The sequence below is a fragment of the Nonomuraea mangrovi genome, from assembly GCF_042681425.1.
In the GTDB taxonomy this organism is placed as follows: Bacteria; Actinomycetota; Actinomycetes; order Streptosporangiales; family Streptosporangiaceae; genus Nonomuraea; species Nonomuraea mangrovi.
The window spans coordinates 1-109607 of the sequence record NZ_JBHUFV010000068.1 but is presented as its reverse complement, the minus strand read 5'-3'; the positions used below and the strand labels follow the sequence as shown (position 1 = coordinate 109607).

The 109607-nt window shown below is 70.8% G+C and carries 114 protein-coding genes and 3 pseudogenes (1 of these 117 running past the window's edge); 65 read left to right on the top strand and 52 right to left on the bottom strand.

The window, feature by feature from the left end:
- The 4 genes from ACFSKW_RS44255 to ACFSKW_RS44240 all read left to right on the top strand — a co-directional run.
- On the top strand, positions 1-2128 hold the 3' portion of the coding sequence (locus ACFSKW_RS44255; RefSeq protein ID WP_379580585.1) for an ATP-binding cassette domain-containing protein. 266 nt of this gene lie to the left of the window's left edge; only the last 2128 of its 2394 coding nucleotides appear in the window; its start codon lies beyond the left edge, outside the window; it ends in the stop codon at positions 2126-2128.
- 345 nt (positions 2129-2473) lie between these two features.
- On the top strand, positions 2474-3241 hold the full coding sequence (locus tag ACFSKW_RS44250) for an SDR family oxidoreductase (protein WP_379580583.1): 768 nt from the start codon (positions 2474-2476) through the stop codon (positions 3239-3241).
- Complete coding sequence (locus tag ACFSKW_RS44245) at positions 3235-3462, top strand: hypothetical protein (RefSeq protein ID WP_379580581.1); 228 nt, start codon at positions 3235-3237, stop codon at positions 3460-3462. Before ACFSKW_RS44250 ends, ACFSKW_RS44245 begins: the two co-directional genes overlap by 7 nt.
- Positions 3459-4382, top strand: a complete 924-nt coding sequence (locus ACFSKW_RS44240; protein ID WP_379580579.1) for an RNA polymerase sigma-70 factor — start codon at positions 3459-3461, stop codon at positions 4380-4382. Before ACFSKW_RS44245 ends, ACFSKW_RS44240 begins: the two co-directional genes overlap by 4 nt.
- 110 nt (positions 4383-4492) lie before the next feature.
- On the opposite strand, the gene ACFSKW_RS44235 is transcribed toward ACFSKW_RS44240, so the two are convergent.
- Together ACFSKW_RS44235 and ACFSKW_RS44230 are read right to left on the bottom strand one after the other, a co-directional pair.
- On the bottom strand, positions 4493-5128 hold the full coding sequence (locus tag ACFSKW_RS44235) for a hypothetical protein (protein ID WP_379580577.1): 636 nt from the start codon (positions 5126-5128) through the stop codon (positions 4493-4495).
- A gap of 60 nt (positions 5129-5188) precedes the next feature.
- The gene (locus tag ACFSKW_RS44230; protein WP_379580575.1) at positions 5189-5935 is read right to left on the bottom strand and encodes a VOC family protein; all 747 of its coding nucleotides are present in this window, start codon (positions 5933-5935) and stop codon (positions 5189-5191) included.
- 392 nt (positions 5936-6327) lie between these two features.
- On the opposite strand from ACFSKW_RS44230, the gene ACFSKW_RS44225 reads away from it, so the two are divergent.
- Together ACFSKW_RS44225 and ACFSKW_RS44220 are read left to right on the top strand one after the other, a co-directional pair.
- Entirely contained in the window at positions 6328-7656 is a 1329-nt protein-coding gene (locus ACFSKW_RS44225) for a hypothetical protein (RefSeq protein WP_379580574.1), read from the top strand.
- On the top strand, positions 7653-8453 hold the full coding sequence (locus tag ACFSKW_RS44220; RefSeq protein WP_379580573.1) for a substrate-binding periplasmic protein: 801 nt from the start codon (positions 7653-7655) through the stop codon (positions 8451-8453). Before ACFSKW_RS44225 ends, ACFSKW_RS44220 begins: the two co-directional genes overlap by 4 nt.
- Here ACFSKW_RS44220 and ACFSKW_RS44215 read toward each other — a convergent pair.
- From ACFSKW_RS44215 to ACFSKW_RS44205, 3 genes are all read right to left on the bottom strand, one after another.
- Positions 8450-9460, bottom strand: coding sequence for an ABC transporter substrate-binding protein (locus ACFSKW_RS44215; protein WP_379580571.1), 1011 nt, complete (start codon positions 9458-9460; stop codon positions 8450-8452). The genes ACFSKW_RS44220 and ACFSKW_RS44215 overlap by 4 nt on opposite strands.
- Before the next feature lie 280 nt (positions 9461-9740).
- Positions 9741-10889, bottom strand: coding sequence for a hypothetical protein (locus tag ACFSKW_RS44210; protein ID WP_379580569.1), 1149 nt, complete (start codon positions 10887-10889; stop codon positions 9741-9743).
- Positions 10890-10965: 76 nt separating this feature from the next.
- Positions 10966-11334 carry a hypothetical protein gene (locus ACFSKW_RS44205; RefSeq protein WP_379580568.1) on the bottom strand — a complete coding sequence of 123 codons (369 nt, stop codon included), beginning with the start codon at positions 11332-11334 and terminating at the stop codon, positions 10966-10968.
- A 249-nt stretch (positions 11335-11583) separates the two neighbouring features.
- On the opposite strand from ACFSKW_RS44205, the gene ACFSKW_RS44200 reads away from it, so the two are divergent.
- The gene (locus ACFSKW_RS44200; RefSeq protein WP_379580566.1) at positions 11584-12003 is read left to right on the top strand and encodes an IS5 family transposase; all 420 of its coding nucleotides are present in this window, start codon (positions 11584-11586) and stop codon (positions 12001-12003) included.
- A gap of 121 nt (positions 12004-12124) precedes the next feature.
- Here ACFSKW_RS44200 and ACFSKW_RS44195 read toward each other — a convergent pair whose 3' ends face one another.
- Both ACFSKW_RS44195 and ACFSKW_RS44190 read right to left on the bottom strand, forming a co-directional pair.
- A complete protein-coding gene (locus ACFSKW_RS44195; protein ID WP_379580564.1) occupies positions 12125-12760 on the bottom strand; it encodes a transcriptional regulator in 636 nt (211 codons plus the stop codon).
- The gene (locus tag ACFSKW_RS44190; RefSeq protein WP_379580562.1) at positions 12757-13152 is read right to left on the bottom strand and encodes a DNA-binding protein; all 396 of its coding nucleotides are present in this window, start codon (positions 13150-13152) and stop codon (positions 12757-12759) included. Before ACFSKW_RS44190 ends, ACFSKW_RS44195 begins: the two co-directional genes overlap by 4 nt.
- 59 nt (positions 13153-13211) lie before the next feature.
- Here ACFSKW_RS44190 and ACFSKW_RS44185 point away from each other — a divergent pair, with 59 nt between their 5' ends.
- The 3 genes and pseudogenes from ACFSKW_RS44185 to ACFSKW_RS44175 form a co-directional block, all read left to right on the top strand.
- Complete coding sequence (locus ACFSKW_RS44185) at positions 13212-14459, top strand: PEP/pyruvate-binding domain-containing protein (RefSeq protein ID WP_379580560.1); 1248 nt, start codon at positions 13212-13214, stop codon at positions 14457-14459.
- A gap of 243 nt (positions 14460-14702) precedes the next feature.
- A complete protein-coding gene (locus tag ACFSKW_RS44180) occupies positions 14703-15317 on the top strand; it encodes a histidine phosphatase family protein (RefSeq protein ID WP_379580558.1) in 615 nt (204 codons plus the stop codon).
- Positions 15318-15371: 54 nt separating this feature from the next.
- Positions 15372-15908, top strand: a pseudogene (locus ACFSKW_RS44175) (IS5 family transposase); the annotation flags it as partial.
- Positions 15909-15930: 22 nt separating this feature from the next.
- Here the strand turns inward: ACFSKW_RS44175 and sigJ are convergent.
- Positions 15931-16830 carry an RNA polymerase sigma factor SigJ gene (gene sigJ / locus ACFSKW_RS44170; protein WP_379580556.1) on the bottom strand — a complete coding sequence of 300 codons (900 nt, stop codon included), beginning with the start codon at positions 16828-16830 and terminating at the stop codon, positions 15931-15933.
- Positions 16831-17172: 342 nt separating this feature from the next.
- Between sigJ and ACFSKW_RS44165 the strand changes: the two genes are divergently transcribed.
- Entirely contained in the window at positions 17173-17679 is a 507-nt protein-coding gene (locus ACFSKW_RS44165; protein WP_379580555.1) for a carboxymuconolactone decarboxylase family protein, read from the top strand.
- Between the two features lie 353 nt (positions 17680-18032).
- On the opposite strand, the gene ACFSKW_RS44160 is transcribed toward ACFSKW_RS44165, so the two are convergent.
- Both ACFSKW_RS44160 and ACFSKW_RS44155 read right to left on the bottom strand, forming a co-directional pair.
- Positions 18033-18719, bottom strand: a complete 687-nt coding sequence (locus ACFSKW_RS44160; protein ID WP_379580553.1) for an alpha/beta fold hydrolase — start codon at positions 18717-18719, stop codon at positions 18033-18035.
- A 2-nt stretch (positions 18720-18721) separates the two neighbouring features.
- Positions 18722-19522 carry a DinB family protein gene (locus ACFSKW_RS44155; protein WP_379580551.1) on the bottom strand — a complete coding sequence of 267 codons (801 nt, stop codon included), beginning with the start codon at positions 19520-19522 and terminating at the stop codon, positions 18722-18724.
- Between the two features lie 70 nt (positions 19523-19592).
- Between ACFSKW_RS44155 and ACFSKW_RS44150 the strand changes: the two genes are divergently transcribed.
- Positions 19593-20555 (top strand): helix-turn-helix transcriptional regulator, encoded by a 963-nt coding sequence (locus tag ACFSKW_RS44150; protein WP_379580549.1) that lies wholly within the window; start codon positions 19593-19595, stop codon positions 20553-20555.
- A 91-nt stretch (positions 20556-20646) separates the two neighbouring features.
- On the opposite strand, the gene ACFSKW_RS44145 is transcribed toward ACFSKW_RS44150, so the two are convergent.
- From ACFSKW_RS44145 to ACFSKW_RS44135, 3 genes are all read right to left on the bottom strand, one after another.
- Positions 20647-23436, bottom strand: a complete 2790-nt coding sequence (locus tag ACFSKW_RS44145) for an AAA family ATPase (protein ID WP_379580547.1) — start codon at positions 23434-23436, stop codon at positions 20647-20649.
- A 352-nt stretch (positions 23437-23788) separates the two neighbouring features.
- Complete coding sequence (locus tag ACFSKW_RS44140; protein WP_379580545.1) at positions 23789-24493, bottom strand: alpha/beta fold hydrolase; 705 nt, start codon at positions 24491-24493, stop codon at positions 23789-23791.
- 622 nt (positions 24494-25115) lie between these two features.
- Entirely contained in the window at positions 25116-25820 is a 705-nt protein-coding gene (locus ACFSKW_RS44135) for an alpha/beta fold hydrolase (RefSeq protein WP_379580543.1), read from the bottom strand.
- Between the two features lie 430 nt (positions 25821-26250).
- Here ACFSKW_RS44135 and ACFSKW_RS44130 point away from each other — a divergent pair, with 430 nt between their 5' ends.
- A complete protein-coding gene (locus ACFSKW_RS44130; protein ID WP_379580541.1) occupies positions 26251-27300 on the top strand; it encodes a pentapeptide repeat-containing protein in 1050 nt (349 codons plus the stop codon).
- 27 nt (positions 27301-27327) lie between these two features.
- Here the strand turns inward: ACFSKW_RS44130 and ACFSKW_RS44125 are convergent, their stop codons facing one another.
- Positions 27328-28272: a helix-turn-helix transcriptional regulator gene (locus tag ACFSKW_RS44125; RefSeq protein ID WP_379580539.1), complete on the bottom strand. Its 945-nt coding sequence runs from the start codon at positions 28270-28272 to the stop codon at positions 27328-27330.
- 61 nt (positions 28273-28333) lie between these two features.
- Between ACFSKW_RS44125 and ACFSKW_RS44120 the strand changes: the two genes are divergently transcribed.
- On the top strand, positions 28334-29155 hold the full coding sequence (locus ACFSKW_RS44120; protein ID WP_379580538.1) for an NAD(P)H-binding protein: 822 nt from the start codon (positions 28334-28336) through the stop codon (positions 29153-29155).
- A gap of 320 nt (positions 29156-29475) precedes the next feature.
- Here the strand turns inward: ACFSKW_RS44120 and ACFSKW_RS44115 are convergent, their stop codons facing one another.
- The gene (locus ACFSKW_RS44115) at positions 29476-30882 is read right to left on the bottom strand and encodes a S41 family peptidase (RefSeq protein ID WP_379580536.1); all 1407 of its coding nucleotides are present in this window, start codon (positions 30880-30882) and stop codon (positions 29476-29478) included.
- 87 nt (positions 30883-30969) lie between these two features.
- Between ACFSKW_RS44115 and ACFSKW_RS44110 the strand changes: the two genes are divergently transcribed.
- Both ACFSKW_RS44110 and ACFSKW_RS44105 read left to right on the top strand, forming a co-directional pair.
- Complete coding sequence (locus ACFSKW_RS44110) at positions 30970-31623, top strand: response regulator transcription factor (RefSeq protein WP_379580535.1); 654 nt, start codon at positions 30970-30972, stop codon at positions 31621-31623.
- Entirely contained in the window at positions 31620-32744 is a 1125-nt protein-coding gene (locus ACFSKW_RS44105; RefSeq protein WP_379580533.1) for a sensor histidine kinase, read from the top strand. Before ACFSKW_RS44110 ends, ACFSKW_RS44105 begins: the two co-directional genes overlap by 4 nt.
- A 97-nt stretch (positions 32745-32841) precedes the next feature.
- On the opposite strand, the gene ACFSKW_RS44100 is transcribed toward ACFSKW_RS44105, so the two are convergent.
- Entirely contained in the window at positions 32842-33402 is a 561-nt protein-coding gene (locus ACFSKW_RS44100) for a GNAT family N-acetyltransferase (RefSeq protein ID WP_379580531.1), read from the bottom strand.
- A gap of 224 nt (positions 33403-33626) precedes the next feature.
- Here ACFSKW_RS44100 and ACFSKW_RS44095 point away from each other — a divergent pair, with 224 nt between their 5' ends.
- Positions 33627-34532 (top strand): alpha/beta fold hydrolase, encoded by a 906-nt coding sequence (locus ACFSKW_RS44095; protein ID WP_379580529.1) that lies wholly within the window; start codon positions 33627-33629, stop codon positions 34530-34532.
- A gap of 15 nt (positions 34533-34547) precedes the next feature.
- Here ACFSKW_RS44095 and ACFSKW_RS44090 read toward each other — a convergent pair whose 3' ends face one another.
- Complete coding sequence (locus ACFSKW_RS44090; protein ID WP_379580527.1) at positions 34548-35147, bottom strand: TetR/AcrR family transcriptional regulator; 600 nt, start codon at positions 35145-35147, stop codon at positions 34548-34550.
- 73 nt (positions 35148-35220) lie between these two features.
- On the opposite strand from ACFSKW_RS44090, the gene ACFSKW_RS44085 reads away from it, so the two are divergent.
- The 3 genes from ACFSKW_RS44085 (at position 35221) to ACFSKW_RS44075 (ending at position 37208) form a co-directional block, all read left to right on the top strand.
- The gene (locus ACFSKW_RS44085) at positions 35221-36045 is read left to right on the top strand and encodes a class I SAM-dependent methyltransferase (protein ID WP_379580525.1); all 825 of its coding nucleotides are present in this window, start codon (positions 35221-35223) and stop codon (positions 36043-36045) included.
- A gap of 77 nt (positions 36046-36122) precedes the next feature.
- Positions 36123-36611 (top strand): GNAT family N-acetyltransferase, encoded by a 489-nt coding sequence (locus ACFSKW_RS44080; RefSeq protein ID WP_379580523.1) that lies wholly within the window; start codon positions 36123-36125, stop codon positions 36609-36611.
- Between the two features lie 42 nt (positions 36612-36653).
- Positions 36654-37208, top strand: a complete 555-nt coding sequence (locus tag ACFSKW_RS44075) for a histidine phosphatase family protein (protein ID WP_379580521.1) — start codon at positions 36654-36656, stop codon at positions 37206-37208.
- A 39-nt stretch (positions 37209-37247) separates the two neighbouring features.
- Here ACFSKW_RS44075 and ACFSKW_RS44070 read toward each other — a convergent pair whose 3' ends face one another.
- Positions 37248-37841, bottom strand: a complete 594-nt coding sequence (locus ACFSKW_RS44070) for a TetR/AcrR family transcriptional regulator (protein ID WP_379580520.1) — start codon at positions 37839-37841, stop codon at positions 37248-37250.
- A 134-nt stretch (positions 37842-37975) separates the two neighbouring features.
- Here ACFSKW_RS44070 and ACFSKW_RS44065 point away from each other — a divergent pair, with 134 nt between their 5' ends.
- The 3 genes from ACFSKW_RS44065 to ACFSKW_RS44055 all read left to right on the top strand — a co-directional run bounded on the left by ACFSKW_RS44065 (position 37976) and on the right by ACFSKW_RS44055 (position 39756).
- A complete protein-coding gene (locus ACFSKW_RS44065) occupies positions 37976-38698 on the top strand; it encodes a DUF4440 domain-containing protein (RefSeq protein WP_379580518.1) in 723 nt (240 codons plus the stop codon).
- Positions 38699-38873: 175 nt separating this feature from the next.
- The gene (locus ACFSKW_RS44060) at positions 38874-39476 is read left to right on the top strand and encodes a hypothetical protein (RefSeq protein ID WP_379580516.1); all 603 of its coding nucleotides are present in this window, start codon (positions 38874-38876) and stop codon (positions 39474-39476) included.
- A gap of 64 nt (positions 39477-39540) precedes the next feature.
- Complete coding sequence (locus ACFSKW_RS44055) at positions 39541-39756, top strand: hypothetical protein (RefSeq protein ID WP_379580514.1); 216 nt, start codon at positions 39541-39543, stop codon at positions 39754-39756.
- Positions 39757-39787: 31 nt separating this feature from the next.
- Here the strand turns inward: ACFSKW_RS44055 and ACFSKW_RS44050 are convergent, their stop codons facing one another.
- Positions 39788-42016 carry an MFS transporter gene (locus tag ACFSKW_RS44050; protein WP_379580512.1) on the bottom strand — a complete coding sequence of 743 codons (2229 nt, stop codon included), beginning with the start codon at positions 42014-42016 and terminating at the stop codon, positions 39788-39790.
- A gap of 66 nt (positions 42017-42082) precedes the next feature.
- Between ACFSKW_RS44050 and ACFSKW_RS44045 the strand changes: the two genes are divergently transcribed.
- Positions 42083-43075: an ArsR/SmtB family transcription factor gene (locus ACFSKW_RS44045; protein WP_379580510.1), complete on the top strand. Its 993-nt coding sequence runs from the start codon at positions 42083-42085 to the stop codon at positions 43073-43075.
- 79 nt (positions 43076-43154) lie between these two features.
- Here the strand turns inward: ACFSKW_RS44045 and ACFSKW_RS44040 are convergent, their stop codons facing one another.
- Complete coding sequence (locus tag ACFSKW_RS44040) at positions 43155-43316, bottom strand: response regulator transcription factor (protein ID WP_379580508.1); 162 nt, start codon at positions 43314-43316, stop codon at positions 43155-43157.
- Between ACFSKW_RS44040 and ACFSKW_RS44035 the strand changes: the two genes are divergently transcribed.
- Entirely contained in the window at positions 43315-43470 is a 156-nt protein-coding gene (locus ACFSKW_RS44035) for a hypothetical protein (RefSeq protein WP_379580506.1), read from the top strand. The two genes, ACFSKW_RS44040 and ACFSKW_RS44035, sit on opposite strands and share 2 nt — an antisense overlap.
- A 194-nt stretch (positions 43471-43664) precedes the next feature.
- Positions 43665-44501, top strand: coding sequence for a glycoside hydrolase family 16 protein (locus ACFSKW_RS44030; protein WP_379580504.1), 837 nt, complete (start codon positions 43665-43667; stop codon positions 44499-44501).
- 52 nt (positions 44502-44553) lie between these two features.
- On the opposite strand, the gene ACFSKW_RS44025 is transcribed toward ACFSKW_RS44030, so the two are convergent.
- Both ACFSKW_RS44025 and ACFSKW_RS44020 read right to left on the bottom strand, forming a co-directional pair.
- The gene (locus tag ACFSKW_RS44025) at positions 44554-44979 is read right to left on the bottom strand and encodes a nucleoside deaminase (RefSeq protein WP_379580502.1); all 426 of its coding nucleotides are present in this window, start codon (positions 44977-44979) and stop codon (positions 44554-44556) included.
- Positions 44976-45836: an LLM class flavin-dependent oxidoreductase gene (locus ACFSKW_RS44020; RefSeq protein WP_379580500.1), complete on the bottom strand. Its 861-nt coding sequence runs from the start codon at positions 45834-45836 to the stop codon at positions 44976-44978. Before ACFSKW_RS44020 ends, ACFSKW_RS44025 begins: the two co-directional genes overlap by 4 nt.
- A 93-nt stretch (positions 45837-45929) precedes the next feature.
- Here ACFSKW_RS44020 and ACFSKW_RS44015 point away from each other — a divergent pair, with 93 nt between their 5' ends.
- Positions 45930-46394, top strand: coding sequence for an Lrp/AsnC family transcriptional regulator (locus ACFSKW_RS44015; RefSeq protein ID WP_379580498.1), 465 nt, complete (start codon positions 45930-45932; stop codon positions 46392-46394).
- A 31-nt stretch (positions 46395-46425) separates the two neighbouring features.
- On the top strand, positions 46426-46902 hold the full coding sequence (locus tag ACFSKW_RS44010; protein ID WP_379580496.1) for a COG4315 family predicted lipoprotein: 477 nt from the start codon (positions 46426-46428) through the stop codon (positions 46900-46902).
- 451 nt (positions 46903-47353) lie between these two features.
- Here the strand turns inward: ACFSKW_RS44010 and ACFSKW_RS44005 are convergent, their stop codons facing one another.
- The 3 genes from ACFSKW_RS44005 to ACFSKW_RS43995 all read right to left on the bottom strand — a co-directional run bounded on the left by ACFSKW_RS44005 (position 47354) and on the right by ACFSKW_RS43995 (position 50185).
- Positions 47354-48283, bottom strand: coding sequence for a hypothetical protein (locus ACFSKW_RS44005; protein WP_379580494.1), 930 nt, complete (start codon positions 48281-48283; stop codon positions 47354-47356).
- Positions 48284-48386: 103 nt separating this feature from the next.
- The gene (locus tag ACFSKW_RS44000) at positions 48387-48614 is read right to left on the bottom strand and encodes a hypothetical protein (protein ID WP_379580492.1); all 228 of its coding nucleotides are present in this window, start codon (positions 48612-48614) and stop codon (positions 48387-48389) included.
- Between the two features lie 1121 nt (positions 48615-49735).
- A complete protein-coding gene (locus tag ACFSKW_RS43995; RefSeq protein ID WP_379580490.1) occupies positions 49736-50185 on the bottom strand; it encodes a carboxymuconolactone decarboxylase family protein in 450 nt (149 codons plus the stop codon).
- An 86-nt stretch (positions 50186-50271) separates the two neighbouring features.
- Between ACFSKW_RS43995 and ACFSKW_RS43990 the strand changes: the two genes are divergently transcribed.
- Positions 50272-51150, top strand: a complete 879-nt coding sequence (locus ACFSKW_RS43990) for a sigma-70 family RNA polymerase sigma factor (protein ID WP_435191184.1) — start codon at positions 50272-50274, stop codon at positions 51148-51150.
- Positions 51151-51350: 200 nt separating this feature from the next.
- Here ACFSKW_RS43990 and ACFSKW_RS43985 read toward each other — a convergent pair whose 3' ends face one another.
- The gene (locus ACFSKW_RS43985; RefSeq protein WP_379580488.1) at positions 51351-52286 is read right to left on the bottom strand and encodes a LysR family transcriptional regulator; all 936 of its coding nucleotides are present in this window, start codon (positions 52284-52286) and stop codon (positions 51351-51353) included.
- Between the two features lie 131 nt (positions 52287-52417).
- Between ACFSKW_RS43985 and ACFSKW_RS43980 the strand changes: the two genes are divergently transcribed.
- Both ACFSKW_RS43980 and ACFSKW_RS43975 read left to right on the top strand, forming a co-directional pair.
- Positions 52418-53674 (top strand): MFS transporter, encoded by a 1257-nt coding sequence (locus ACFSKW_RS43980; RefSeq protein WP_379580486.1) that lies wholly within the window; start codon positions 52418-52420, stop codon positions 53672-53674.
- Positions 53671-54267: a cysteine hydrolase family protein gene (locus tag ACFSKW_RS43975; protein WP_379580484.1), complete on the top strand. Its 597-nt coding sequence runs from the start codon at positions 53671-53673 to the stop codon at positions 54265-54267. The genes ACFSKW_RS43980 and ACFSKW_RS43975 overlap by 4 nt, the downstream gene beginning before the upstream one ends.
- A 275-nt stretch (positions 54268-54542) precedes the next feature.
- On the opposite strand, the gene lgt is transcribed toward ACFSKW_RS43975, so the two are convergent.
- The gene (gene lgt, locus ACFSKW_RS43970) at positions 54543-55373 is read right to left on the bottom strand and encodes a prolipoprotein diacylglyceryl transferase (RefSeq protein ID WP_379580482.1); all 831 of its coding nucleotides are present in this window, start codon (positions 55371-55373) and stop codon (positions 54543-54545) included.
- Between the two features lie 112 nt (positions 55374-55485).
- On the opposite strand from lgt, the gene ACFSKW_RS43965 reads away from it, so the two are divergent.
- Positions 55486-56499 (top strand): sensor histidine kinase, encoded by a 1014-nt coding sequence (locus tag ACFSKW_RS43965; protein WP_379580480.1) that lies wholly within the window; start codon positions 55486-55488, stop codon positions 56497-56499.
- Positions 56496-57173 (top strand): response regulator, encoded by a 678-nt coding sequence (locus ACFSKW_RS43960; protein WP_379580476.1) that lies wholly within the window; start codon positions 56496-56498, stop codon positions 57171-57173. The genes ACFSKW_RS43965 and ACFSKW_RS43960 overlap by 4 nt, the downstream gene beginning before the upstream one ends.
- Here the strand turns inward: ACFSKW_RS43960 and ACFSKW_RS55030 are convergent.
- A pseudogene (locus ACFSKW_RS55030) lies at positions 57153-57298 on the bottom strand (IS982 family transposase); the annotation flags it as partial. The gene ACFSKW_RS43960 and the pseudogene ACFSKW_RS55030 overlap by 21 nt on opposite strands.
- Positions 57299-57447: 149 nt before the next feature.
- Here ACFSKW_RS55030 and ACFSKW_RS43955 point away from each other — a divergent pair.
- From ACFSKW_RS43955 to ACFSKW_RS43935, 5 genes are all read left to right on the top strand, one after another.
- Positions 57448-58317: a GNAT family N-acetyltransferase gene (locus ACFSKW_RS43955; RefSeq protein WP_379580474.1), complete on the top strand. Its 870-nt coding sequence runs from the start codon at positions 57448-57450 to the stop codon at positions 58315-58317.
- A 519-nt stretch (positions 58318-58836) separates the two neighbouring features.
- Positions 58837-59442, top strand: a complete 606-nt coding sequence (locus ACFSKW_RS43950) for a TetR/AcrR family transcriptional regulator (protein WP_379580472.1) — start codon at positions 58837-58839, stop codon at positions 59440-59442.
- On the top strand, positions 59439-60611 hold the full coding sequence (locus ACFSKW_RS43945) for an FAD-dependent monooxygenase (RefSeq protein WP_379580470.1): 1173 nt from the start codon (positions 59439-59441) through the stop codon (positions 60609-60611). The genes ACFSKW_RS43950 and ACFSKW_RS43945 overlap by 4 nt, the downstream gene beginning before the upstream one ends.
- Positions 60608-61084 carry a nitroreductase family deazaflavin-dependent oxidoreductase gene (locus ACFSKW_RS43940; RefSeq protein ID WP_379580468.1) on the top strand — a complete coding sequence of 159 codons (477 nt, stop codon included), beginning with the start codon at positions 60608-60610 and terminating at the stop codon, positions 61082-61084. Before ACFSKW_RS43945 ends, ACFSKW_RS43940 begins: the two co-directional genes overlap by 4 nt.
- Before the next feature lie 203 nt (positions 61085-61287).
- A complete protein-coding gene (locus ACFSKW_RS43935; RefSeq protein ID WP_379580466.1) occupies positions 61288-61746 on the top strand; it encodes a hypothetical protein in 459 nt (152 codons plus the stop codon).
- 171 nt (positions 61747-61917) lie between these two features.
- Here the strand turns inward: ACFSKW_RS43935 and ACFSKW_RS43930 are convergent, their stop codons facing one another.
- Positions 61918-62604, bottom strand: a complete 687-nt coding sequence (locus tag ACFSKW_RS43930) for a MerR family transcriptional regulator (RefSeq protein ID WP_379580464.1) — start codon at positions 62602-62604, stop codon at positions 61918-61920.
- A gap of 300 nt (positions 62605-62904) precedes the next feature.
- The gene (locus tag ACFSKW_RS43925; protein WP_379580785.1) at positions 62905-63546 is read right to left on the bottom strand and encodes a DNA alkylation repair protein; all 642 of its coding nucleotides are present in this window, start codon (positions 63544-63546) and stop codon (positions 62905-62907) included.
- Between the two features lie 193 nt (positions 63547-63739).
- Here ACFSKW_RS43925 and ACFSKW_RS43920 point away from each other — a divergent pair, with 193 nt between their 5' ends.
- The 3 genes from ACFSKW_RS43920 (at position 63740) to ACFSKW_RS43910 (ending at position 65481) form a co-directional block, all read left to right on the top strand.
- The gene (locus ACFSKW_RS43920; protein WP_379580462.1) at positions 63740-63862 is read left to right on the top strand and encodes a hypothetical protein; all 123 of its coding nucleotides are present in this window, start codon (positions 63740-63742) and stop codon (positions 63860-63862) included.
- Positions 63859-64035, top strand: coding sequence for a hypothetical protein (locus ACFSKW_RS43915; protein ID WP_379580460.1), 177 nt, complete (start codon positions 63859-63861; stop codon positions 64033-64035). Before ACFSKW_RS43920 ends, ACFSKW_RS43915 begins: the two co-directional genes overlap by 4 nt.
- Positions 64036-64296: 261 nt before the next feature.
- Complete coding sequence (locus ACFSKW_RS43910) at positions 64297-65481, top strand: erythromycin esterase family protein (protein WP_379580458.1); 1185 nt, start codon at positions 64297-64299, stop codon at positions 65479-65481.
- Positions 65482-65809: 328 nt separating this feature from the next.
- Here the strand turns inward: ACFSKW_RS43910 and ACFSKW_RS43905 are convergent, their stop codons facing one another.
- Together ACFSKW_RS43905 and ACFSKW_RS43900 are read right to left on the bottom strand one after the other, a co-directional pair.
- Entirely contained in the window at positions 65810-66214 is a 405-nt protein-coding gene (locus ACFSKW_RS43905; RefSeq protein ID WP_379580456.1) for an ArsR/SmtB family transcription factor, read from the bottom strand.
- 20 nt (positions 66215-66234) lie between these two features.
- Positions 66235-67254: a cation diffusion facilitator family transporter gene (locus tag ACFSKW_RS43900; RefSeq protein WP_379580454.1), complete on the bottom strand. Its 1020-nt coding sequence runs from the start codon at positions 67252-67254 to the stop codon at positions 66235-66237.
- A gap of 270 nt (positions 67255-67524) precedes the next feature.
- Between ACFSKW_RS43900 and ACFSKW_RS43895 the strand changes: the two genes are divergently transcribed.
- From ACFSKW_RS43895 to ACFSKW_RS43885, 3 genes are all read left to right on the top strand, one after another.
- Positions 67525-67698, top strand: coding sequence for a hypothetical protein (locus tag ACFSKW_RS43895; protein ID WP_379580452.1), 174 nt, complete (start codon positions 67525-67527; stop codon positions 67696-67698).
- A gap of 41 nt (positions 67699-67739) precedes the next feature.
- Positions 67740-68552, top strand: coding sequence for a DivIVA domain-containing protein (locus ACFSKW_RS43890; protein ID WP_379580450.1), 813 nt, complete (start codon positions 67740-67742; stop codon positions 68550-68552).
- A gap of 99 nt (positions 68553-68651) precedes the next feature.
- Positions 68652-70025 (top strand): hypothetical protein, encoded by a 1374-nt coding sequence (locus ACFSKW_RS43885; RefSeq protein WP_379580448.1) that lies wholly within the window; start codon positions 68652-68654, stop codon positions 70023-70025.
- 172 nt (positions 70026-70197) lie between these two features.
- Here the strand turns inward: ACFSKW_RS43885 and ACFSKW_RS43880 are convergent, their stop codons facing one another.
- The 4 genes from ACFSKW_RS43880 to ACFSKW_RS43865 are packed head-to-tail and all read right to left on the bottom strand — an operon-like array spanning position 70198 to position 74475.
- On the bottom strand, positions 70198-71562 hold the full coding sequence (locus ACFSKW_RS43880) for an alpha-L-fucosidase (protein ID WP_379580446.1): 1365 nt from the start codon (positions 71560-71562) through the stop codon (positions 70198-70200).
- A 9-nt stretch (positions 71563-71571) separates the two neighbouring features.
- Positions 71572-72390: a carbohydrate ABC transporter permease gene (locus ACFSKW_RS43875; RefSeq protein ID WP_379580444.1), complete on the bottom strand. Its 819-nt coding sequence runs from the start codon at positions 72388-72390 to the stop codon at positions 71572-71574.
- Positions 72380-73216 carry a carbohydrate ABC transporter permease gene (locus tag ACFSKW_RS43870; RefSeq protein WP_379580442.1) on the bottom strand — a complete coding sequence of 279 codons (837 nt, stop codon included), beginning with the start codon at positions 73214-73216 and terminating at the stop codon, positions 72380-72382. The genes ACFSKW_RS43875 and ACFSKW_RS43870 overlap by 11 nt, the downstream gene beginning before the upstream one ends.
- On the bottom strand, positions 73213-74475 hold the full coding sequence (locus ACFSKW_RS43865) for an ABC transporter substrate-binding protein (protein WP_379580440.1): 1263 nt from the start codon (positions 74473-74475) through the stop codon (positions 73213-73215). Before ACFSKW_RS43865 ends, ACFSKW_RS43870 begins: the two co-directional genes overlap by 4 nt.
- Positions 74476-74574: 99 nt before the next feature.
- On the opposite strand from ACFSKW_RS43865, the gene ACFSKW_RS43860 reads away from it, so the two are divergent.
- Positions 74575-75720, top strand: a complete 1146-nt coding sequence (locus ACFSKW_RS43860) for an ROK family protein (protein WP_379580438.1) — start codon at positions 74575-74577, stop codon at positions 75718-75720.
- Positions 75721-75776: 56 nt separating this feature from the next.
- Here ACFSKW_RS43860 and ACFSKW_RS43855 read toward each other — a convergent pair whose 3' ends face one another.
- A complete protein-coding gene (locus tag ACFSKW_RS43855; protein WP_379580436.1) occupies positions 75777-75929 on the bottom strand; it encodes a hypothetical protein in 153 nt (50 codons plus the stop codon).
- A 320-nt stretch (positions 75930-76249) separates the two neighbouring features.
- Between ACFSKW_RS43855 and ACFSKW_RS43850 the strand changes: the two genes are divergently transcribed.
- Together ACFSKW_RS43850 and ACFSKW_RS43845 are read left to right on the top strand one after the other, a co-directional pair.
- Positions 76250-76744: a dihydrodipicolinate synthase family protein gene (locus ACFSKW_RS43850; protein WP_379580434.1), complete on the top strand. Its 495-nt coding sequence runs from the start codon at positions 76250-76252 to the stop codon at positions 76742-76744.
- On the top strand, positions 76741-77790 hold the full coding sequence (locus ACFSKW_RS43845; protein WP_379580432.1) for a mandelate racemase/muconate lactonizing enzyme family protein: 1050 nt from the start codon (positions 76741-76743) through the stop codon (positions 77788-77790). The genes ACFSKW_RS43850 and ACFSKW_RS43845 overlap by 4 nt, the downstream gene beginning before the upstream one ends.
- A 287-nt stretch (positions 77791-78077) precedes the next feature.
- On the opposite strand, the gene ACFSKW_RS43840 is transcribed toward ACFSKW_RS43845, so the two are convergent.
- Positions 78078-78218, bottom strand: coding sequence for a hypothetical protein (locus ACFSKW_RS43840; RefSeq protein ID WP_379580430.1), 141 nt, complete (start codon positions 78216-78218; stop codon positions 78078-78080).
- Between ACFSKW_RS43840 and ACFSKW_RS55025 the strand changes: the two are divergent.
- The 3 genes and pseudogenes from ACFSKW_RS55025 to ACFSKW_RS43830 all read left to right on the top strand — a co-directional run.
- A pseudogene (locus ACFSKW_RS55025) lies at positions 78178-78420 on the top strand (DUF7737 domain-containing protein); the annotation flags it as partial. The gene ACFSKW_RS43840 and the pseudogene ACFSKW_RS55025 sit on opposite strands and share 41 nt — an antisense overlap.
- A gap of 25 nt (positions 78421-78445) precedes the next feature.
- Positions 78446-78619, top strand: a complete 174-nt coding sequence (locus tag ACFSKW_RS43835; RefSeq protein ID WP_379580428.1) for a DUF7737 domain-containing protein — start codon at positions 78446-78448, stop codon at positions 78617-78619.
- 185 nt (positions 78620-78804) lie between these two features.
- Positions 78805-79125, top strand: coding sequence for an L-rhamnose mutarotase (locus ACFSKW_RS43830; RefSeq protein WP_379580426.1), 321 nt, complete (start codon positions 78805-78807; stop codon positions 79123-79125).
- A 91-nt stretch (positions 79126-79216) separates the two neighbouring features.
- On the opposite strand, the gene ACFSKW_RS43825 is transcribed toward ACFSKW_RS43830, so the two are convergent.
- Together ACFSKW_RS43825 and ACFSKW_RS43820 are read right to left on the bottom strand one after the other, a co-directional pair.
- Entirely contained in the window at positions 79217-79492 is a 276-nt protein-coding gene (locus ACFSKW_RS43825; RefSeq protein ID WP_379580424.1) for a hypothetical protein, read from the bottom strand.
- 92 nt (positions 79493-79584) lie between these two features.
- Positions 79585-80823: an ROK family protein gene (locus ACFSKW_RS43820; protein WP_379580422.1), complete on the bottom strand. Its 1239-nt coding sequence runs from the start codon at positions 80821-80823 to the stop codon at positions 79585-79587.
- A 131-nt stretch (positions 80824-80954) separates the two neighbouring features.
- Between ACFSKW_RS43820 and ACFSKW_RS43815 the strand changes: the two genes are divergently transcribed.
- The 6 genes from ACFSKW_RS43815 to ACFSKW_RS43790 all read left to right on the top strand — a co-directional run bounded on the left by ACFSKW_RS43815 (position 80955) and on the right by ACFSKW_RS43790 (position 89010).
- A complete protein-coding gene (locus tag ACFSKW_RS43815) occupies positions 80955-82013 on the top strand; it encodes a sugar ABC transporter substrate-binding protein (protein WP_379580420.1) in 1059 nt (352 codons plus the stop codon).
- 68 nt (positions 82014-82081) lie between these two features.
- Complete coding sequence (locus tag ACFSKW_RS43810) at positions 82082-83056, top strand: ABC transporter permease (RefSeq protein ID WP_379580418.1); 975 nt, start codon at positions 82082-82084, stop codon at positions 83054-83056.
- On the top strand, positions 83053-83826 hold the full coding sequence (locus ACFSKW_RS43805) for an ATP-binding cassette domain-containing protein (RefSeq protein ID WP_379580416.1): 774 nt from the start codon (positions 83053-83055) through the stop codon (positions 83824-83826). Before ACFSKW_RS43810 ends, ACFSKW_RS43805 begins: the two co-directional genes overlap by 4 nt.
- A gap of 35 nt (positions 83827-83861) precedes the next feature.
- A complete protein-coding gene (locus ACFSKW_RS43800) occupies positions 83862-84743 on the top strand; it encodes a sugar phosphate isomerase/epimerase family protein (protein WP_379580415.1) in 882 nt (293 codons plus the stop codon).
- A complete protein-coding gene (locus ACFSKW_RS43795) occupies positions 84740-85429 on the top strand; it encodes a nucleoside/nucleotide kinase family protein (RefSeq protein ID WP_379580414.1) in 690 nt (229 codons plus the stop codon). Before ACFSKW_RS43800 ends, ACFSKW_RS43795 begins: the two co-directional genes overlap by 4 nt.
- 62 nt (positions 85430-85491) lie before the next feature.
- Positions 85492-89010: an AAA family ATPase gene (locus tag ACFSKW_RS43790; protein WP_379580412.1), complete on the top strand. Its 3519-nt coding sequence runs from the start codon at positions 85492-85494 to the stop codon at positions 89008-89010.
- A gap of 31 nt (positions 89011-89041) precedes the next feature.
- Here ACFSKW_RS43790 and ACFSKW_RS43785 read toward each other — a convergent pair whose 3' ends face one another.
- Together ACFSKW_RS43785 and ACFSKW_RS43780 are read right to left on the bottom strand one after the other, a co-directional pair.
- The gene (locus ACFSKW_RS43785) at positions 89042-89749 is read right to left on the bottom strand and encodes a hypothetical protein (protein WP_379580410.1); all 708 of its coding nucleotides are present in this window, start codon (positions 89747-89749) and stop codon (positions 89042-89044) included.
- 284 nt (positions 89750-90033) lie between these two features.
- The gene (locus tag ACFSKW_RS43780; protein ID WP_379580408.1) at positions 90034-91368 is read right to left on the bottom strand and encodes a serine/threonine-protein kinase; all 1335 of its coding nucleotides are present in this window, start codon (positions 91366-91368) and stop codon (positions 90034-90036) included.
- 207 nt (positions 91369-91575) lie between these two features.
- Here ACFSKW_RS43780 and ACFSKW_RS43775 point away from each other — a divergent pair, with 207 nt between their 5' ends.
- Positions 91576-91851: a hypothetical protein gene (locus tag ACFSKW_RS43775; protein WP_379580794.1), complete on the top strand. Its 276-nt coding sequence runs from the start codon at positions 91576-91578 to the stop codon at positions 91849-91851.
- On the top strand, positions 91830-92888 hold the full coding sequence (locus tag ACFSKW_RS43770; protein WP_379580784.1) for an MFS transporter: 1059 nt from the start codon (positions 91830-91832) through the stop codon (positions 92886-92888). The genes ACFSKW_RS43775 and ACFSKW_RS43770 overlap by 22 nt, the downstream gene beginning before the upstream one ends.
- Before the next feature lie 183 nt (positions 92889-93071).
- Here ACFSKW_RS43770 and ACFSKW_RS43765 read toward each other — a convergent pair whose 3' ends face one another.
- Positions 93072-93779 carry a TetR/AcrR family transcriptional regulator gene (locus ACFSKW_RS43765; protein WP_379580406.1) on the bottom strand — a complete coding sequence of 236 codons (708 nt, stop codon included), beginning with the start codon at positions 93777-93779 and terminating at the stop codon, positions 93072-93074.
- 315 nt (positions 93780-94094) lie between these two features.
- On the opposite strand from ACFSKW_RS43765, the gene ACFSKW_RS43760 reads away from it, so the two are divergent.
- The 4 genes from ACFSKW_RS43760 (at position 94095) to ACFSKW_RS43745 (ending at position 98789) form a co-directional block, all read left to right on the top strand.
- Positions 94095-94427 (top strand): nuclear transport factor 2 family protein, encoded by a 333-nt coding sequence (locus ACFSKW_RS43760; protein WP_379580404.1) that lies wholly within the window; start codon positions 94095-94097, stop codon positions 94425-94427.
- Positions 94428-94750: 323 nt separating this feature from the next.
- Complete coding sequence (locus ACFSKW_RS43755; RefSeq protein WP_379580402.1) at positions 94751-95644, top strand: NAD(P)-dependent oxidoreductase; 894 nt, start codon at positions 94751-94753, stop codon at positions 95642-95644.
- 418 nt (positions 95645-96062) lie between these two features.
- Positions 96063-96587, top strand: coding sequence for a DoxX family protein (locus ACFSKW_RS43750; protein ID WP_379580400.1), 525 nt, complete (start codon positions 96063-96065; stop codon positions 96585-96587).
- A 273-nt stretch (positions 96588-96860) separates the two neighbouring features.
- Positions 96861-98789 carry a glycosyl hydrolase family 8 gene (locus ACFSKW_RS43745; RefSeq protein WP_379580398.1) on the top strand — a complete coding sequence of 643 codons (1929 nt, stop codon included), beginning with the start codon at positions 96861-96863 and terminating at the stop codon, positions 98787-98789.
- Positions 98790-99074: 285 nt separating this feature from the next.
- Here the strand turns inward: ACFSKW_RS43745 and ACFSKW_RS43740 are convergent, their stop codons facing one another.
- The 3 genes from ACFSKW_RS43740 to ACFSKW_RS43730 all read right to left on the bottom strand — a co-directional run bounded on the left by ACFSKW_RS43740 (position 99075) and on the right by ACFSKW_RS43730 (position 100562).
- A complete protein-coding gene (locus tag ACFSKW_RS43740) occupies positions 99075-99521 on the bottom strand; it encodes a tautomerase family protein (RefSeq protein ID WP_379580397.1) in 447 nt (148 codons plus the stop codon).
- 139 nt (positions 99522-99660) lie between these two features.
- Complete coding sequence (locus ACFSKW_RS43735; protein ID WP_379580395.1) at positions 99661-100068, bottom strand: Imm7 family immunity protein; 408 nt, start codon at positions 100066-100068, stop codon at positions 99661-99663.
- 71 nt (positions 100069-100139) lie between these two features.
- The gene (locus ACFSKW_RS43730) at positions 100140-100562 is read right to left on the bottom strand and encodes a hypothetical protein (RefSeq protein WP_379580394.1); all 423 of its coding nucleotides are present in this window, start codon (positions 100560-100562) and stop codon (positions 100140-100142) included.
- Positions 100563-100650: 88 nt separating this feature from the next.
- On the opposite strand from ACFSKW_RS43730, the gene ACFSKW_RS43725 reads away from it, so the two are divergent.
- Positions 100651-101433: an SDR family oxidoreductase gene (locus tag ACFSKW_RS43725; RefSeq protein ID WP_379580392.1), complete on the top strand. Its 783-nt coding sequence runs from the start codon at positions 100651-100653 to the stop codon at positions 101431-101433.
- On the opposite strand, the gene ACFSKW_RS43720 is transcribed toward ACFSKW_RS43725, so the two are convergent.
- Positions 101430-102335, bottom strand: a complete 906-nt coding sequence (locus ACFSKW_RS43720; protein WP_379580390.1) for a LysR family transcriptional regulator — start codon at positions 102333-102335, stop codon at positions 101430-101432. The genes ACFSKW_RS43725 and ACFSKW_RS43720 overlap by 4 nt on opposite strands.
- 174 nt (positions 102336-102509) lie before the next feature.
- Here ACFSKW_RS43720 and ACFSKW_RS43715 point away from each other — a divergent pair, with 174 nt between their 5' ends.
- A complete protein-coding gene (locus tag ACFSKW_RS43715; RefSeq protein ID WP_379580388.1) occupies positions 102510-103316 on the top strand; it encodes an EamA family transporter in 807 nt (268 codons plus the stop codon).
- 216 nt (positions 103317-103532) lie between these two features.
- On the opposite strand, the gene ACFSKW_RS43710 is transcribed toward ACFSKW_RS43715, so the two are convergent.
- Entirely contained in the window at positions 103533-105140 is a 1608-nt protein-coding gene (locus tag ACFSKW_RS43710; RefSeq protein ID WP_379580386.1) for an AfsR/SARP family transcriptional regulator, read from the bottom strand.
- 152 nt (positions 105141-105292) lie between these two features.
- On the opposite strand from ACFSKW_RS43710, the gene ACFSKW_RS43705 reads away from it, so the two are divergent.
- Positions 105293-106318: an ArsR/SmtB family transcription factor gene (locus tag ACFSKW_RS43705; protein WP_379580385.1), complete on the top strand. Its 1026-nt coding sequence runs from the start codon at positions 105293-105295 to the stop codon at positions 106316-106318.
- Here ACFSKW_RS43705 and ACFSKW_RS43700 read toward each other — a convergent pair.
- The 4 genes from ACFSKW_RS43700 to ACFSKW_RS43685 all read right to left on the bottom strand — a co-directional run bounded on the left by ACFSKW_RS43700 (position 106275) and on the right by ACFSKW_RS43685 (position 109406).
- Positions 106275-106637, bottom strand: a complete 363-nt coding sequence (locus ACFSKW_RS43700; RefSeq protein WP_379580384.1) for a hypothetical protein — start codon at positions 106635-106637, stop codon at positions 106275-106277. The genes ACFSKW_RS43705 and ACFSKW_RS43700 overlap by 44 nt on opposite strands.
- Positions 106638-106737: 100 nt before the next feature.
- Positions 106738-107736: a hypothetical protein gene (locus ACFSKW_RS43695; RefSeq protein WP_379580383.1), complete on the bottom strand. Its 999-nt coding sequence runs from the start codon at positions 107734-107736 to the stop codon at positions 106738-106740.
- Positions 107737-107833: 97 nt separating this feature from the next.
- Positions 107834-108295, bottom strand: coding sequence for an MSMEG_0567/Sll0786 family nitrogen starvation N-acetyltransferase (locus tag ACFSKW_RS43690; RefSeq protein ID WP_379580382.1), 462 nt, complete (start codon positions 108293-108295; stop codon positions 107834-107836).
- Between the two features lie 7 nt (positions 108296-108302).
- Positions 108303-109406, bottom strand: coding sequence for an MSMEG_0568 family radical SAM protein (locus ACFSKW_RS43685; protein ID WP_379580381.1), 1104 nt, complete (start codon positions 109404-109406; stop codon positions 108303-108305).
- Positions 109407-109607: the final 201 nt, after the last annotated feature.

The following is a 109607-nucleotide window of genomic DNA, read 5'->3' as shown; positions in this document are numbered from 1 at the left end:
GCCCGAGGTCGACGTACTCGACGGGCTGACGACCGCGATCATCGTCGACCAGCAGCGGATGGGCGCCGACCCCCGCTCCACGGTCGGCACCGCCACCGACGCCAACGCGATGCTGCGCATCCTCTTCAGCCGCCTGGGGCAGCCGCACATCGGCTCGCCCCAGGCGTTCTCCTTCAACGTCGCCTCGATCAGTGGAGCGGGCGCGGTCACCCTGGAGCGCGGCGGACGGACCGTGAAGGAGCGTCGCGACTTCAGCATCACCGGAGGCATGTGTCTGCGCTGCGAGGGCCGGGGCAGGGTCTCCGATATCGACCTCGCCCAGCTCTACGACGACTCCAAGTCGCTCGCCGAGGGCGCGTTCACCATCCCCGGCTGGAAGTCCGACAGCTTCTGGACGGTGCGGGTCTACGCCGAGTCGGGATTCGTCGACCCGAACAAGCCGATCCGCGACTACACCAAGAGGGAGCTCAACGACTTCCTCTACAAGGAGCCGGTCAAGGTCAAGGTCGACGGCGTCAACCTCACCTACGAGGGGCTCATCCCGAAGATCCAGAAGTCGTTCCTCTCCAAGGACAAGGAGGCGATGCAGCCGCACATCCGGGCGTTCGTGGAACGGGCGGTCACCTTCGCCACCTGTCCCGAGTGCGACGGCAGCCGGCTCAGCGAGGAGTCCCGCTCGTCTCGGATCAAGGGCGTCAACATCGCCGACGCCTGCGCGATGCAGATCTCCGACCTCGCCGAATGGGTCCGCGGCCTCGACGAGCCGTCGGTGGCGCCGTTGCTCGCCAAGCTGCTGCACACCCTCGAATCGTTCGTGGAGATCGGGCTGGGCTACCTCTCGCTCGAGCGGCCCGCGGGCACGCTGTCGGGCGGCGAGGCGCAGCGCACCAAGATGATCCGCCACCTCGGCTCCGCGCTCACCGACGTGACCTACGTCTTCGACGAGCCCACCATCGGCCTGCACCCCCATGACATCCAGCGGATGAACGACCTGCTGCTGCGGCTGCGGGACAAGGGCAACACGGTGCTCGTCGTCGAGCACAAGCCAGAGGCGATCGCGATCGCCGACCACGTCGTCGACCTGGGCCCAGGAGCCGGTACGGCGGGCGGCACCATCTGCTACGAGGGGACCCTCGAGGGCCTGCGGGCCAGCGGCACCATCACCGGCCGCCACCTCGACGACCGGGCCGCCCTCAAGGAGACGGTGCGGACGCCCAAGGGCACGCTGGAGATCCGCGGCGCCGGCCGCCACAACCTCCAGGACGTCGACGTCGACATCCCGCTCGGCGTCCTTTGCGTCGTCACCGGCGTCGCAGGCTCCGGCAAGAGCTCGCTGATCCACGGCTCGATCCCCGCCTCCGCGGGTGTCGTCTCGGTCGACCAGGCGCCCATCCGCGGCTCGCGACGCAGCAACCCGGCGACGTACACCGGACTGCTCGATCCGATCCGCAAGGCGTTCGCCAAGGCCAACGGCGTGAAGCCGGCGCTGTTCAGCGCCAACTCCGAGGGCGCCTGCCCCAACTGCAACGGCGCCGGCGTCATCTACATGGACCTGGGGATGATGGCCGGTGTCGACACCCCCTGCGAGGAGTGCGAAGGCAAGCGGTTCCAGGCCTCGGTGCTGGACTACCACTTCGGCGGCCGCGACATCAGTGAGGTGCTCGCGATGTCGGTGACCGAGGCCCAGGAGTTCTTCGGCTCCGGCGAGGCGCGCACGCCGGCCGCGCACGCCATCCTCGGCCGGCTCGCCGACGTCGGGCTCGGCTACCTCAGCCTCGGTCAGCCGCTGACCACGCTGTCCGGCGGCGAGCGGCAGCGGCTCAAGCTGGCCACCCACATGGCCGACAAGGGCGGCGTCTACGTCCTCGACGAGCCGACCACCGGGCTGCACCTGGCCGACGTCGAGCAACTGCTCGGCCTGCTCGACCGGCTCGTCGACTCCGGCAAGTCCGTCATCGTCATCGAGCATCACCAGGCGGTCATGGCGCACGCCGACTGGATCATCGACCTCGGTCCCGGCGCGGGCCACGACGGCGGCCGGATCGTCTTCGAGGGCACACCGGCCGATCTGGTCGCCGCCCGCTCCACCCTCACCGGCGAGCACCTCGCGGCCTACGTCGGCACCTGACCACCGCGATCGGTGACCGGGTGACGGGTCGGCTGGCGGCGCGGTCATCACGACGATGTGCTGAGCGATGCTCGCGCCGACCCCAGCACGGCCGCGTCCGCCGTGCGGTTCGAGACCGGGTGGGCCTTCGAGGGTGTCGTCGACCGATTCGACGATCCGGCGGATGGGTTGGAGGTACTGCTCGCCTGGCCGGGTGTGCGGTTGCGACAGGAAGGACACGGCAGCCGCACGCCCCGTCGCCCCAGCTGTTTTCTGCGTGCATGTCACAGGAGGCCGGGCTGTCTCGTCTCGGGTTCGAAGGCAGGTTCTGAGAAGGACACCCCTCCTATGGCAAGGAGCTTGGTCATGAGCGGGCACACCACACAGCAGAAGGTCGCGCTGGTCACCGGGGCGAACAAGGGGATCGGCCGTGCGGCCGCCGCGCAACTCGCGGCCCTGGGCATGACGGTCCTGATCGGCGCCAGAGACCCGCGGCGCGGCGAGCAGGCCGCCGCGGACCTGCGCGCGGAAGGCGGTGACGTGCACGCGATCACCCTGGACGTCACCGACCCTGCCACCGCCCGGGCGGCCGCGAAGCAGATCGAGGAGCGCTTCGGCCACCTCGACGTGCTGATCAACAACGCCGGCATCACCGGCTCCGGTCAGGTATCGCCCGAGGACGCCCACGACCAGGTCCCCAGCTCCGTCGACCTGGACATGGTCCGGACGGTGTTCGAGACCAACGTCTTCGGGGTGATAGCGGTGACCAACGCCATGCTGCCGCTGCTGCGGCGCTCACCGGCGCCGCGCATCGTCAACGTCAGCAGTCACGCCGCCTCGCTGACCCTCACCAGCGACCAGGACGGCCCCTTCGCGGCACTGCTGCCGTCGGCCGCGTACACGCCCTCCAAGAGCGCGCTCAGCGCGCTGACCGTGCAGTACGCCAACGAGCTGCGGAAGGACGGCATCCTTGTCAACGCCGCCGCCCCCGGCTACGTCGACACGGACAGCAACAACCACAGCGGGCACCTCACCCCCGCGCAGGGCGCCGCGGTCTTGGTGCGCCTGGCCACGCTCGGCGCGGACGGGCCGACCGCCGGGTTCTTCAGCGAGGACGGCTCGGTCCCGTGGTGACGGCAACCACCGAGCCGCTGCAGGTCCCGGTCGTCAGGGGCGGCGCCGGGTACCGCTCGCGGGTGCACCTCGACGACGCGGCGAGCGCTACCTGGCCTGCCCGGCCGCCGGCCGGGCAGGTGGCGGTGACGACCGCGGGGCGCGGCTTCTCCGCCGCCAAGGCCGAACGGGATCCGCGCCACCCCTCGTGGCGCCAGGGCCGCAAGGAAGAGCCGGCATGACCCGCGCCGAGGAGTTCGAGGAGCTGCGGCCGCTGCTGTTCTCGATCGCCTACCGGATCCTGGGCAGCGTGAGCGAGGCCGAGGACGCGGTCCAGGAGACCTGGCTGCGCTATGAGGCCTCCCCGACACCACCCGCGTCGGCCAAGGCGTTCCTGTCGGCCGTGGTCACCCGGATCTCGATCGACGTGCTGCGCTCGGCTCGCGTCCGGCGGGAGGAGTACGTCGGGCCGTGGTTCCCCGAGCCGCTGCTGTCCGACCCCTATGAGGACCCGGAGCGCTCGGCGGAGCTGGCCGACTCGCTGTCGATGGCGGCCCTGCTCCTTCTCGAACGGCTCAGCCCGCTCGAACGGGCGGTCTTCGTGCTGCGGGAGGTGTTCGGGTTCGGCTTTCCGGAGATAGCGTCGGCGGTGGGGCGCTCGGAGGCGGCCTGCCGGCAGCTCGCGGTGCGGGCGCGCCGCCACATGGACGCGGGCCGACCCCGGTTCGAGGCCGACAGGAGGCGGCGCGAGGAACTCGCCGAGCGGTTCTTCGACGCCTTCAGGGAAGGCGACGTCGACGGGCTGCGGGCGCTCCTCGCCGCCGACGTTCAGCTGGTCGGCGACGGCGGCGGCAAGGCCCCGCAGTGGAAGCCCGTCTTCCTCGGCGCCGAGAACGTGGGCCGGGTGCTCGCCACGCTCGTCCCACTGTTCGTCAGACTCGGTGGTGTCGTGGAGCAGCACCAGGTGAACGGCCAGCCGGGCGCGATCTTCCGCGACCCGGACGGCAGGGTCCTCAGCACCTGGGCGCTCGACGTACTCGACGGACAGGTCCAAACGATCCGCACGGTGATCAACCCCGACAAGCTTCGGCACATGGGTCCCGTGGCGGATACGTGGGCGGCCCTGCGCGAGGCGAGCCAGATTCGCCGGCCGGCGGATTGACCGCAAGAGCCGACCGCGCTCCAGACTTGTGGCACCGGATGCGGCGGACGGGCCGGGGAGACCCACCGTGAGTGATCACGGCAGGGCGCCCCGGTCCGGCGTGGCGCCTCCTACGGCCCCGGGTAGAAGCCTGGAGAGCCCAGCTGCCCGAACCAGCTCGGTGGCTCAGGCGCGGTGAACGCGTTGGCCATCGCCTCCAGCCAGGCGCCGAACGTGGCGAAGTCTGGGGTGGCGTTGGCCAGGTCCTCCCAGTCCCCGCCCTCAACGTAGCGTGCGCGCCCTTCCTGATCGTCGTAGTGGTGGTAGTAGACCGGGTATTCGCCGTCTGCGTCCGGCTGGGTGACATCGAAGCACCAGACCGCCTCGTTGTCCGCGTCGGCGAGGGCGAAGCCGACCAGGTGGTTGGTGGACAGCCACCGGCCGTCACCGCGGTCCACATGCTCGGGCATATGCACGAGGTTGGAGTTCAGCTCGACGATGGCGTCGTCACCGACGACGACGAACTCGACGTACCCGTTGGATGAGACGTCCCAGCGCTTACAGGCAAAGGTGTTGTGCTCGGCGAGGAAAGCGCGGTAGCTGGGCGGAGCCGTCCAGTCGACGGTTCCGAAATGGGGCTTCAGCCCTGTCTCGCGGTCACGGACGGCTTCGGCGGAGGCGGGCTCCGACGCCGTGATGATGACCGTTCCGGATTCGGCGGCGCGGTGAAGGATCGCCAGGCTCTGGTATATCGACATCGCGGTCATCGGGTGATCGTACGGCTACGTGGGCGTGGCCCAACGTCGGGGTGTCGTCGAGGCTCCGCGTCAGGACAGGGCGAGGACGCAGAACTCGTGGCCCTCCGGGTCGGCCAGGCACGTCCACGGGACGTCGCCCTGACCGAGGTCGAGGTCGGTGGCGCCGAGGACCCGCAGCCGGGCCACCTCCGCTGCCTTGTCGCCACCGGGGTACGGCAGCAGGTCGAGATGGACGCGGTCTGGCACGGTCTTCACGCCAGGCGTGCGGAGGAACTCGAGGTACGGGCCGACACCCTTGGCGGAGCGCAACACTGCATGATCGTCGGTCACCTCGTGCAGGGTCCAGTCCATCGCCTCGCCCCAGAACCGGGCCATGACCTGCGGATCCGCGCAGTCGATGACCACCCGGGCGATCGGCCCTGTGTCCCGGTAGATCTCCCGAGGCTCCAGCACGCAGAACTCGTTGCCCTCCGGGTCGGCGAGGACCGTCCACGGCACTTCGCCCTGGCCCACGTGGGCGGGCGTCGCACCGAGAGCCTGGAGGCGCGCGACCAACTCCGCCTGATGGGCCGCAGAGGTGGTGGCGAGATCGAGGTGCACACGGTTCTTCGTTGCTGTCTTGGGTTCCGGGACGGCGACGACGTCGACGCAGACGGCGACCGGGTCCGGCCAGACGAAGCCGCCGACGGGTGCAACGTAGGTGCTCATGCCAGATCTCTCGCGGGAAACACTCCAGCCGAGCGCCTCCGCCCAGAACCGGCCGACCGCCGAGTGATCAAGAGCCTTGATGTTCACCTGAACAGGCCGCAGTGTCATACCGGCGATCCTATGAGCCCACTCTGCGACGACATCAGCAGGCCGACTCTCCTGAAATTCGCACAGATCCCGCGCCTCCGCAGGTGCGCGAGGTCATGAGGGAAGGGCAAGTGCCGCTTGTAAGGGTGGATCGCTGTCCAGGTGGTGGGCCTCGGGGAACATCGGTGCAGTCCTCGGCGCGCCGAAATCGGTCATGGTCGCCAGGCGGTCCCGCCGACTGCCTCCCGGATGGAGTCGGGCCTGGAGACAGGGTCGCAGGTCGATCTCCTCGGGGGCGGCCACACCTCTTGCGGACCTGCCGCGCCCGCAGCCATGCTCGATTTCCAGCACGAGTCGATCTCGGGAGGCGCGGTGCACGTCCACGATCCCGGCGTCTCCCGCCGGAGCAGGCCATGACGGTGACGGCGGTGCCTCCGGTCCGGCGCAAGAAGTCGGTCTCCAGGCGGGTGCGCACGCTGGCCGGGCTGTCCCTGACGACGCTGGTCCTGCTGCTGGCCGCGATCCTGGCCGGCGCGGCCAGTACCGGATCCAGCCTGCGCACCATCGGGCATGACGCAGGGCCGCAGGTGCTCGCCACCACGGGCCTGCATCGGCAGATGTCGGAGATGGACGCGCTGGTGGCCGAGACCCTGCTGCTGGGCAGGGAGTACGGCCCGCAGCAGCAGGCCGACCTGAGCGGCTATGACCAGCGGCGGCTGGAGATCTCCGAGAGCCTGCTGAAGGCCTACCGTCTGGCCCTGGACAACCCCGTCGAGCAACGCACGGTCGAGTCGCTGATCGAGGGGCTGGGCCGCTACGAACGGCTGGCGGCCCAGGCACGGCTGCTGGACATGCAGTCCGAGCACACCGCGGGACAGCCGCCCGACACCGTGGTCGAGGCCTATCAGAAGGCCACCGACCTCATGCACCGCGAACTGCTCCCCCAGGCCTACAACCTGACCCTGGAAACCGGGACGATCGTCAGGCGCGCGCACGACGCCGAGCGCTCGACCACCTCGCTGGCCCGCTCCGCGGTCATCGTCGCCGGGCTGCTCGCGCTGGCCTGCCTGCTGGGCCTGCAGGCCTACCTGACCAGCAGGTTCCGCCGGGTCTTCGCGCCGGTTCTGGTGGTCGCCACCGTGCTGACCGCGGCCGGTCTGGTGACCGGCACGGTCCTGCTCGACCGGCAGGGCCAGGCGCTGGAGGAGGCCAAACGACGCGGGTTCGACTCGGTGCTCACCCTGACCAGAGCACGGGCGATCAGCAAGAGCATGCACGGAGACCAGAGCCGCTACCTGCTCGACCGCTTCCGCAAGGACACCTACGAACACACCTTCCTGGACAAGTCCCGGACGATCGCGGCCGTCGAGTCCACCAGCCTGCCCGACTACCAGAGCAGGCTGCATGCGAACTTCCAGGGACTGCTCGGCCGGCTGACGGGCCAGGACAGGGAACGACTCTTCGCCGTCTACCAAAGGTTCCAGCAGGCCGACGCGCGGATGCGGACCATGCAGGCCGAAGCGGCGATCAAGTTCTGGGACGGCGAGCTCACCCAGGCCTACGAAAGCTACGACAAGGTGCTGGAGGAGCTGGTCCGGCGGCACGAGTCCGACTTCGAGCGCGCCATCGACAGCGGCGACGGCGCCCTGAAGACGCTCTGGCGGTCGATCCCCGCCGGGCTGGCCGCCGGCGCCCTGCTCGTCCTGGTCGGCGTCTGGCCACGACTCAGGGAGTACCGGTGAGACGAGTGCTGATCTGCCTGATCCTGTTGCTCACCGCCTGCGGCGCCGCGCGGCCGGAATCCCTCGTGGGCAAGGACGAGCTGATCGTCGCCATCCGCTCCGACGTCCCGCTGATCAGTTTCAAGGGGCAGGACGGCGCCTACGACGGCTTCAACATCGACGTGGCCAAGGATCTCGTCTCCCGGCTGGGCAAGCGGATCCGCTGGCTGGAGATCAAAGCAGGTGACCAGCTCACCGTCCTCACGGACGGGCGTGCCGACCTGGTCTTCGCCCACATGTCGGTCACTCCGGAGCGGAAGAAGGTGATCGACTTCGCCGGGCCGTACCACGTCGACTTCCAGGACATCGCGGTACGGCCGGCCGACAAGGGCGTCATCCGCGACGTCCGCGACCTGAAGGACCGCAAGATCTGCTGGGTGCGTGGCACGAACATCGCCCAGCGGATCGTCGACGAGCGCCGGGTCGAGGCGATCGCCGTCCCGGCACCCGACTACAACGTCTGCCTGGAGATGATCAAGGACGGCAGGATCGACGCCATCTCCACCAACAGCCAGATCCTGGCGGGGCTGCTCACCAAGCCGGGCGTCGACCTGCACCTGGTCGGCGCGACCTTCAACGAGCAACGGACGGCGATCGGCGTGCGCAAGGGCGACGTGGACGGCTGTGAGGAGCTCAACCGGGCCATCACCCAGATGTACCAGGACGGCACGGCGCACATGTTGCTGGACAAGTGGTTCGGCAGGTCGGGCATCGACCTGTCGGTGGTCTCCGTTCCGCAGTTCGAGGGCTGCTCCTAGGCAGGCGGCCGGGCGATCTCCGCACTGAACCTGTCGACGAGCGCCTGCTTGGCGCGTCCCGCGACCTCCACATCGTAGGAGACCAGCTTGACCGTCGCCGGGTCGGCCGCCTTGGAGTGCGCCGGCACCTTGGTGTTGGTGGGCAGGGCGTAGAAGTTCACCAGCGGCCCCAGTCGCTGGGATGCTCCGCTCAGCGCCCAGTCGACGTACTCGCGTGCGCTGTCGGGGTTGTGAGCCCCGGCCAGCACGGCCAGGCCACCGAGTTCGTAACCGGTGCCCTCCTGAGGGAAGGTCACCTGCAGGTTCGGATAGCCCTGTTCCTGGGCGGCGACGCAGTCATGCGAGAAGACCACGCCGACCGCCGCCTCCTGCTTGGCCGCCTGCAGGGCGGCGGCGCTGCCGGAGGAGTTGTATCTCAGCACGTTCGGATGGAGGCTGCGCAGGTAGCCGAGGGCCGCTTCGCGATCGCCGCCGCCGAGCTCCACACGCGTCCACAACGCGGTGTAGGCGGTTCCGGAGGTGGCAGGGTGGGCGATGGCGACGCCGCCGCGCAGCCGCTCGTCCAGCAGCTCCCGCCAGGAGCGGATCGGCCGCATGCCCCGCTTGGCCAGTTCCTTGGTGTTGTTGCAGAAGGCCAGCACGCCGGCGTAGATCCCGCTCCAGGTGTTGTCCCGATCAGCCCACCCCTGCCGAATTTCACCGGCCTTTTCAGATTTGTACGGCTCCAGCAGTCCCTGACTCTTGGCGGCCACATAGGAGTCGGCCGGACCGCCATGCCAGACGTCGAACTCCTGCCGTGCCCTGGCCGCCTTGATCCGCTCCAGCGCCTCTCCGCTGGACAGCCGGACGAAGTCGGCCTCCACGCCGGTGGCATCGGAGAACCGCTTGACCATCATCGCGCACCATCGCTCGCTCGCGCCGCACGCGACCGTGATCTTGTCCCGTCTCGGCGTCGAACAGCCCGCGGCCAGCAGGACCGCTACCAATGCGATGGCTAACGGCCTCATTGCCTCTCCAAGGGGTTCGCCGACGTCTCGCCCGTGTGCCCGATCCCATTCGACACTCCGCCACGAGAGTCACGCAACCGATCTCCGCTCGGCCGACCTGCCACGACGAGGTCATGTCTCCCGACGAGGAGCGGAGGGCGGCGCGTCGAGTGAGAGCACACCGCGGGATGGGGCCGCGAGCCGTCCCCGAACCCCTTCACTTCGCGACCATCTGACAGTCGGCGGATCCGGTCATCATCGGGCAGCTCTGCGGACTGGCCGCAGATGCCTGCGGGGACGGCTACCGTCGACCTCCCGCGAGTTCCCGCCGTCTCCTGCGGAGGAACGCGAACTGCAGCAGCAGAGCGGTGGCGCGCGGCAGCGGGGCATGGACGAAGGACGGCAGCGACCGCATGACGTCCTGGCCCTTCGCGACCATGAGCAGTCGCCCCGACTCCTGGTAGGCGGGAGGGCGGACGCCGAGTGATCTCAGCACCCGCGTGGCCTGCTTCCATGCCCCGGAGTAGTCGCGCGCGCCCTCCATGGTCGCGGGCATCACGAAGACGCACTTGTCCAGCAGCCGGTTCTCATGCAGCCACCTGATCTCCCAGACCGTCCCGGCGAAGGCCAGCGGGACGATCACGATCAGCTCGGCCTGCCTGGCCAGCAGCTTGACCTTGTCCTGCCAGTCGTCCTCCGTGCATGCCACCTTGCCGGTGCCGGGGATGTCCCAGGTGCGGTTGATCGGCCAGGTGTTCACACCTTCGGGCCGGGTGGGCAGCAGCGTGCCCGGCCGGCCGAGCGCGATCAGCGGCAGGTGGGCGGGAAAGGCGGCGGCCAGGATCGCCTCGAAGTCGGTCTGGATGTTTCCGGGCTGCTCGGTGGCGCTCGCCTGCACACCCACGGCGTTGCTGGCCAGGTGGCCGGTCGTCGCGAACGGCCGCAGGTAGAGCGAGAAGCGCGGCGGCGGCCCTCCGGCGGGATCTTCGAGGAGGGCCATGACGCGCCCGGCCCGCCTGTCGCGTGAGTACTGCCGGCCACGGCTCTCCAGTTCGATGAGCGCGAACAAGGGGCCGAGGATGAGTACGACCTGGAGAAATCCGGCCACGGTGGCGACGACCAGGAACAGGACGATGTAGAGGAGACGGCCGGGGACCCGCAGGAAGATCGAAGGAAACGTGCCGATGAACTCCCAGCCCTCGATGACCTTGGTCACCATCCATTCGTAGAGCTCGAGTGAGGCCGACCACAACGGCGACAGCACGGACACCACGATCACCGTTCGCAGGATCGGCCCCATGTGGATGGGCCGCAACGCCACGCAGGCCAGCGCCACCCCCGCCACCAGGAGGGGATGGTGGCCGAACGACAGACCCGAGACGACCGCCGCCGCACTCGGCAGCGCCCAGTGGACCACGAAGAACGCCCTCAGAAGGGAAGCAGGCCCCACACGCTCACTGTGCACCTTGAGCGCCACGAGACAAGCCCTGCCGGCGGAAGTCCTCGCTGGAGCCGCGTGAACGTCGCTATCGACCTGCGGCGGCCCCGTGAGCGCTGCGGTCCGCCCAGACCTGGCTGAGTTGAAGGACGCTCATGCCGAACAACAGCACACCCAAGGGGACGTGCAGGGTCTTCGCGCCCGCGATGCCCAGAGCTATCTGCGCCAGTGTGAGCCCGAAGAACCCGACCGCGTACAGCATGGGCCTGGTCGAGCCGCCGCCCGGCCGCCAGACCAAGATCGCGGCGACCAGGTGCAACAGCGCCACGAAGAACACCCCGTACGCCGAAACACTGTGCAAGGTCCGTCCGCCGGGCGAGGACAACAACAGTCCGGCGGTGATCGGGGCGGCGAAGAGAGCCAGGGTCTGCAGAGTGATCGCGACGCGTAAGAACATGAGTGACTCCTTGACGGCTGTGGGACGGGCGAAGACGGCGACGGGCTGCGTGCTGGATGGCGTCCCAGTAGTCCGACGACACAGCAGCCGGGAATGTGAGGCGACGCGCCGATCTCACCGTTCGGCGCTCGTCTCGTCGAACGGTGAGGTGCGATCCGAGCGCGTCCGGGCTGGACCTGGGACCTGTGCGAAGTTGAGATCAGAGAGATTCGCCTGCGTTGAGGTCGGAGGTCCTGGTAGGCCATCGCCATGGCGCGTGGAGACCTCACTGATTCGGAATGGTCTTTGATCGAGCCTCACCTGCCCTTTGGTGAGCGGGGCCCGGTTCCGGATCTGCGGCAGCAGTTCAATGCGGTGATGTGGCGGGTTCGCACCGGCAGTCCATGGCGGGATCTGCCCGCCGAGTACGGGCCATGGTCCACGGTCTACAACAGGTTCCGGTTGTGGGCGATAACGGGTGTCTTCGAGCAGTTGATACAGGCGATGATCGCTGAGGCGGCGGCTCGTGGGCAGGCCGATCTCGACTTGGTCAGCGTGGACTCCACGACCGCTCGAGCCCACCACCACGCCGCCGGGATGGCCCTTGATCCCGAACTGGTGCAGGCGTTGGAAGAAGCAGCCAAGCAGGAAAAGGGGCTGCGCTCGCGGAGGCCTCTCGGTCAGCCATGATCCAGACCTCTACAAGCAGCGCAACACGGCGGAACGCTGCATCAACCGGATCAAGCAGTGGCGCGGGCTCGACTCCGGTTCCTCAGGCCCGAGACCGGGCGGACGTACGCATGCGACCAGGTCAAGGTTGCGCGTGCCGGTTGAGGCCGAGCGTGGCGATGAGGTCTTCGTGGAGCTGGAACCAGACGCGATGGCAGGAGTCGACGTCGGTGCGGTCCACCCAGGCGCTTTCCCCGGCTCTGGCGCGCGCCAGGGCTGCGGTGAATCGGGTGTCGTATCCGCCCAACCGTGTCAGGACGCTCCCGAGCCGGTCGGCCAGTGGCGTGAGCGCGCGGGAGATGGCGGCGAGCTCGTGGAGGACCCTGGCGTCCCAGGCGGGATCGCAGTGGTCGTTGGCGGCGAGCCGGTCGCCGGAGGTGGGCCGGAGTTGCCAGTCGGTGCAGGCTCGTAGCAGGAGGGCGTTCAGCGGGAGGAACTCGCGGTAGACGTCCAGGACCTCGCCGGCGCCGCCGACGCGTGCGAGCTCGGCCGCGAGCTGGCGCTCGTTCTCGGCCCGGCCCGGTTCGGTCAGCGACCAGCCCGCGGTACCGGCGAAGGCGGCGTGCCCGGCCCAGCCACGCGCCTCGGCGTCGCGCAGCAGCTCTTCGGTCTGGGTCGCGTCGAGCCCGTACCGCTGCGCGATCATCGGGGTGTCCGCGAACCCGAGGATGCGCACCGCGTGCAGGACCAGCAGGCCGGGCGGAGAGTCGCGCGTCACGAGCCGGCGTCCTGTCGCGCTGTCAGGCGGGTGTAGTGCTGCTGGCACGCCTGGGGGGAGTTGAATCCCATCGCGTTCGCTATCTGCGCCCAGGTCAGTCCGGCGCTGCGGGCGGTGAACAGCAGGGCGGATTCGAGTCCTTCTACTTCGGCGCGTGCGGCGGGCAGGAGGGCCAGCGCACTCAGGACGTCCTCCGGGTCCAGGTCGGCGTTGCGCCAGACGGCGAACTGGACGAGGTCGACCGCCGACGGCGGGGCCGGCGAGGGGCGCCACGGACGGGCGTCGAGCTCGTCCGCGCCCAGGCGCAGAAGGCGTTCGCTCGCGTCGTGCTCGCGGTCGGCCTGGGCGTAGTCTGCGCGCCCGGTGTGAGTGATGTCCTGCTTGCGTGACATGCCCTTCATGATTCACAATCAAGAAATTGTTGTCAATCTTTCGTTGAAAGGCGGAGTGGATGATCGTACCCCTCATGTCGGCTGCCGCCGATACGTGCGGGGGCAAGGCCGGTGCGCTCGGCGCGCTGCTTCGCGCGGGACTGCCGGTTCCCGACGGCTTCGTCGTGTCGTTCGCCGCTTACCGCGCCGCCGTCCGCGACCTGGACCTCGATCGGTTCGCCGGCGAGCCGGACCATCTCGACGCCGTGCGGCGGGCGATCGAGGCCCGCCCGGTCCACGCCACCCTGATCGACGCGCTCGGACGCGCGCTCGACGAGCTCGGTGATCCGCCCGTCGCGGTGAGATCATCCGCCGCGCATGAGGACACCGGCCAGGCGTCGGCGGCCGGTCAGCACGACAGCTTTCTCGCCGTGCGCGGAATCGGCGCGGTCACCGACGCCATGCGCGCATGCTGGGCCTCACTGTTCACTTCGCGCGCCATCGACTACCGGGGCGCCTCCGACCGCGGTGGCCGGCCCTTCGACGATCTCGTCATGGCCGTCCTCGTGCAACGCCATCTGGACGCCGAGGTGTCCGGGGTCATGTTCACCCCCGCGGACCCGCACGACGCGATCCGCATCGAGGCGTCCTGGGGGCTCGGCCCCAGCATCGTCGGCGGCACGGTCACCCCTGACGCCTATCGCGTCGCCGAGGACGGGTCCGTCACTCGTACGGTCGCGCACAAACGGACCCGCCTTGACCGGCGCGGCAGGCAGCTCGTCATGTCCGACGTGCCCATCCGTGCCCGCGACCGGCCGGCAATCGACGACGCGACCGCCACATTGCTCGCCGAGCTGGGCAAGGAGATCGCCGCCGTACGCGGTGGAGCGCAGGACGTCGAGTGGGCGATCGCCGATGGACGTACCTGGATCCTGCAGGCACGGCCGGTCACCGCCGCACCCCCGGCGTGGCCTTCGCCTGCCGGTCGCACTTCGGCCGCCGCGCCCACGCTGACCGGAACACCGGGCAGCCGCGGGGTCGTGACCGGCCCTGCGAGGATCGTCCGCGGTCCCGGCGACTTCGCGAGCGTGCACCCGGGCGACATCCTCGTCTGCCCCTTCACCGACCCCGCCTGGACGCCGCTGCTGCGTATCGCGGCCGGCGTCATCACCGAAACCGGAGGCGTGCTCTCCCATGCCGCGATCGTCGCTCGCGAGCACGGCATCCCCGCGGTCCTCGGCATCCCGAACGCGACGAGCAGACTCCACGACGACAGCACCATCACCATCGACGGCACCACCGGCGCCGTCACGGCGGCCAATGCGTGACCGATCCTCTGCCTCTCCGGCCGGGGAGCCATCACCTGAGGGCCGCACCCCGCCGACGAAGCACAAGTACCGGCAGTCGCCACGGCGTGGACCCCACCTATCCGGCCAGCGATGATCGCGCCGCCCGGCCGCGCACAGCCTCCTCGCCCTCCGCCGCACCGAACAGCCCCCCAGACCCACGTCACCCACGGATCGAAAGGAGACGGGAAGCGGGCCCACGCGGGCATCGCGCCCCATCTGCTCATGACCACGCGACACCTCTACCTGGCACGCCACGGTGCGGCCGACGCATTCGGGAACCTCACCGACATCGGTCGTCGGCAGGCGGGCCTGCTGGGCGAACGGCTCGCCGGCCTACCAGTCGACGCCGTGTGGCACTCTCCGCTACCGCGCGCCGCAGCCAGCGCGCACGAACTCGCCCGGCACCTGCGGAACGCGCCCGTCGCCGAGGCCGCCGAACTTATCGACCATGTGCCCTACGTTCCCCAAGCGGCCGAAACACCCCCATCCTGGGCCGGATTCTTCGACGGCTACGACGACGCCGAGGCGGCCTCGGGCCACAAGCTCGCCGAGGCCCTGGTCGCCCGGTTCGCGAAGTCCCCCGACACAACCGCGGCAGGAACCCGGCGCGACACTCACGAGGTTCTGGTGACGCACGCCTACCAGGTCGCGTGGCTGGTGCGGCACGCCCTGGACGCGCCGCCATCTCGGTGGCTCGGCCTGAACAGCGCCAACGCCGCACTGACGGTCATCGACTACCGCACCGGCCTGCCGCCGACGCTCGTGATGTTCAACGACATGAGCCACCTCCCGGCCGACCTGCGCTGGACGGGGTTCCCCGACGGCATGAGGGCATGAGGCGGCCCCTCAAGGCCCGTACGCGTCTGCCGGCGAAGGCAAGGACGGGGGTGACGCCGGCGGTTACGGCTGCGGCGCAGGATCCGGCTGACGGCCGCCGCGCTCGGCCGCTCGCGGGGCGGGCTGACCAGCAAGGTGCACCTGTCGGCCGACCGGCGATGCCGTCCGCTGTCGTTCGTGCTCACTCCAGGCCAGGCAGGCGACAGCCCGCAGTTTCGCGCTGTGCTGTCTCGTCTCAAGGTGCGCCTGCCCATCGGCCGCCCGCGTACCCGCCCGGCAGCGGTGGCTGCCGACAAGGCGTACTCCTCCCGCGGCAACCGCGCTTACCTGCGCCGACGCGGTATCAAGGCCGTCATCCCGGGGAAGAGCGACCAGGCGGCCAACTGCAAGAAACGCGGCTCCCGCGGCGGCGGCCCGGTCAGGCATGATCCAGATCTCTACAAACAGCGCAACACGGCCGAACGCCGCATCAATCGGATCAAGGAGTGACGTGGGATGGCCTTCCGTTTCGACAAGGCTCCTGACAGCTACCTCGCCGGCCTTCATCTACGCGGAGCCATCTCGTGGATCCGAAGCCTTCAACCTGTCTAAAGATCCGAAGTCCGTACAGGCTCTAGTCCTCTGCCCCCGCCGTCCACGGCCGGAGCTTGTCCGGGTTGCGTACGGCCCAGATGTGCTTGATCCGGTCGCCTGCGACGTCGAAGGCCATCACCGTCACGGTGACGCCGTCCTGCTGCGCCACCAGACCGGGCTGACCGTTGACCGTACGCTCCAGGATCGTCATGTTGGGCACCATGCCGGCGATGTCGATGGCGTAGCGCGCGATCTGCTCGCCGCCTCCGATCGGGCGGAGCACGGCGTTGACCAGGCCGCCCCCGTCGCTGATCGCCGTGGCGTCGGGGTCGAGCAGGCCGATGAGGGCGTCGATGTCCTTGGCTTCCCATGCCAGCTTGAAATCCCTGACGATGCCCGCCTGCTGGGCCGTCGGAGTCGCGGGGGCCTGCGACTCGCGAATGCGACGGCGGGCCGAGGATGCCAGCTGGCGACATGCGGCGGGCGTACGCCCGACGATCTCGGCCACTTCGGCGAAGGAATAGCGGAAGACGTCGTGCAGGATGAACGCGACGCGCTCGGCCGGGGTCATCGACTCGAGTACGACGAGGAAGGCCATGTTGACCGACTCGTCGAGGGTGACCCGGTCGGCCGGGTCGACCGGGGTGCCGACCGCCCGTCCGCTGACCCACTCCGTACGCTCGGGCAGCGGCTCGGGGATCCACTCACCCACGTAGCGCTCGCGCCGGGCCCGCGCCGATCCGAGCAGGTCCAGGCAGATGCGGCCGGCGACCTTCGTCAGCCAGCCGCCGGGCGAATCGATGGCGTCCTGCTGCTCCCGGGACATGGCATACCAGCGGGCGTACGTCTCCTGTACGACATCCTCGGCATCGGCCAGAGAGCCGAGCAGCCGATAGGCGAGATTGAGCAGGTGACGTCGCTCGCTGACGATCGCGCTCAAGCTCGGATCGGGCCGGACTTGTCCTGGCTCGGATGGGGTGATCATGTGTCGTCGGCTCCCTTGGTCACATCTGCCCTCACCAGTTCGACGAGGCAGCGCATCGAACTGTGAGGTCGGCGCGTCGCCTCACATTCCCGGCGGCTGTGTCGTCGGACTACTGAGACACCATCCACCACGCAAGGAAGCGCGGCGACCCCGGGCCGGTACGCGGATCGCACGCCGAAAACCCGCGCCGGAACGTGTGATCGTCCCCCGCGGCCGGCCACGTCGTCTCGGACGGCCGACCCCACCGGGTCGCAGCCCTCGAAAGCACCGCTGAAAGTGAGAAAGGAAGACCTCGCGATGTCCACACCCACGACGGCCGAGCAGGACGGCCTTCAGTCGCGTCTGCCCGACCCCATCCAGTTCTTCCCCGAGGTGGCGACAATCGCCGGAGCCATGACCAAGGCCACCAGGAACGGTTCGATCCCGCACACCACCGTCAGCCTGGTGCAGCTCCGCGCCGGGCAGATCGCCGGCAGCACCTACCACACCGTCCGGCAAACCGACCTCCTCCGCAAAGCCGGGGAAACGGACGAGCGCATCACCGCCGTGGCGTCATGGCAGGACGCACCCTACTTCACCGACGCCGAACGGGTCGCGCTGGAGCTCGTGGAGGCCGTCCTCACCCCGAACCCGTCCGGGGAGCGCGTCCCCGACGCGTTGTACGCCAAGGCGTCCGCACACTACGACGACAAGGCGCTCTGGACGCTCACCCTGGCGATCGGCCAGATCTGCTTCTTCATCCCCGTCGCTCTCATCGCCAAGCCGATCCCCGGCAGGCCCCTGGGGAAGAACTACAGCAAGTAACGCCCTACAGGGTCAGGGTGGGGGCAGGCCGCCGTGCCTCACCCTGATCACGGCCGGCTCCGCGATACCCGCACCGCCGCCTGTCCGGTCACCTCGGAGACGGCCTCGACGAGCCCGCCGCCCGCCTGGGCGATCTGGTCGAGCGCGCCTTCCGGCGCCATCCGTGCGATGCCCTGGCCGCGGTGCTTCCTGTCGACGTCGAAGCAGGTGATCCGCCAGTCCGGACGCGGAGGGCCTCCTTCTCGTACTCACGCCTGTGCTTGCGTTCGGCCGGCGACGACCGCTCGGACGCTGGGTGCACCGCGGTGAACCCAGCGACGACAAACGTGTCCGTCCCCGGCTTCAGCGCGCGATCAGGCCTCGGCAGCCGCCGTGGCCAGGAGCCGGGCGAGTTCGATCGGCCTGGTGACCATGGGCCAATGACCCGAGTCGATGTCGACGAATTCGAGGTGCTTGGCCTTGGCGAGCTCGGGCACGTCACCGGCGTCGATCCACTCCTGCGCCTGGGCGGGGGTGAATTCGGGGCAGACGAGTACGACCGGGACGTCGAACCGTCGCTCGTCCGTCAGACGAACCACGCCCTTGGCCACTCCTTCGGGTACCGGGATCGCCGCAGACGCGATGGCCCGCTTGGCCTCCTCGTCCAGGTCGGCGGAGTCGGGCCCCTCGAACGGGCCCCAGCCGGGGAAGGGCATGACGCCGTCCTTCGATTCGAAGAAGTCGGCGTAGGACTCCCCGTCGGCGGAGGGGAAACCGCCGATGAGGGCGACTTTGGCGACCTGCTCCGGTCGCGCGTCGGCGGCCAGCCACGCCAGGGTGCAGGCGGCGGAGTGGCCCACCACCATGACCCTTCCCGACGCCGAGTCCATGGCGGCGAGCACGGCTGCCACCTGGTCGTCGAGCGTGGCCGAGGTGGATCCGTCGCCCTGACCGGGAAGGGTGAGCGGCACGGGGCGGTGGCCGAGCGTCTCGAGGGCGGGCGCGACGTCGTCCCATGCGGATCCGTCGAGCCACAGGCCGGCGATGAGCAGGATGTCCATGATCAGTACTCCTTCTCCAGTGACATCAGATCACGTTCGGCATAGAGCCGGTGTTCCCATTCCTCGTTGAGGACGATGCCGAGACACTCCTTGAAGGGGAAGTCCTCTTCCTGGGGCCACCCGGGCTCGGCGCGGGTCACCTCGGAGGCGAGTTGCTCGTCGGTGAGTGACTCCATGACGTGGCGGACCATCGCCTGGCGTTCACGTCGGACCGTGAGCACCTCGTCGAGCGAGGGCCGTGCCTCGCGGTCCCGCGGGATATCGTCCCATTCGGGCGCCTCCTCCCACGGCAGGTCCAACGAGTGCCACGGCGAGGCGTTGCCAAGGATCATCCGGCCCACCCAGGCGGCACCGGCGAAGTTGAGGTGCCGCAGGGTCTCGATGAACGACCACTCATCGTCGACGCTGCGGTGGAGCGCCGCCTCGGGCAACCTCCTCGCACGCGCGACGGTGCCCTCCCACAGCCGCTCCAGGATCGCCCACGCCTCACGGAACCCGTCAGGGTCGTCGGGGCGCATCCTCGCCCGCTCGGGCATGCGGCGGTTCAGTTCGGCATCGACGAGCGGCGCGATGTCGACGCCGTTCACGACGACGTTCTTCAGCTCGCCGCTGATCTCGACGTCGACCAGCTCGACGCCGCGCATGCGGCTCCCGCTGAACAGGGCGGCGCGGAACTGCGCCCCGGTGAAGTCGACTGCGCGCATACGCGCATCGTTGAGGAACACCCGGGTGAAGGAGGCGCCCCGCAGGTTCACGCGCTCGAAGCGTGCTCCCGCGAGGTCCTGCTGGTGGAACTCGGTCATGGGGCACACGCTAGGACTCATTCCGGACGTTCTGCTTCCGGTACATCCCTTGACCACCTAATCTGCTCGTGTGCCGACCGATCTCAGCCCCACCGCACGAGCTCTGCGCACCATGGAGATCCTCCAGACCCGCCCCGGCGTGACGGCCGACGAACTGGCCGCCTGTCTGGGTGTCACGGAGCGGGCCGCGCGCCGGTACGTCGGGATCCTCCGAGAGGCGGGCATCCCCGTCGAGTCAACCCGAGGCCCCTACGGCGGGTACCGGCTCGGACGCGGGACGAGGCTGCCACCGGTCGCCTTCACCGAGCCCGAGGCACTCGGTCTGGTCATGGCGGTACTGGACCGCCAGCCTGCGGCCACCGACGTCGACGACCTCGTCGGCTCCGCCCTGGCCAAGGTCATCAGGGCACTGCCCGAACGCGTCGGCCGGCAGGCGGCCGCACTGCGAGAGCATGCGTCGGCCGCGCCGGACCCGCGATCGGCCCGTCCTGACCCCGCCACCACCAGCGCCCTCGTCGCCGCCATCGCGAGCCGACGCCGCGTGCTGGTCACGTATCGCAGCGAGTCCGGCAACGAGTGGGAGGCCGACGTGGACCCCTGGGCGGTCGTCGTCCGCCACGGGCGCTGGTACCTCCTGTGCCACTCCCATCGCGCGGACGCGATCCGCACCTACCGGGTCGACCGGATCCGCGCGGTCCAGCAGACCACGCGCGCGTTCGAGCCGCCCGACGGCCTCGACCCCGTGGCGGCGCTGGAGGAGAACCTGGGCACCGGCTGGGAGTTCCCCACCCGCGTCGTGTTCGACGCTGCGCCGGGTGAGGTGGCGCCCTGGGTCCGGCCTCCCATGGGGCGGCTCGAACCGTTGGGAGACGGGTGCGTGCTCGTCGGCAGCACGAGCAATCCGGAGATGTACGCGCAGGAGTGGTTGGCGACGGTGCCGTTCGCCTTCCGCGTGGAAGGCGGGCAGGAACTCCGTGCGGCGGTCGCGAGGCTCGCCTCGCGTTTCGCCGCGGCCCTGGCGGACCGCCCCTGACAGGCCACCGCCGACGCCGCGCCGCACCGCCGAAACGGCCCCTTCCCGCTTGCGCGCGCGGCCCGTGGTAGCGGTCGACTCGCATGCCGTGTCACTCGGAGTCCAGGGTGTCGGCGAGGGCGTCGCGGAGGGCGGCGCGCGAGGTGATGCCGAGTTTCGGGAAGACCTGGTAGAGGTGGGTGGAAACCGTTCGCGGCGACAGAAAGAGGCGGGCGGCGATCTCTTTGTTGGTGTGGCCTGCCGCGGCGAGCCGAGCGATCTGGCGCTGTTGCGGGGTGAGGGAGGCCAGGCCGGTCGCCGGGCTGGAGCGGCTGATGCCGGTGGCGCGTAGTTCCCGGTCGGCTCGCTCTGCCCACGGGATGGCTCCGAGGCAGTGAAAGATCTGTGAGGCGCTCGCCAGGTGCCGGCGGGCATCGGTGGTGCGTTTGGCGCGGCGTAAGTGGGAGCCGTAGGCGAGCTGGATGCGGGCCAGGTCGAAGGGCCAGCGGTCGTTGCCCGGTTCGGCGATCGCCTGTTCCAGCGCGAAGGTGTCGGCCCGGGGGTCAGTGATGGCCGCGGCGGCCAGGACCACCAGGCGAAGGCGTGGGGACAGCCGGTCGAGGCGGGCCTCGCGGGCGGCGGCGACGTGAGCCGCGGCCTGCGCGCCGCGACCGGTGTGGACGGCGGCCTCGATGAGGTCGTGGAACACCCACAGGGCGTGCGGCGCGTAGGGGGCCAGGGTGCCGGGCGGGCTGATGGCGGCGGCGTTGTGGAAGGCGGTCTCGAAGTCACCCTGACCGAGGGCGGCGAGGCCGCGGATGTGAGAGGCGTAGGCGCCGATGATCCCGGCGCGGCGGGGAGCCGCCCATGCGTCCATGTCCCGGGCGGTGTCGGCGGCTTTCCTGAAGTCGCCGCGGGCCGCGGCCAGCAGGGCGCCGGTAAGGCGGCCCGGCCAGACCAGCAGGTCGTAGCCGTGGGTCCCGCACAGCTGGAGGCCCTCCTCGATCAGCCGCTGGGCTTCGTCCCACCGCCCGGTGTGGAAGGCGTCTTGGCCGAGGAGGAACAGCGCTTCGATCGCCGAGCTGATCGCACCGCCTTCACGGCCGTGCTGGATGACGCGATGGAGGGCTTCCCTGCAGCGGGAGAGCCGGTCGAGGTAGGCCACGGCGATGCCGGTACGGATGATGCGGGCGGAGCTGACCTCGTGGCTGAGCCTCGCGACGGCGGCGTCGGTGCGAGCCAGCATCCGCGAGGTGAGGCGGGCCGGATCGCCGAAGGCGTGGGAGAGGATCACCAGGAGTTCGGGCGGACGTGGCCGCAGGCGGTCGACGGTACTGTGCAGGGGCGGCCACAGGCCGGCCCTGCCGCCGAAGAAGCAGACCATGAGCAGGGTGTACAGCACCTCGAGGACGACGATGTCGCCCGCGTCGTAGGGATCGTCGTGCTCGTGGACGGCGGTGATCAGCAGCCGGTGGGCGGTGTCGACATCGCCGTCACCGTGCAGGAGGTGGAAGGCGCGGGCGCCGGCCACCGAGAGCAGGTCGCCGGGGCCGGGGCCGGCCAGGCGGGCCTGCTCCAGCAGGCGGGGGGCCTCACGCAGGTCACCGGTGACGAGGGAGCCCAGGTAGGCGGCTTCGGCCAGCCGTCCGCTGCGGCCCCTTCCCTTGGGACTGAGCTGGGCGGCGCGCAGCAGTTGGGTGACGGCGCCGACGGAGTCGCCGCGCCGCAAGTTGGCGATGGCGACCTCCTTGAGGAGGGCCGCGACCTTCTCGTCGGGTTCCTCGGTGGCCTCGGCCAGGTGCCAGGCGTGCCGTTCGGGCTGGTCGGCGAGGCGGGCGGCGATTTCGGCGTGGGCGCGGCGGCGTTGCTCGCTGGTCGACAGCTCCACGATCGCCGACTGGATGAGGGGGTGGCGGAAGGTCAGCCGTTCGCTGGGCTCGTCAGCGTGTACCAGGCCGGAGCGTTCGGCGGCCGACAGGCCCCCGCCGCCCCGGTCGGCGTCGACCGCCCGGACCAGGCGCAGGTCGCCGGTGCCGTCCAGGACGGCCAGGAGCAGCAGGTCGACGACGTGCGCCGGCAGTGCCCGGACGCGGGAGGCGAAGACGGTCTGCAGCCGGCGACTGAGAGGCAGCGCCGCGGGCAGAGCCCCGGCGACGGTGTGGGCCAGGTCGCCGAGGGAGACGGGCAGCTCCAGCAGGGCGAGCGGGTTGCCCAGCGCGGCGTCCAGCAGCCGCCGCCGCACGCGCGGGGTCATCACGGGATAGCGGCTGGTCAGCAGTTCGGTCGCCGCCTCCTCCGAGAGGGGTTCCACGTACACGACCGGCAGGTTGCTCTGGTCGAAGGAGCTGGGTTCACCGGTACGGCAGGCCGCGAGCAGGGCCACCGGCAAGCCGGCCAGACGGCGGGCCACCATGCCGAGCACGAGCGCGCTGGCCCGGTCCAGCCACGGCAGGTCGTCGACCACGAGTAGCAGCGGCTGCCGCTCGGCCGCCCGCTCCAGCAGCGCCAGCACCGCGCCGGCGACCAGCAGCTGCGCGGGCGCGGCTCCCTCACCCAGACCCAGCGCCACGCTCAGCGCCCCGGCGAGCAGCGGGCTCAACCGGGGCACCTCGCCAAGGCATGGGTGGAGGAGTTGGTGAAGGGCGGCATTGGAGATGTCCGCCTCGAACTGCGAGCCGGTCGCCCGCAGCAGCCTGATCCCCGAGTCGGCGGCGAGAGCGGCGGCGTGATCGAGCAGGGCCGTCTTTCCGACACCCGGGTCGCCCGCCAGAAGGAGCGCGTCCCCCACCCCTTCGGCGATCCGGCTGGTGAACAGCCGCAGTCGTCCGATCTCCGGTTCGCGGCCGATCAGCGTCGTCGGCGTGGCAGCCCCCTGATCGTGGCGTCCGCTGAACCCATGCATCTCCCGACCTTCCTTCCTCCGCTGGGCCGTGTCCAGCCCGCACGCTCCTCGTGTCCCCCTCGGACGGTCTCCCCTTGCGGCGCTCCCCCGTTCGACACGCTCGTCGTCACGGGCTGGAGGGCGGGAGGCCAGCGGATGGTCGGCGTGTGAGGGCCGGAAGGCGGCGGATCGGTGCGGCCCGCAGGGCCCCCGCCACCGTTTTCCCGTTCAGCCGCCTGCTTCGCGGCTCGCCGTAAGCGTCAGGGATGCCGGGCAAGACAGACGGGAGACAGACGTCTGGCCCGGCCACAGGTGCCGGGCCAGACGGTTCGCAGGCCGTTCAGCGGCGCGCCGTGGGAGCGCACCGCGTTCTCTACCGGCCGGTGCGGGCCGTGGCGGCCTGGGCGATGACAGCGGCCACGGCGGCCGGGTTGGACACGTAGACCGCGTGGCTGCCCGGCGTCTCGGTGACCGTCGCCCCGGCCCGCTCGGCCATGGCGCGCTGGGCGGGCGGCGGGATCATCCGGTCGTCGGCGGCGACCAGGTACCAGGACGGCGTGGTCCGCCAGGCCGGCTCGGAGACCGTGCCCCCGAGCGCGTCGACGCCCCACGGCACCTGAGAGTCGGCCATGAACCGCGCCTGCGCCTCGGGCAGGTCGCCGGCGAAGGAGGCGGGGAACTTGTCGCGGTCGAGGAACAGGAACCCGTCTTTGGGCGGCAGGATCGGGGGGACCGGCGCGCCCGGCGGCGGGTCGGCGATGAGGGTGTTGACCGACTCGCCTTTGTCGGGGGCGAACGCCGCGATGTAGGCCAGCGTGGCGACATTGGGATGGGTGCCGGCCTCGGTGATGACGACGCCGCCGTAGGAGTGCCCGGCCAGGACGGCGGGCCCGTCCAGGCCGTCGAGGATCTGGTGGGTCGCGGCGACGTCTCCGGCCAATGACAGGGTCGGATTCTGCACCACGGCCACCCGGTAGCCATAGGCGGTCAGGTGCTCGTAGACCCCCTGCCAGCCGGAGCCGTCGACGAACCCGCCGTGCACCAGCACGATGTTCTTCACTTGCGGACCTGCGTTCACGGCACTGCCTCCTTCGCCCGGGACTCGGCCCCGGGCTCGATCGGGGAGATGCCCGGAACGCTAGACGGCCGGGAAGAGGCGTCGATTGCGTCAAATGACGTAGTTTCGGCCTTCCCATAGTCGACGCCGAACGCAGGTTCGGAGTGGTGCTGGAAGTGGGGGTACCTGGGCCGGGATCACGCCGCCATCCCCGCGCCCGGAGCCGGTTCGACATCGCTCACGACGCCGAGCCCCTGGAACGCGGCCGCGTCGCGAGGGTCCGCACGCGTCCCTCGTCAGAAGGGCTGACGGTCGCAGCCACTCATGCCGGTGGCCTGGGCAGTCGAACCGGTACGGCTCGGCGACCATGCGCAGCGTCCGGCACGGGTAGTCAGCCGAACAGCACTCGCGGCAGCGCAGAACCGCCTGGGCGCGATGTCGAGGAGCGGCGAACTTCCGGTGAAGACGACCTCGGTGGGGCCGTGCCAGGCCATCAGGGCGGCGTCTTCGTCGGCGCGGTGCCCGGCGAACGCCGGGTCGCGGCGGCCGGCCCGGTGGCTGATGGCTTCGCTCAGCCGACGGGCGAACGCGGCCGGTGCATGCAGGGGGGTGAGACGGTTCGGCCTCGTCCCCGCTGCGGGAACTACCCGCGTGCCGCCGCGTCGAGCAGGATCCGCGCCAGCTCGCGTGGCCGGGAGAACATCGGCCAGTGGCCGGCGTCCATCTCGACCAGCCGCCAATGCTCGCTGGTCAGCAGCTTGACCACGTCGTCGCTCGGCTGGTCGCCGTCGAGCAGGCATTTGACGTACGTCGCCGGAAGCCGGCCGAGCGGGCGTGCCAGTACGGCCGGCTCGGTCAGCGTGGCGCCAGGGTGTGGTGTCGAACCGCGCACGATCCGGGCGATCTGCTCTCCGGTGAGGCCCTGACCATCGTAGTCGGCCGCGATCAGCGGCGGCCAGAAGCCCCCGTTCTCGGCGATCGAGGACTCCACCACCGTCCGGCCGTGAACCGACCAGCGGGACACGAACGACTCTCCGTCGCCCGGAACGTTGGAGTCGACGAAGACCACACGGGCCAGCCGGTCGCCGATCCGCTCGGCGGCCTGGCCGACCGGGATGCCGGAGTAGCTGTGCCCGACCAGGATGACGTTGCGCAGATCATGGCGTCCGACCTCGTCGACGATGTCCTGGACGTGGGTCTGCTGCCCAGCTGGAAGACCACGCCTGTCGGCGAGGCCGGACAGCGTCAACGGGTGGGCGCCGTGGCCGGCCGCACGCAGCTCCGGCACCACCTCGTCCCACGCCCACGATCCAAGCCACGCGCCCGCGACCAGTACGAATTCCGCCACGGTGCAAAGGTAGCGGAAGGGTCCGACAACCACCCACAACGCGGAGCATCGCACACGTGCTCGCCGTCGAACCGGCCGCACGCGCAGCAGGCGCGGTACACCTCACGGCCGTCCACCGCGGACGCGACCGGGTCGAGGTCTCGCCAAGGGCTGTAAGCCTGCTGGTCGACGGGCCGCGACGGCGCACCGTCGGCGTGTCAGCCTCTCGGCGACGGAGCCCTGGTTCCCAACTCGTGTCGGGCTCAAGCGCTGGGACCCCGGTCAAACATTTGTCGCGTCGCCTCGGCGGCGGCCAGGCCATCACTCGGGGCCGGTCCGGGACTCAGAAGATCGCACCCCGGGTTCTCGGGCGGCCCGGTTCTGCTTACCTATGTGCGTGACGCCATCAAGGATGAAGCGGTGTCGGCGCTGGTTCGCCGAACACTCGCTGGTGACGAGGTCGCTGGTGGGGATGGTTGCCGCCGCCGCGCTGGTGGGGACCGTTGTCCTGGTTCTGGGACCGTTGTCGTGGCTGGTCGCGGGTGAAGCCGTCAGCCGATTGGCGGGAAAGGAACAAGCGGATGCGATGAACGCGGTCCGGCAGACGGTGCTGGCCGCGCTCGGTGGAGCATCTGCTCTCATCGCTCTCGGTTTCACCGTGCGGACCTACTATCTTTCGCGGCGCGGCCAGGTGACGGATCGGTTCGGGAAGGCCGTCGGCCAGCTCGCCTCCGAAAAGCTCGAAGAACGGTTGGGCGGTGTTCACGCGCTGGAGCACGTGATGGCGGAGTCCGCGGTCGACCATACGGCGGTCATCGGCGTTCTTTGCTCCTTTGTTCGGGCTCGCACCATGCGCCCCAAGGACGAACAAGGAGAATACGTCTCCGAGGACGATCAGGAGCTCGGCTGGACCGAGCCGGCGGCTGACATCGATGCCGCGATGACCGCCTTGGCCCGCAGGCCCAGGCGAGACGAGCCCAACCGGCCGGATCTGCGGGCGGCGAAGCTCGTCGGCCTGTCCGTGAGAAGCATGGACTTCTCCGGTCCACCGCGGCTGACCCGGATGTTCCTCACGGCGGCGGATCTTCGTCGGGCGGACTTCCGGGGTGCGGACCTGCGGGGCACGATCGCCACCGCAGCGGACCTGAGGCACGCCCTGCTCCACCGGGCCGACCTGCGGCAGGCCTCGTTCGATGCCGCCGATCTTCGTGGGGCCTACCTGGATGGCGCTCGACTGGCGGGGGCGATGTTCGAAGGGAGTGATCTTCGTGGCGTGCACGGGCTCTCCGCCGCCCAGGTGGCGGAGGCCTATGTCGATGCGGAAACCCGCTTCTCGCCGGAGCTTGCCGACCATCCGTGGGTGCAGGCTCGGCTGGCGGACTGCGCCGCGTGGACCAAGACCCACCCGGACCCATGGGCCTGCCCACCTCCCACTCGATGGAAGTCCGTGCCCGAACCGACATCCGCATCCGGGCCGAAGCCCGCACCGGAGCCGGAATGAGCGTGATACTCCTGCGGGGGCGTGCGGTCACGCGTTGGCGAGACGCCGGGCGAGGGTGTGGCAACGCTGCTTGAGCTCGTTCGGTTCGAGTACCGTGAAGGCCCCGCCCACGAGGGTCGCGAGCATGGCCGCCCACTCCAGCGAGTCCACCCGAGCGGTCAGGATCACATGCGCCGGACCGTCCTGGACGACCTCGGGCTCCGCGTTGCGGAAGCGGTCGACGACAGCGGCGGCCTCGGCCTCGAACCTGATGCGCACCTGGATCCGCGGGTCAGGCAGGAGACGCTCGATCTCCTCTGCTTCCCGGCCGGGGGTGAAGGCGTAAGGAACGAAGGTGGTCTGCGCCAAGGCGCAGGACCGGACCCTGTCCAGCCGGTGGATCCCCCAGGAGTCGGAGGCCCGCGCGAGCAGGTACCACCGCCGGCGTCGAAGGAGCAGCCGGTACGGCTGCACCTCTGACGTCGTCCCGTCGCACAACTCCAGCACCGCGGTACGGCCTTGCTCGGCCCCCTGCGCCAAGGTGGCGAGGAGGCTCGCGTCGACGGAGATCGTCACTTCAGGTGACGTGGTCAGGGCCTCGGTGACGCGCCGGCACGTCGCCACCAGAGGACGCGGTATCGCCCGCAGCATCTTGCCCAACGCGGTCCTGGCTGGATCCTCGACCCGTGTGTCTTCTCCCGTGCCGACCAAACCTGACCTCGCCGTGGCCAGGGACATCCCCACCACGAGTGCCACGGCTTCCTCGTCCGACAGCATCAAGGGCGGCATGGTGGTGTTGGCACGCAGCTCGTACGCCCCATGCGGTCCGGGTCCGGCGTCGACGCGATAGCCCATCTCCCTGAGCCGGGCGATGTCCCGGCGAACTGTCCGGACGTCCACCTCCAGCCGAGCGGCAAGTTCGCGACCGGACATCGAACGGCCCGACTGCAGGCAGGAGAGCAACGAGAACAGGCGCTCCGTCGAATGAACCATGCTCCATCTTCACCCCGCATCGAGGACAGGACCTGCCCTCAACCGTTCATAGCGTGTCCCCATGAGCACAAGCACTCCCATCCTTGTCCTGGGCGGCACCGGCACGGTCGGTAGCAGGGTCGCCGACCATCTCCGCGGCGCCGGTCACAGCACCCGGGTCGCCACCAGGCACGCCGAGTGCCGCTTCGACTGGTCGATCCCCGACACCTGGGGGCCTGCCCTCGCCGGCATACAGACCATGTACGTCCTCCTGCCGGATGACACCGGCATGCCGACGTCGTTCATGCAGGAGGCCCGCCGATCCGGAGTACGGAGAGTGGTCCTGCACTCGGACCGCGGCATCGACGTCATGAACGTCACCCACCTCCAGGAGACGGAACGACAGGTACGCGAGTCCGGATGCGACTGGACGATCGTGCGCCCCGACTGGTTCAACCAGGACTTCGAGACCTTCTTCCGCCAGTCCGTCCTCGACGGTCGGCTGTGCGTGCCCATCGGCTCGACCCGCCAGGGCTTCGTGGACGCCGACGACATCGCCGCCGTCACGGCCCAGGCCCTCACCCGGAAAGATCACATCGGGCAGATCCTGCCCCTGACCGGTCCCAGGGCGCTGTCATTCCCGGAAGCCCTCACCCACATCCACGACGCGACGGGACTCACCATCGACTTCGACGGCACTCCAGACGCGTACCGCGACTCGCTCCGCGCCGAGGGGACACCGGACGAGGTGGTCGACACCTTGATCGAGAACTTCTCGGCCGCCGCGGCTCAGGGTGACACCACACCCACCGGGATCGTCGAGGAGATCCTCCAACGCCCGGGAAAGGACTTCAGCACCTACGCGCGGGAGGCCGCGGCCAGGGGCGTATGGCAGAAGCCTTGAGCACCCGCCCGCGACCGGCGGAGGCGGATGGACGGGTGGCGACGTCGCCCCGGTCTCCGTTGATGTTGCCGACCAGCGCCGTGGCGCTCTGCTTCCTTCCGGTCCCCCGCTCCGACCGCCCGACCTCGCGCTCGACGACCGCAAGGGCCGTACCCGATCCGCGTGTACCACGCCTGGTTCCCCTGGGACGGTCTCCAGGAGGGCGCCCGGCGCCCCGCGGCGACGAGGTCGCCACCCACCGCGAACCGGCGAAGTGACGACCCTGACTTCGGCCCCCGTCCCAGGGCAGGCCCCGGTCGCGGGGCCTGCCCTGGGCGGCTCTACAGAAGCTCAAGGGCCTTGGCCACGCCCGGGTCGCGCCCGGCGGCCAGGTCGGGGGCCGTCATGGGGGCGTGGTGGTCGACCGGCACGCCGATCGTGTCGATGATCTCGCGGGCGGGCCCGAGGTGCCTGAACTTGGGCAGGAGCAGGACGCTGCCGTCGTCGAGAAGGTACCCCTCGGACGGACCGGAGACGGCTCCGGCGGTGCGGGTCCCGACGAGAGTGCCCAGGCCGTTGTCCTTGACGGCCGCGCTGAAGTCCTCGCAGGCCGAGGCGCAGGCGCGGTCGGTGAGGACGACCAGGCGCAGGCCCAGCAGCGGGACGGTGTCGTCGGTCCTGTTCGGGACGCAGTCGCCCTTGAGCGGGCAGAAGTAGCTGGTGACCTTGCCGTGCGCGAACGCGCCGAGCAGCCGCGTCACCTCCCGAGGTGACCCGCCGCCGTTGCCACGCAGATCGAGGACCACGGCCTTCGGCTTGTCCGGCAGCTTGGCGATGACCTGGTCGGCGGCGCCTTCGAAGAATCCGGGCAGGTGGACGTAGGCGACACCGCCGGGGAGCGGCTTGGACGTCACCGATGGAGGTTGTTGTGGCGTGATGGGGCCCTGCCTGACGTCGACGGTGCGGGTCCGTCCCGTCGTGGGGCGCTTGAGCGTGAGCCGTACCGTGCTGGAGGTGAAGGCGTCGGTGATGCCCTGGTTCGGGGTGTCACCGACGAACGCCGGCACGCCGTTGACCTTGACCACGATGTCGCCGGGTCTGATGCCGGCCTTGGCGGCGGGGCTGCCGGGCAGCACGCGGGTGATGTACAGCGGCGGCCGGGCGGCGGGGTCGAGCTGCGGTCCCTGCAGGGCCGACAGGCCCACGATGCCCGTTCCTTCAGGCCCGCCCTGCGGCGGCTGGGCCGGCCTGATCCAGCGGGCGTGGTTGTCGTGCAGGCCGGCGACCATCCCGGTGATCGCGGCGCGCAGTGCGGCAGGCTCGCCCGTGCCGAGAACCTTGGCCAGGGCGTCCCAGTCGGTGTCGCGGTTGCCTGTCAGGGCGGGCAGCCGGAGGTCCGCCCGGTCGGCGCCGCGCCGCATCAGGTCCTGGGTGTAGGCGGCGAAGGCGCTCTTCAGCAGCGCCTTCGGATCCATGGCCGGGCCGCTGTAGTAGTTGTCCAGCACGCAGAAGTAGGCCTGCCGGAGCGTGTTCACCGACGTCGGCGGTGCCGACTCCGGCGGTGGCGCGGTGATGGCGGCGCAGCCGGCGGCCGGCGTGGACGCCGGTGTCGGCCGGGCGACCGGGGCCGGCAGGGCCAGTTGGGCGGCCGGGGCCGACCGGGCGACCGGTGCTTGCGGGGCGGCCGGGGTCGGCGCGGACATCGAGCAGGCCGTCAGCAGGATGCCGGAGCAAAGGGCTCTGATCATGAGCCCAAGGTGGCCGAAGGCGGGTTGCGCCGCGGTGAACGGAACGGTTAACGCCGCTGTAACCGGTTTGCGGGTATGAAGGGCGGCATGCGGGTTCTGGTGGCCGAAGACGAACGCGATCTGGCCGACCTCGTGGCGGTGGGATTACGCCGCCACGCCATGGCCGTCGACGTGGTGTACGACGGGCTCTCGGCAGCCGAGCGGCTGGCGGTGCACGAGTACGACGTGCTCGTGCTCGATCGGGAGCTGCCCGAGATGCACGGCGACCTCGTGTGCCGGGAGCTGGTGGCGCGCGGGAGCCGTACGCGGATCCTGATGATGACGGCGGCGGCGTCGGTGCCGGAGCGGGTGGCGGGTCTCGGGATGGGCGCCGACGACTACCTGCCCAAGCCGTTCGACTACGCGGAGCTGGTCGCGCGGGTGCAGGCGCTGGGGCGGCGCAGCCCGTCGCAGGTCCCGCCGGTGCTGATGCGGCACGGCATCGTGGTCGACACGCACCGGCTGCAGGCCTCGCGGGACGGCCGGCACCTGCACCTGTCGCTCAAGGAGTTCGCCGTCCTCGAGGTGCTGATGAGGGCGGACGGCGCGATCGTCAGCTCGGAACGGCTGCTCGAGGAGGCGTGGGACGAGAACGCCGACCCGTTCACGACGGTGGTGCGGGTCGTGGTCAGCCGCTTACGGGCGAAGCTGGGCGACCCGCCGTGCATCCGGACGGTTCCGGGCGCGGGATACCTGCTGTGACGACGGTCAGGGTACGGCTCACGCTGGTCTACTCCGGACTGTTCCTTCTGACCTCGCTCGTGCTGCTCGTCACGGTCAACCTGCTGCTGCGCCACGCGTTGCGCGCACTGATCACGCAGCCGGTCGCGCCGGTGGCACCTGAGCCGGGGGCCGCGGCCGACCGGGTGCCGCCGATGCCGCAGCTGCCCGCGCTGGTGGAGGACGTGGTCGACTACCAGTGGGGGGTGACCGCGCTGCTGGTCGGGATCCTGGCGCTGGTGTCGGTGGTCGTCGGCTGGCTGGTCGCCGAGCGGATCCTCGGGCCCGTCCACCGGATCACGGCCACCGCGCGGCGGCTGTCGGTGTCGAACCTGCACGAGCGGATCGCGCTCACCGGGCCGAAGGACGAGCTGAAGGAACTGGCCGACACGTTCGACGCGATGCTCGACCGGCTCGAACGCTCCGTCGAGGGGCAGCGGCGCTTCATCGCGAACGCGTCCCATGAGCTGCGTACCCCGCTGGCCGTCCAGCGGGCGGCGATCGAGATCGGCCTGCCGGAGGACGTGGGCGAGATCCGCGACAAGCTTCTGTTCCACAACCGCCGAACCGAGAACGTCATCGACGCCCTGCTGGTCCTGGCCCAGGCGGAACACGGCTTGGACAACAGGCAGCCGGTGGCCCTGGACCAGGTCGTACGCAACGTCCTGGCCGAAGCAGGCTCGGACGAGGTCAGCGTGACGGCGCGGACCGAACCGTTCGTCGTCGACGGGGATCCGGTCCTGCTGAACCGGCTCGTCGCCAACCTCGTCGACAACGCGATCCGCTACAACCACTGCGGCGGAGGCGTCGACATCACGCTCGCCGACGGAGTTCTGACCGTCCGGAACACCGGCCCTGACGTGCCGAGGGAACGGTTCGGCGACCTCTTCGAGCCCTTCCGGCGGCTGCACACGACCCGGGAGCAGGGCACCGGGCTCGGGTTGTCGATCGTGGCGTCGATCGCCAAGGCGCACGGGGCAGGCGTGCGAGCCGCCCCCAACCCGGGAGGCGGGCTGGAGCTCACCGTCGCGTTCGCGCGAGGTCAGGGCCGGGAGCCTGCAGGGGACGAACGGCGGCAGGCCGAAGAGGGCCTCGCCCGTTGACGCGCGGCACGCCACGGCGACAGCCCTGCGCCCTTTGCTCAGTGCGGCAGCTCGGCGGGCTTGCGACGCCACCGGCGAGACAGCCACGGCGGTACGTCTAGGACGCCTGCTTGGCCGCCCGCCACTCCGGCGCGAGCACCGACCAGACCTCGATATCGTGCCGCTTGCCCCGGTACAGATAGCTCTGTCGCAGCACGCCCTCTTTCGTCATCCCGAGCCGCCGGGCCACGGCGATGCTCGGCTCGTTCGCCGCCGAGACCTGCCACTCCACGCGATGAAGGCCCCGCTCCTCGATGGCCCAATCGATGATCACCCGCGCCGCCCTGGTCACCAGCCCCTTGCCCGCTGCCGACGGCTCCAGCCAGCAGCCCGCCTCGGCGTTGCCGTGCTCGATGTCCATCGTGCGGAAGAGAACGCCGCCGACCAGCTTGCCGTCGGCCCAGATGCCGTAGATCCGGCCGGTCTCGGCCACGGCCTTCTCCGCGTAGCTCTGCAGGAGGGCGCGGCTGGACTCCAGGTCGGTGACGCGGTCCGGCAGCGCGATGTGCTGTCCGATGAACTCCCGCCCCCGGTCGATGTGGGTCAGGAACTCCTCGGCCAGCCACGGCTCGAGCGGGCGCAGCTCCGCGCCGTCCTCGCCCAGGGATATCGCGTACACCGTCACCCTCCACGGTCGAAACCTGTCCATTCTGCGAGGGGATCTTCTCACGGATGGCGTCGGCCTTCGGGGGCGGGGTCGTGCTCGCGCCGGCCACGGCCGACCCGGACCGAACAGGCGAGTGGCCGACGGGCGCGCCGCTCATGGATACGGACTTCCTCGGGAAGTCGGCGTCGAATCCAGATACGTTCCCTCTGCCTTTCCAGCGAGGAGATGATGCGAAGGTGAGCGAAGAGAAGGCCCTGAAAGTCGGGCCGTCCGGCATCGAGGTGGCATACGAGCGCTTCGGCGACCCCCAGGCACCGCCCGTCCTGCTGATCATGGGCATCGCCATACAGATGTCCGGCTGGCCCGACGGCTTCTGCGCCGAGCTCGTCGCCCGCGACCTGCAGCCGATCCGGTTCGACAACCGCGACGTCGGACTGTCCTCCCACTTCCCCGGCGCGCCGACGCCCGACCTGCAGGCGGCGCTCGACGGCGACATGTCCTCGGCGTCCTACACCCTGTCGGACATGGCGGCCGACGCCGTCGGCCTGCTCGACGTCCTCGGGCTGGACAGGGCCCACCTCGTCGGCTCCTCGATGGGCGGCGCGATCGCCCAGACGATCGCGATCGAGCATCCCGGCCGGGTCCTGTCGCTGACCTCGATGATGTCGACCACGGGCGATCCTTCCGTGGGCCAGGCGAAGCCCGAGGCGCTGGCCGCGCTGGCGGGGCCGGCGCCGCAGGGCCGCCAGGACGCGATCGACCAGATGGTCAGGGCCGTCCGGGCGCTCGGCTCACCCGGTTTCGAGATCGACGAGGCGGCGGTCGCCGACCGCGCGGGGCGCTCCTTCGACCGGGCCTACGACCCGCTCGGCGTCGCCCGTCAGGCGGTGGCCTCCGTCGCCTCAGGCGACCGGACGGAGCGGCTTCGGTCGCTGGACGTGCCCACGCTGGTGATCCACGGCGCCGACGACCTTATGTGCGATGTCAGCGGCGGCCGGGCGACCGCGGCGGCCATCCCCGGGGCCGAGCTGGTGGTGATCGACGGCATGGGCCACGACCTGCCCCGGGCGCTGTGGCCCGAGATCGCCACACGGATCGCCGGCCTCGCCCAGGCCGCCGAGGCGCGCTCGGCCCACGACTGACCGGTCTGAGCCGGTTCACGCCGGCGGTTCACGCACGACGCCGCCGATGACCGTCGTCACGACCCTGTGGACGGCCTCGGCCTCGGGCGGGGTGCCTCTCCGGTCGGCGAACAGCAGGTGCCCGGCCCCGATCAGCGTGGGCGCGAGCGTGTCGACGTCGGCCTCGGCCGCGATGCGGCCCCTTTCCCGCTCGGCGGCGAGGTAGGAGGCGATCATGGCGGCGGCCTCCGTCAGGACCGGGACGCCGGTCGGCCTGACCTGGCGCAGCCGGGCGCGCAGGTCGTCGCGGAAGGTGATGAGCGCGACGATGGCCACCGCGACCGACCCGAACAGTTCCGTCAGCGCGCCGGTGAGGTTGCCGGTGACGGTGCCGCTACCGGCGTGCTCGCGCAGGGCGGCGGCCTGGTCGCCGATCCGGGCGACGCGGTCGAGCACGAGTTCGGCGAGGAAGGCGTCGAAGTCGGCGAAGTGCCGGTGCAGGACGCCCTTGGAGCACCCGGCCTCCGTGGTGACCGCCCGGCTGGTCAGCGCGTTCGGCCCGTCCCGGAGCAGGATCCGCTCGGCGGCGTCGAACAGCTGCTCACGTGCGTCGCGCATGGCCACACCTGTCGGCATACCGCGCATCCCTGCCTTCCACGTCCTGGCCCACCCGTTGCCGAGTGGGCATGTGCCCACTTATAGTGGGCGCATGCCCACTATACCTCCGGAGCGCGCTCCCCTTCCCGGGCCCGCGCCTCATGAAAACCGTCAGGTCGCCGAATCGTTCGGCTCGGACGCCGAACGCTACGACCGGACCCGGCCCCACTACCCCGACGCCATGGTGAACAGGATCGTCGCCGGCAGCCCCGGCCCCGACGTCCTCGACGTCGGAGCCGGCACCGGCATAGACGCCCGGCAGTTCCAGGCGGCCGGCTGCAAGGTGCTCGGGGTCGAACCCGACGCGCGGATGGCCGACTTCGCACGGCGCGGCGGGCTCGAGGTCGAGGTGGCGACGTTCGAAGCATGGGACCCCGCCGGCCGGGACTTCGACGCGGTCGTCGCCGGGCAGACCTGGCACTGGGTGGACGCGGTCGCGGGGGCGGCCAAGGCGGCGCAGGTACTGCGTCCCGGTGGACGGCTGGCCGTGTTCTGGAACGCCTTCCAGCTCCCGCCCGACATGGATGAAGCCTTCGCCGCCGTCCATCGCCGCGTCATACCCGACTCGCCGATCCGTCAGCGCGGCATGCCCGGCCTGGACGCCTATGTGATGCTGTCCACCACGGCGGCCGACGGCATCCGGCAGGCGGGCGCGTTCGGCGACCCCGAGCACTGGCGGTTCGAATGGGAGCTGCCCTACACCCGCGACGAGTGGCTGGACCAGCTGCCCACCTTCGGCCTCCACACCCAGCTCCCGCCGGCCACGCTGCAGGAGGTGCTCGCGGGCACCGGAGCCGCCATCGACGCGGTGGGCGGCGGCTTCACGATGCGCTACACCACGATGGTGGTCACCGCGGTGCGAACCGGCGCCGCCTGAGCCGGCGCGGCCGCGGCCGCAGGCGGTCCCGGCTGGGATCTGCTCGGCCAGACCACCTCGGCAGCACGGAGGGTGCCATGACACCCGGTCGCACGGATCCCGTCGCGCCCGACCGGCTCACGATCTGCGGCGAGCCGGGGGCTCGCTCGACCAGCGGTCTGGTCGGCTACCTCGACGGCGAGCCGGTCGGCTGGTGCGCGGTCGAGCCCCGCACCTCCTATCCTCGCCTGCTCCTCACCCGTACCCCACGGACCGGACGCGAGGAGGACAAGAGCGACGGCGGCGTCTGGGCCGTCACATGCCTGCTCACCCGCAAGGGCTTCCGCAGGCGCGGCATCACCTACGCCCTCGCCCGCGCGAGCGTCGCCTTCGCCCGCGACCGCGGCGCTCGAGGCCTACACGATGATCACCCAGCCGGGCAAAGGAGATCACCTGGGGCGAGCTGCACGTCGGCAGCCGTGACGTGTTCGCCGACGCGGGATTCACCGAGGTCAGCCACCCCAGCCCCCGGCGTGTGGTCATGCGCGTCGACTTCTGAACGCAAGCACCCGGGATGCCGGAATTAATGGCGTGCGGAGCCGGCCGGCCGTAGGGCATCCTGCGACACCATGGCGATCTTCTACGTGGTCCAGCACGGCGAGAAGGAGCAGCACGCCGGCGATCCGCCGCTGACCGCCGCCGGGCGGGCGCAGGCACGTCGAACCGCAGGCCGGCTACGTTCCTTCGAACCCAATGCCGTCTTCAGCAGCCCGCTGCGACGCGCCCGCGAGACGGCCGGCATCATCGCCTCGGCGCTCGGCCTCACCGTCGGCGAGGACGCCCGGCTGAGCGAAAGGATGAACTGGGACGGCCGGCGTCCGCTCGAGGACTTCCTGGCCGACTGGCACACGGCCGCACGTCATCGCGACTTCGTCCCGCCGGACGGCGACTCCTCGCACCAGGCCGCTCGCCGCTTCCAGGCCTTTCTCGACGATCACGCGCAGGAGCCGGGCTCGATCGTCGTCTGCACCCACGGCGGCGTCACCGTCGACCTTCTGCGCACGCTGGCGGGTGAGGCGTCGCTGCCCGACGGCCTCCTGGAGTACGGCGTGCCGCCCTGCGCGATCACCACCCTGGACGGCCTGCGGGTGGTGGACATCGCCTCGGTCAGGCATCTGCGATGACCGGCGAAGGATCCGGCCGGCCGCGGACACCGCCCCTGCTCACTCCGGCCGCTGCGGCCGGGCCGTCGCCCGCAGTCCGCGGATGAACAGCTCCAGGTGACGCCGGGCGAAGGCGTGCTTCTCCCCGGCGTCGAGCGATCCGGGCAGGGGGCGGGCGATGCGGACGAGCATCGTCACGACGTCCATGAAGGTGACGTCCTCGGGCAGGGCTCCGCAGGCGCGCGCGTCGTCGACGAGCCGCCGCACGCTGGTGGCGGACTCCTCGCGGGCGGAGGACAACTGCGGGTCGGCACGCAGGTCCACCACGTCGATCAGGGCGGGCAGTACCGCCGAGACCCGCAGTTCGAGCGCTTGTCGCAGGTAGCGTGCCAGTGCCTCGAACGGGTCGCTCTCCGCCGCCGTCGCCGCGGCGGCCGTGGCGGTGGTCTTGTCCAGCGCGTCCAGGGCGACGGCGTGCAAGAGCGCGTCGCGGTCGGGGAAGCGGCGGTACAGCGTGGCGCTGCCGACTCCCGCGCGCCGGGCGATGTCGTCGAGCGGCACGTCGGGGCCGCGTTCGGCGATCATGTCGCGCGCGGCGAGCAGGATCTGTTCCAGGTTGCGCCGCGCGTCGGCCCGCATGGGTTTGGGCTCCACCTCGTTGCCTCCCTCGTCGTGCGCCCAGCATAGCGGTAACCGGAGAAAATCCCCCCACTTACGCTTGTGCGGTCGCCGGCCCCGTGCCACAGTTAAGTGGGGAGATTTTCCCCACTTAGGAAGGGACGGATGACATGAGCAGCCAGCAGCAGGTCCTCGACCTCCTCCACCGGTGGGCCGGCGCCGAACTCCACGGCGACGCCGACGCCTTCGACGACCTCCTCAGCGCGGACTTCACCGGCATCGGACCCGTCGGGTTCGTCCTGGACAAACACCAGTGGGCCGGCCGCCACCGCGGCGATCTGACGAATCACCACTTCGAGATACGCGAGCCGCACGTGCGCCTGCACGGCGACAGCGCGATCGTGGGCGGCGTCCAGGAGCAGCGCACCTCCGTCATGGGGCGCCAGGTCGACGACTCCTTCCGGCTGACCCTGCTCGCCGTGCGGCAGGACGACCGCTGGGTCATCGCCAACATCCAGCTCAGCGGCCCGCTGCAGTCCCCCTCCGCTCCCCCGCCCTTCGCCCGCCAAGCCGGCCCCGCCTCCCGAGAGGAGCTCCAGGCGGCGATCAAGGGCGAGAGCGTCACCGTCGTCGACGCGCTGCCCGCTCCGGTGTACCGGCGAAGGCACCTGCCCGGCGCCCTGAACCTCACCGCGGAGGACGCCTCGCGCTCGGCGGCCGAGCTGCTGCCGGACCGGTCCGCGCCGATCGTGGCCTATTCGACCGACACCGCATGCGAGCGGGGCCCCGCCCTGGTCGCGGAGCTGAAGCGGCTCGGCTACCGAAACGTGCGCCTGTACGCCGACGGCATCGAGGACTGGGCAGGAGCGGGACTACCGCTCGAGAGCGCCTGAGGCCACCCCTCGCGGCCCGGACCTGGCCTCGCGCAACGAGGCCGACGGCCCGCGGCACGAACAGGGCGCCGCGGCGACGATAGAGTCTTGCGATCATGACGTCGCCCGCCACCGTCCCCCGACGGTTCGGACCGCGGGCGATCCGAGACGCGCAGCCGGGAGGACGACGCGCCCCGTGGCCGATCGCAGCAGAGGACGCCCCGGCTGGCTTCACGTCGGCCCCCTCGAGGCGCGGCTCACCCGCGCGTGGGACCCCGGCGCCTTCCCTCCGGCTCCCACCCTCCTGGCGATCATGACGCTGTCGGCCGTACCGCGGGCGCTGGCCACCAGGCTGGCCGACCACCTGACCGGCGGCATCGTGGTCGGCACGGGGGCCGTTCCCGACCTGCCCGGCTTCGAGTCGCTGCGCGACCGGCCGCTACCGGTTCAGGCCGGCTCGTGGGAGCGCTCCGCCGGGGTCTACGACCCCGGGCAGCGGCGCATCGGAGTCGGCAGCGTCCCCTCCCCGTCGGTCAGCGTCTGCGGTCACGAGCTCGGCCACGCGGTCGACGATCTGGACGGACGAGCCTCGCAGAGCGAGTTCTGGGTGGTACTGCACGCCTTACGCGGCAGCCGGCTGGAGCCGCCCTACCGGCAGGACGTCACCGAGCTGTTCGCCGAGTGCTTCGCCGCGGTCCTCACCCGCAGGGCCGCGCGGCTGCTCAGGCTGCTCGACGGTGACGAGGCGAGCGCGTACCGGGTCTACCGATGGCTGTGCGAGCGGTACCGATTGGGCTGAGGCCCCGCTCCCCCGACCGCGCCTGGCTATGCTGAGGGACAGGAGCGATCGGAAGGGGCAGGCGATGAGCGTCACCATGCTGCCGGGCGGCGTGCTGCGCGTCCCTACCGTCACCACCCTCGACAACGGCACACAGGTCGACGGGACACGCGACATCACCCCTGACTCGCCGGACTACGAGGCCTACCTGCCCTACGCCGTCGGCGAGGACGAGCAGTGGCACGAGGACGCCGAGGACGCGGCGATCCTGGCCAGGTGGCGGGCCAGGGCCAGCGCGTAGCCCCCGCCCACCCGCCGACGCCAACCGCCGTTCAGCCCCCGAGCAGGACCGCCCGCAGCCGGGTGGCGAACCGGCCGGGATCGTCGACGAAGCCGATGTGCCCGCCGGGGAACAGCGTGGGCTCGACGCCGAGCTCCCCTGCCAGCGCCCTGGAGGCGCGGTCGCAGAGCTGCTCGGCCGAGTCCTCGCCGATGCCGACCACGATGCGGGTCCCGACCGCGCGCAGGGCGTCGAGGTCGGGCTGCCAGCGGGTGGTCGCGAGCAGCTCGTGGGCGAACCAGCGCCGCTCGTCGGCGACCTGCCGCGGGTCGCGTTCGCCTCCGAACATCGCCTCGATCGCCCCCTCCGGCATGACGATGTTGGCCTGCGCCATGAACTTCGTCCATGCCCCGATGACGTCGCCTGCCAGGTAGGTGGCGATCTGGTCCTCGGTCCCCGCGCGCAGCTTGTCGCGGTCCTCGAGCAGCTCGACCAGCGGCGGCTCGTGGGCGATGACGGTGTGGACGCGGTCGGGGTCGGCCTGCGCGAGGGCCAGCGCGGTGACGGCGCCGCCGCTGGAACCCAGGACCACGGCAGGACCGAGGTCCAGGTGGGCCAGCAGCCTGGACAGGTCGTCGGCGCGCAGCTGCGGGGTCGAGTCCTGCTCGGGGTCCTGGAGCGGGCTGCGGTTGATGCCGCGCGGGTCGGTGGTGAGCACGGTGTGGTCGGCGGCCAGCAGGTCGGCCAGCGGCGCGAACGCGTCGGCGCCCATCGGGGCGCCGACCAGCACCACCGCAGGGCCGTGGCCGCGCACCTCGTAGTGCAGGCGCGCGCCGGGGACCTCGAAGGTCCGGGCGGTGGCGGGAACGGTCGGGGCGGGGGTCGTCACAGGGTCCTCCTGGTGGGTGCGGTCACTGTCCGGTCGAGGACTTGGACTCCCTTCACGAGGCGGACTCATCGCTTTCCGGCGAGATTTCTTCACCATCTCCTCGCCGGCCGTGGACGCGGCCTCGCCGCCGATGCATGCGGCCTCGCCGTCGATCCGCTCGCCCGGCCACGGCTCGCGCTCGCGCATGGCACGGATCAGGACCGGCGTCACGACCAGCAGGGCGACCCCGCGCAGCACGCCCGCGACGAGGTACGGCGCGCGCAACCCGAACGCGTGCGCCACCAGCCCGCCGGCCAGCGCCCCGAGCGGCATCAGCCCCCAGCCGACCGTCTTGTAGACGCTGTTGACCCGGCCCAGCAGCGGGGACGGCACGATCTGCTGCCGGAGTGTGACGGTCACGATGTTCCAGAGCGTGGTGACGAACCCCCCGGCGGCCAGCAGGAGGCCGAGCATGATCGCGTTCGGGCTCAGCCCGATCCCGGCGAAGACGACGGCGTTGGCGGCAAGCGCGGCCAGCAGCGCGGCCTGCGCGCCGAATCTCCTGACCACGCGCGCGTTGACCAGCGCGCCGAGCAGGCTGCCGACCGCCGCGCCGGCCAGCAGCAGACCGTAGCCTCGCGCGTCGAGGTGCAGCGCTCCGGTCGCCAGCAGGACGAGCGTGGCGTTGCCGAGCTGACCGCAGAAGGTGTTGACCCCCAGCAGCACCGCGAGGGTGCGCAGCAGCCGGTGCCGCACCAGCGAGCGCAGGCCGTCCGCGATCGCCGCGCGCATCGGCGGGCGCCCGACACGCAGGCTGCCGGGCGTGTGCCTGTGCCTGGGGAGGGTGGCCAGCAGCGCGGCGGACACGGCCGACGTGGCGGCGCTCATCCCGAACGGCAGCGCCACGGCGAGCCCGAACAGCATGCTGCCGGCCGGCGGGCCCAGGAACTGCTGCCCGATCGTCGCCACCGCCTGCTGATGGCCGTTGGCCCCGTGCAACCGGGGCCTGGCGACGAGGTCCGGCAGGATCGCGTGGGCCGCGTTGCCGGAGACGACCGCGCACGCACCCAGCCCGAAGGCCAGCACCGCGAGCAGCGGGACGCCGACGTGGCCGAACGCGGCGAGAACCGCGACGCAGCCGACGAGCACCGCCTGAACCGCCTGCGAGCGCCACATGAGGGTGGCATGGTCGTACCGGTCGACGAGCGCACCGGCGGGCAGGGACAACAGCAGCCAGGGCAGATACGTCGCCGCGGACACCATCGCGACGAGGCGGGGGTCGCGCGTGAGCGTGACGGCCAGCAGCGGAACAGCCGCGGCGAAGGCCCCGTCACCGGCGGTGCCGACACCTGTCGCCCACCACAACCGCCAGTAGGCCCCGGACAGGCGAGGTTCGGCGTCGCTTCGCGTCATGCCGGGATCATCACGCTGCCGCGGGCAGCGGCGACACCATGTAGCTCATGCCTACACAATCGATTCATGGCTTTGACGGTCGAGCTCGGTGTGGCCGAGCTGGCGGCGACGCGATTCGCGACCTCGCCGCTGTCCGAGACGGTGTCCGGCCTGCAGCAGCTCGGCGGCCGTGACCGGCAGGCGATCAACCTGCCGTGGCTGCGATGGGCTGAGGACAGCCTCGCCAAGGACCCCCTCGACCTGCCACGCACCTGGCCCCTGATCGTGAACGACCGGCCGAGCTGGCCGGAGTTCCTGGTGCCGGCCCCGCTCGGCGCGGGCACCTCCATCGACGACGACCTGGCGGCCCTGCAGCGGACGAGCGCCCGTCAGGTGCGGGCCAGCCTGCGGCGGGTGTTCGGCGAACACCCGCCTGACACCGCCGCCGCGCTCGCCGCGCGTCCGGCGGCGGGACTGCGCGCGATCGCCGCCGAACTGCGCGCGGCCTACGAGCGGCTCATCGCACCGCACTGGCCACGCATCAGGGCCGTCCTGGATGCGGACGTCCTGTATCGCGCCAGGCAACTGGCCGCGGGCGGCGCCGAAGGGGTGTTCACCGGCCTGCACCCCGATCTGCACTGGTGCGAGGGCCGGCTGACGCTGAAGCAAGCGCGCTGGCCGGCCGAGCTCGCGGTCAACCGCGGCCCGGGCGGGCTGGTGCTCATCCCCGTCGCTCTCGGCTCCCCCTACGTACTCATCAAGAAGAGCACGTCCACGCAGACCACGGTGCGATACCCGGCGCGGGGCCTCGCGACGTTGTGGACGGCGGGCACGCGGCCGCCCGAGGACAGCGCTGTGCGGCTGCTCGGTCGCGTGCGGGCCGAACTGCTGCAGGCGCTGCGCTCCCCCGCGACCACCACGGACCTGGCCCGCGCGTTCGGCGTCACACCCAGCGCGGTGTCGCAACACCTGGGCGTGCTGCGCGCCGGCGGGCTCATCGCGCGAGAGCGTTCCGGGCGCCACGTCCTGTACGTGACGACCCCTCTCGGGCAGTCCCTGAGCGGGCCGCCCACCACCTAGCCGCGAACCGCCGCCCGCCCGGGCGGCCCGAGCGGCCCGGCGCGGCACGAGGGGCCCGGCGCGGCACGAGGCCGGCCGGTCAGCCGGACGGCGACACCAGGCCCGCGTCGTAGGCCACGATGACCAGCTGTGTCCGGTCACGGGCGTCGAGCTTGGCGAGCAGGCTGGCCACGTGCGCCTTGGCGGTGCCAGGACTGATGTGCAGGTGGGCCGCGATCTCGGCGTAGAAGGCGGCGGGCATGTCAGCGCCCGGCGACCTGTCGCCGCAGCGCTCGCTGGAGATCACCCGCGCCTACGTCGGCGCCTTCTTCGACCTGCACCTGAAAGGCAGGAAGCAGCCGCTGCTGGACGGCCCTTCACCGGCCGACCCCGAGGTCGCCTTCCACAGCCCCTGACCCCGCGGTCACCGGTCACAGGGCGCGCAGGCGGGCTGGTGCGCCCTCCCGTCGATCGAGGCCGCGCCGTGCTCGGCCCGGCAGGAATGCTGGCCGCCGGGCACGGCGGCGGCCGCCCTGTCGCCGGCCGGCCCGGGCCTGGGTTGGAGTATGGGTGCTGTAGGACCGACCGCTCGACCCGAAAGGCGCGCATCGTGCAGGAACCCACCGTCAACCGGCCGCAGGCGCCCGACCCGGTCACCAAGGCCGGCTACGAGCTCGAATTCGAGGACACCTTCGACGGCGACGTCCTGGACGAGACCCGCTGGATCCCCTACTACCTGCCCCAATGGAGCAGCCGTGCCACATCCGCGGCCCGATACAGGATCGAGGACGGCCACCTGCACCTGCTGATCGAGGAGGACCAGCCGCCCTGGGCGCCCGACCTCGAGGGCGGGCTTCGCGTCTCGTCCCTGCAGACGGGCCTGTTCGCCGGGCCGGTGGGAAGCTCCATCGGCCAGCACGGGCGCGGCGCGATCGTCCGCGAGGCGCAACCCGACCTCAGGCTCTACACCCCGCAGTACGGCCTGATCGAGCTGCGGGCCAAGGCGATCGACGACCCGCGCTCCATGGTCGCACTGTGGATGATCGGCTACGAGGACGAGCCCGAGCGATCGGCGGAGATCTGCGTCTGCGAGATCTTCGGCCGCGACGTCACAGCCGACCACGCCGGCGTCGGGATGGGCCTGCACCCCTTCGGCGACCCCGCGATCGTCGACGACTTCGCGGTGGAACGCATCGCCGTCGACGCCCGGGAGTTCCACGTCTACGCCGCCGAATGGACCCCCGAACACGTCGCCTTCTTCGTCGACGGCCGGCACGTCAAGACCATCCGCCAATCGCCCGGCTACCCCATGCAGCTCATGCTGAACATCTACGAGTTCCCCGAGGCGGACGGCTCGCCGACGGCGCGGCACCCCTATCCCAAGCGGTTCACGGTCGACTACGTCAGGGGCTACCGGCCGCCCGGCCGTCCCGGCGGAGCGCCCTGACCGGGCGCCGGCACGCCGGGACCGGCGTGCCGGCCCGCTCGTGAGCGGCCGCTCAGGTGTAGTAGCCCTCCACGGGAGTGCGAGCCTCGTCGTACAGCGCGGGACCCTCCAGCAGCGGCTGCGGGAAGCCGCCGCCGGGCTTGAGCCCGGCGAGCTGGTCGTTGGACAGCGCGAACACCACCCGGCCCAGCCCGGACCGTTCGATCGCGCCGCCGCACATGCCGCACGGCTGGCAGCTGGTGTACATGGTGGTGGCCGCCGCCGTGGCGGGATCCAGCTCGCGCGCCGCCCACCGGGCCAGCTTCAGCTCCGGGTGCGCGGTGATGTCGGAGTCGGCGACGGAGGTGTTGTGGTCTTCGGCCAGCACGGCACCGTCCGGGCCGACCAGCAGCGAGCCGAACGGCGGGTTGCCGCCCTCTCGCGACCTGGCGGCCAGGTCGATCGCCCTGCGAAGGTGACGCTCGTCGTCGGGGGTCACGGTTGCTGCCTTCCTGTAAGGGTTGTCGTGCGGGCGGCGACGGCGGCCAGCGCGCGCCAGGCCGTCTCGGGGCGGAGGGTGTCGTCGGGGTCGGTGTCGAACGGGTCGAGCACGACGGTGTCGACGCCCATGGCGCGCAACTGGTCGAGGTCGTCGACGATCTGCTCGATCGTGCCCTCGCCGGCACGCCGTTCAGGGCCGGTGACCGGCTCGTCGGTCATCCGCAGCACGATCCGCGGCATCAGGGCGGGCACGGCCGCCCCTTCCTCGTCGGCGATGGCCTTCAGCCGGTCCAGCGCCTCACGCAGCCACGCCAACGTGACACGCAGCGGATGCCACGCCGCGCCGTGCCGTACCGCGCGGCGCATGCCCGCGTCGCTGTTGCCGCCCACCCAGATCGGGATCGGCCCCGGCCCGTAGTCGCCCTCGTTCTCCCATGCCGCCCTGACGGCGTGCAGGTACTCGTCGGTCAGCCTGCCGCGCCGCTCGAACGGCACGTCGAGCGCCTCGAACTCCTGGCGGGCCCAGCCTGAGGCCACGCCCAGCACGAGGCGTCCGCCGCTGAGCTGGTGGAGGTTGGCGGCCATGCGCGCGATGAGCAGCGGATGGCGGTAGGGGACGATGAGCACCGTGGTGCCGAGCCTGACCCGGCTGGTGATGCCCGACAGCCACGCGAGCGTGGTGAACGGCTCGTAGAAGGGGGCCGGGTACTGCTCGGCGACGTCCGGTGTGATCACCACGTGGTCGGAGACCAGCAACAGGTCGAACCCGAGCCCTTCCACGATCTGCGCCCACCGCCGGAGCGTGGCCGGGTCGGTGCCCGGACCAAAGTTGGGAACATTAACGCCTATCTGCATCAATTCAGACTATTAACCAGATAGCCGCTACCGGAAGGGATTCCTCCTGGCATAAGGAGCGAATCGCCGTGGATTCATCGGTATCGTGGGCATATGACCGTGACTCTGGACGGAACCGACTGGGTGATCCTGGCCGAACTCCAGCGCGACGGCAGGATCCCGCTGACCGAACTGGGCAGACGCGTCAGCCTCAGCGCCTCAGCGGTGACCGAACGGGTCAAACGACTGGAGTCGACCGGCGTCATCACCGGCTACCGGGCCGAGGTCGACGTGGAAAGCGTGGGCTTCGCGGTACTCGCCGTGGTGCGCCTGAAATACCCCGGCAACCGGCACGAACCCCTGCACCAACTGCTCGGCGAACGCGCCGAGATCCTGGAATGCCTGCGCACCACCGGCGACGACTGCTACCTACTCAAGGTGGCCGCCACCTCCATGAGCCACCTCGAACGCCTCGTCAACGAGCTGGCGGAGTTCGGCAGCACCACCACCAACCTCGTCTACAGCCAGCCCCTGCCATACCGCGGCCCCCGGGCGCCCCTGACCCCCGACACCCGCTGAACGACCAGAAGATCGTTTACGTGGTGATGTCATGAGGAAACTTCTGGCTCCGGCTGCCGCCTTCCTCATGATCACGAGTTGTGGCGGCACAGCCGAGCATCGCGCGTCCGAACAGGGTGCGATCAACCCAGCCATGGCGACGCCCGTCGCGCCGGCCACGGTCCACCTCGCCTCGTCCAGCATCGGCAAGATCCTGGTCGACGACAAGGGCATGACGCTCTACCTGTTCGAGAAGGACAAGAACGGCACATCCGCGTGCTACGACGAGTGCGCCGAAGAATGGCCGCCCTACCTGACCAAGGGCGACCCCAAGGCCGAGCAAGGCGCCAAACCCGACCTGCTCACAACCGTCAACCGCACCGACGGCGGCACCCAGGTCGTCTACGGCCGCTGGCCGCTGTACCACTACCACGACGACAAGAAACCAGGTGACCTCACCGGCCACGACAAGAAGGAGTTCGGCGCCGAGTGGTACGCCGTGAACGCCCAAGGCCACAAGGCCCACTGACGCCAGGCACCCCTCAACCCTGACCGAGGCCCGGCAGGCCCGCTCCACCACGACACCACAGGCACGACCAGGCGAGCACCCCGGCCGCGCCACGGACGACGACGCCCCCGCACCCCCAGCCCCACCGACCGCCCATCCCCGCAGACCCGGCCAGAGCACACGCCACCCGACGCCACACGATGCCCTGGACACCGACACCCGCGCCGAACTCCCCTCGATCATCGACGAGGTCCCCCGGCGCGCAGGCATGGTCGTCGTCAGCGACCACCAAGCAGGACTGCGCGAACTCCCCTCGGTGCGCCGCCTGACCGTCACCGACGGCAAAGTCAAGGAGGGTACGGCAACCACCCCCGACCGTCGTCGTCGCGGTCACCGTGCCCGCATGCGAATCGCCACCCATGCCATGGCCGGCCCTACCCTCACTGCTGCGGCCCTCGCTCGGGCTGGCCGCCTACCTATGGCTGCGACGGGGCAGACCCCGAACACCGGCCGGCGCGCCGCTCAACCGCGCCCAGGCAACCCGGACGGCCGCCACCATCCGCCTCCTCGACAACCTGCCGACCGCCGCCACCCCCGCACCCGCCAACGCCGCCACGCTCACCACCAGCACCACACCCGAGACCACCGTCAGGTCAGCCGGAGCCAACCCCGCGGCCGCCTGCAGCACGCTCACCAGCACCACCCCGCCATACCCCAAGGCCGCCACAGCCACCAGCCGCACCCTGACCACCTCACTCCAAGCCGACAACGCCAGCACCCCCGCCAGCACCGGCAACACCTGCACCGCGTGCAGCGTCACCGCATGCGGCACCTTGAGCTGCCCGGCCACCCCGAAGATCGACAGATCCCTCACCTGAGGCGGCAGCCCGATGGCCCGGCCGTTGGCGATGAGCGCCGCCCCCGACACCAGAGTCAACAGCAGCACCGCCAGCCCCGAACGCACCGCCAGCCGCATGCTGGGCGCACCGTCGAAACGCCGCCAAGCCAGCACCGTCACCACGACGATCGCCGGGATCAACCCCACGATCGCGACCACGGCCAGCGCCGCCGAGACGGCCGCATCGAACGGCGTGCCGAAGTTCAGATGCGAGGGCACCCCACGCCAGCGCTGCAGGTCGATCAGACCCGTCTCCAACACGCTCGCCACCGACAGCGTGCCCACCAGCCACCCACCCTGCCGCCGGCCGAGCCCTGAACGCGCCGCGATCCAGACCAGACTGATCAGGGTCACACCGAAGGCGAAACCGAACAGGATGGGCTTACGCCACGACACCGGACCATCCCACCCACCCCCATCGACGGCGTACACAAGAAGATGAAACGCGCTGCTGGCCAGCAGGAGCACAGCCGCGCCATACCCGAAGCGCTGAAAACCGGACATGACACCAGCCTGGCCGCACACCACCCACCAGACATCCGCCCGGAGAAGGCGACCGCCCTACACCCACCGATGTAGCACCCGCCGCCACCGGCGCGCCGTCGGATCAGCCGCCCGCCGCCACCGCCACCCCGAGCACCAGCAGCACCCCACCGGCGACAACCTGCAACCACCGATGGACCACAGGCCTCCACACCAACACCCGCCCACACTCCACCGCCCAGGTGAACAGCAGATACCACGCGACGTTCACCAACGCCCAGACCACACCCAGGACAACACTCGACAGGAACACCGGCCCCTCCGCCGCGACGAACTGCGGCAACACCGACACGACACTCACACCACTCGTCGCCGCCTGCCTCGCACTACTCCACGACGTCGCGGCCGACATCCGCTCCAGCTGGGACCCCACACCAACCCCACCCCCCTGACAGCGCCAGAAAGCCAGAGCCGCGGCGGCGGACACCAGTCCGCCCACCGCCGCGGCCGCCCATGAAGCCCACCGCCGGCCTCGCAACACATTCGGAGCCACCCCACCCAACGGATGGGCGACCACCCCGACCACGCCCCGTGAGCAGCTCGATGCGCGTCATAGACAGCCGAATAATGCGCCAGCGCCCGGCCCGAAAAGGGTGCCACCCGAAGACGGCAGAAACGGGCCGCATAGCCGCTGGTCAGCATCGGTCTGGGCGCGGATCTCGGTGTCGGCGAGTGTGTAGAGCTGGGTGGTTTCGGTGGAGGCGTGGCCGAGGCGTCGGCGGATGGTTTCCAGCGATCGATGACCTCAGTGACGGGGGCATGGCGGAGTTGGCGAATGTCGATCTCGACCCCGGCCGCTTCGCAGTAGCCCTCCCACCGGAGATGGGCGGCGTAGGACTTCGGCGCCCCGAGCCCCACACACATAGATCGTCTCGAACAGGACCCGCTCAAGGGGCACATCCTCGCGTGGGCGGCGATCGAGCCCAGGACCTCGGGCGTCTGTCCCCTGTCCGCCACACCATCGCCGCAGGTCAGCACCGTGACGACAAGCCCACAGTGAATCCGGTCCCCGCCAGAACCGGCACGTTTCCAGGCGGCTGCGCGCCGCACTGCTTGTTGGAGTGAGTCTTTAGTCCTTGATTGAAGGGCGGCTGAAGGCCGCCCCACCAGGCGCCTTTACAAAGTAGATTTCTTGAGTGGCCGATCTTCGTGTGAGGCGTCATGCGTGTCGATCGCGCCACTCCCACAGCGTCACCCGCAGCGGCTCAGGTCACGCAGCGCCCGACTCGGCCGCGGTCGGCCGCCCCGATGTCGGCGGGACGATTGGGGGGCGTCCGCCATCCGTGGCCAGATCCGTCCCGTTGGCGTGCATCTCATGTCCGACCGGGGTGATGACAACTCCAGCACGCGCATCCCGTAGACGATCCCGGCTGCTCCCCCACGATCAGCCGGGATCCACGTGTCACGCTGCGCTCACCAGGTCTTGCCGGCCGGTTCCCGGATCGCGTGGTTGATCCGGTTGTAGAAGTTGGTCAACGCGATCTCCATGATGATCGCGCTCAGTTGCGCATCGGTGTAGTGGGCGGCGGCGGCGTCCCAGATCTCGTCGGTCACGCCGGGCGCGCCGTCCTGGATTCGGGTGGCGGCCTCGGTCAGCGCGAGCGCCGCCCGTTCCTCGTCGGTGAAGAACGGCGCCTCGCGCCAAGCGGCCACGGTGTGCAGCCGCTCGTCGGCCTCCCCGGCCTTCTTCGCCGAATCGATCGAGGCGTGAACGCAGGGGCTGCAGCCGTTGATCTGGCTGGCCCGCAGGTGGACAAGCGACAGCAGCCGCCTGTCAACCCCACCGGCGGCGATCGCCTTGTTCAGGTGCTTGATCGCCGTGAACACATCGGGGTTCGGTGCGCTGGTCAAACGAGCCTGCATCTGTCTTTCTCCATCATGATCGGTTACCCAGGCCCGTCCGGGCCCGTCATCCTCTATGACGGAGCAGATCCAAGGAAGGTAACAGCGTGTCCGAAACCAGCCCGGTGAACCCGATGACCGAGGCGTTCGAGGCCCAGCGCGACCGGCTACACGCGGTCGCCTACCGGATGCTCGGCTCGCACGCCGACGCCGAGGATGCGGTCCAGGAGGCTTGGCTGCGGCTCTCCCGCCAGAACTCGGCGGCGATCGACAACCTCGCTGGCTGGCTGACCACAGTGGTCGGCCGGATCAGCCTGGACGTCCTTCGATCGCGCCAGGCCCACCCTGAGGCGTCCTATGACGACCGCCTGCCCGAGTTCGTGGTGACGCTCGACGACGGACCGACTCCCGACGAGGAGGTGGCGCTGGCCGATACGGTCGGGCTCGCGCTCCTGGTCGTCCTCGAATCACTCCGCCCCAGCGAACGGCTGGCCTTCGTGCTGCACGACCTGTTCGCGGTGCCGTTCGACGAGATCGGCAAGATCCTCGGCAAGTCCGGCGACGCCACCAAGATGCTCGCCAGCCGCGCCCGCAGGAAGGTGCGGGCCACTGAACGGCCGACCGATGGCCGCCAGGAGCAGCGCGTGGCGGTCCAAGCCTTCCTGGCGGCAGCGCGTGACGGCGACTTCGAGGGGTTGCTGCGCGTCCTCGACCCCGACGTCCGGTTGACCGTCGACACCCCCACCGGCGTGGTCGTCATCCTCGGCGCCACCCAGGTCGCCTCCGGCGCGCGACTGGCCGCCGGCGCGGCACCACGGGGGCGAGCGGCCGTCGTCAACGGTCTCCCCGGCGTCATCTCGTGGGACGAGGACGGCACTCCGCTCTCGGTCCTCGCGTTCACCGTCCTCGACGGCCGGATCACCGACATCACAGCCGTGGTCGACCCAGCCAAACTGACACTCATGGACCTGCCGGACCCGGAGTGACGGCCCGAGAACCGGAAGGGCCTGGAACAGCCCTTGGCCGAGCGGCTCGCCTGCCGTGCCGGTGATCCGTCAGGATGTCACGACCTTCACCACGGACGCGGCCTCAGCAGGCGAGCATCCCGCAACAGCCTTCTCGCTGCGTCCGCAGAAGGCGTCACCGTCGGTCGATCCGGCCACGGTGATCGCAGACGCGGCGGCGGTCAGTGCCGGATCACCCAGCCCGGCGTCCAGCTCCCGGCGGCGTCGTGGCCGGCCACTGTGGCGGCGAGGTGGGCGCGGAGGGTGGCCAGCGCGGGGTGGGGGTTGTCGCGGCGCCACAGGAGCGAGTGCGGATAGACGGGCGACGGGTCGGTCACCGGGATGCGGCGCAGGCCGTGGCCGGCAGGCCAGACCAGGCGGGTCTGCTCGCCCATGAAAGTGGCCAAGGCCTGGGTGTCGGCGATGGTGTCGAGGAGCGCGTCGGAGCCGAAGTTGGGGCCCGTCGCCTCGATGGTGAGGCCGAACTCGGCGACGAGATCGTCGTAGTAGGCGGCCCATTCGGTTCCGGGGACGATGCCGGGCATCCAGATCCGGTGCCCGGCGAGCTGGGCGACGGTCACCGACCGGGCGCCCGCCAGCGCGTGAGCGGGCCCGGTGAGGAGCTGGAGCGGCTCGTCGAGCACCCGGACGGACTCGATGTCCTCGGGCAGGGGCCTGCCGGGCACGGCGACGGCGCGGAAGGACGCGTCGATCGCACCGGACCGAATGGCGGCGACGGCCGTCTCGATATCGAACATCATCACCACGTCGAGCTCGATCTCGGGGTGCGCGCGGTGGAAGCCGCGCATCAGGCCCGAGGCCGCGCTGCGTGAGGCGATCACGTCGACGCGCAGTGGACGGCTGCCGGGGAGCACGGACGCGACCGCGCGCTCGGCGACGCGCAGCAACTCGCGCGCGTGAGGCAGGAACGCCTGCCCGTCGATGGTGAGCCGGGCCCCGCGCGCCGTGCGGGTGAACAGCCGCACGGCGAGGTCCTTCTCCAGCCCGGCGATGCGCTTGGAGACGGCCTGCTGGGTGATCGACAGATCTGCGGCGGCTTCCTGGAACTGGCCGGTGTCTACGACGGCGACGAACGTGCGCACAGCATCGAGATCCACATCAACGGACCTTAGCGTACGACTCACGGTTGTGCAGCTTCGGTCAGCCGGTTGTTTGACGTGCCTATTGGCTGCGCGTTTTGATCTCCCAGATCAACGGTTGGTTGTTTCACAGAGATGGCGGGTGCGCGTTGGGAAGGTCGCTGGGGCGGCGGTTCAGGTGGTTCTGGGCCGCATATGCGGTCAGCACGTTCGGCACATGGCTCGCGTTCGACGCTTTCGCCCTGATCGCGATTCTCGCTCTGGACGCAGGGCCTACCGAGGTGTCGGTTCTGGCCGCCGCGGGACTCGCGGTCGGGGCGGTGGTCGCGGTGCCGCTCGGGCCATGGGTGGAGTTCCGGCGCAAACGGCCGGTGATGATCGCGATGGACCTGATCCGGTTCGCGGCGCTGATGAGCGTTCCCACCGCCCACGTGCTCGGCTGGCTGAGCTTCGCTCAGCTCCTGGTTGTGGCGGTCGTTGTCGGCGCGGCCGACATCGCCTTCACCGCTGCGAGCGGAGCATGCCTGAAGGCGCTCGTCCGGTCCGAGGACCTACTCGTCGCCAACGGGCGGTTCGAGGCCACGACCTGGACCGCCACCGCGCTCGGGCCGCCGCTCGGTACCGCCGCGATCGGGCTGGTGGGGCCGGTGACGAGCGTGGCGGCCAACGCGGTCAGCTTCCTCCTCTCGGCCGCGGGGATCCGCGCCGTCGGCGGGCGGGAGCCACGTCCCGCGCGAACCGCCGTACGGTCCCGGCCTGGAGCCGGCGACCTGCTGGAGGGGTGGCGGTACATCCTCGCCAGTCCGGCGCTGCGCCCGTTGTTCTTCAACACTGTCCTGGTCAGCGGCCTGATCATGGCAGCCTCGCCGTTGGTCGCCGTCCTCATGCTCGGCGACCTCGGGTTCGCGCCCTGGCAGTACGGCCTCGCCTTCGGCGTCCCCTGCGTCGGCGGCCTCATCGGCTCGCGACTGGCCCGCCCGCTCCTCGCACGGTTCGGACAGCACAAGGTCATGCGCACCGCCGGGACGCTGCGCGCGTGCTGGTCACTCGGATTGGCCTTCATCAGCCCCGGCCCCACCGGGCTCTTCCTCGTCATCGCCGTCGAACTCGGGCTGATCACCTGCATGGGCGTGTTCAACCCGATAGTCGCTACCTACCGGCTCGAACAGCTCCCGTCGGACCGGGTCGCCCGCACGCTGTCCGCCTGGTCGATCACCAGCAAAGCCACCATCGCGGCCATGACCGGCATGTGGGGCCTGCTGGCAGGCCTCACCAGTCCCCGCACCGCGATCGCGATCGCCGGTCTCCTGCTCCTGGCGACCCCGCTCCTCCTCCCTCGACACGACCGCACGCCCCAACCCAAGAACGCCGACCAGGCGCCACCGGAAAGGCGAACACTCGCATGAGCACCGCCCCCGCGCTCGACCCCGCACACACCGCCCTGCTCGTCATGGACTATCAGCCCGCGATCCTCGCACTGCTCCCCGAAAGCGACAGTGAAGCCCTGCTGGGACGCATGGAAAAGGTCATCGCTGTCGTTCGCGCCAGGGGCGGTACGGTCGCCTATGTCCGGGTCGGCTTCACCGAGGCCGACTGGGCTGCGATCCCGCCCACCAACAGGTCATTCGCACCGATCGCCCAGCACCGTCTCATGCACCACGCGGACCTTGACACCGCTGTCCACGAACGTCTCGCTCCCCAGGACGGAGACATCATCGTCCGTAAGATCCGTTATGGAGGCCTGTCCACCACCGACCTCGATCAGCGATTGCGCGAACGCGGCATCACCACTCTGATCATCGCGGGCATCAGTACCAGCGGCGTCGTCCTGTCCACCGTCCTCGACGCGGCCGACCGCGACTACCAGCTCTACGTCCTGGCCGACGGCGTCGCCGACCCTGACCCCGAAGCGCACATCGTCCTGCTCCATCAGGTTCTTCCCTCACGGGCCCACATCCTCGAGACCGCCGAGTTGCGCACCCTCCTGCGGGCCGACTGACGCCAGGCGCGCCCGCCCGGCGTGGCACGGCCCGCGGCTCCCGCGGATGTCACCAGCCCCGAAGTAGCAGGGCCGTGCGCGCTGACCTGCTGTGGTCCGGCGCGCGCGACGACGGGCAGAGTGGCGTGGCTGATGCGGCGTCGCGGCGTGGCGCATGCCCTCGGGGACTTCCTGTGCTGCTCGCCCAGCAGGAAGATCCGCAGCTACGCATGCGAACCTGCGACCGAGCGTTCGCCACCTGCCGCCGACCGGCCGCCACCGTACTGCCGCGTGAGTCATCGACTTACATGCCGAAGCCGGCCGCCTGGTCGATCAGCTGGAGTGGCCTTCCTCGTGACCACCAGGTAGATGACCGCGGCCGAGAAGATCAGCAGTGCCGTCCAGTCGTTGAGGCGCAGGCCGACGATGTGGTGACTGGGATCGATGCGCAACCACTCGATCCAGGCGCGGCCGGCGGTGTAGGCCGCGGCGTAGAGCGCGAAGGTCCGGCCGCGGTCGAGCCGGAACCGCCGCTCGGCCCAGATGACGAACCCGGCCACGCCCAGGTTCCACAGCGACTCGTAGAGGAACGTCGGATGGTAGGTGGCCGTGGATTCCAGGCCGGGCGGCCGGTGGGCGGGGTCGATCTCCAGCGCCCACGGCAGGGTGGTCGGCCTGCCGTACAGCTCCTGGTTGAACCAGTTGCCCCAGCGGGCGATCGCCTGCCCGAGCGCGATCCCGGGAGCGACGGCGTCGGCGAAGTCGCGCAGCGCGATGCCGCGCCGGCGGCAGGCCAGCCACACGCCCACCGCGCCACCCGCGAGGGCGCCGAAGATGCTGATCCCGCCCTCCCAGATCGCGAAGGCCCGCAGCGGCTCTCGTCCGGGGCCGAAGTACACCTGCCAGTCGGTGGCCACGTGGTAGAGCCGGGCGCCGACCAGGCCGAACGGCACGGCCCATGTGGCGATGTCGCCTACCTCGCGGGGCTCACCGCCGCGGGCGACCCAACGGTGCCGGGTCACCCAGATGCCGACGAGGACGGCAAGGACCATCAGGAGGGCGTAGGCGCGGATCGGGATCGGGCCCAGATGCCAGACTGCTTGGGACGGGCTGGGGATGGCTGTCACGCCGTCGAGTCTGGTTCCGGTAAGGCTGCGTCCGCATCGAGCGGTGCGCCGATTGTGCGATCAGTCGACTGGTTGATGCCGATCCGGCAGAAGGCTGAATATCGTCAGCGGTGTGGAGTCCTGGGAGCGGTCGCGGCGCCGGTGGCAGCACGCCTTTTTCGTCTCGTGGCTGGTGCTGACCTCTGCGGGACCCGTGATGGAGGGAGGCCGGGCCCTCCCGGTGGTGCTGGTGGCCGGGCTGGCCGCCTGGTACGCGGTGTGGTTCGTGCTGCGCACGCCACCCTCGGGTGACGTGCCCGTGCCGTACGTGCTGGGCGGCGGGTTGCTCTGGCTGGGGCTGTTCGCCGTCGATTCCTCCTTCCTGGTGGTCGGGCTGAGCGTGCTGGTGCCGTACTGCATGGACGCCGTGCGGGTCGGGCTGGTCGCGGTGGTGTCGTGCGCCGGGGGCTGGCTGTGGCACCGATACCACGCGACGGGATCGATCACCTGGACCGAGATCGCCATCAGCGCGCTGATCGCGATCAGCGCGGCCACCGCTGTCGGATACTTCCATTCCGTGGCCCAGCAGAGCGCCGAGCGTAAGCGGCTCATCGACCAGCTGGAGGCAGCGCAGGCGACCCTGCCGGACAACAAGCACCTCAGCCAGGCGTTACGGGCGGCCCGGGAGAACCTGGCTGAAAGCCGCCGCGTGGTGCGAGCGCTGCGACCCGGCGAGCTCGACGAGTGCGGCCTGCCGGTGGCCCTGCAGCGGCTGTCCGGCCGGCTGTCCGACGAGACCGGCATCAAGGCGCACACCGTGATCACCGGCACGCTCCGGCCGCTGGAAGCCCAAGTCCAGGCAGAGCTGCTGCGCGTGGCGCAGGAGGCGGTCGCCAACGCACGCCGCCATGCCCGTCCCGAGCAGGTTACGCTGACCCTGTCGTACATGGAGGACCTGGTCGTGCTGGATGTCCACGATGACGGCGACGGTTTCGATCCCGAGCGGGCCGCCTCCGGACATGGCCTGTCGATCATGCGGGAGCGGATGGAGCAGCTCGGCGGCGCACTGCTCGTGGAAAGTGCTCCCGGCGCGGGCGCCACGGTCGTGGCCAGCCTCCCGGCCGCGGTGCTGAGGGGGGCGCGATGACCGTCCGGGTCCTGATCGCCGACGATCATCCGGTGGTCCGCGACGGCATCCGGGCGATGCTCGGCACGCAGGACGACCTGGAGGTGGTCGGCGAGGCGGTGTCCGGCACAGACGCGGTACGGCTGGCGCGCGACCTGCGACCCGACGTCACCCTGATGGACCTGCAGCTGCCCGAGATCGACGGCGCGACGGCGATCAACCGGATTCGCGAAGACGACCCCGGCGCCAAGGTGATCGTCCTTACCACTTACGACACCGACGGCGACATCTCACGTGCCATCGACGCGGGAGCCATCGGCTACCTGCTCAAGGACACCCGACGTGAGCAGCTTTTCGACGCGATCCGGGCGGCGGCGCGAGGAGAGAGTGCGCTGTCGCCGACGATCGCCACCCGGGTGTTGTCGTGGGCACGTGCCGATGCGCCTGACGCCCTCAGCGGTCGGGAGATCGAGGTCCTGGGCGCGGTCGCCCAAGGGATGAGCAACAAGGCCATCGCCGCCCACCTGTGCATCAGCGAGGCCACGGTCAAGACCCACCTCCTGCACATCTTCGCCAAGCTCGGCGTCGACGACAGGACCGCCGCCGTGACGGTCGCCGCTTCCCGCGGGATCATCCGTCTCGGCGGCTGGACGAGCATGTCCGATCTCCCACCGGTGATCGTAGGCGATCAGTGACCGGGTGATCGGGCGTTGGTCGCGTTGTCGTGCCGGATCGCGGCGGCCGGCGCCAGGACGCGCTGGGCGACTCTCTCGAAGGAGCGGCCACCGTGGTCTTCCAGATCGAGCCGGCCCTTGAGTGGTGCCGTCAAGAAGCTCGCCATCGGCCGCAAACGAGCGTGTTCGGGCAGGTCAGTGGCATGGTGTGGACGTGATCACGGCGACGCCGATCACTGACCGCCGGCGGGAAATTCGGGTGCGGAGGGTCGGTGGCGTGGTGTGTGATCGGGGGATGACGATCGAGATGGGTAGGCCGGGGGCCGACGGGCTCGGTGACGTGGTGCGGGTCTTGAGGGAGTGGCAGTACGACGGAGCGCCGGTGCAGTTGCATCCGGGGGATGTGGGGTGGTTCTGGCGGTTCGGCGGGGAGCGGACGGCGGAGGCCACGCGAACCTGGAGTCGGGCTGGTGAGGTTCTGGCCGTCGGACTGCTGGATGGTGCGGAGTTGCTGAGGTTGGCGTTCGCGCCGGAGGCGTTGCGGGACGAGGACTTGGCGCGGCAGGTGGTCGAGGACGTGTCGGCCCCTGAACGTGGTGTGCTCCTCGAGGGCACGGTGTACGTCGAGGCGCCGATGGGCGCGCTGGTCCAGGACCTGTTGTTCAAGGACGGCTGGGAGAGCGGCGAGCCTTGGACACCGCTTCGGCGTGACCTCGGCGAGCCTGTGCCTGATCCCGGTGTTCGCGTCGAGGTGATCGGGCCGGAACAGGCGCACGAGTGGGCCGCGGTCGTGCGGGCGTCGTTCGACGGGTCGACGTTCACCGACGAGCGCTGGCACGCGATGGCGGCAGGTGCACCGTACGTCGACGCGCGGTGCCTGGTCGTTCGCAATGGGCAGGGCGAGGCGGTGGCGGCCGTGGCGGTGTGGTCGGCGGGCGAAGGCAAGCCGGGGCTGATCGAGCCGATGGGGGTGCATCGGGCACACCGCGGTCACGGTTACGGCCGAGCGATCACGGTCGCCGCGGCGCGCGCACTCCAGGAGTTGGGTTCGTCCAGCGTGATCGTGTGCACCCCGAGCTCCAACGTCGGCGCCGTCGCCACCTACCAGTCGGCCGGGCTCGAGCAGTTGCCCGAAAGACGGGACCTGAACCGCAACGCTTCCTGAGGCTTTCGGTGTGGGGGCGGGGTGTGGCCGGTGATCGCGGGGCCGGCGCCGGGTAGCGCGGAGGTGAGCTCCGCCGCGGCCGGCTCCGCCCCAGTCCCAGCACGGTCAGCGGGGTCGGCTGGGCCGTCTCCCAGCGGTCGCCGGCCGGCAGCTTGGCCCGCGGATCGCCCCACCGGTCGCCGTCCTTCGCGAATACGTCCCGGCGGCCGAGCGCGCGGTGCAGGTGCTCCCGCACGCAGAACGTGTACGCCGCCTTCTCCGCGCACCCCGCGAGCCGCGAGCGCCACGGACGCCGCTGCGGTGGCGTAGGCGGCGCGACTGCCTGCGGGGCGCAGGGTCTCGGCAGCCCATGAGCTCGTCTTCCACGTGGCCCTCCCGGGCGCGGCCTGGTCTGGTGTCACCTTCAGAGCCACGCTGCGGCGTCCACCACTCCCGGGGCCGCCCCGCCGCGTTGCTCGATCAGGCGGTCGCGATCGTGGAAGGCCTGCGCGAAGGCCGACGCGATGCTAACTTGGTCGTATGACTAATTTAGTCGATCGACCAAGTCCTGACCGGGGGGAGCGGCGACGCGAGCGGCTGGTCGAGGCGGGGCTGGCGCTGCTGGCCGAAGGCGGCTGGCCCGCTGTCACCACGCGAGCGGTGGCCGAGCGCGCCGACACGAACCTGGGCCTGATCCACTACCACTTCGGCGGCCTGAAGGAACTCCACGTCATGATCGCGCGGCGGGCGGGCGAGATGGTGATCGAGCCGCTGCTCGCCCAGCTCCTCGCCGCGACCGGCGAGCGAGCGGGCGTCGAGAGCCTGCGCCACCTGCTGCCGGCCGCCGTGGACGACGACCACGTCACCCGGCTGTCGGTGGAACTGGTGGCGGGGGCGTTGCGCACGCCCGAGATCGGCGAGGTCCTCCGCGACCAGCTGCGATTCGCCCGCGAGCGGATCGCGGCGTGGCTCGGCGACCTGCATCCCCAGTGGTCCCCGAGCCGCTGCCTGGGCGCGGCCACACTGATCACCGGCCTGCTGGACGGGCTGGTGCTGCACCGGCTGCTCGACCAGGAGTTGCCCGCGCGGGAGGCGGTGTCGGCGCTGGGCGACCTGCTCGACGCACTCGGCGGAGGCGCGGCATGAGGATCCTGATCTCCGGTGGCGGCGTGGCGGGACTGACCCTGGCGTACTGGCTGCACCACCACGGCTTCACGCCCGTGGTCGTCGAACGCTCCCCGCAGGGGCGGGTCGGCGGCTACGGCATCGACTTCTTCGGCACCGGCTACGACATCGCCGAACGCATGGGCCTGGTCCAGCGGCTGGAGCGGGGCAGGATCCCCGCCGACTCCGTCACGTTCGTCGACGCCGACGGCCGGGTGCGGGCGCGGCTGAAACGCACGCTGGTCGAGAACGTCGTGCGGGGCCCCTCCCTGCCCGTCATGCACGGCACCCTCGAAAAGGCGCTCGCCGGCACGATCTCCGGTCTCGTGGAGATCCGCCACGAGCAGACGATCACCGAGGTACGGCAGGCGGGAGACGGCGTCGCCGTCACCTTCGCCGACGGCCGCGAGGAGGGCTTCGACCTGCTCATCGGTGCCGACGGCGTCCACTCGGTCACCAGGCGGCTGGTCTTCGGACCGGAGCGCGACTACGCGCGCCACCTCGGCTACCATCTGGCCTGCTACCCGCTGCCCGACGACCACGACCTGGGCCCGACCAGGATCCACTACACCAGACGGGGCCGCCAGGTGGTGGTCTACCGTACCGACCGGCCGGGCGAGATGATCGCCTTGTTCCTCTTCAAGGCGCAGGACGAGGGCGGGGTCCCGCGTGCGGCCAGGCTCGCCAGGCTGAGGGACGAGTTCGCCGGGATGGGATGGATCACCCAGCGGCTCCTGGACGGCGCTCCCGCCGACGAGCCCGTCTTCATGGACACCATGACGCAGATCGTCATGCCAGGCTGGCACCAGGGCAGGGTCGCCCTCGTCGGCGACGCCTGCGGCTGCATGACGCTGGTGTCGGCCCAGGGCGTCTCGATGGCGATGGGCGGCGCCTTCCTGCTCGCCGAGGCGCTGGGCCGGCACCGCGGCGACCACCGCGCCGCCTTCGCCGCGTACGAGCGGCGGATGCTGCCCGAGGTGACCCGCCGCCAGCGCAACGCCCGCGCGGTCGCCCGCACGCTCATCCCCTCGACCCGGCTCGGCACGAGCACGCAGCACCTGGTCATGCGCCTGCTGGCGCGGAAGGCGTTCGCCCCCGTCCTGCGCCGGCGGTTCGGCGCTGGCAGCATCCTGGCGGTGGGGGAAGCATGAAGGTCGTCGCGACGCCACCGCCGCCGTCCGGCATCCGCCGGCTGCTCTTCCGGCTGCCCATCCACCTGTACCGCCTGCGCCTGGGATGGCTGCTGGCCGGCCGCTTCATGCTCCTGACCCACACCGGACGGATCTCCGGCAAACCACGACAGGTCGTCATCGAGGCGATCGCCCACGATCCCGCCGACGGCAGCTACGTCGGCCCTTCCGGCTACGGCAAGCGGTCCGACTGGCTCCGCAACGTCCTGGCCACCCCGGAGGTCACCGTCCAGGTGGGCACCCGCGCCATGCCGATGACGGCGCGCCCGCTCGGCCCGGAGGAGGGCGCCGAGCTCATGGCCGCCTACGCCGGCCGCTCCCCCAGGGTCGCCAGGCGGCTCGCCCGGTTCATGGGCTTCCTGGTCGACGGCTCCGAAGCGGACTTCAGGGAGGTCGGCAGCCGCATCGTCTTCGTCCGCTTCACCCCGCGCTGAGGCGGTGCGGCTGTCAACGGAAGACGGCGGGAACGGGCCGTGTCCTTGAACTGCTGCCAGGGCTGTCGCACGGGCGCCGCGGCGAGAGAGCCGCGCGATCATGCGGATTGCAGCCGCGGTGCAAGCGACACCTGATCAAATACCGGCATCGGAACAGACAAGGCCGGCCCGATAGGCGCCGCCTATCAGCGTGAGGTAGAGCGATGGCATCGATCGTCTTCGGGACACTCGCCGGCATTGCATGGATCGTGGGCGTGGTGCTGTTCCTCGTGTTGAGGCGGAAGCCGCACACCCGGGTCGGGGCGTACGTCAGCGCGACGTTCGTCTTCCTGGGCGCGGGGGTGCTCACCATGGGCTCCCTCTCGTTCGGGAGCCTGGAATCCGCAGCGCTGCAGACCTTCACGCCGGAGGAGCGCGCGGCGGCGGTGCCGTGCAACGCGGCGGTCCTGGAAGCCGAGGAGACGTCCAACAAGCTCAACGGACGCTACATCTGGCTGTTGCGGCTCCGCGTGACTCCTCAAGCCGGCAGCCCGTACGAGATCGAGCGTACGGCCCGGCTCACCTCGTCCATCGGGGAACGCCTGGAGCGGGGCAACGTCGTGCTTTCCTGCCTGGTGGCCCCCACCGACCACACCCGGATCGAGATCTCGGCCCTGGCCTGAGCCTTCCACGCCGACCACGACGAACGGCGGCTCTCCCAAAGATCGATTCGTCTGGAGTGAGAACCGGCTGCGCGGCCTGCCCTGCACGAACGGCCCCGAAGCTCCCAACCGGACTCCCTGCCGGTCGCGGTCGTCTCCAGCTCCCAGACCGCCTGCGCACCGGCTGGGGCGTCATGGCGTCCCCAGATAGGTGTCGAGCGCGGCCGCACCCGCCAGCATCGCCAGGCCCCGCGCCGTCAGCCGATCGCGCCACTCCCGCAGCGTCGCCTGCAGCGGCTCAGGTCCGCCGGCCGCCCGCACCCGCTCCAGCACCCGCGCGATCGGCTCCAGCCCGTACCCGCCCCGCCGCAGTTGGTGGGCCAGCAGTACGTCACGCACGTCGGCGGAGGTGTAGACGCGGTAGCCGGTCCGCTGATCGCGCCGGGGCACGATCAGCCCCGCCCCCTCCCATTTGCGCAACGTCGCGGGCCGGATGCCGAGCCTGCGCGCCAGCGGCCCGATGAACGTCACACCCGGCTCCAGCTCACGCGGCGGCACCAGGTCGCGCAGCGCCCGTTCCACGGCCTCCAGCGTGTGCCGGTCCCCTGCCAGTTGCGCGTGGCTCTCGTCGATCAGCCGCAGCGCCTCCTCGACCGCGCCGCCGTTCACGGCCCGCATGATCGCCCCCGCGGTCGCGTGGCCGTGTGCGGGGATCAACGCCAGGAACGTCCGCAACGCCGCCGCATGGCGCGGAGTGTAGACGCGGTAGCCGTACGGCGAGCGCTCGGCCGGCGGCAGGATCCCCGCCTCCTCGTAGTTGCGCACCGCCTGCGTGGACAGGCCGTGCTCGCGCGCCAGATCGATGGGCCGCAACCGCATTTTGAAGGTATGTCCTCACCAGCAGCAGGAGATGTCACCGAAGTTTACAGACAAGGTGCAATGATACGGTTAACCATGGGACGGTCTCGATCGCCCTCACCGATCTTCCGTCCCCCGCCGCCCGCCTGCTCGGCCGCAGCGAGCCCACCCACGGCATCGCGCCCCTCGACGACGCGATGAACCGTGATTGAGGGTGTGCCGGGGGATCCCTTGATAGCAGCCGCGAGTGAACATTCTGGCCTGGCGATGGTTTCGCATCCTTCGTTGCCATCGCCGCAGCCGTCCTGTGCTACCGCCGACTCAGATCGGCTGCCGGCGCACCATCTCGGTGATCCAGATGGGCGCGAACGGAGACGTGCAGCCCGGGGAGGTCGGGTAGTCCTTGAGCACCTCCAGGCGCTCACCGATGTCGATCGCACGGGCGCGGAGCTCGGCGTGCTCGATCCCGATCTGGGCCAGGCAGTGGTTCATCGCCCACTGCAGGCGGTCCGGGGCGTCTTTCATCTCGGCCTCGATGACGTCGAGGAGTCCTGCGAGGTCCAGGCCCTCGGGCTTCTTCGTCACGCGTTCAGTGGTCAGCGCCCAGCCGGCGCTCGCGACCACTGGATCCGGATCGGCGGACCAGGTCAGGCGCAGCTCTTCGGAGTGCGGGTTCTTCTTCACCACGTAGTTCACGAGCCAGTCGTGCACCTTGGGTGTGCGCGCCCCACGAACCATGACGTCCAACTCGTCACGCTCGAACGCCTTCGGGCGGCAGATCAGGATCGCCAGCAGTCTCGCCGCGGTGTCATCCGTCTCCCAGAGCCGGCACGCGAGCTCCTGCTGCGTCTTCAGCCGCTTCGCGAGCGCGCGCAGCTTGCTGAGGTTCACACCGTGATCGTCACCGTGTTTCTCGTTCACCTCGCGTATCTTCGGGTCCTCGAGCCCGGCCAGCTCGGCCATCACCTCCGCCACCGTCGTCTCGGTCAGCGATGTCTCGGCCACCTCAGCCTCCTGTCCCTCACGTGCGAGATTCAGCCTATGACGGGTGCCGCCGGAGCACGGAGGGAACGGGCCGCGTCGGCGTCATCGCCGAGACGTTCCTCACCGCTTGGCGGCGCATCGGCGACGTGCCCGAGGGCGAGGAGGCGCTGCTGTGGCTGTACGGGGTGACCCGCCGCGTGCTGGCCACGTGCGCAGCTCCGCCTACCAGGCGCTGGCGACGCTGCCCGCGGTACGGGTCGAACCGACCCGCAGGGGCGGCCGGGCGTCGCCGTGACCTTCCCGATCCAGGAGGGCCGGCCCGACCAGGGCAGGCTGATCATCGACCCCGACCCCTCCACGGTGCTGACCTTCGACGTCACCGGCACACCGCAGAGGGGCGACCGGGTCAATGTGGTGCTGGAGTCCGGCTGGACTGATACCAAGCCGTCCCCGCCCTCGGCCGAGTGAGGGCCGACGGGCCGGCCGGGCGCGAGCACCGGCCGGCCCGCCCCCCTCGGTGAGGGTCGTAGGCGATCAAGCGGCGGTGGGGTCGAGCCGGGTGTCGGTGTCCAATCTCACCGCTGCCTTGCGGCTGGCCGTGGCGCGTCGACAGGCCGTGCTCGCACGCGGGATCGATGGGCCGCAACGGCAGTTTGAAAGTACGGCCTCGTCAACAGCCGGGAATATCGCCAAAGTCTCCACAAGAGGTTCAACGATACCGTTGAAGGCATGGCAGCCTTGATCCAGGACTCCGCCCGTCCCTTCACCGGCGGCACTCTCACCGCGCTCCTGTCCCCCGCCACCCGCCTGCTCGGCCTCGGCGAGCCCACCCACGGCGTCGAGGCCTTCCCAGAGCTGCGCAACGAGCTGTTCCGCCATCTCGTCGAACACGAGGGCTACCGCTCGATCGCCATGGAGAGCGACTGCCTGGCAGCCCTGGCCGCCGACGCGTACGTCACCGACGGCATCGCGACCCTCGACGACGCGATGAGCCGCGGCTTCAGCCACGGCTTCGGCGCCTCACCCGCCAACCGGGAGCTTCTGCGGTGGATGCGCGCCTACAACGAGCAGCGTCCCCCGCACGAGCGGCTCCACTTCTACGGCTTCGACGGCCCCCTGGAGATGACCGGCGCCGCCGGCCCCCGCCCAGCCCTCACCGCACTGCACGGCTACGTCGCCGCCCACCTCGACCTGGCCTGGAGCCGCGAGACACTCGACGAGTTGCTCGGCCCCGACGAGCGCTGGACCGACCCCGCCACCATCATGGATCCCACCCGGTCAGTCGGCCGCACCCCCGAGGCCAAGGAACTGCGCCTGATCGCCGACGACCTGCGCGCGCTGCTCACCGCGCACGCCCCCCACCTGACAGCCGAAACCTCCCCCGACGACTGGTGGCGCGCCGACCTGCACGCCCGCACCGCCACCGGACTCCTGCGCTACCACGCCGGCATGGCCGACACCGCGCCCACCCGCGTCGGCGCGCTGATGTGCCTGCGCGATGCGATGATGGCCGACAACCTCGACGCCATAGTCCGCCGCGAGGCCCGTCGCGGCCCCATCCTCGCCTTCGCCCACAACCGCCATCTGCAGCGCGACAAGAGTCACCTGCGGTTGGGCGACCTGGCGCTCGAGTGGTGGAGCGCGGGCGCCATCATCGCCACCCACCTCGGCGACCGGTACGCCTTCGCCGCCACCACCTTCGGCGCCCGCGGCTCCGACGTCCCCCCTCCCGACACCCTCGAAGGGCTCCTGTCCGCTCTCCCCCACGCCCGCGCCGTCATCGACCCCGGCCACCTCGCCACGGCCCTCGACCGGAGGCTGACACCCCGCGTCCCGGCCGACCACACCTACCTCTCCCTCGACCCGGCCACCACCGACCAGGTCGACGCCATCGTCTTCGTCAAGGAGATCTGAGCCGCCCATGGCGGCGACGGGTGATCCAGGCCGGGGCCGCCGATGACGGTCTGCGGCGCAGTCCCGGATCGCGGACCCGATCACCTGGCGACCAGGCCGCCCCGCTCAGCGGCGGGCCGGCCGTCGCGCGCCACGGTGTGCCACGGCCCTGCGTCGCAGGCTCCGATGACCGAATCGGGGCCGGTGCGGTGCATTCACCACTGCCGCCATCTCGCCTGCGGCGGCGGCGGGATTCCGGCGGTCGCCGTACGCAGGTCCCGGCCGGCAGGGACCGCCGGGCCCGGCGCCCGGCGCACCACCGGATCTCCCGGCTGACGGGAGCCGCCGGTCAGGTCTCCAGCAGGTCCGTCGGGATTTCGCGTTCCAGGTGAACGGCCTCGGTGTGCTCGGTGTGGGCGAGAGCCAGGTCCAGCAGCAGGCGTACGTGGGCGTCGTCCAGTCGGTAGTAGGCCATGCGCCCGGCCCGCCGTACCGAGACCACACGGTGGGCGCGCAGCAGGCGCAGCGCGTGGGAGGCCGCCGATTCGCTCAGCTGCGCGACCACCGCCAGGTCGCACACGCACAGCTCACCTTCGAGCAGCGCCAGCAGCAGCCGCAGCCTGCTCGGGTCGGACAGCAGGCCGAAGACGTCGGCGGTGTCGGCGAGATCGGCCTCGGTGGGCATCCGGGAGGCCACCGTCGCGACGCGGTCGGCGTCGACGACGCGGGTGGCGCAGTGGTCGATCACGCTCACCCGCCGATCCGACGCGCTCTTCACAGAGCTCCGAAGGAGCCACCGCGCGTGCGCACCGGCGTGGCGGTCATCGTCGCGGCCGGCGGTGGCGCGGCGGGGCGGAGCTCGGGATGGGTCGGGCGGTGATGGGTCGGGCCGTGTGGGTCCACGCAGTGCGCGGCCGTCCGGGACTCGGCTTCCCCCGCGTCGGACACCTCGGGCGTGTGGTCGACCTGCAGGGTGGCGTGCTCGATACCGTAACCGTCACGCAGCAGCGTTTGGACGCTCACGCGGACGTCGTGACAATCGGCGCCCGGCGTGACCAGGATGTGCGCCGACAGGGCGGCGTAGCCGGAGGTGAGTTCCCACACGTGCAGGTCGTGGACCTCGACCACGTGTTCCGCCTCGGCGCAGCGGCGGCCGATGTCGGCGGGGTCCATCCCGGCGGGCGCGGCCTCCATGAAGACGCGGCCGGCGGCGCGGACCAGCGCCCAGCCCGCCTTGAGCATCAGCCCCGCCACCACCAGGGCGGCGATCGCGTCCGCACGCATCCAGCCCGTCAGCAACACCACGGCGCCCGCGGCGGTGGTGGCGACGAAGGCGAACAGGTCGTTGAGGATGTGCTGGTATGCACCCTCGACGTTGAGGCTGGAGCGGTTCGCCCTGGACAGCAGCCAGGTCGCGGCCAGATTGACGGCGATGCCGGCCAGCCCGGTGATCACCACGAACACGCCCTCGACCGGTGAGGGCTCGATCAGGCGGCGAACGCCCTCGACGGCGAAGTAGACCGCCAGCAGCAGCAGCGTGACACCGTTGACATGGGCGGAGATGATCTCGGCGCGCTTGAGGCCGTAGGTGAAGCCGCCCCGCGCGGGGCGGGCCGCGACGCGCATCGCGATCAGGGCGAAGCCGATCGCCATGGCGTCGGTGAGCATGTGCCCGGCATCGGAGATCAGGGCCAGCGACCCCGCCAGCACGCCGATCACGACCTCGGCCGCCATGAAGGCCGTGATCAGCCCGAGCGCCGAGCCCAGATACCGGCGGTCCGTGTGCGCGCCCACCGCATGTCCGTGCCCATGCCCGTGCCCATGCCCGTGTCCATGTCCCTGCCCATGTCTGTGCCCGTGCTGTTCAGGCATGTGCGCGACTCCTTGTCGTCGGGGGAGCGAGCGTCCGCCGGTGACGCTCTCATCTTTACTTCTGAACAGCTGGTCACATGTTTAAACACAGAGCAATCAACCAATTACTCTCCGTATGGAAATGCGATCACCCCCCGGGCCCGCGTCTTCAGGAAGTCCCCGTCACGTGCTCCTTCGCGTCTGGAGATCGTCATGACCCACGTCCACACCGACCACGACGACCATGCCCACGGCCCGTGTGTCGAGCCGCACGCCCACATCCACGATTCCGGCGCCGAGCGGCAGGACGGTGCCGGCTGCGACGACGGGAAGGGCGGCGGCGAGGAAGGCCGCGACGTCCACGCCTCGCACGACGAGGACGCCTAGCGAAATGAACGTCTCACCGATCGTGAAAGCTGGTGTCAGGCATGCATACCGACCATGACGAGACCGACCACGACCACTTCGAGCGGGGCGGTCACGAATCCCGCCGTTCCGACTACCGGCGGGCCACCTCGTCCGCGGGCCGTGCGCACGCCGACACCACGGCCGGACTGCTCACCGCGTCGGCCGTTCATCACCAGGTCTTCAGCGTGGTACGGCTGCGCGAGGGCTACGACCTGGCCGAGGTCGACGCCTTCCTGACGCGTGTGGAGACCAGCTTGGCCCAGCTCTGGAACGACAACACACACCTGCGCGAGCAGCTGGCCGCGTGGCTGGCCGCCGAACCCGCGCCCTCCCCCAACGGCGCCGCGGCCAGACGCGACGCCGAGGAGCTGATCACCTCCGCCCAGCAGCAGGCCCACGAGATCCTCCAGGAGGCGCGGGCACGCGCCCAGACGCTTCACGACGAAGCCCAGCAGGCCGCCCGCGCCCTGAGGGAGCAGGCCCACGCCCCCTACCGGCACCTTGTGGAGTACCACCTCGGTCAGCTCGCCGGCCTGGCCACGGACCACGGCCAGTATCTGAACGACGGTCTGGCCGCGCACCTCGCCCAGTTGCGGCACCTGCTCGCCGACTCCCTCTCCCCCGACCCGCTCTCCCCTGACCCTCTGGTCTCCGACCCCGTCACCTCTCCTCTGGCACGGTCCGGCGTGTCCGCCGATCAGCCGCAGGGCCCCGCCCCGCACTCGCTTCCCCTCCCCGCCTCCTACAGGCCAGGACACCTTCCCGCAGGGGTGGACGTCGCCGGCTCGCTGATACCGACGCAGCCCCTTCCCGAATCCAGGCACAGGGCATGACCGTCGCTCGCCCCCCGCGACCCATGACCGACCCCGCCAGGGATCCCGCTCGCCCCTGAACCCCCGACTTCGCGCCACCCGCGTCAGAAAGGCAGCGTCATGCTCCTGCCATCCGGGGCGTCCGCACTCGCCCTGGCCCTGCACCACACGCCCCGGCCCGATCTTTCCGCCCCTGCCTTTCCTGCCGTCTCCCCCGTCGGGTGGCCGTCGGGCTGGCCGCCACCGGACGCGTTGCTGCCCGGATGGCTCACCTCGGCCGGCCTCGGCACCTGGACCGCTGTGCTGCTGGTGTCTTTGTCGACGCTCGCCGGAGCGTGGCTGGCGCGCCGCAACGCCCGGAAGATCACCGTATGGCTGGCCGTCGCCTCGGCGCTCATGCTCATCACCGCGCTGATCGAGCTCCTGCCGGACGCCTGGCGCGAAGCATCCGACACCAACACGCCGCTGTGGTTGCTCGGACTCGCCACCGTCTTCGGTTTCGCGGTCATCACCTACTTCACCCGCAAAGGGTGCGGCCACTCCCACGAGAGCGCCCGGCGCGGCAAGCATGCCCCTGGCCTGCACCGCAGGGTGACCCGCGTCGTCGGCGCCGCCCTGTTCGGCGGCGTGGGCACCGCCGCGGCGCTCACCGTGCACCGTGTCGTCGAAGGAGCGACGCTGGCCCTGGCCGCCTCGGCCGTGGTGGTCGCGGCCCTGATGGTCCATTCCGCCAGCGAGGGCCTGGCATTGACCGCCCTGCTGGACCTGGGACGTCAACGCCTCGCGCCCTGGCTGCTCGCCTCCTGCTTGAGCCCCGCCCTCGGCGTGGCCCTGGCCACGCTCGCCCCGCTGCCGCCCGCTGTCGTGCCGCTGCTCCTCGGCATGATCACCGGCGTGCTGCTGCGAACCGCCGTCGTCGGCCTCAAGCTGGCCGGCAACGCCAACGGCGGCCGCCTGTCACGTCGTCACCTGATTCTCGCCTCCGCGGCGGTCCTGGCCACCACGGTCCTGCTGCTGTCCGCCCAGACCGTGCTCGAGGACGGCTCTCCGTCGGCCGCCGACATCCCCGCGGCCGCCCCGGCCGCCGCGAGCCGTACCGTGACCAACGCCCAGGCGGGCGGTATGGAGGAGGCCGAGGGGCCTGCGGAACCGGACTCCCTCACCGGTGACGGCGGCGGCCCTTCCCCCGCCCCGCCGACGGACCTGCACAGCGGTGAGCCCGTGCTCAGCCGTGACCAGCTGCGCCAAGCCGTGGCCAGCGGACGCCTGAGCCTGGCCGAGCTGCTGCGGCGCACCGACGCCACCGCCGTCGCCACCCCCATCGGCTGGTTGCTGCAGGTCATGCCCGGCTGCAGCGCCGACCGGATCGGGACGTTGCTGGAACTCGGCGAGATCGCCGCCGACGCCAGCATGGGCGAGCTGACCAACCGTCAACGCCGCTACCTGCTGCGTACCTTCGCACCGGCACCCGATCCATCCGAATCGGCCGAGTGAGCCGTGCGCCATCTGTCACCGCACGGCCGCCCGCCTCACCAGACGGCCGCGCCTGCCGCCACTCCCCCCGCGGCAGGCGCGGTTGACCGAGGCGAGGCGCGGCACGCGAGACGATGCCCAGGCATCGAGGTGCCGCAGGATCGTCGCGGCGCGCCAGGTCGTCGCGCGGCGATCAGCCGGTGCCCGGGTGGGCCTGGCGCAAGGTCAGGACGGCGGCGGGCAGCCCTCGCAGTCCCGGCGGGATCGTCACGTGGCCTGAGGCGTCCACGACCGCGGGCACGTCCCCCCACGACGCCGTGGCCCGCGCGCTCTCGACCAGGTCGTCGGCGAGCCTCAGCCATCCCGCCGACGGATCCATGGCGATCAGATGGAACGCGCCGTCGGGACCCACGGTGTAGCGGACCGGAGCGCCGACCGGTTCGGCGTAGCGGACCCACGGCCTGGTCCGGTAGATCGCCTCGCCGTGCGCCTTCAGCCAGTCGCCCAGGTGGCGCAGCCGCTCGACCTGGTCTTCCGGCAGCGAGCCGTCGGCGCGCGGGCCGATGTTGAGCAGCAGGTTGCCGTTCTTGGCCACGGTGTCGACCAGCAGGCGCACCAGGTCGCCGTGGCCGATGAGATGACGGTCGTCCTCGGCCCTGTTGTATCCGAACGACGTGCCGAGGCCGCGCGTCGCCTCCCACACCCACGGCGTGACCCCCTCCTCCGAGTGGTATTCACGGGTGCGGTAGCCCAGGTGCGGCACCCCCCACCGGTCGTTGACCACCCCGCCGGGCACCTGCTCGTAGTAGCGCTCGAACAGCGCCCTCAGGCTGGAGGGACCGGCCGTCTTGCCCGCGTCGGGCCAGTCGACGTCGTTCCACAGGACGTCGGGGGCGTGCCTGTCGACCAGCTCCATGAGCTGGTCGAAGCTGTACCGGGCGAACGCCTCGTCGTTGCGGCGCAGGGTGAACAGGTCCGTCGCCGACCGGATCGGCGCGAAGTCGGAGACGTGCCAGTCGAGCGCGCCGGAGAAGTAGAGGCCGAAGCGCAGCCCCGCCTCGCGCGCGGCCTCTGCCAGCTCGGCGATCAGGTCCCTGCGCGGGCCGCGGCGCACGCTGCTGAAGGACGTGGTGGCGGTGTCCCACAGGCAGAAACCGTCGTGGTGCTTGGCCGTGGGCACCACGTAGCGGGCGCCGCAGTCGGCGAACAGCCGCATCCAGCGGCGCGGGTCGAACGCCTCGATCGTCCAGGAGTCCGCGAGGTCCTCGTAGGAGGTCCCTACGCCGTACTCGCGCTCGTGCAGGAGGCGGGTCGGCGAGCCTGGGATGCGCACCGTGTTGGCGTACCACTCGGCGTACTGGTGGTGGTGGTACTCCAGCTCCACCGGCACGTGCTCGCCGGGCCGCCGGGGCCGCGCCCACGCCGGTATGGAGTAGAGGCCCCAGTGGACGAACACGCCGAACTTGGCGTCGCGATACCAGGAAGGCACCTCGTGCTGAGGATAGGCGGGCGCGTCGGGTCCGAGGTCGGGTCCGACACGTCTGTCGAAGGTGAGCATGCATTCCTTTCAACGGCCGGCGAGCCCGGCCGCGGCGATGCCTTTGACCAGGTGCTTCTGCAGCGCGATGAGCACCAGCAGGGTCGGCAGGACGGAGACGATCGAGGCGGCCATCACCAGGTGCCACTGGTTGCCGTTCTGGCCGAAGAACAGCTGCAGGCCAAGTGGTACGGTGCCCCGCTCGGTGACGTCGTTGATCATGATGAGCGGCCAGAGGAAGCTGTTCCAGTAGCCGATGAAGGTGAAGACCGCCAGCACGCCCATCGCGGGCCTGGCCAGGGGCAGCATGACCCGCAGGAAGATCCTGAGCTCGCCCGCGCCGTCCATCCTGGCGGCCTCGCGCAGCTCGCGTGGCACGCTCCTGAAGAACTGGCGCAGCAGGAAGGCGCCGAACGCGGTGAAGGCCCAGGGGAAGATCAGCGACTGGTAGGTGTCGACCCAGCCCAAGGCCTGCATGAGCAGGAACATCGGCACGACCAGCACCTCTTGCGGCACCATCAGCGTGGCCATGAACAGCAGGAACACGCCTTCCCTTCCCCGCCAGCGCAGCGCGGCGAAGGCGTAGGCCGACAGCGCCGAGGCGGCCAGGACGACCACGGTCCCCGCGCCTGCGACGAGCACGCCGTTGACGATGTAGCGATGGAACGGCACGTACGTGAAGACGTCGGCGAAGTTGCGCCAGCGCAGCTCGGACCCCAGCAGGGAGGTCGTGGCGAAGGTCTCGCCCGGCGGCTTGAGCGCGGTGGCCACCGCGAAGATCAGCGGGTACAGGAAGGCCAGCGCCACCGCCGCCAGCAGGGCGTGGGACACGACGGATCTAGCTCTCATAGTGCACCCACCGTCGCTGGCCCACGAACTGCACGGCCGTCACCAGCAGGATGATCGCGAACAGCACCCACGCCCCCGCCGCGGCCAGGCCGAGGTCGCGCGACTGGAACCCCGCCTGGTAGATGTTCATCACCAGCGTCGAGGTGGCGTTGCCCGGGCCGCCCGCAGTCAGGATGTACGGCTGGGTGAAGACCTGCAGCGCGTTGATCACCGTCATGATCGTGGCGAAGAACAGGGCGGGCGACATCAGCGGCAGTTGCACGCTGACCAGCCTGCGCAGGCCGCTCGCCCCGTCGATCGCGGCGGCCTCGAGCACGGGACGCGGCATCTCATTGATCGCCGCGGAGAAGACGATCATGTTGTAGCCGAAGCCCTGCCAGACGCTCATGGCCACCACCGACAGCAGGGCGGTTCTTCCGTCGGCCAGCAGGTTCGGCTCCCGCCCTGCCATCTGGAACAGCAGCTTCCAGATCACGGCGTTGGCCACCATGGGGGTGATCGCCGGGATGAAGAACAGCACCCGCCACAGGTTCTTCCAGTGTGAGCGGCTGATCCAGAACGCAAGCCCGAGCGCGAGCACGATGTTCAACGGCACGTACAGGCCGGTGAAGACGAAGGTGTTGCGCAGGGCCGCCAGGAAGGTGGGATCGGCGCCGAACAGGTAGCGGAAGTTGTCCAGCCCGACGAACTCGTTCGAGCCCAGCATCGGCCAGGTGAACAGGCTCATCACCACCGCCATGCCCACGGGGAAGAGCGTGAACAGGCCCAGGCCGAGCACGCTCGGGGTGGCGAAGGCCAGCGCGCTCCACTGCTCGCCGCGCCTCACTGTCCGCGCGCGCCTTGCTGCTGGATCGTGGCCAGCGCGTCCTTCGGGCTCTGCGCCCCTGTGTAGGTCTGGATCAGATACTGGGCCATGAGCTTGTTGACGGTGTCCCAGTTCTTGGTGGTGAACAGCGGGACTCCACCGGCGAGGCCGTCCCTGATCGCGGCCATCGCCTGCCGTACGGCCTCGGCGTTGGTCTGGTCCTGCTTGACGAGGAACCGCTCGTAGACGGCCTGCTGTTCGGTCCTGGAGGGAAAGCCGCGGCCCACCTCGGCCAGGTAGGTCTGCGCCTCGACGCCGGTCAGCACCGAGACCGCCTTGAGGGCCTGTTCCTTGTACGGGCAGGACTTCGCCACGCCGAAGCCTGAGTCGGCGATGTACGTCTTCGAGCCGGCGGGCCCCGCGGGCAGCGGGGCGAGGCCGACCTTGAACTTCGCGTCCTTGAGCGTCGAACCGACGTTCCACGACCCGTCCACCGCCATCATCGCGTTCCCGTTGAGGAACTGGGTCTCGCCCCAGCCGCCTTCGGAGGAGCCGGCGGGGACGCTGGCGCCGGTGCCCTCGGCCAGGCCCGCGTACCAGGTGAGCGCGTCGACCATGGGCTTGCCGTCCATCTGCAGCTTGAGGTCGTCGGTGACCGGCTCGGCGCCGTTGTAGGTCAGCAGCATCGACAGCGTGTGCAGGTCGGACAGCGACATTCCGAACCCCGCCTTGCCTCCCGCCGTGAGGGTCTTTGCGGCCTTCTCGAAGTCGGCGATCGTCCAGCCGGCCTTCGGCTCGGCGATCCCGGCCTTGGCGAAGGCGTCCTTGTTGTAGTACACGAGCATCGAGGCGAGGTCGTACGGCAGGGCGAGCTGCCTGCCGTCGAGCTGCAACGCCTTCAGCGCGGCGGGCGCGAAGCCCTGCTCCGCCGTGAGCGGCTCCATCAGGTCGGCGTAGGCGCCCAGCCGCAGGCTCTGCAGCGAGACGATGCAGGCCTGCTTGCCCGCGGCGAACTCGGTCTGGAGCTTGGTGAAGTAGTCGTTGAACGGCGCGGTCCGCAGCTTGATCCTGATCTTCGGGTCCTGCTTGCTGACGAGCTGCGCGAGATGGTCCAGCTGGGCCTTCTCGTCCTCGCTTCCAGCCCACATCTCCCAGTCGAGCGTCACGGCGCCGCTGGAGTCCTTGGTGCCTCCCGCGGCGTCGGACGCGCCGCCCGCGCCGCAGCCCGTCGCTGCCGTGGCCAGCGCGATTCCCGTGGCCAGCACGGCCATCCTGCGCATTCGCATGATCCTCGCCCCTAATATTTTCGGTGACGAATTTAATGTGGTGCCGACCCTAGGCTTGATCGGGTGGACCGTCAAGAGAGGAAGAATGGCGATATGTCGCACGCCCACTCCGCTGGTTCCCTTCCTCGAGAGGATCTGATCAGGGCAGAGATCCTCGCCCTGTGCGGGTCCCAGTCGCTCAACCGGTCGCAGATCGCCGGCCGGCTGGGGCTCGGCGCCGCCACGGTGACCGAGCACACGCGCCGCCTCATCGAGCTGGGTTTCATGCGCGAGCTGCCGCCGCAGGTCAACGGTCCCGGGCGGCCGAGGGTGCCGCTGGAGGTGGTGCCCGACGCCGCCTACACGCTGGGCCTGCGCGTTCACCCCGACCACCTGGTGGGCGTGCTCATGCGGCTCGACGGCAGCGAGGTGCGCCGGTTCACGCTGCCGTTCGATCCGTCCGGTGACCCGGTCGAGCAACTGTCGCAGGCCTGCGAGCCGGTGCTGGCCGACCCTGCCTCGGGCCCGAAGGTGCGTGGCATCGGCCTGGCGCTGCCCGGCGTCATCGATCCTGCGGCGGGAAGCCTGCGGCTGTCACCCCGGCTGGGCTGGACCGGCCTGCCGCTGCGCCCGCTGCTGGGCGCCCGCCTGCCCGTGCCGGTGCTCATCGACAACGACACCAGGGCGAGCACCACGGCCGAGCTGCTGTTCGGCACCGGCCGCGACCACGACGACTTCCTCGTGCTCGCCATCGGCGACGGCGTCGGCATGGGCATCGTGCTGGGCCGGCGCGTCCACCGGGGGCCCGACGGGGTGGCGGGCGAGTTCGGTCACGTGCCGATCGGTCCCGATGGGCCCGCCTGCGTGTGCGGCAGGCGCGGTTGCCTGGACGCCTACCTGGCCACCTACGCGCTGGCCAACGAAGCCCAGGCGCGCGGGCTCACCGGCGCGGGCCTGACGCTCCCCGATCTGGTACGGCTGGCCGAACGCGACGCGCCCGGCATCCGCGACCTGCTCGCCGAGCGCGGCGCCATCCTGGGCAGGGCCGTGGCGGGGGTGGTGAACGTGCTGGCCGTACGAGCGCTGACGGTGATCGGCGAGAGCCATGTGCTCTGGCCGTTCCTGGAGCCCGGTTTCCGTCCCGCGGTCGAGGGCGGGGTCCTGTCCGCGCTGGACATCAACGTCCGGCGGTGGGACGACAGCGCGCACGCCCGCGGCGCCGCCAGCCTCGCCCTCGCCACGATCGTGGCCTCACGCTGAGGCTGCGCCCGCGACGCCACCCGCCGGCCCGGAAGCCGACAGGCCGCGCCGGATGCTCAACGGCGCGAGGCCGCCGCCCCCGTGGACTCGCGGACCGCCAGCGTCGTCTCCAGCCTGGCCAGCGTCGGCGTCCCCGCCTCTCCCGCGTTGACCGCCGCCGGCAACAGGTCGACCGCCATCCGGCCCGCGGCCGCCGTCGGCTGCCGCATCAGGCTCGTCCGATTCTGCTACCGGTTGCGTATGGGAACGCCGCCTGGATCCCGGCGAATCGCCGGCTCACCGGCGCACATTCCGGAGCGCTCTTGACGTAGTCCGTCGAGAACGACACTGTTTCATGCAACTGGTTGCAGTGCCGGAAGAGAAGGGCCCGCCACGTGAGCAGACCTTGTCACCGGGAGCGCGGGGCGCCCGGCCCCGGCGGCGTGGCCCCCCGCCACCGGAGACGAGGCGGCCGGCGTTGGCGCCGCGCTCGGCCGTCGGGCAGGCGCCGCCGGCGCGCCACCGAACTCTCCTGAAGGAGCTTTGACGAATGAACCTCAGTGGTGTCCTGTTCTTCCCTGTGACACCGTTCGACGGAGAGGGAGCGCTGGCCGAGCACATCGCCCGTGGTCTGCGCCACGGTCCCGGTGCGGTCTTCGTGGCGTGCGGCATGGGCGAGTTCTCGGCGCTGCCGCAGGACGAGCAGGCGCGGGCCGTCGCGGTGGCGGTCGAGGTCACCCAGGGCGCGGTGCCCGTCGTCGCGGGCGCGGGCGGTCCCCTCGGCATGGCGCTGTTCGCCTTCGCCCCCGAGATCGCGACGGCCTACTTCGCCGGCGACACCCGGTTGCTGACCGCCTTCTACGCCCCGCTGGTCGAGCTGCGCAGCAAGGCGCCGGGCTACGCGGCCTCGCTGGTCAAGGCCGGACTGCGGCTGCGCGGGCTGGACGTCGGCCCGGTGCGGGCGCCGCTGACCGACCTCACGCCCGAGCACCTTGCCGAGCTGGACACGCTCATCAAGACCGGCCTGTCGCTGGTGGCGTCATGATCAAAGACCTGGTGACGGAGCTGCGCTCGGTGCCACTGCGCAGGCCATGGGGCGCCGACGTGCGCCATAACCATGTGATCGTCTGCACGGTCGCACTGGAGGACGGCCGCGTGGGCACGGGGTTCTCGTGGACCCCCCAGATCGGGGCGAAGGCCATCAAGGCACTCCTGGACAACGACATCCGCCAGGCACTGATCGGCATGCCCGCCCATCCCGAGCTGGTGTGGGAGCGGCTGTCCAGGCACCTGAGCGAGGCGGGGCGCGGCGGGCTGACCACGATCGCCATGGCCGGAATCGATCTTGCCTTGTGGGACCTGCGCTGCGGCGAGTCCTCACTCGCCGACGTGCTGGGCGCGCGCCGCGCCGGCGTCCCCGTCTACGGCAGCGGCGTCAACCTGCACTACTCCCTGGACGAGTTGGTCGAGCAGGCCAGGCGCTGGAGCGCGGCAGGCCATCGCGCCGTCAAGATCAAGGTGGGCAGGCCCGACCTGGCCGAGGACGTCGAACGCGTCGCCGCGGTCCGCGAGGCCGTCGGCCCCGCCACGACGCTGATGATCGACGCCAACCAGCGGTGGGATCTGCACCGCGCCCGCCGCGCGATCGCCGCGCTCGCGCCGTACGACCTGCACTGGATCGAGGAGCCGCTGCCCGCCGACGACGTGGCCGCGCACGTGGAGCTGCGCCGCCGCATCGACGTGCCCGTGGCGGTCGGCGAGAACGTCTACACCGTCCACGGATTCCGCGACCTGCTGACGGCGGGCGCCTGCGACGTGATCCAGCCGAACGTGGTCAGGGTCGGCGGCATCACCCCGTTCCTGCGGATCGCGGAGCTGGCCCACGCCTTCGACGTGCCGGTTCACCCGCACCTGCTGACCGAGCTGTCGGGGCAGCTGGCCCTCGCGCTCCCCCATCCGGCCATGGTGGAGAAGGTCGAGGACGCCACGCTGACCGACCTCGGACTGCTGGCCGAGCCGTATCCGGTCGTGATCGAGGGTGCCGAGCTGCGGTCTTCGGGCGCCAGAGGGCTGGGGTTGACGTGGAGCTGACCAGGGTCGTGCCGGCGGGCGCCCACGGCCACGGCCGCGCGCACCTCGCGAACCTGCGCGCGACGGCCGCCAGAGGGCTGGTGGAGCTCGTCGGAGTGTGCGACATCCGTCCTGTCGAGACCGGCCTGCTGGACGGCCTCGGCATGCCCGACCAGGCGGGGCCCGAGGACTTCGGCGATCTGATCGCGCGCACGTCCGACTTTATCGGGCCGTGGGATGGCGGCGCCGACGGGCAGGCCCGGCGGGCGCTGGCGGGTGACGCTGCACCACGGTCTGTACGACGAGGGCTACGCGGTCACCGACCAGGTCATCTTCCAGCGGCCGGCCGGGGGCGGATGGCGCCAGGCGCCGTTGACGGAGGTCCCGGCGCTGGTGTTCAGCGAGGCCATGCGGAACGTCGACCTGTTCGTGGCGCTCACCTCGATCACGGCCGCTCCCCAGGGGGCCGACCAGGGGCCTGATCGGCTGCGGGACTACTGGCGGTCCGGCTCGTTCGCGGCGCTGCCGCCCTCCGCCGAGGTGCGCCGCGACGCGCTGTCCCGATTGATCGGGCGTACGGCCATCGCCGACCGGTGCGCCGTGACCGATCGCTTCCTGGTGGTTCGGGGCGACCTACGCACCTACAAGATCCACCTGGGGTTCGGCGAACATCCTGATGGAGCCCAACGACGCCTGCCTGTGCATCGTCTCCGCTCGCGATCCCCACGCCGGGCTGTTCCTTCCGTTCGAGGAGGACGGCAGGTTGGCGCTCATCCTCAGCAAGGCCTTCCTGCTGGCGAACGACACCGCCATCACCGACCCCTCCATCACCAGCCAGATCCGGGCCTGATCCACGAGCGAACAACGGCATGGCGGGTGGGTGACCGTCGTCGCGGCGCGTCACCGTACAGCCGGCGCGCGAGGCCGCCCGATCGCCCTTGGTACGTGGCGACCACGGCTCTTGACGGCATCGGAGCACGGCTCGTAATGTCTGCTGGCCAGGCGTTAAAACGTTTCTCTTGCGGTGGGAGTCTCATGCGACGCGTCTGCTTCCTTCTGAAAGTGCGCCCCGACCGCCTGGAGGAGTACCGGCGACGGCACGCGGCCGTCTGGCCTGACATGCTCGACGCGCTGCGCCGCACGGGGTGGCGCAACTACTCGCTGTTCCTGCGCCCCGATGGGCTGCTCGTCGGCTACCTCGAGACGGAGGACTTCGACGCCGCCCGCAGCGCGATGGCGGCGACCGAGGTGAACGACCGGTGGCAGGCGGAGATGGCGCCGTTCTTCGAGGCCCTGGACGGCCGCCGCCCCGACGAGGAGATGCTCACCCTGGACGAGGTGTTCCACCTGGACTGAGGCGCACACCCCGGGGCGGGCCGGTCCCCCGCCCCCCACGGCCGGGCCCGTCATCGCGGCCTGGCCGCCGGGGCGAGGGACGCGCGCCGGGTCACCTCAGGCCGGCCGACGTGCCTTTGACCCTGCCCTTGCCCGACGCCTTCCCGGCCCAGTAGAAGGCGCCGGTCAGGACGTTCCTCTTGCAGGTCAGCACCCTGTGGTTACCGGCCTTGATCTTCTCTCCCTCGTCGTAGCGGACGCCGTCGAAGGTGCAGCCCTGGGCACGGGCCGCTGCGGCGTCCGCCGGCGACATCGGCATGAAGGCGACACCCGCGGCGAACAACGTCGCGGCCAGGGCGAGCACCTTGGATCGGACACGGATGTTCATCGTTTCCCCCGGTTGACCGAATCCGTCGCGGGGTTCGATCCGGCCATTCTGGGAGATACCGGTTGCCGGCCGCTTGCGACCCACTGGCATGGTTACCAACGCCGACCTGCGGAAACAGGCGCCCAGGCGACCGCGCCGTCGACGAGTTCCTGGACGCGCTCAGGGGTGTAGATCCCGTCCACGAGGAGTTGCGCGAGACCGAGGATGCCCGCGTGCGGGTCGAGGTCGCTGCGGACGATCTGGAGGTTGCGCGTGGCCAGCGGCAGGGACCGCCGGTAGACGATCTCGCGGATGCCGGCGAAGAGTTGCTCGTCGGTGTGGGCGAGCTGACCGCCGATCGCGATGACGCGCGGGTTGAACAGGTTGACCATGTCGGCGATCGCGCCGCCGAGGATGCGGGCCGCGCGCCGGGCGAGCCGTACCGCGACGAGGTCACCGCCGCGGATCAGGCGCACGGCGTCGTCCACGGTGGCGACGTCGCGGCCCGCCTCCCGCAGGTCGCGGACCAGGGCCCACCCGCCCGCGTAGGCCTCCACGCAACCGGCGTTGCCGCACCGGCAGGCGGGCGGCTCGGCCACGTCGTCGACGGTGACCTGGATGTGGCCGACGTCACCGGCCGCGCCGTCGGCGCCGCGGTGCACCTGCCCGCTCGCGATGAGACCGGTGCCGACCCCCGTGCCGATCTTGACCATGAGCAGGTGCGGGACGTCCGGATAGCGCAGGCGCTGCTCTCCGAAGGCCATGGCGTTGACGTCCTTGTCGACCAGGACGGGGCAGCCGTAGCGGGAGCCGAACCAGCCGGGGATGTCGAAGCGGTCCCAGCCCGTCATGATCGGCGGGCTGACCACGCGCCCGGTCGCGAAGTCGACGGGGCCAGGAACGTCGATGCCCACGCCGAGCACGGAGGCGGCGTCGTGGCGGCCGTCCTTGATGATCCGGGCGAACAGCTCGTCGACGATCGTCAGGATGGCCTCGGGGCCCGCCGTCACGTCGGCGCGCGTCTCGAGTTCGGCGCGCACGTCCCCGCCGAGGTCGCACAGGGCGGCGCGCAGGCCGGTGGCGCCGATGTCGGCCACCAGCAGCACACCGCGGCCGCGGTTGACGATGAACTGGCCGGCGGGGCGGCCCCGGGTGCGCGCGTCCTCCGGCGCGGGTATCAGCAGGCCTGCGGCCAGCAGCCCGTCGAGGCGCTGGTTGACCGTGGTGCGCGAGAGCCCGGTCCTGCGCATGACGTCGGCCTTCGTGAGGCCGTCGGAGGAGTCTCGGAACAGGCTGAGGATCTCACCGGCGCTGACCCCCATCCGCGCCGAGACGACGCCCGGTGTGTGCATTCGACCACTCTAGCTATGAACTGCATTGGGCGTAAGTCAAGGATGTTTCGACTTAAAAAGTCGAAAGAGGTCTTGTCAGGATTCAGAAGTGGACTTACGGTCATCAGACCAACGGCGAAAGGGGCACCCGAATGCACGCGAACACCAGCAGCCGTCGCGCGGCGGCAGTCGGCGCCGTCGTGACCGCGGGCGCGCTCGTGCTGGGGGCCTGCGGCTCCAGCGGGTCCGCCGACACGAGCGCCGCCACCGGCGCGAGCGACGCGGCAGACGCCCAGACGAAGATCGCCGCCATCATCAAGGGCCTGGACAACCCCTTCTTCCAGACGATGAAGCAGGGCATCGACGACCAGGCCAAGGCCGCCGGGGTACCCGTCACGGTCCAGGCGGCCAACTCCATCACCGACACGACCGGCCAGGCGGACAAGCTCAACGGCCTGGCCGGGCAGGACTACTCCTGCTACGTGGTCAACCCGATCTCCGGCACCAACCTCATCCAGGGCCTGGCCAGGCTCTCCGTGCTGAACAAGACCGTCGTCAACATCGACAGCCCGGTCGACGCAGCGGCGGCCAAGAGCGCCAACGTCACGCTGGCCACCTACATCGGCACCGACAACGTCCAGGCCGGGAAGATGGCCGGAGCTCGGATGACCGAGCTGGTGCCGGCAGGCGGCGACGTCGCCGTGGTCGGCGGCATCGCGGGAGACGTCACCAGCGGCGCCCGGGTCGAGGGGTTCCAGAAGGGGATCGGGCCCAAGCTCAAGGTCGTGCAGACGGTCGCCGCCAACTGGGACCGCCAGACGGCGCTCACCGCGGCGACCGACGTCATGCGGGCCAATCCGAACCTGGTGGGCTTCTTCGTCGCCAACGACGACATGGGACTGGGCGTGGCACGGGCCATCGCCAACTCAGGTAAGACGGGCAAGGTCAAGGTGATCAGCGTCGACGGCGTCAAGGACGCGCTGGAGGCGGTCAAGGCAGGCACGCTGGACGGCACCGTCGCCCAGTACCCGTACGCGATCGGCCTCATGGGCGTCGAGGCCTGCCAGGCCGCCGCGAAGGGCAAGGCCCTGCCGCCCAACGTGAAGGCCCCGGTCGAGTTGGTCACCAAGGACAACGCCGAAAAGGCGCTGGCCGCCACGCCCAAGCCGTTCGGCACCTACGACGACCCGTTCAGGAACCTCACCCGGTAGCGGCTCACCGTCGCGACCGGCCACCGGCTGTCCCAGCCTGCCCGGCCGCCGCGACAAGGAGGACATCCATGGCGAACGCAACGCTCGCGGCACCTGAGCGCGAGGCCTGGTCCGCGAGGCTGAAAGACGTCGGCTTCTGGGCCGAATGGGCCGCCCTCGTCGGGCTCATCGTCCTCGTCATCGTCTTTCAGGCCCTGAACCCGACGTTCCTGAGCTCGGGCAACATCGCCTCCATGCTGGTCGCCGCGGCGATCCTCATCATCCTTTCGGTGGGCCAGACCTTCGTCGTGGCCACGGCGGGCATCGACCTGTCGATCGCCTCGACCATGACACTCGGTGCGGTCGCCTTCGGCCAGGCCTACGCGGCGGGCTGGGGGCTGCCGCTCTCGTGCCTGCTGGCGGTCGTGGCCGCCGCCCTGGTCGGCGTGGCCAACGGCCTGATCATCGCGAAAGGGAAGATCACTGACTTCATCGTGACGCTGGGAACGCTCTCCGCGGCCTCCGGCCTGGCGCTGATCCTGGCCGACGGCAAACCCGTGACGATCATCGACCCGGCCCTGCTGAGCCTGTCGACCGGCGGGATCGGGATCTTCGGCTGGTCGGTCATCATCGCGTTCGTCGTCGCCGTCGTGGCCCACGTCGCGCTCTTCCACACCCGCTTCGGCACCCACCTGCTGGCCACCGGCGGGGCACCGGAGTCCGCGACGGCGATGGGCATCAGCACCCAGCGCATCAAGATCGCCGTCTACACGATCAGCGGCGTGCTCGCCGGGCTCGGGGCGATCCTGCTGGTCGCCCGCATCGGCGCCGCCGAACCCGCGGCCAACACCGCCTTCCTGCTCAACTCCGTGGCCGCGGTCGTGCTCGGCGGGGTCAGCCTCTTCGGCGGACGGGGAACCATCGTGGGCCCCGTCATCGGCGCCCTGCTGCTGACGGCCCTGGTCAACGGGCTCACCCTGCTCGGCGTCTCGCAGTTCTACCAGCCCTTGGCCGTCGGCATCGTCGTGGTGCTGGCCGCACTCCTGACGAGGTTCCAGCGATGACCGACCACCTCCAGCCCGGCGCACGCGAGGACATCCTGTTGCGCACCGAGCACGTCTCCCTGTCCTTCGGCAGCGTCCGCGCCCTCGTCGACGTCTCGGTGACGCTGCGCCGCGGCGAGATCACCGCCCTCGTCGGCGACAACGGCGCGGGCAAGTCCACGCTGGTGCGGTGCGTCTCCGGGATCCACCGGCCGCAGAGCGGGCGGATCGTCTTCGACGGCGGAGAGATCGACTTCCACTCGCCGGAGGACGCCAGGGAGGCCGGCATCGAGACCGTCCACCAGAACCTCGCGCTCGTCGAGGACCTCACGGTCTGGCAGAACCTCTTCCTCAACCGTGAGATCGTCCGCAGGTTCGGCCCTGTCCCCGTCCTCGACCGGCGCGCCATGCAGGTCCGCGCGAAGGAGATGGTCTCCACCCTCGCCGTCAACGTGCCCGCGGTCCGCTCACGTGTCCGTCGGCTGTCCGGCGGGCAGCGCCAGGCCGTCGCCATCTGCCGCGCGGCGGGTTTCAGCTCCAAGCTCGTCATCATGGACGAGCCCACCGCGGCCCTCGGCGTCCAGGAGACCGCACGGGTCGAGGAGCTCATCGTCAGGCTGCGGGACGAGGGGCACTCCGTCCTGCTCATCAGCCACAACTTCAGCCAGGTCATGAGGCTCAGCGACCAGGTGTGGGTGATGCGCGCAGGCCGCTGCGTCGGCGGACGCCGTACGGCCGAGACGACCGGCGAGGAGATCGTCGCCCTCATCACCGGCGCGGCCGGCAGTTGACCCCGTCCCCAGCAACCCGAGAAGGCACCCACCTGATGACCGATGACACCACGACCAACCCGATCGGCGTGCACGCCCTGGTATGGGCCGGTGACACGAGCCCGTCCTCAATCGCCTCCGCGATCGAGAAGACCAGGGCCACCGGATTCGACCTTCTGGAGATCTCCCTGCACGACTGCGCGAACCTCGACGCCGAAGCCGCCCGCGACGCCCTGAGCGCCGCAGGCCTGGGCGTGGCGTGCTCGCGCGGCCTCGCCTTCGACGCCGACATCTCCAGCGATGACCCGTCCGTGGTCGAGCGCGGCGAGAAACTGCTGCACGACTCCCTCGCCGTGACCAGGGCGCTCGGCGGCACGCACTTCACCGGAGCCCTCTACAGCGCCCTGGGCAAGTACGACCACCCGCTGACCGCCGCCGGCCGCCGCAACGTGGTGTCGGTGCTGCGCCGGCTGGCGCAGGAGGCCCGCCCGTACGGCATGACACTCGGCCTGGAGATCTGCAACCGGTACGAGACCAACGTCGTCAACACCGCACGCGACGCGCTCGTCCTCGCCGACGACATCGGCGAGGACAACGTGCTCATCCACCTGGACACCTACCACATGAACATCGAGGAGGACGATCTGGTACGGCCCGTGCTCGAGGTCGGGGACCGGCTCGGCTACGTCCACATCGGCGAGAACCACCGCGGCTACCTCGGCTCGGGGCACCTGGACTTCACCTCGTTCTTCCACGCGCTGGCGGACATCGGCTACCGTGGGCCGATCACCTTCGAATCCTTCTCCTCGGCGGTCGTGATGCGCGGTCTGTCCAACGATCTGGCCATCTGGCGCAACCTCTGGTCCGACGGCGAGGACCTGGCGCGGCACGCCCACGCCTTCATCACCAACCACCTGCACACGAGCCGCTCGCGATGACGTCCCTCGACGACCTGGCGGACCGGGCCCGATCCCTCGTGCGAGGCAGGCATCGCACGCTGCTGGGCATCGCGGGCGGACCCGGGTCGGGCAAGACCACGCTCGCCGAGAACCTGGTCGCCCTGCTGCGACGCAGGCCTCCCGCCGGACTGCCGCCGCTGGACTGGGTGGCCTACCTGCCGATGGACGGCTTCCACCTGGCCGACGTCGAGCTCGACCGGCTCGGTCGGCGCGACCGCAAGGGAGCCCCTGACACCTTCGACGCCGCCGGCTACGCGGCCCTGCTCCGCCGCCTGCGGCAGGACGAGGACGACGTCATCTACGCGCCGGCCTTCGAACGCGAACTGGAGCAGCCGATCGCCGGGAGCATCCCGCTCCCCCGGGCCGCCAGGCTCGTCGTCACCGAGGGGAACTACCTGCTGCTCGACCAGGGTGACTGGGCGCGCGTGCGGCCCACCCTGCACGAGGTCTGGTACTGCGACCTGGACTCGGACGAGCGCGTGCGCAGGCTGGTCGCCCGGCACGAGCGGTTCGGCAAAGACCACGACGCCGCCGTGGCCTGGGTGCTGGGAACCGACCAGCGCAACGCCGACCTCATCGCCACCACCCGCCCGAAGGCCGACCTCATCGTCCCCGACGCCGTTCTCCGCACGATCGGCGAACGGGACCAGGCGATGATCGACTGACTCCTGGTGGCCGCCGGCTCCCCGCGCGGGCGGCCGGGCAGGGCTGACGTAAGATCCCGGCCATGGATCGCCCAAGCCTGCCGGACGGCCTGCGGTTGCTGCTGTCCGACGACCCCGTCCTGGACCTGTACTCCTACGGGCCGTGGCGGGTTCCGGACGGCCTGTACGAGCAGGTGCGGGCGCGGGCCCTCGCGCTGAACGCCGATCCCGCGGCCGAGGCGCTCGCGGTCGAGCTTCCCGACTTCCTCGCCGAGGACACCACCGTGATCGGCGCGGAGCTGTGGTACCTGCTGCAGTTCCTCGTCGGGTCGGTGGCGCTGTGCGGCGGCTCCGCCTGCGACCTCGCCTACGAGACGATGAGCGACTTCGTGGCCGAGCCGAGGCGGCCCAACCGCAGCTGGACGTGGTCGTCGGCCGACACGCCCTTCCTGCCGCCGGCGTACTGGCTGCTGGACGGAACCGGCGACGATCCGGAGCTGCGCGAGCTCGCGTTCACGCTCGCCCGCCGGTGTCTGGACGTCTTCGCGGGCATCGAGCCGCTCGAACCCCGGCGCAGGGCGCTGATCGCGCTGCACGACCAGCGCGCCACCGACCCCGCGCTGGCCAAGGAGGATCTGGTCGCGCCGCTGGAGGCGTTGCCGCGGCTGTGGGCCGAGCGGGCCGACCCGCGGCACCTGGCCGTCCTGCCCGAGCTCCTGGGACCGGCGGGCTACCTCGACTGGGCCTGTACGGGATTCCTGGCCGCGCACACCCGTCTCATCGAGAACGTTCCGGGGGCGGCAAGCGCGGGACCGCTGCCGGGCACCACCTTCACCTTCGAGCACGAGGTGACGCTGGCGTGCCTGCTGGCCCAGGCCGAGATCAGCGAGGTGCCCGCCGAGCTCGCCGTCAGCCTGGGCATGTCGCGATACACCCAGGTGCAGGCCCTGTTCTCCCAGGTGCGCGAGGGATTCAACGCCGACGGCTGGCACGCGCTGACACGGTCGTGGCTGGCGCGCGGAGTGCTCGCGGGTGAGGCCGAGGCCTGCCGCGCCTGGCTCGACATGGCCATCAGGGTGACCGGCGCCGTCCAGGGGCTGCCGGGGCCCGCGGTGAACCCGGAGAGTTCGCTGCCCGTCAGCTCGTTCCAGCGTGACGTGCGCATGCTGTGCGCGCCGCGCAGGGCCGTCAATCCGCTGCTGGCCCGGTACGTCGCCGGCCAGGCGCCCCGCACGGACCCCGCGGCGGAACTGGTCGGACAGCCGGAGCTGGCCGAGGCGGTGCGTGCCGCGGTCGAGGCGAGGTGGCAGGGCGCCGCCAGACCGGCACGGCTGCTGCTGGCGGGGCCGGACAGCACGGGACGCATGACGGCGGTGGAGATCCTGCGGCGCGCGTTCGCCACAGCCGAAGGACCGCCCGAGGTCGTCTACGTCTCCGACCAGGTGTTCACCGACATGAACGCCAGCGAGGCCGCGCTGCACCTGCTGTCGCGCACACGGGATCTGGGGGTCGGTGACCTGCTGGTGGTGCAGGGGCTGGACCGGATCGTCGCCAACGGCCGCTGCGGGGCTGTCGCCCTCGAGGAGCTCCGCCGGGTGCTGCGCCAGCAGCCGGGCCTGCACGTGGTCGCGACGTGCGGTGCGGGCGGTGATGTCACGGTCGCGCTGGCCAACCCCTCGCTGCATCACGAGTTCTGCGTCGCCGGCACACGCGAGTTCACCGAGGACGAGCGTGCGGAGTTGTTCCGGCGGGCGGTCGGCAGGCGAGGCGCGACGGCCTTCGACGAGGCGGCCAACCGCGCGGCCAGGCTGAGCGGCGCCGGCAACCTCCGCGGCGCCCGCCTCATGGAACACCTCGCCGAGCAGGCCGTCGGGTCAGCGCGACGGCGCGGCTCCGCCGAGGTGACCGGCGCCGACCTGCCGGCCGCCCCCGGCCACCGGGGAACCGGGCTGGAGGCGTGCCTCGGGCTGGAGCCGGTCAAGGCGGAGGTCGCGCTCGTCATCGCGGAGGCGAGGGCGGCCAAGCTGCGGCGTGCCGCCGGCATGCCCGCGCTCTCCCCGCCGCCGCACCTGGTGTTCACCGGCAGGCCCGGCACCGGCAAGACCATGGTGGCGGGCGCGCTCGGCCGGACGCTCGCCGAGCTCGGGCTCCTCTCCTCGGGTCATCTGGTCACCGTCGACCGCGCCGACCTGGCCGGCCGACACGTCGGGGAGGCCACCGCCAACGTACGGCGAGCCCTCGAGCGCGCTCTCGGCGGCGTGCTGTGCGTCGAGGACGCGGGAAATCTCGCCCGCCCCGGCATCGACATCGACAGGGCGCACAGCCGCGACGTCGTCGACGCGCTGCTCGCGGGTGTCCAGGCGCACCAGGATGATCTGCTGATCGTCCTCTGCGGCCCAGACGGCGCGGTCAACGGCCTGCTGAGATCCTCCCCCGAGCTGGCGGAGGCCTTCCCGCGGGTCGTCCACTTCCCCGACCTCACCGGCGAGCAGGTGGTGGCCCTGTACGAGAGCAAGGCGGCCGAGGCCGGATTCACCCTCCGGGAAGGGGTTCTGACCAAGGTGGAGCGGATCGTCCGGTCGGCACGGCCCGGCGCGGCGGGCGCACGCCTCGCGCTCCGCCTGCTCGAACGCTCGGTGGCCATGCAGTCGCGCCGGGTACTGGCCGACGGCGTGATCGACGGCGACGAGTCGCTGCACGAGATCCTCGCCGACGACGTCCCCGACTCCGCTCGCCTCGCCGCGCGCACCCGGCAGGGCGACGATCCGCTCGCCGCCTTCAACGCACTGGTCGGGCTGGAACCGGTCAAACGCCAGGTGCGGCTGCTGGTGGCCGAGGTCGAGGCGGACCGGCTGCGCAGGTCGGCGGGACTGCCGGCCGTCTCGCCCACCCGCCACCTGGTGTTCACCGGAAACCCCGGCACGGCCAAGACGACCGTCGCCAGGTTGATCGCCTCGGCGTACGCGCAGCTCGGCCTGCTGTCGTCCGGACACCTGGTGGAGGTCTCCCACGCCGACCTGATCGCCGAGTATCTCGGCCAGACGGCGCCCAAGGTGCGCGCCGCGGTCGAGAGCGCCCTCGGCGGCGTGCTCTTCATCGACGAGGCCTACGCGCTCACACCTGGCGGCTCGCACAACTCCTACGGTCCCGAGGCGATCGCCGAACTGCTGCGCCTCATGGAGGAGCACCGCGACGACCTGGTCGTGATCGCCGCCGGGTACGAGAGCCGGATGACGGACTTCCTCGCGGCCAATCCCGGTCTGGCCTCGCGCTTTCCCACCACGGTGCGATTCCCCGACTACAGCGAGAACGAGCTCGTCGCGATCTTCGAATCCATGGCGTCGACGGCCGGACTCGTCCTGCACGGAGGGGTACGCGACGAGGTCCGCGGCGCCCTTCGGGCGATCCCGCGCGGCGAGTCCTTCGGCAACGGCCGCGTCGTCCGCAACCTCCTCGACCGCGCGGTGGCCCACCAGGCGGAACGCATCCTGGCCCGACAGGACCCGACTCCCGACGACGTGCGGGCGCTGCTCCCCTCGGACATCGTGACGAGCCCGTCGGCCGCGACGGACGAGCAGGACGGGACAGGCCAGTACCTGTGACCGCGGCGGCCCTACGGCCCCGCGGTCCTGACTAGTGGCCCATCACGGGCTTGGCACCCGCGGAGGGCACGGGCAGGTGCTCGCGGATGAGCAACCAGCTCGCGACCAGCACCCACGCCGCTGTCAGCAGCCCGGGCAGGATCACCATGAGCGGGCCGTCCGGTGACAGCGCCCCTCCCGTACTGCCGATCATGGCCGCCGCCAGCAGCCTGATCGCGGCGACGGCGATGGCGAACCAGGCCATCCACATCGGGAACACCCGCGTGTGCATGATCGCGGCCGCCACCGCCCCGAACGTCCCGGCGACCGCCACCCCGGCGATCCCGCCCATCACCGTCAGCGCCGTGTACGGCCCTGCGGCCACCGCCAGCAACGCCGGATGCGCAGTCATGGCATAGGTCACGCCGGCGAAGACGGCCACCCCGATGAACCCGAGCGCGGTGACGAGCACGAACCCGGCCAGCACCATCCCGGGGGTGTCACTGTTCTCGTCGGCCCGGCGGAAGGCCGTGGCCAGCGCGACGCCGAACCACAGGAACAGCATCGAGGCGATGGCGAACAGCAACGCCGCCGTCAGTATCTGGGTCCGGTAGCCGGACAGATATCCGGCGATGACGAGCGCGGGATCGTGGATGCTCGGAGCGTTCCCCATCACCAGCCGTCCGAGGAGCCCGACGACCAGGGCACCGATACCGGCCAGTCCACCCCATCGAAGTTCGTGACTCTCTTTCGTGTGCATGAGAATCCCCCCTGACTTCGATGATTCGTCCTGCTCGGGACCGGCCTCAAGCATGAACAGCCCAATTTTCGCCGCTCATCGCTGGGGAACGCTTTGCCCGACGCGGCCCACCGCCAGGGATCGCCCCGGCGTCCCCGAGCCAGGTGGGCATCACGCCAACGAGCCGCTCAGCGGGTTTCTCCTGTGGGCGGCATGGCGGGGAAGCCGGGCAGCACCCGTCCCACCACCCGAGTACGGCGCCCCGCCCGCGCCGGCCGAACCGGCGCGCGGGGGGGCGCCCGCGCTCACCGCTTGTGCCCGTGGCCGTTGCCGTGCTTGAGCTTGCCCTTCTTCGACTCGGCCTTCTTCGGCTCGGCCTTCGTGGCCGGCTTCGACGAGGTGCCGGCATCCGTGGCCGCGACCGGGACAGGGGCGGGACGGGCATCGCCTCGATGATCCCGCGTCGACGGGGCGGCGCGCCGTTCCTCCACCACCGGCACGGCTTGCATGACACTCGCCGTCCTCTGCGCCGACCGGGAGTCGCTCTCGGCGGAACCCATGGGACCCGCCCCGCCGGAGCCGGAGACCGCCCATGCGGCGGCCAGGGCGCTGACGATCAAGCCGGCGGCGGTCACGGCGGCCGTCCTCCGCCAGTGCGCGGCCGGCGGTCCTGGCACTGGCCGCGGCGTCCGTCGACCGTGAGCGGGGCGACGGCCAAGGCCGCCACCGGGGCGACCGCCCGCCCGCAGGCCGCCATCGTGGACGGCCAGACCCCGGGCGGGCGCGGTCGGATCAGGCCGGACGGCCGCCTGCGCCCCGGTCGCCTCCGGCCCCTGGCCGGAAAGCGCGCTCACCCGTAGCAGTTGCTCCTCCGCGGAAGCGGCGTCGGTACGGCGGGCGGGATCCTTCTCCAGCAGGCCCGCGATGATCGGGGCCAGCGGGCCTGCCCGCCGGAAGGGAGCCGGGCCCGAGGTCAGCACCGCCGCCAGGGTGGCCATCTCGCTGCTGTGAACGAAGGGCGCACGGCCTTCGACGGCCGCGTACAGAGTCGCCCCCAGAGACCACAGGTCGGCCGGCGGCATCGTGGGCCCGCCTTTGACGCGTTCCGGCGCGATGTAGGCGGGCGTGCCGACGACCAGGTTCGCCTGGGTCAGCTGGGCCTCGTCGTCCACCCTGGTCGCCAGACCGAAATCGGTCACGATCGCGTGCCGGTCACCGGTGACCAGGATGTTGGCGGGCTTGACGTCGCGGTGCACGACACCGCAGGCGTGCGCGGCACGCAGCGCGGCCAGGACCTCCAGCCCGATGCGCACGACGGCGGAGACGGGCAGAGGGCCCCGCTCGGCGATCACCTGGGCCAGGCTGGGCGCGCGGACGAGCTGCATCACGATCCACGGCCGCCCGTCGGCCGGCACCACGTCGTAGACCGCGGCGATGTTCGGGTGGCTCAGTCTCGCGGCCATGCGCGCCTCGCGCATCGTGCGGGCGACCAGCACCTCGTGCTGCGGCGCGGGCGAGCCGGCGAGAACGACTTCCTTGATCGCCACCTCGCGGTCGAGGAGCTCGTCATGAGCGCGCCAGACCCTGCCCATGCCGCCCCTGCCGACCTCGGCCAGCAACCGGTACCGGCCTGCGAGCAACCATCCCTCACATCGCGAATCCGACATGGCTCCAGCACTACCCGCGGACGATCTCCCCATGCGGCACCGAACCGCCGGCACGCGCGGAAAGGTTCTCCAGCCCTGCGACCAGGGCATCTTCGTTGCGTCGCCAGAGATCCCGCACCACCGATTTTCACGGGCCGAGCCAGGGTAGACAGCCCGACAGTCTGGCTGAGGAGGCGCGCGATGGCCGGCAACCGGTTGCCGGAGGCGGAATACCGATCCCAGGTCAGGAAGGCTGCCACCGCCAGCGTCGTCGGCACCGCCATCGAATGGTACGACTTCTTCCTGTACGGCATGGCGGCCGCGACGGCCTTCGCCCATGTCTTCTTCCCCGAGTCCAGCACCTACGCCGGCACCCTGTCGGCGTTCGCCACCTACGCGGTCGGCTTCGTCGCCAGGCCGATCGGAGCGCCCTCTTCGGCCACTGGGGCGACAGGATCGGCCGCAAGGCGACTCTGATCATCACCCTGGTCATGATGGGCGTGTCGAGCGCGTTGATCGGCCTGCTCCCCGGCACCGCCACCATCGGGGTGGCCGCGCCCGTCCTGCTCGTCATCCTCCGCATCCTGCAGGGCATCGCCGTGGGCGGCGAGTGGAGCGGCTCGGTGCTGTTGTCGATGGAATGGGGCGACCAGCGCAGGCGCGGCCTGATGGCGAGCTGGCCGCAGGTCGGCGTGCCCATCGGCCTCATCCTCGGCACAGAGGCGATGTCGCTGTTGGCGATCGCCTCGGGCGACGCGTTCAACGACTGGGGCTGGCGCGTGCCGTTCCTGGCCAGCCTGGTTCTGGTCGGCGTCGGGCTCTGGGTGCGGCTGCGGGTCATGGAGACGTCGCTGCTCGCCCGGCTGCTCGAGACCCGGCAGGTGGCCAAGCTCCCGGTCGTCGAGGTGGTCAAGCGGCATCCCAAGGAGGTCGTGCTCAGCGCGCTCCTGCGGGTCTCCGAGCAGATGCCGTTCTACCTCTACACCACGTTCGTCATCACCTACATCACCTCCGAGACCATCGGGATGTCCAAGACGTTCGCGTTCGCCGCGGTCACCTGCGCGGCCGCCGTCGAGCTCTTCGCGATCCCGTACTTCGGCCATCTCAGTGACCGGGTGGGCCGCCGCAGGCTCTACGCGCTCGGCGCGATCGTGCTGGCGGTGATCGCCTTCCCGTACTTCGCGCTGCTCAACACCGGCATACCGCTGGTGATCCTGCTGACGATCATGATCGTGCAGCTCCAGCACTCCATGGAGTACGGCCCGCAGGCCGCGCTCATCGCCGAGAGCTTCCCCACCGGCCTCCGATACGGCGGAGCCGGGCTCGGCTACCAGCTGGCCTCGATCGTCGCGGGCGGTCCCGCGCCGCTGATCGCCACGTGGTTGCTGCACGACTACGGCTGGCAGGCCATCTCCATCTTCATGATCATCGGTGCGGCGGTCGGACTCGCGGCCACCCTGGCGCTGCCCGATCGCTCGCAGATCGACATCGCGGACGACGCGGCGTACAGGTGACCGGCCTGTCGTGACCCGCGGGCACAGGCCAGGAGCACTCGCGACGCCGTCACGTCACGGCCCGCCGCCGGCGCGATCGGATCCAGTGAGGTGATCGTGCCGTGGGAGGATGCGGCCGGCGGCGTCAGCCATGCGCCCCTCGCGGTCGGCGCGTTCGCCGGATCCGACGATGGTGGGCCGCGGTCACGATACGAGGCCGAGAGAGGCGATGAGGTCGTGCATCTCGTCGCGGTAGACAGCGGCCGGGTCGTGGATGAGGCGTAGGTGGCCGTAGATCTCCAGCGCCATGAGCCCGTGCATCCGGCCCCACACCCTCAGCGTCATCGCGATGCCTGCCGGGGGCAGGCCCGGGAAGTCCTCCCGGACATGGGCCACGAGGTCCGGGTCGAAGTCGGCCCAGCTGTAGGCACGGTCCGCGGATCGGCTCGCCCGGGCTGTCGGCCAGGCTGCGGCGACGAGGCCGATCAGTCCGCCGCAGGCGCGCGCCTCGGCTTGTTGGCCGGGGCCGTCGTCGGGCGCGCGGTAGCCGGGCACGGGGTCGCCGTAGATCAACCGGAAGCCTTCGGGGTTGGCCAACGCCCACGCGCGCATGGCTTGGGCCCAGGCCAGGATCCGGCCGCCTGGATCAGCTTCCGGCACCGCGTCGCGGGCGGCCTCCGCGGCGTCGACCGCCGAGGTGTAGACGTCGCCGATGAGCGTCGTGATCAGGTCATCGCGGGTGGCGAAGTAGCTGTAGATCGCGCCGGCCGTCATTCCCATCTCGCGGGCGATCGCGCGTAGCGAGATGGCGTCCGGGCCGCCGTCCGCCATGAGCTTCATGGCGATCGTCTTGATCTCGGCGCTGGTCTGGGCGCGTAGCCGGTCCCGGCGGCTCATCGTGTGGTCGCTCACACTTGACAGTCTACAGGGTTGGTTTAATCTACGTCGTGCGATGACTGAACACCGTGTAGAAAGGAGACGGCATGTAGGACAGAGGCTGATGACCAGAGAAGGACTTCGTCTCGGGCTGCCCGCGCCGACCCAGCGCACCGTGGCGCTCGACGACACCATCGACGCCGCCCGACATCGGGAACGCGCTCGAGTTCAGGCCCGCACGTCGCAGGCTGGACGTCCGCCGCCGTCACCGCCGGCCGTGGCCTGATCCCCCTCGCCCGCAGGCCCGCTTCGCAACCACAGCGAACGTCCCCCACTGGAAGGAGCCAGCAAGTGAGCACCACCGAGGTGATCCTCGCCTACCTCGACATCTGGAACGAGCCGGACGCCGCCGCCCGGATGACCCTGATGAAGTCCGTCCTCACCGAGGACTCGCTCTACGCCGACCCCGACAACGCGGGCCTGCGTGGGCACGCCGAGCTGTCCGAGGTGATCGGCCGCGTCAGGGAGAAGCTCGGCGACCTGAGGTTCACCCTCGACACCGTGGTCGGCGTCCACCACGACCGCGCGCTGTTCCGCTGGAAACTCGGCACGGTCGCCACCGGCTACGACGTCGTCGAGTTCGCCGGGGACCGCATCCGCAGCATCGTCGGGTTCTTCACCTGAGGCGCCCGTAGCACGGCTGGACCGCCGCATGGGCCACCCCACCGCAACGACCGAGCGCCGGCAGAGGCTCCAACCGGTCCGAGGACGGCTTTCGCCCGTCGCCCTGCCGGCGGACGGCCGGCAGGGCCGAACCAGCCGAACCAGCCGAACCGGCCGAACCGGCCACCGACAGCGTGCCGTTCCCGGCAAGGCGCGCTGGGCTCGGTGATCGTCACGACATACCTGGCAGAACCCTCCGGGCCGGGATCGACCTATGTCCGAACCCCGGCCCCGGCACCCACACCCGTCGCGGCTGACGCCGCACGAGACAGGCAGGAGCACAAATGTCCACCCTTTCCGCCTCGCAATCGCCGGTCACCGTTGTCGGCCTGGGACTGATGGGCCATGCGTTGGCCGCGGCCTTTCTGACGAACGGTCACCCGACCACCGTCTGGAACCGCTCGGCCGCCAAGGCTGACGATCTCGTCGCCAACGGCGCCACCCTGGCCGACTCGATCAAGAGCGCGGTCGAGGCAAGCCCACTCGTCGTCGTCTGCGTCTCGGACTACGACGCCGTGCACGAGTTGCTGGACCCGGTCGGCCCCTCGCTGACCGGCCGCACCCTCGTCAACCTGACCACGGCCAGTTCCACCCAAGCACGCGAGACCGCCGCGTGGGCGGCCACGATCGGCGGCGTCTACCTCGACGGGGCGATCCTTGCCCTTCCCCAGGCCATCGGCACCGCCGACGCCACGCTGCTGTACTCCGGCTCGAAGGCCGCCTTCGAGGAGCACCAGGCCACCCTGCAGGCACTCAGCGCGACCGGAACCCTCTACCTCGATGAGGACCACGGCCTGTCTGCCCTGTACGACATGTCCATCCTGAGCATCATGTGGGGTGTCCTGAACGGCTTCCTGCAGGGTGCCGCACTGCTGGGCACCGCGAACGTCAAGGCCACGACTTTCGCGACCCTGGCCAGCACCGCGATCAACGTGACGACCGACTACGTCTCCGCCTACGCGCAGCAGATCGACGAGGGCAAGTACCCGGCCGCCGACGCCACCGTTGCCGTCCACATGGGCGGGATGGAGCACCTGGTCCAGGAGAGCGAGGCGCTCGGCGTCAGCACCGCGTTGCCGAATCTCTTCCTGGAACTGGCCCGACGCGCGGCAGCCGACGGCCACGCCGACGACAGTTACGCAGCGTTGATCGAACAGTTCCGCAAGCCCGCCGCCTGACCGCTTCCCTACGACTTCCCTACGACCTCCCACGACGGAACGAGAAGAGCCGGGGATCCGGATCACGTGATCCCCGGCTTCGATCGGGCCGGCCGCCTTCGCCGAGAACTCTCGACAGCACCGCCTCCAAGGCCGGCCAAAGCCTCATCCTCGCCGATCCCGGACCCAGGAGGACGCCTCCGCGGCTCTGTCCCAGCGCTCCCCCGATCGATCGGACCCATGCTTGTCGGAGAAAAGTCTTCAGTCCTTGAAGGAAGGGTGGCTGCAAGCCACCCCGCCCGGCGCCTTTACAAAGTAGATTTCTAACTGCCTGACCGGCGACCGAACGACCCGCGGCCTGCTCGCCACCCCTGTGGCCACCCGGCCCCCCCCTTTCGGGCCATTCATATTGTCAGGCATGTCCGGGTAAGAACCCCGTATGAAGGTGACTGCGGAGGACTTCGGGGTGCTGCTCCTGCGGGTACCCATGGGACTGCTGCTCATGGGGCACGGCGCGCAGAAGCTGTTCGGATGGTTCGGCGGAGGAGGTCCCGACAAGACGGGCGAGATGATGACCGCCCTCGGCTATCCGGAGGGCAAGCTCGTCGCTCTGGCGGCGGGACTGGGCGAGCTCGGCTCCGGCGCGGGCATCGCTCTCGGCGCGGCCACGCCGTTGTCCTCGGCCGGTCTCGTCGCGACGATGACCAACGCGGTCGTCTCCGCGCACCTGCCGCAGGGACTGTGGGCACAGCACGGCGGGTTCGAGTACCCACTCGTGCTCGGCGTGGCCGCGACGGCGCTCGCCGTGCACGGGCCTGGCACGTTCTCGGTCGACGCCGCCCTCGGTTGCGAGCGCAAGGGACTCGCCGTGGGACTCGGGGCGCTCACCCTCGGGCTCGTCGCCGCCGCGGCCGTCCTCGCGCTTCGCCGGGAGAACGACGAAGACCTGGAAGGAGCCCAGTAGGAGGCAGGACCTCCTGGCCGAGCTCGAAACCCTCTCCCCCGGCCGGCACGCGTTCGCGCAGTCCCCGAACGGCACGCGACCCACCCCCCGCAGGGCGCGAGCCCGCCGAGGCGACACCGCCGAACCCGGCGCGAATGGGATACGGAAAGCCCGGTCAGGCCTGTTTCGGGAGGGCGCGCCGGAAAGTGGGTCTTGCGCGGCGGCGCGGAGCACTTTACTCTCCGCGTTAGTTAGGAAGTCTTCCTAACTATCATCGCACAAGAGGACCTGCCGATGCCGCCTTCCTTCCGCGTGGCCCTGAGCGCCGCCGTCCTTGCCGCCATGGCCTTACTCCCGACCTCCACAGCGTCCGCCACCACCGCTCGAGCCGAGACCCTGCTGTCCCAAGGGAAGCCGGCCAGCTCCTCCTCGGTGGAGGCCTCCGGCTTCGAGGCGGCCAAGGCGGTGGACGGCGACGCCGCCACCCGCTGGGCCAGCGCCGAGGGCCACGACCCCGAATGGATCAGCCTCGACCTCGGCACCACCGCCGCCATCACCAGGATCAAGCTCACCTGGGAGGCCGCCTACGGCAAGGCCTACAGGATCCAGACCTCCGCCGACGGCTCCACCTGGACGGACATCTACACCACCAGTACCGGCAACGGCGCCACCGACGACCTGACCGTCTCCGGCAGCGGACGCCACATCCGGATGTACGGCACCGCCCGCGGCACCCCGTACGGCTACTCGCTGTGGGAGTTCGAGGTCTACGGCACCGCAGGGGGAAGCGACGCCACCCCGCCGAGCACGCCGGGCAACCTGCGCGCGACGGGCACCACCGCGAGCACCGTCTCACTGGCGTGGAACGCCTCGACCGACAACGTCGGCGTGACCGGCTACGAGATCTACCGCGGCTCCACCCTGCTCACCACCGTCACCGGCACCACCCACACCGACACCGGCCTCACTCCCTCGACCGGCTACACCTACACCGTCAAAGCCCGCGACGCGGCAGGCAACACCTCATCCGCCGCGGGACCCGTCACCGCCACCACCCAGCCCGGTGGGAGTGGCCCCGCCGTACCCTTCGGCAGCCACGCCATCCCCTACGCCGCGGGGATGCTCAGGCCCTCGGGCGACCAGGCCACGCTGGACCAGAAGGTGATCGACTACTACAAGCGGTGGAAGGCCGCCTTCGTCAAGCAGAACTGCGGCAACGGCTGGTACCAGGTCATCTCCCCCGACGCCGACCACCCCTACGTGGCCGAAGCCCAGGGCTACGGAATGGTGATCACCGCGACCATGGCCGGAGCCGACCCCGACGCCAAGAAGATCTTCGACGGCCTGGTCAAGTACATGCTGGCCCACCCCTCGTCGATCAACCCCGACCTCCTGGCCGCCGAGCAGAACACCTCCTGTCAGAGCGTCAACGGCACCGACGGCGCGACCGACGGCGACATGGACGTCGCCTACGGCCTGCTCCTGGCCGACCGGCAGTGGGGCAGCGCGGGGACCTACAACTACAGGAACCTCGCGATCAAGCACATCAACGCGATCAAGAAGGACGAGCTCAACCCCAGCACGAACCTGCTCAAGCTCGGCGACTGGACCAGCTCCGGCGACGAGTACTACTACATCTCCCGGGCCTCCGACTGGATGGTCGACCACTTCCGCGCCTTCAGGAAGGCCACGGGTGACACCACCTGGGACACCGTCCGCACGGCGCACCAGAACGTGATCGCCTCCCTCCAGTCGACCTACGCGCCGAACACCGGCCTGCTGCCCGACTTCGTGGTCAACACCAACACCACGCCCAAGCCCGCCCCCGGCAAGGTGCTCGAGGACCCGAACGACGGCTCCTACTGGTGGAACTCCTGCCGGGTGCCGTGGCGCATCGGTGACGACGCGGTGACCAGCGGGGACGCCAAGTCGCTGGCCGCGGCCCGCAAGCTCAACACCTGGATCAGGAGCAAGACCGGCGGCGACCCCAACAAGATCGCCATCGGCTACCGGCTCAACGGCACGCAGATCTCCAGCGGCAGCGACGCGGCCTACTTCGCTCCGTTCGCGGTCGCCGCGATGACCGACTCCGGCAGCCAGTCCTGGCTGGACGCCCTCTGGAACAAGATGCTCACCACCCCGATCGACACCGGCAGCTACTTCGCCGCGAGCATCCAGCTCCAGACCATGATCACCGTGTCAGGCAACCACTGGGTGCCCTGACATGAGGTGAATGTTCGTCGTCTCCCGTGGTGGCGTGCCTGCCGTCGCCCGCCGTCCCCGCTCACGCGGCGACGGCGCAGGCCCTCCTGTCGCAGGACAGGCCCGCCACCACGTCGGCGGCGGACATGATCCGTCGACCGGCCCGGCATTCCCTGACGGCTGCGGGAACGTCCGGCCGGCCAACCGCTCGGACCTCGGCGGGGCCGGAACGGCGGCCCCGAAACCCAGCGCCTCCCCGAACCAGTGGCCCCGGGGCCCCGATCGGCGGGTACCGGGAGCAGAACGTCAGCCGGCGACGGCGGCGGTCGAGGTGAAGTCGACGATGTCGGGGAGCCGGAAGACCCTGCCCATGGCTCCCCAGTTCCCGTCGGGGATCTCGACCAGGTGCACCCAGGCGACCGGCCGGTCGTAGATCCGGCGCGGATCGTCCTCGGCCTCGGCCAGGACGCGGGTGATCCGCTCGATCATGTCGGCCCGCTTGGCGTCGTTCAGGGAACCGGCGGGCACGCTCACCCGGACGACGTAGCGGGGGTGCTCCTCGTCGAGGACCTGCCGGCCGCCGACGAACCAGGCGTCGGGCTCGTTGAGCACGAGCCAGGAGATCTCTCGCGCGGCCGCGGTGTCGGGGGCGCCTTCGGCCAGCATCACCTCGGCCACCAGTTGCTCCTTGACCCGACGGCCGCGTTCGCCGCGCAACGCACCCTTGGGGGCGAACAGTTCCACGAAAGGCATGCAGCACTCCCCTGTAAGTACATAATTTGAACTGACTGGGTCCGACGCTAGACGAGTGAGTTCATTAATTCTACTCACTCGTCTGTCATGACGGAACCGCCCGTTCGCCTGGCGGACGCCGCAGGACCCGCCCGCGGCCCTACGCGCCCTCAGACCAGGGGTCCTCCACGGTCGGGACCACGGGAGACAGCAGCGCATCAGCGTGCTCGCTCACCTCACCGCGCACCAGCCGGAAGACCCGGAACCCGTTCGGGTGGGCGCCCTCGTCATCCCACACGTGCAACAGCCCGTAGGAGCCCGGCGCGATCCGCCCGACCCGCTCGAACAGGCCGATGACGGCCGCGCCCCACCCTCCGTCGTGGTTGGGCTGCCCCGCCACGTGAAGGAACGGCGTGCCGTTCATGAACCGCAGGTCGACCAGGCCGTAATCGCCGAGTTCGGCCAGGCAGGCGCGGATCTCGGCCAGCCGCCGCTCCAGCAGTCCGTCCTGGCCGTCCTCGGCGCCCGCCGTCTCGCGGATCGTCACCCACCCGTGATACTCGAACATCCGCGCCCTTCAGATGGAGCCGACGCGCCGGTCGACGGCGTCCCCGCGCGGCCCGGAGGAACAGCCAGGCATCAGTCAGGAGCCCAGTACTTCTCGAGGGCCTTCTCCAGATCCCGCACCACCGGGCTCCAGGACGTCGTCAGCGTGTAGCGACTGACGCGGTGACCCTTGTAGGAGACCGTGTACTTGATGAAGTCGGCCCCCTGCGGCTGCGCCTCGGAGCGCCCCAGGCGCAGGCGCTTCAGGTGACCGCGCAGCGTCGCCACTTCCTTCCTGGTCAGGCACTTGTCCACGGTCGGCCCCGTCCGGCGGCTCAGCCGTGCGCACCCGTTGGTGTACACGATCACCCGATCGTCGAGCCCCGCGAATCCGCCCTGCTTGTGGAGCGTGACCAGCGTCTTCTTCGTGGGGGTCACCGCCTGTGCCGGCTGGGCGACGCCCGTCCCCAGGGTCAGCAGGAGCGCCGGTAGGAGCGCGATACGCCAGATCTTCATGTCTCTATGACGTACCGGCCGGGCGAACGGCTCAGTCCGCGAGAAAAAGAGTTGCGTGGGCTGCGGCCGATCCAGGACGCTCCTCGTGATGACGACCCAGAACCAGATCGACCATCCCACGTCGCGCCCGCTCGCCCTGATCACCGGCGTGGGGCGCACCGTCGGCATCGGCGCGGGAATCGCCCGCCGCCTGGCGGCGTCGGGCTGGGACATCGCCTTCACCTACTGGACCCCCTACGACGAGCGCATGACCTGGGGCGTCGAGCCCGGAGCGGCCGATGCGACCGAGACGGCCCTCATCGGGTACGGCGCGGCCACCGCGGCGATCGAAGCGGACCTCACCGATCCCGACACCCCCGCCCGGATCTTCGACGAGGCCGAACGCCGACTGGGCGAGGTCACCGCCCTGGTGATGTGCCACTGCGAGTCGGTCGACTCCGGCCTGCTCGACACCACCGTCGAGAGCTTCGACCGGCACTTCGCCGTCAACACGCGCGCCACCTGGCTGCTGATCCGCGAGTACGGCCGGCGCTTCCGCGGCGTACAGGGATCAGGCCGGATCATCAGCCTCACCAGCGACCACACCGTCGGCAACCTCCCCTACGGCGCGAGCAAGGGGGCCCTGGACCGCATCACCCTGGCCGCCGCCCACGAGCTCGCCCACCTCGGCGTCACCGCCAACGTCATCAACCCGGGACCGGTGGACACCGGCTGGATGTCGGACGAGGTCCGGGACGCCGTCCTGCCCCGAACCCCGCTCGGCCGCCTCGGCACCCCGCAGGACACCGCACACCTCGTCGACTTCCTGTGCTCGCCCGAAGGCCAGTGGATCAACGCCCAACTGCTGGTGAGCAACGGCGGCTTCGCCTAGCGGGCGGCGGCGCGATCCGCGGCGACGTCGTTCGCCACGAGGTCGACCACCAGCCGGACGCCCGGCCAGTCCCAGCCGCCCGGCCGGGTCACCGCGTACATCCGGCGCCGCACGTCGAGACCGGCGAGCGGGACGAAGACCACCCCTTCCCGCTCCCTGATGAACTCCGGCACCAGCGCGACGCCCAGCTCCGCCGCGACGATGTCCAGCACCAGCTCCAGGCTGTCGGCCCGATGCACGACGACGGGCGTGAACCCGGCCAGCGCGCAGACCCTGGCCACGAGCTCGTCGTCGGCCTGGCCGCGCGAGTTGAGCACCCACGGCGACCGCGCGTGGACCGTGAGCGCCTCGCGGAAGTCCGCGGCCCCCGGCACGTGCTCGCTCGCCGGCACGGCCAGCACCAGCGGCGTCTCGCACAGCAGTCGCGAGGGGTCGTTGCACGTCCAGGGCACCAGGTTGTAGTCGTAGACGAAGCCCAGGTCGATGAGCCCTTCGTCGAGCAGCTTCAGAACCTCGTCGGGCTCGTGCTCGTGCAACTGCGGCCGCAGCGCGGGGTGCGAGTGCGCCAGGCGGCGGGCGACGGGCAGCAGATCCCTGGAGATGGCCCCGGCATAGGCCGCGATGCGCAGCACGCCGCTCGGCTCGGCCTGCGGGTCCAGCGCGGCGTGCGCCTCCGCCACGGCCGCGAGGATCCTTCTGCCGTGCTCGGCCAGCCGGCGCCCGGCGGGCGTCAGCCGAAGCCTGCGACCCTCCGGCTCGACCAGCGGTTTACCCACCTCACGCTCCAGGGCGGCCAGCTGCTGGGAGACGGCCGAGGTACCGTAGCCGGTCGCCGCGGCCACCGCCCGGAGCGTGCCCAGCCGTTGCAGCTCGACCAGAACGCGGAGCAGTCGCGTGTCCATGCCTCCATTATCCGACGTATACGGATATTTCATCCGTCATCACGTGGTGGACGCGGACAGTGGACAACCGGTGACATGTTCAGCATGACGAACACGACAACGCCGGCGTCCACCATCGGAAGGAAGGCCTCCCCTCCGCTCCCGAGAACGCGTGGCCGGGTAGGAGCCGCCGCGATGGCGGTGGGCGCGATGGCGAGCGTGCAGACGGCCGCGGCGGCCTCCACCGGGCTGTTCGGGAGCGTGGGGCCGGCCGGCAGCGCCTGGCTCAGGCTCTGCTTCGCCGCGCTGGTGTTCGTCGCCGTCGCCCGCCCGAAGGTGTGGGCGCTCCCCCGCGCCGACCTGGGCTGGTCGATCGTGCTCGGCGGGGTGACGGGGGCGATGACCGTGCTGTACGTGGAGTCCATCGCGCGTATCCCGCTGGCCATGGCCACCGCGTTGGAGTTCCTGGGACCGCTGGCGGTGGCCGTGCTGCGCCGTACCGGACGGTGGGGGCTGGTGTGGCCAGCGCTCGCGCTCGCCGGGGTGCTGGCGCTGACCCGGCCGTGGCAGGGGGGCGCGGACCTGGTCGGCGTGCTGCTGGCCCTCGGCGCGGCGTTCTGCTGGGGCGCCTACATCCTGCTCACCCAGCGCGTGGGCGAGCGGCTGCCGGGCGTCCAGGGTCTGGCGATCTCGTTGCCCGCGGCCGCGCTGGCGACGGCGGTGGTCGGGCTCCCGCAGGCGCTGCCGGGGATCTCCGCGCAGGTCCTGTGGCAGGCCGCGGCGCTGGCGCTGCTGCTTCCCGTGCTGCCCTTCACTCTGGAACTGCTCGCCCTTCGCAGGCTGCCGAGCGCGGTGTTCGGCGTGCTGATGTGCCTGGAGCCCGCGATGGCGGTGCTGGTCGGTCTCGTGCTGCTCGGGCAGGTCCCCGCGGCGGTACAGCTGGCCGGGATCGTGCTGGTGATCGTGGCGGGGGTCGGTGCCGGCCGCACGGCGAAAGCGTAGCGACCCCGGCGCCTTTACAAAGTAGATCTCTTGCGCGCGGCGGCTCAGGGTCGCGGCCCTCGACGGCCACGACCACCCCCTGGCCCGCGCACGCCGGGCGGGCCGGTGGCTACAGCGCGAAGGACTCTCCCCTGTGGTCACCGAGTTCGGTGACCGTGTCGAGCATGCCGGTCAAGGCGCTCCGCCTCGTCGATGCGCCCCGAGGCGAGGAGCAGCTCACCGATCCTCGCCGTACCGCCCTCGCATGCCCGCGGTGAACGCGGCCACCGAACGGGCGAGGGCGCGCCCGTGCCGGTCGCCGCAACGCTCGAACAGCGTAAGAGCCTCCTCGACCGCCGCGTCGGCGCGTTCGTAGCGGTGCCGGTAGGCCTCGAGCAGCCCGATTCCGGTGAGCAGCGCGGCGGAGCCGCGCGTGTTGCCCGCCGCGCGGGTGGCCACGAGAGCCACCCGATGCGTTTCCGCCCAGTCGTCGTAGTGCCCGCGGGTCTGGAACAGCGAGACGGCGCTGACGGCCAGGTCCCAGCAGAGCTCATCGAGGCCGAGGCCGGCGGCCTGTCTCACGGCGGCGACGAGGTTCGGGCGTTCGATCTCGTACCAGGACAGGGGGTCGGTATCGACGATCTCCGTGCCCGGCGGGTCCCATGGCGTGGCCGTCCCGTGCAGGACCGCGAAATCGCCGCCGTGGACGGCCCGGTGCGCACGCCTGACCAGCGACAGCCAGCCGCACAGCATGCGCGTGACCTCCGGCCGCAGATCGTATGCGCCTGCCGCCTCGCGGGCGTGGGCACGCACCGGATCGTGCACGCGGTAACGCAGGTGCCCGCTCGCCTGGAGGAGCCGGGAGCCGACCAGGCCGTCCGCGAGGTCGGGCGACCCGCCCATCGCGAGCACCGTCCAGCCGGGTACGTCGCGGCCGTCGGCCAGGGAGAGCGCGGCGAGAAGCCGCAGCGCGGCCGGATCGAGCCCCTCGGTGGCCAGCGCGATGCTGCCGCCCGCCGGCCCCGACCCGCCGGTGAGACCGGGCACGTCCGGCGGCAGCTGACGGGGGCGCGGCCACCGTGGCGCGTCGCCGAGGTCGATCGACGCGTCTTCCGTGAGGATGGCCTGTTCGAGGCTCCGCAGGCGCCGGCCCGGTTCGAGTCCGAGCTCCTTCACGAACGTCGTACGGGCCGCCTGGTAGACCGCGAGCGCGTCCGCCTTGGCACCGCATCGGTACAGTGCGAGCATTCGCAGCCCCCACAGCCGCTCGCACAGCGGATGCTTCTCGGTGAGCACGGCGAGTTCGGAGACGAGTTCCTGGTGCCGGCCGAGCTGTAACTCGAGCTCGAGGCATTCCTCGAGCACCGCCCTGCGCTCGCTCTCGATCGCGTTCGCCTCGACGTCCAGCCCGGCTCCATCGATCCCGGCCAGCAGCGGTCCTCGCCACAGCGCCAACCCTCGCCGCAGATGGATCACGGCCGCGTGCTCCTGGCCCTCCGCGGCGGCCTTGCGGCCCGCCTCGACGTGCCGGCCGTATTCGAGCAGGTCGAGGCCGTAGGTGTCGAGCTCCAGCAGGTAGCCGCCCTGCCTGGTCCTGATCACCTCCGGGCAGCCGGCCGCCGCCAGCGCCCTGCGCAGGCGGCCCACGGTGTTCTGGACCTGCCTGCGCGCCGAGTCCGGCACCGGGTCGGGGAACGACACCTCGACCAGCCGACCGATGTCCACTGTCTCGTTGGCGTGGAGCAGCATGAACGCGAGCAGCTCGCGCTGCCGGTGCCCGAGGTCGAGCACCTCCCCGTTCACGGTGACCTCGACCTGCCCGAGAACGTGGAATCGCACAGTCATGTGGTCGCCCTCACCCCTTGCCGCTGACTGCGGCAATCGTGCCCATTGGCGGAGGCTGCGGCCAGGTTTTTCCGCCCTGGCTTAAAAGCCCCGTTCACACGGATGATTGCCGGGAAAATGAGGCCACGATCGCGGTTCCTCTGGAGATGGTGATGCTGCGGATCCATTTCACCGGCGAGGATCTCGCCCGGACGCGGATCGCCCCGGCGGCCGACCCGCTGTGGGAGATCGCGCTGAGCATGTACCGCCTGGCGGGGCGCAGAGGCAGGGCCGCGTTCGCCGCGTGGCGGCACCGGGCCCGCGCCGATCTCGGCAGGCTCGACGGCCTGGCCTCCGTGAGGCAGGTCCTGTCGCCGCTCTTCCCGGCCGCCTCGTCCTACTTCCCCGACTTCCTCACCCCGCCCGACGGGATTCTCGGTTTGGAGGCGGGGGTGGACGCGGTGCTGTCCGCGCCTCGTCCGCGGCTCCGCCGGGAGCTGGACAAGCTGGCGAGCAGGACCGGAACGCCGTCATGGGCGTGGGGCCTGATCGACGGCCGCCGAGACGCCTTCAGCGACCTGCAGCGCGCTCTCCGCGGCTACTTCGAGACGGCCGTCGAGCCGTACTGGCACGACATCCAGGCCATGGTCGACGCCGACCGCGCCTTGCGCGGGCGGGCGTTCCTGGACGGTGGGATCGACCACATGCTGGCAAGCTTCCGCCCGACCGTCAGGTGGCGGCCGCCCGTGATGACGATGGACCACCCGGTGGACCGGGACGTCCATCTCTCCGGGAGAGGACTCGTGCTCATCCCCTCGTATTTCTGCTGGGGTGCGCCCGTCCCGCTGGCGGATCCCGCACTGCCGCAGGTGCTGGTCTATCCCGTGGAGAGAGACCAGGTGCTCGCCGCTCCGCGAGCGCGCCAGGCCCATGGCGCGGATGCCCGGCTGCTCGGCGCCACGCGCGCGGCGATCCTGCGCGCCACCGTGAACGGCGCGACCACGGGTGAGCTGGCCCAGCGCCACGGGATCTCACCCTCCAGCGCGAGCCAGCACACCTGCGTCCTGCGGGAGGCGGGACTGATCACCAGCCGCAGGTCGGCAGGCAACGTGATCCACACCATCACCGAGGTGGGCACGGCCCTGGTCGAGACGGCTAGGGCTCGCACGCCCGCCGCAGGGCGGCCCCCGCCTCGGTGACGGGCCCCAGCGACGGCACCCGGGCCGAGCCACTGCGCACGTGGGCGGCGAGCGCGGACCACGCGGCGCCCACGTCCTCCGCGGCCTTCGCGACCGCGTCGTCGCCTGATCGAGCGCCGTGCTCTCGTATCGCCTTCGCGGCGCCGTCGTAGGTTGCGGCGAGCTGGTCGGGAGCCCCGATCTGTTGCATTCCCTTGGCGGAGACGTCCCCGATCAGCCGGTGCATCGCCGAACACTCCCTGGCCACGTCCGCGCCGCTCCCACCGCACCCTGCGAGCAGGCCGGCGACGGAGGCGGTGACCACGATGGTCTTCTTCATCGTTTCTCTCTCCCGAGACAGCAGATCCAGGTCGAGGAGACCAGTGGGCCTTCATAACGCCGTCATAAGGCGGGCCGGCGGGCGCCGGTACGGGTGGGCGTCACCCCGGGAAGTCCACCCACGCGAGGTGCGGCTTGTAGCCCGCCGCCACAGGTTCGGTGTAGCGGAGCCTCTCCCGGATCAGCACCGTGCCGGCCCTTCCGCCGGGGCTCACGAGCCGGAACGTGGACGTGGGCGGCCCGGCCGTCTCCGCCTCGTGGCCGCGCATCACGATGATGTGGTCGTCGCCGTACCAGCCCTGGAACGAGCCTCGCAGCCTGTGGACGATCCGTCCGCTCACGGCGTCGACGACGCGGATCTCACGCGTGTCCGAGGTGTCGCCATCGCCGAGGCTGACGAACCGTCCGCCCGAGGGCGCGAAGACAGAGGTCGCCAGCGTTTCGAGGGAGCCGGCACCGGCGTAGACGCGGGTTCTGCGCCCGCTCAGGTCGAAAGCCGCGACGCCGGCGCCGTCTTCCAGCGTCGACAGCACACCCGTTCCTTCGCCGTTCCAGAAGAAGCGGCCGCTCAGGCCGACGTCCCAGCCTTCGACGAACCACGTGGAGCCGGCCGGGACCAGCCTGGGCCTGCGCTCGTGGACGTCGACGGTGACGAACCCGATCGTCTCGTAGGACTCGCCCCGCGACCGGTAGGCCGTGAGCAGGACGGTCCTGCCGTCAGGCGACCATTGCGCGGACGTCACGCCGACCGGCATCGCGACGGTGTACCTCTGGTCACGGGCCCGGTCGATCAGCACGATCCTTCGTGCCGGCTTGTACCGTTGGTGGCCCGGCACGCCCACCGCCCACCGGCCGTTCTTCGACACCGGCACCTGGCGGTACGGAGTCCTGACGAACCCGTCGCCCACCCGGAGATAGCCGATGTTCGCGTTGCCGGCGTCCTCGGTGAGGATGTATGACGCGAGCCGGCTCGGTCCTTTCACGTCGTCGAGTGTGGCCGAGGTTCCCGCCAGCCTGATCCGCGAACCCTGTTCCGCCTGCGCGGGCGCCGCTACCAGGCTCAGGGCGAGAACCAGTGCGACGGTCAGCTTGCCGTCCATGTCGGGCCTTTCCTTCGGGCCGTCCTGTGGATGAACAGTCTCGCGTGACCGCGTCATCGACCGGTCATAACGCACGGGCCCTGCGCTGCCGTCGTGGCTATGTGCGCAGGTCGATCGCCATGGGCTGGTGCGGCAGGCCGGCGTAGATCTCCACCTCGCCGTCGCAGCGCCAGCCCAGACGCCGGAAGTAGCCGACGTTGCGCAGCTGGATGTGGGCGACCATCAGCAGGCCGCCGTGTTCGGCCCCGGTCCTGACCGCGTATCTCACGAGCGGGGCGCCGAGGCCGTGGGCGCGGTGCTCGGGGAGGACCGCGAGCCGGTCGCCCTGCCAGAGGGCACCGGCCTCGTCGAGGGGGTAGAGCCGGACGGCCCCGCCGATCACCCCGTCCGCGCAGGCGACCACGTGGACGGTCAGCGGGTCGTCGTCGTGAGCGTCGCGGTCGGTGCCGTCGAAGATGTGCTGCTCGTCGACGAAGACGCGGTGCCGTACCGCGTAGTGGGCCGCGAGTTCCTCCGGGGTGGCGGCCGGGTGGCAGTCCGTGCCGAGCGTGCGCAGCATGGCCGGCTCAGGCCGCGGGAGGGGGGCCGATGTGGAGCAGGCGTTCCATGGAGCTCAGCCCGGAGCAGGCCTGGCAGCGGGCGCAGCCCGCCCTGGTGGTGGCGGAGGTCATGCCGCGCCTGGCCATGTAGGCGAGGACCTTGGCGTAGATCGGCCGCGTGTAGGTGCGCGGCGGCGGCCGCCAGCCGGCCATGGGAGTGCCGACGACCGGGCGCAGCGGCACGACGAACGGGTAGACGCCCGCGTCGACGGCCCGCTTGCAGCCGTCGATCGTCACCTGGGGGTCCTCCCCCATGCCGAGGATCACGTAGGTCGACACCTGTCCTGCGCCGAAGACGGAGACCGCCCGTTCCCACGCCCTGAAGTAGCCCTCGATGCCGGTGCGCGCCTTGGCGGGCGCGACGCGTGCCAGGACGTCCGGGTCGAAGGTCTCGACGTGGATGCCGACCGAGTCGACCCCCATGGCGCCCACCTCGTCGATCACGTCCAGGTCCGCGGGCGGCTCGAACTGCGCCTCGACGGGCAGCCCGCTGCTTTCCTTGACCGCCTGGCCGCAGCGCCCCACGTACAGGGCGCCGCGGTCGGGACCGCGCGTGCTGCCGGTCGTCAGCGTGGCGTCGACGGCGCCGTCGAGGTCGCGCGCCGCCACCGCCACCTCGGCGAGCTGCTCGGGGGTCTTGCGCGCGATCGTACGGCCGGCCGCGAGCGAGAGCCCGATGCCGCAGAACGTGCACTGGTCGTCGTTGCCCCAGTAGGCGCAGTGCTGCACGACCGTGCTCGCCACGGAGTCGAGGTGCAGGAGGGCGATCTGCCAGTACGGCACGCCGTCGGCGGTGGTCAGGTCGTAGAAGCGCGGTCGGCGCTGGGCGGACGCGTCGGCGAGCCGTACGCCGTCCCTGTAGATGCCGTAACCGTCGTCCTCGGCGCGCAGGACGTACGGGGAGTCCTTGGCGATGCCCTCTGTGGGCGCCGTGACGGGAAGCCCTTCGACCCAGAGCATCCCGCAGTCGGTGGGCCCCGCGCCGCCGGTGCGTCGTTCCATCTGCGTCTCGAGCCGCAGGCCGCGGGCCTGGAGGTCGAGGACGAGCTCGCTGACATCCGTAGCCGTCACGACAGGCACCTCCCGTGCCTACGACCAGATCCCCCGATTCTACCAAAATGGGATCGGCGTTAACTTTCCGACGCGAGCGCCCGCCGTGCCTGGTCGACCGCGGCCAGCCAGGCCTCACGCGAGGTGAACTCCTCCACGCGGACCGCCTCGCCGGTGACTTCCAGCCGGTAGGTGATCACGGGTTCGGCGACCACCGAGCGG

Coding starts and splice junctions, on each gene's coding strand:
- ACFSKW_RS43715 (WP_379580388.1), top strand. CDS start 102,510: ATGGCGGTGGGCGCGATGGCGAGCGTGCAGACGGCCGCGGCGGCCTCC.
- ACFSKW_RS43820 (WP_379580422.1), bottom strand. CDS start 80,823: ATGCACACACCGGGCGTCGTCTCGGCGCGGATGGGGGTCAGCGCCGGT.
- ACFSKW_RS44225 (WP_379580574.1), top strand. CDS start 6,328: ATGACGGTGACGGCGGTGCCTCCGGTCCGGCGCAAGAAGTCGGTCTCC.
- ACFSKW_RS43720 (WP_379580390.1), bottom strand. CDS start 102,335: ATGGACACGCGACTGCTCCGCGTTCTGGTCGAGCTGCAACGGCTGGGC.
- ACFSKW_RS43690 (WP_379580382.1), bottom strand. CDS start 108,295: ATGCTGCGCACGCTCGGCACGGACTGCCACCCGGCCGCCACCCCGGAG.
- ACFSKW_RS43835 (WP_379580428.1), top strand. CDS start 78,446: ATGGAGCCCAACGACGCCTGCCTGTGCATCGTCTCCGCTCGCGATCCC.
- ACFSKW_RS43940 (WP_379580468.1), top strand. CDS start 60,608: ATGAAGGTCGTCGCGACGCCACCGCCGCCGTCCGGCATCCGCCGGCTG.
- ACFSKW_RS44050 (WP_379580512.1), bottom strand. CDS start 42,016: ATGACGCGAAGCGACGCCGAACCTCGCCTGTCCGGGGCCTACTGGCGG.
- ACFSKW_RS44125 (WP_379580539.1), bottom strand. CDS start 28,272: ATGGTTCATTCGACGGAGCGCCTGTTCTCGTTGCTCTCCTGCCTGCAG.
- ACFSKW_RS43860 (WP_379580438.1), top strand. CDS start 74,575: ATGTCGCACGCCCACTCCGCTGGTTCCCTTCCTCGAGAGGATCTGATC.
- ACFSKW_RS44110 (WP_379580535.1), top strand. CDS start 30,970: ATGCGGGTTCTGGTGGCCGAAGACGAACGCGATCTGGCCGACCTCGTG.
- ACFSKW_RS43825 (WP_379580424.1), bottom strand. CDS start 79,492: ATGAACATCCGTGTCCGATCCAAGGTGCTCGCCCTGGCCGCGACGTTG.
- ACFSKW_RS44005 (WP_379580494.1), bottom strand. CDS start 48,283: ATGTCCGGTTTTCAGCGCTTCGGGTATGGCGCGGCTGTGCTCCTGCTG.
- ACFSKW_RS43845 (WP_379580432.1), top strand. CDS start 76,741: ATGATCAAAGACCTGGTGACGGAGCTGCGCTCGGTGCCACTGCGCAGG.
- ACFSKW_RS44035 (WP_379580506.1), top strand. CDS start 43,315: ATGTCAGCGCCCGGCGACCTGTCGCCGCAGCGCTCGCTGGAGATCACC.
- ACFSKW_RS43880 (WP_379580446.1), bottom strand. CDS start 71,562: ATGCTCACCTTCGACAGACGTGTCGGACCCGACCTCGGACCCGACGCG.
- ACFSKW_RS44085 (WP_379580525.1), top strand. CDS start 35,221: ATGCCCACTATACCTCCGGAGCGCGCTCCCCTTCCCGGGCCCGCGCCT.
- ACFSKW_RS43695 (WP_379580383.1), bottom strand. CDS start 107,736: ATGGACGGCAAGCTGACCGTCGCACTGGTTCTCGCCCTGAGCCTGGTA.
- ACFSKW_RS44055 (WP_379580514.1), top strand. CDS start 39,541: ATGAGCGTCACCATGCTGCCGGGCGGCGTGCTGCGCGTCCCTACCGTC.
- ACFSKW_RS44145 (WP_379580547.1), bottom strand. CDS start 23,436: ATGCATGGGTTCAGCGGACGCCACGATCAGGGGGCTGCCACGCCGACG.
- ACFSKW_RS43995 (WP_379580490.1), bottom strand. CDS start 50,185: ATGCAGGCTCGTTTGACCAGCGCACCGAACCCCGATGTGTTCACGGCG.
- ACFSKW_RS44120 (WP_379580538.1), top strand. CDS start 28,334: ATGAGCACAAGCACTCCCATCCTTGTCCTGGGCGGCACCGGCACGGTC.
- ACFSKW_RS44215 (WP_379580571.1), bottom strand. CDS start 9,460: ATGAGGCCGTTAGCCATCGCATTGGTAGCGGTCCTGCTGGCCGCGGGC.
- ACFSKW_RS44180 (WP_379580558.1), top strand. CDS start 14,703: ATGACCACGCGACACCTCTACCTGGCACGCCACGGTGCGGCCGACGCA.
- ACFSKW_RS44235 (WP_379580577.1), bottom strand. CDS start 5,128: ATGACCGCGATGTCGATATACCAGAGCCTGGCGATCCTTCACCGCGCC.
- ACFSKW_RS43925 (WP_379580785.1), bottom strand. CDS start 63,546: ATGGCCGAGCTGGCCGGGCTCGAGGACCCGAAGATACGCGAGGTGAAC.
- ACFSKW_RS43855 (WP_379580436.1), bottom strand. CDS start 75,929: ATGCGGCAGCCGACGGCGGCCGCGGGCCGGATGGCGGTCGACCTGTTG.
- ACFSKW_RS44080 (WP_379580523.1), top strand. CDS start 36,123: ATGACACCCGGTCGCACGGATCCCGTCGCGCCCGACCGGCTCACGATC.
- ACFSKW_RS44045 (WP_379580510.1), top strand. CDS start 42,083: ATGGCTTTGACGGTCGAGCTCGGTGTGGCCGAGCTGGCGGCGACGCGA.
- ACFSKW_RS43790 (WP_379580412.1), top strand. CDS start 85,492: ATGGATCGCCCAAGCCTGCCGGACGGCCTGCGGTTGCTGCTGTCCGAC.
- ACFSKW_RS43850 (WP_379580434.1), top strand. CDS start 76,250: ATGAACCTCAGTGGTGTCCTGTTCTTCCCTGTGACACCGTTCGACGGA.
- ACFSKW_RS43865 (WP_379580440.1), bottom strand. CDS start 74,475: ATGCGCAGGATGGCCGTGCTGGCCACGGGAATCGCGCTGGCCACGGCA.
- ACFSKW_RS43810 (WP_379580418.1), top strand. CDS start 82,082: ATGGCGAACGCAACGCTCGCGGCACCTGAGCGCGAGGCCTGGTCCGCG.
- ACFSKW_RS43890 (WP_379580450.1), top strand. CDS start 67,740: ATGCATACCGACCATGACGAGACCGACCACGACCACTTCGAGCGGGGC.
- ACFSKW_RS43750 (WP_379580400.1), top strand. CDS start 96,063: ATGAAGGTGACTGCGGAGGACTTCGGGGTGCTGCTCCTGCGGGTACCC.
- ACFSKW_RS44165 (WP_379580555.1), top strand. CDS start 17,173: ATGTCCACACCCACGACGGCCGAGCAGGACGGCCTTCAGTCGCGTCTG.
- ACFSKW_RS43775 (WP_379580794.1), top strand. CDS start 91,576: ATGGCCGGCAACCGGTTGCCGGAGGCGGAATACCGATCCCAGGTCAGG.
- ACFSKW_RS44010 (WP_379580496.1), top strand. CDS start 46,426: ATGAGGAAACTTCTGGCTCCGGCTGCCGCCTTCCTCATGATCACGAGT.
- ACFSKW_RS43710 (WP_379580386.1), bottom strand. CDS start 105,140: ATGACTGTGCGATTCCACGTTCTCGGGCAGGTCGAGGTCACCGTGAAC.
- ACFSKW_RS43875 (WP_379580444.1), bottom strand. CDS start 72,390: ATGAGAGCTAGATCCGTCGTGTCCCACGCCCTGCTGGCGGCGGTGGCG.
- ACFSKW_RS43700 (WP_379580384.1), bottom strand. CDS start 106,637: ATGAAGAAGACCATCGTGGTCACCGCCTCCGTCGCCGGCCTGCTCGCA.
- ACFSKW_RS43950 (WP_379580472.1), top strand. CDS start 58,837: ATGACTAATTTAGTCGATCGACCAAGTCCTGACCGGGGGGAGCGGCGA.
- ACFSKW_RS43725 (WP_379580392.1), top strand. CDS start 100,651: ATGACGACCCAGAACCAGATCGACCATCCCACGTCGCGCCCGCTCGCC.
- ACFSKW_RS44205 (WP_379580568.1), bottom strand. CDS start 11,334: ATGTTCTTACGCGTCGCGATCACTCTGCAGACCCTGGCTCTCTTCGCC.
- ACFSKW_RS44040 (WP_379580508.1), bottom strand. CDS start 43,316: ATGCCCGCCGCCTTCTACGCCGAGATCGCGGCCCACCTGCACATCAGT.
- ACFSKW_RS43975 (WP_379580484.1), top strand. CDS start 53,671: ATGAGCACCGCCCCCGCGCTCGACCCCGCACACACCGCCCTGCTCGTC.
- ACFSKW_RS43895 (WP_379580452.1), top strand. CDS start 67,525: ATGACCCACGTCCACACCGACCACGACGACCATGCCCACGGCCCGTGT.
- ACFSKW_RS43740 (WP_379580397.1), bottom strand. CDS start 99,521: ATGCCTTTCGTGGAACTGTTCGCCCCCAAGGGTGCGTTGCGCGGCGAA.
- ACFSKW_RS43735 (WP_379580395.1), bottom strand. CDS start 100,068: ATGTTCGAGTATCACGGGTGGGTGACGATCCGCGAGACGGCGGGCGCC.
- ACFSKW_RS43960 (WP_379580476.1), top strand. CDS start 56,496: ATGACCGTCCGGGTCCTGATCGCCGACGATCATCCGGTGGTCCGCGAC.
- ACFSKW_RS43910 (WP_379580458.1), top strand. CDS start 64,297: ATGGCAGCCTTGATCCAGGACTCCGCCCGTCCCTTCACCGGCGGCACT.
- ACFSKW_RS44230 (WP_379580575.1), bottom strand. CDS start 5,935: ATGACACTGCGGCCTGTTCAGGTGAACATCAAGGCTCTTGATCACTCG.
- ACFSKW_RS43800 (WP_379580415.1), top strand. CDS start 83,862: ATGACCGATGACACCACGACCAACCCGATCGGCGTGCACGCCCTGGTA.
- ACFSKW_RS44115 (WP_379580536.1), bottom strand. CDS start 30,882: ATGATCAGAGCCCTTTGCTCCGGCATCCTGCTGACGGCCTGCTCGATG.
- ACFSKW_RS44190 (WP_379580562.1), bottom strand. CDS start 13,152: ATGTCACGCAAGCAGGACATCACTCACACCGGGCGCGCAGACTACGCC.
- ACFSKW_RS43705 (WP_379580385.1), top strand. CDS start 105,293: ATGCTGCGGATCCATTTCACCGGCGAGGATCTCGCCCGGACGCGGATC.
- ACFSKW_RS43815 (WP_379580420.1), top strand. CDS start 80,955: ATGCACGCGAACACCAGCAGCCGTCGCGCGGCGGCAGTCGGCGCCGTC.
- ACFSKW_RS44185 (WP_379580560.1), top strand. CDS start 13,212: ATGATCGTACCCCTCATGTCGGCTGCCGCCGATACGTGCGGGGGCAAG.
- ACFSKW_RS44240 (WP_379580579.1), top strand. CDS start 3,459: ATGACCCGCGCCGAGGAGTTCGAGGAGCTGCGGCCGCTGCTGTTCTCG.
- ACFSKW_RS43935 (WP_379580466.1), top strand. CDS start 61,288: ATGGCATCGATCGTCTTCGGGACACTCGCCGGCATTGCATGGATCGTG.
- ACFSKW_RS44020 (WP_379580500.1), bottom strand. CDS start 45,836: ATGCAGATAGGCGTTAATGTTCCCAACTTTGGTCCGGGCACCGACCCG.
- ACFSKW_RS43795 (WP_379580414.1), top strand. CDS start 84,740: ATGACGTCCCTCGACGACCTGGCGGACCGGGCCCGATCCCTCGTGCGA.
- ACFSKW_RS43885 (WP_379580448.1), top strand. CDS start 68,652: ATGCTCCTGCCATCCGGGGCGTCCGCACTCGCCCTGGCCCTGCACCAC.
- ACFSKW_RS43930 (WP_379580464.1), bottom strand. CDS start 62,604: ATGCGGTTGCGGCCCATCGATCTGGCGCGCGAGCACGGCCTGTCCACG.
- ACFSKW_RS44090 (WP_379580527.1), bottom strand. CDS start 35,147: ATGCCGACAGGTGTGGCCATGCGCGACGCACGTGAGCAGCTGTTCGAC.
- ACFSKW_RS44200 (WP_379580566.1), top strand. CDS start 11,584: ATGGCGCGTGGAGACCTCACTGATTCGGAATGGTCTTTGATCGAGCCT.
- ACFSKW_RS43745 (WP_379580398.1), top strand. CDS start 96,861: ATGCCGCCTTCCTTCCGCGTGGCCCTGAGCGCCGCCGTCCTTGCCGCC.
- ACFSKW_RS44065 (WP_379580518.1), top strand. CDS start 37,976: ATGAGCAGCCAGCAGCAGGTCCTCGACCTCCTCCACCGGTGGGCCGGC.
- ACFSKW_RS43755 (WP_379580402.1), top strand. CDS start 94,751: ATGTCCACCCTTTCCGCCTCGCAATCGCCGGTCACCGTTGTCGGCCTG.
- ACFSKW_RS44250 (WP_379580583.1), top strand. CDS start 2,474: ATGAGCGGGCACACCACACAGCAGAAGGTCGCGCTGGTCACCGGGGCG.
- ACFSKW_RS43730 (WP_379580394.1), bottom strand. CDS start 100,562: ATGAAGATCTGGCGTATCGCGCTCCTACCGGCGCTCCTGCTGACCCTG.
- ACFSKW_RS43805 (WP_379580416.1), top strand. CDS start 83,053: ATGACCGACCACCTCCAGCCCGGCGCACGCGAGGACATCCTGTTGCGC.
- ACFSKW_RS44075 (WP_379580521.1), top strand. CDS start 36,654: ATGGCGATCTTCTACGTGGTCCAGCACGGCGAGAAGGAGCAGCACGCC.
- ACFSKW_RS43955 (WP_379580474.1), top strand. CDS start 57,448: ATGACGATCGAGATGGGTAGGCCGGGGGCCGACGGGCTCGGTGACGTG.
- ACFSKW_RS43830 (WP_379580426.1), top strand. CDS start 78,805: ATGCGACGCGTCTGCTTCCTTCTGAAAGTGCGCCCCGACCGCCTGGAG.
- ACFSKW_RS43785 (WP_379580410.1), bottom strand. CDS start 89,749: ATGCACACGAAAGAGAGTCACGAACTTCGATGGGGTGGACTGGCCGGT.
- ACFSKW_RS44160 (WP_379580553.1), bottom strand. CDS start 18,719: ATGGACATCCTGCTCATCGCCGGCCTGTGGCTCGACGGATCCGCATGG.
- ACFSKW_RS44155 (WP_379580551.1), bottom strand. CDS start 19,522: ATGACCGAGTTCCACCAGCAGGACCTCGCGGGAGCACGCTTCGAGCGC.
- ACFSKW_RS44015 (WP_379580498.1), top strand. CDS start 45,930: ATGACCGTGACTCTGGACGGAACCGACTGGGTGATCCTGGCCGAACTC.
- ACFSKW_RS43945 (WP_379580470.1), top strand. CDS start 59,439: ATGAGGATCCTGATCTCCGGTGGCGGCGTGGCGGGACTGACCCTGGCG.